The sequence below is a fragment of the Leucobacter fengyongliangi genome (assembly GCF_052386045.1).
Map to the genome: position 1 here is coordinate 2,291,347 of NZ_CM126356.1, position 114,155 is coordinate 2,405,501.

Here is a 114,155-nt window from a genome sequence, read left to right on the forward strand (position 1 = left end):
GGCCCGCGGCGTTGAACCCGCTGGCGTGGGCGATGATGAGGTCGTTGCCAGCCTCCGCGACCTGGGTGAGGATCGTCTCGGTGTTGTCGTAGCCCACGTTCGAGTTGTCGTCGAGCGTGATGCCCAGCTCATCCGCAGCCGCCTGCGCGGCCCAGATGCCCTGCTGGTTCCAGCCGTAGTCCGATTCCTTTTCCGGGGTGACGATGGCGAATTGCTCGACCTTGGTGCCAGCGGTTGCCGCGCCGTCGCCTCCGCCCGCCTCACCCGCGCCGGCCTCCCGCCCCGAGCAGCCGGCGGTGAGGAGCAGGGCCGCGGCGACCGCGACCGCGGCTCCGATGCGTAACCCGCTCTTCGCGGTGTGTGCCAGGCTCATGCGTCTTCCTCCAGGTGTCGCCGCGGCAGTGGGGGCTCGGATCGAGGCTCGACAATGTGCAGGCCCGCCCGAATCTCGCCCGCCTGCGCGAGTGTCTCGGTGTGTACTCATAAGCATGCCACTGACACGGGGTGTGACCTGCAATTACGACGCCCGATAACCCGTCTGATCTTCATATCTGGGCATCTCGCTGTAATACGCCCAGGGGTAGCAATACTCCGTCACTGGATCTTCCGTGACCTTGCCGATGCAGATCATGTCGCGATATCGCTCGGTGTCGGCCTCTGCAAAGTGCAGCCGGCAGAGCACGCGGAATGTCTCGGCATCGAGCATGTTCGCCGAGGGGTTCCAGCACTCTGTCGCGGTGACCGTGCCTGTGTGTGGCGCTGCCCCCGTGCCCGGGATGCCCGAGTCGCGCGGGGCAATCTCGGCGAGCTGCGCGATGATGCGCGCGTCTTCCCCCTGCGCCAGCTCGGCGCCCCCCGTCTCGGGCCCCGCCGCGCACCCCGGCACGCTGAGGAGCGCGAGAGTCGCGAGCAGCGCGAGCGCCGCAGTCGGGCTGCGCACCACTCCCCGCCAGGTAGGGCGCAAGTGGTTGCTTGAGCACGCAGGAAGCAGCCACTCACGCCCTACTTTGAGGGTTAGCGCGCCGCGATCCACGTCTCGAACTCAGCCGCCGTCAGCGGCCCGCTGAAGTAGAAACCCTGCGCGTAATCCGCGCGGTGGGCGCGCAAGAATTCGATGTGGGCCTCCGTTTCGGCCCCCTCCGCGACGGTCTCGAGCCCCAGGTTGTGCGCCAGCGTGATGATGGTCGCCACGAGATCGCGATCGGCCTGATTCGTCTCCATGTCTTCAAGAAACGAGCGGTCAATCTTTAAATAGTCGATCGGGTAGGTCTTGAGGTACTGCAACGAGCTATAGCCGGTGCCGAAATCGTCAAGTGCGACCTTCACCCCGAGCTTCTTCAGCTCGTGCAGCTGCGCCACCACGAGGTCAGCGTTCGAGGCGATCGACTCGGTGATCTCAAGCACGAGTTGGGCGGGATCCACCTCATATTTCGCGAGGGTGCGCTGCAGCATCTCGAGAAATCCGTCGTGATAAAACTGGTGGATCGAGATATTCACCGAGACCCGGAGCCGCCCGAGCCCCCGGGCGCGCCAATCGGCCAACTGTGCGCACGCCGCATCGAGTACCCAGGTACCGAGTTCGACGATGAGGCCACTCTCTTCCGCGATCGGAATAAAATCCTCCGGGGTGATCGAACCCAGTCGCGGGTTGTCCCACCGCAGCAGGGCCTCGACCCCGTGCAGCGCTCCCGATTCGAGATTTACCTGGGGCTGATACATCACCGAGACTTCGCCCCCGCGCAGCGCCCCGCGCAACTCGATCTCGAGCTGCAGCAGCTGATCTTCGCCCTCGCGCGCGATCGTGCGATGCAGGGCGAAGGTGTTTCGACCGTGCTGCTTCGCGAAGTACATCGCGTTGTCGGCTTTTCTGAAGATCGTGTCGATCACGTCTCCATCTTCGGGGGATGTCGCGATGCCAATGCTTGCCGACATCACCACCTCGTGGTCTTTGATGACGAACGATTCCTCGAACAGCTCTTGCAACTGCTCGGCGAAACGCAGCACCTCCGCCTCGTCTGGTGACTGCAGCACCGCGACGAGCTCGTCGCCTCCGTAGCGGAAGAGCGTCGCGCCCGGCGGCAGGTGCGCCGCGAGCCGCTTCGTCACCGACTTGAGCAGGAGGTCGCCGGTCTCGTGACCCCAGCTGTCATTCACGGACTTGAAACGGTCGAGATCCACCACCATTAAGGCGAAGGGACGCTTCGCAGCCATCAACTCTTCGAGCTGGCGGTGCATCGAGCGCTGGTTCGGGAGGCCCGTGAGGTAGTCGTGATAGGCCATCTCGTTCAGCGCCGACTCGAGCTTCTTGCGCTGGGTGATGTCTTTTCCGATGCAGTGGATACCCTGCAACTCGCCGTCGACCATAATCGGGATCACGGTGATGTGCAGGTCGACCACGTTGCCGGAGCGATGGAACATCGCCGTCTCGTACTGCACTGGGCCGCCCTGCTTCACCCGCATGAACTGCTCGATCGTGTACTCACGCATCTCGGGCACGATGAAGGGCAGGAACGGCTGGCCGATGAGTTCGTCGGCAACGTATCCCATCATCACCTCGGTGGCGTGGTTCATCGCCACAAAGCGCCCCTCGACGTCGTAGGTGAGCACCGCGTCGACGTTGTCGTCAAACAGTGCGCGATACCGCTGCTCGCTGGCCAGCAGCTGACGCTCCACCTCCTTGCGACGACTGATGTCGCGCGCGACCCCAAAGGCCCCGACGATCTCAGTGTCTTCTTTCACCGGGATCGCGAGAATCTCGAACTCGATCGGCACGTCCTCGATATCGATCAAGCGCACCTCGAAGCGCTCAACCTGACCGCTGAGCACCTGCGCGAACCGCTGCTCAACGAGCTCTCGATCTTCCTGGAACACCAGGTCGAGATACGTCATGTGCCGCAGTTGCTCCGTGGTGTAGCGCAGGATTGGCCCCCCCGCGGATGAGATTTCAAACACCCGGCCCGTGGGGTCGATGAAGTAGTTCAGGTCGGGGCTGTGCTCGAAGAGCGCCTGGAGGCGACCCCGCAAGTGTGCAAGCTCTGCCTTCAGCTGTTTCTTTTTTTGCATCGTGCACCGTTCGGTTGACGCTCTACCAACAGTCACCTGATTTTATGGCAGTTTCGGCGCGGTGCGCGCATCTGCGCGGAGGGAGTTGGGCGAGTGGCGGTTTCCGATTCGTTCGCAGCATTTCGGTGACTCGCTGTGTCGGGTGATTCTGAGGGTGAACATAGCCTCGACGACGCATTTCCGGGTGGATCACGCTGGTCCGCTCGGTACCGTGTGGGATGCGGGCCTCACCGCCGTACCCCCATACAGGCTGTGAGGCCCGACCCCCTTGGGGTGCGGGCTCTTCGGGCACGGGTGATTCGGCCGAGACGCTGAGCGCCGTACTCAGCGCATCGGGGGCGTGCGCGATCCACTGGCTAAACCGCGGCGCACAGCAACCAGCAGCAGCACGCCCAGTGCGGTGCCGAGCGTATTGGCGAGCACGTCTGCGGGGGAACTCACCCGGCCCGGGATGACCTGCTGGGCCAGTTCGATCAGCACGGAGATCGCCGCGCCGAGGCACACAGTGCCGAAGAGCGTCGCTCCCTCTATGCCTCGCGTCGCAGGGCTCGCCGGTCGCGCGAGAGCGATCGGCAGGAGCACACCGAGGGGTACGAACAGTGCGACGTTTGCGCCGAATTCCAGAGTCATGAAGGCGAATTGATACGGGATGCCAGCGCGCGAGGCAATCCCGGCGAGGGTCTCGACCAGGCCAAGAACTTGATGGCCCTCGGACGGGAGCAGCACAATCAGCGCGAGCGCGACACCGAACGCCCCGAGAAGCGCACGGGCGATCCAGGTTGTGGCGGTGGGGCGGGCCGCGGTGCTGGTGGTCGTCATTCCCACAAGTATGCCGTGTTGCCTCGACATCGCGGCGCCGCTGGTCGCTCCTTGGCTCCACGTTCCAAGACGCTTCCCCGCGCCCCACGCCCTGCACCCCACGCCCTGCACCAGCACCCACACCCACACCCAGGTCGGATATCTCAGTTCAGTCGGATCCAATTGGCCAATTCGGACCGACTGCCCTCTTTGCCAGGCTGTGTGTGAGTCACTCGGTTGACAGAAAGGTCACCCATCATGTCGATCACGCCGGGCTTCACTCTCACGGAAATCCGTGAGTATGTGCACGAGTACCAGAACCTTCCCCATGGCACGAAAACGAGATGGTTGAAAGAGCAAACCTTTTCCAAGCATCAGATCATGCGCTGGCAAGATGCCGTGTTCGGGGGCGATCTCGACCGCGGCATGATTCCGCGAGAGAGTAGCGGTATGACACCAGACGCGAAGGCCCGCCGGGAGATCTCCCACCAGCAGCGCAGCATCCCGAAAGAACAACACGACGCAGAACTCGCCGCGCTCAACGCCCGGATTCGTGAACTCGAGGGAACGAATGACGCGTTGGGAAAAGCTATCGGGCTCTTGCACAAGCTGAACGAGCAAGAGCCCGATACGTTGCCGGCGACCGGGCGAGAGAGTTCATCACCGCCGAGAACCTCCTCGTGACCGAGCTCACCCGCATCACGGGGTCACAGCGTAAGGCCCTGAGCCTTGCGGGGGTGTCCCGGGCGACGTGGCATTACCGGCAACAGCCCCGCCAAGTGGTGATGGCCCCGGTTCCGCAGGCCGAGCGGGCGTACCGGGCACGCATCAGTCCGACCGATCGGGAACGCATCGTGGGGTACATTCTTGCGGGGTGGGCGAAGAGCGTGTCCGTGGATCATGCGTACGCGTCGGCGTGGGATGCGGGAGTGATGCTCGCGTCGCGTCGCACGTGGTGGCGGATCGCTGCCGGCATCGAGGAGCAGATGCTGCGCCCGCAGGTCCCGACCCGGCGCGGGAAACGGGCCCCACGCGAGAAACCCGTCGTGACGGCGACCCGGCCCGGGCAAGCGTGGTCGTGGGACATCACTGACTTGTACTCGCCGTGGTGGGGGAAAACGTTCAAGGCATACAAGATCACCGATATTTTCTCGCGTGAGATCGTGGGGTGGCGGGTCGAGGAACGAGAGGCTGATCACCTCGCGGTCGAGATGTTTGAGACCGCGATCGCCCATTACGGAGCCCCGGAGGTGGTGCATGCGGACTCGGGGTCAGCGATGCGTTCACACGCGCTCCTGAACGCGCTCACCCACCACGGAGTCACGTTGTCGCATAACCGGCCGTACGTCTCGAACGATAACCCGTTCTCCGAGGCCGGGTTCCGCACGATGAAGTACCGGCCCGGCTATCCCAGAGTCTTCGCTGATCTTGCTGCCGCCCGCACGTATCTCGCCGAGTATGTGGCCTGGTACAACACCGAGCACAAGCACTCCGGGATCGCGTTGTTCTCACCCGCTCAGGTCGGTGACGGGTCATGGCGTGAGGTGTGGAAGACCCGCGACCTCGCGTTGCAACACTATTACGACACGCACCCGGAACGGTTCCGCGGGCGCCCGGTTACGCCGGCACCAGCGGACCTCGTGGGAATCAATCTCCCGAAACAAACCACACAACTAACGTCCGAGTGACTCCACACAGCTTGACACAGAGCGCTGAACTCAGATACCCGACGTGGATGCCCGCCCTCGGGCCGAGATCCACGACGTGCGCAACCCCCGCGACCCGCTTCCCAGCTTCCCCGCTTCACGCCCACAGCCTCGCCTCTCCCTGTGAAAGCCTGGCGTCATCCACAGATCTCGGCGCTTCGCCCCGCCCACACTGCGCATCAGCCACGCTAGAAACATGAAACTCGAGTCAGTCCTGCATCGGCAAGGCGGGGTGGTGTCGACCGCGTACCTGCGACGTGCGGGTCACTCGTTTCAAGCCATCGCTAAGTCAGTTGAGTCTGGGGTCGCCGAGCGGCCAAGAAGAGGGTGGATCGCGCTCCGCGGTGCCGATCCACTGTTGAAACTCGCTGCCCAGAATAACGCGGTTCTCACCTGTGTGAGTGCAGCGAAGCTGCAGGGGCTCTGGGTGCTCAGCGAATCTCGCCCGCACCTTGCCACACGAAGTGGTCATGCTCGCGCGCCCGAGACTGGCGGAGTCGTGCACTGGGCGACACCGCCGATTCCTAGACACCCTGAGATTTTGGTGGATCCGGTGGAGAATTTCTTGGATTGTGTCGCCCGCTGCCAGCCCCATGAATCGGCGTTAACCATCTTTGAGTCGGCGCTGAATAAGCGTCTCATCACTCGGATTGGGCTCTTGAAGCTGCCGATGAGCGCTGCGGCACGGCGACTGCTCGAGGTGGCGACCCCGTTTGCGGATTCGGGGTTGGAGTCCATCGTGGCGAGTCGACTGCAGTGGTTGCGAGTTCCCGTCGTGCCCCAGGCTTGGGTCTTGGGGCACCGTGTCGATCTCCTGATCGGGGAGCGACTCATCGTGCAGATTGACGGCGCGCACCACACCGGGGCTCAACGTGATGAGGACATCAGGCACGATGCCTACCTGCTCACTCATGGGTATCTGGTGATCCGTGTCTCGTACGCGCAAGTACTTGAGCACTGGCCCGAGGTACAGTCCCGCATAATGAGTGTGGTCGCGCAAGGGCTGCACCTCGCGTGATTCTCTCAATCTGCGACTGACCCGGGGTGCCTGGCAGGGAGCGCCTACCCGGGGTGCCTGGCCCAAGGTACCTGCCCGGGGTGCCTGACCCGAGGTGCCTACCCAGGGTGCCTGACCCGGGGTGCCTGGCCAGGGCGCTTGACCCAAGGTACCTGGCCAGGGCGCTTGACCCAAGGTACCTGGCCAGGGCGCTTGACCCTAGGTACCTGGCCAGGGCGCTTGACCGGGTTGCCGACCCAGGGCGCTTACCCCTGTCGGAGTTTTGATTTCAGTCGGACCGAATTGGCCAAGTGCATCCGACTGCCCTCTTTGCCAGGCTGTGTGTGAGTCACTCGGTTGACAGAAAGGTCACCCATCATGTCGATCACGCCGGGCTTCACTCTCACGGAAATCCGTGAGTATGTGCACGAGTACCAGAACCTTCCCCATGGCACGAAAACGAGATGGTTGAAAGAGCAAACCTTTTCCAAGCATCAGATCATGCGCTGGCAAGATGCCGTGTTCGGGGGCGATCTCGACCGCGGCATGATTCCGCGAGAGAGTAGCGGTATGACACCAGACGCGAAGGCCCGCCGGGAGATCTCCCACCAGCAGCGCAGCATCCCGAAAGAACAACACGACGCAGAACTCGCCGCGCTCAACGCCCGGATTCGTGAACTCGAGGGAACGAATGACGCGTTGGGAAAAGCTATCGGGCTCTTGCACAAGCTGAACGAGCAAGAGCCCGATACGTTGCCGGCGACCGGGCGAGAGAGTTCATCACCGCCGAGAACCTCCTCGTGACCGAGCTCACCCGCATCACGGGGTCACAGCGTAAGGCCCTGAGCCTTGCGGGGGTGTCCCGGGCGACGTGGCATTACCGGCAACAGCCCCGCCAAGTGGTGATGGCCCCGGTTCCGCAGGCCGAGCGGGCGTACCGGGCACGCATCAGTCCGACCGATCGGGAACGCATCGTGGGGTACATTCTTGCGGGGTGGGCGAAGAGCGTGTCCGTGGATCATGCGTACGCGTCGGCGTGGGATGCGGGAGTGATGCTCGCGTCGCGTCGCACGTGGTGGCGGATCGCTGCCGGCATCGAGGAGCAGATGCTGCGCCCGCAGGTCCCGACCCGGCGCGGGAAACGGGCCCCACGCGAGAAACCCGTCGTGACGGCGACCCGGCCCGGGCAAGCGTGGTCGTGGGACATCACTGACTTGTACTCGCCGTGGTGGGGGAAAACGTTCAAGGCATACAAGATCACCGATATTTTCTCGCGTGAGATCGTGGGGTGGCGGGTCGAGGAACGAGAGGCTGATCACCTCGCGGTCGAGATGTTTGAGACCGCGATCGCCCATTACGGAGCCCCGGAGGTGGTGCATGCGGACTCGGGGTCAGCGATGCGTTCACACGCGCTCCTGAACGCGCTCACCCACCACGGAGTCACGTTGTCGCATAACCGGCCGTACGTCTCGAACGATAACCCGTTCTCCGAGGCCGGGTTCCGCACGATGAAGTACCGGCCCGGCTATCCCAGAGTCTTCGCTGATCTTGCTGCCGCCCGCACGTATCTCGCCGAGTATGTGGCCTGGTACAACACCGAGCACAAGCACTCCGGGATCGCGTTGTTCTCACCCGCTCAGGTCGGTGACGGGTCATGGCGTGAGGTGTGGAAGACCCGCGACCTCGCGTTGCAACACTATTACGACACGCACCCGGAACGGTTCCGCGGGCGCCCGGTTACGCCGGCACCAGCGGACCTCGTGGGAATCAATCTCCCGAAACAAACCACACAACTAACGTCCGAGTGACTCCACACAGCTTGACACAGAGCGCTGAACTCAGATATCCGACGGGGGTTTTGCCACTGGCGAGACCCAGACCCAGACCCAGGCCGAGACCGAGCCTCAAACCGAGACCCAGACCCAGACACAAACCCAGGCCGAGACTCAGCCCCAAATTCAGCCCCAAATTCAGCCCCGGGCAGACTGAGATCTCAGGGCACGCCTAAGCGGCGGAGAGGTCGACCGCGCCTCGGTCGATGAGCTGCTGCTGCGTCTCGGCATCGAGCACGGCGTGCACCAAGATGGGCAGATGATCGCTCGTACCTCGATCGAGCGTGCGCACGCTCTCGATGTTCATACCTGACGAGGTGGCGAAGTCGAAGTGCCCCCGAAACATCTTGTAGCGCGTGTAAGTTCGTTTGTCGCTGAGCGTCAGGTCGTATCCGGCCTCACGCATGTTGCGATCAAGCTTATTCTGGAACACCGGGTAGTTGTAGTCGCCCACCATGAGGGCGGGCAGCCCTGGGCCGAGCACGCGCAACTCGGCCAGCGCCGCGTGAATCTGGTGCCGACGCAGCGAGTTGAGCGCGGTGAGCGGTGCCGCGTGAAACGAGGCAGCGACGAGGTCGCGCCCGGTCTCGCGGTCGTGCAGGCGTGCGCCGAGCAGCCGCTCGTGCGCTGGCGCGAGCACCCGATCGTGCAGCGATTTCTTCAGCCGAAACGTGTGTGCCGCGCGCACCGCAAAGCGATCCTCGCGCACGTACATGGCAAGCCCAAGGCGATTGTTCTCGGTCGCATGCACCAGGCGCATGTGCCCGAGGTGCGAAGGAAGCGCGATCGAATCCGCCTCCTGGAGGCAGAGAATGTCAACCTCGTGCTGGTTAGCCAACTCGCCGATCTCGCCGACCGCACGGTTTTTCCTCAGGTTGTAGCTGACGGTTTTCACGCCCCACCTTTCGAACTCGGAGCGTACTTTGCGCCCCTCTTTCCAGCCTACGCCCGCGGACTGTGGTGCGGGTGGGGGTTCAACAACCTTTCACCTCACGCATAGCTTTCACGAGGTGGATCACGTTGGTTCACAGTGGATCGCGGCCTGCCTCAGAACCTCGCCACAGCGGCACACCTGCGCACGGAGTGCCGCCGGCGGCCGGGTATCTCAGCGGCTACCCGAGCGCCTCTGCGATCGCGGCGCGAATGGACTCGTCTTGCGGTTCGGTCGTGGAGCGGAACCGCACGATCTTCGGCTCGGAACCATCGGCCGGATCGGCGCTCACGACGAACTTCTCGAAGTTCCATGCCACGGGGCCTCCCACGCCCATCGGGTCTTTGCCGTGCTTGAGTTCCTTGAACAGCGGTGCTGCGTTCTTGCCATTCACCTTTGCCTTCTCAAGAAGCGGGAAGGTCACGCCGTAGTTGACTTGGCAGAACTCCCCGATCTCCGCTGCTGTACCCGGCTCCTGCCTCATGAACTGATTACACGGCAGACCTACCACCGTGAGTCCCTGCGGACCGAACTCCTGGTGCAGTTCCTCAAGCCCGCTGTACTGGGGCGTGAACCCGCACTTCGAGGCCACGTTGACCACGAGTGCGGCACCGGGCGCGATGTCGCCAAAGCGACGAACGGTGCCATCTGGCAGGGTGACTTCAAGGTCTCGGATCGACATGGAATGCTCCTTCGGTAATGAACCACAGACGACAGGCTCGCTTATCAATTATCTAGCTTAGCTAGTTAGTTACACAACCGGCTGCCGTTGCGGGTGCGGAGTTTTCGTAATATCCACGGCTGACGTTCAGGCATGCTCAGTGGCCGAACCGGTGGAGTGAGCTCCGCCGAACACGCCAGCACCCGGTCACCCGGTCACCCGGTCACCCGACTATCGGTCCACCGGCGCAGGTCGGTCACCGGCACCACACCCGCCCCGTCTCCGAGCGACGCAACCATGCGCACCGTCCCGGTGCCCCGCAGCATTCCCTCGTGGTCAAAATCGGCGGTGCCCGAGAACACCGCAAAGCGTTCGAGCGACTGCAGCGCGGTGGTCACGAGGTCTCCCCTGGTGGATCCCGCCACGGTCATCGCCTCCGCCGCCACGCGGAACGCATCGTACGCCTCGAGCGAGTACTGGCCGGGAACGATCCCGAAGGCGCTCGTGTAGGCCGCGATCCACTCGGCTTCGCCGGTAGGCAACTCGGGGGTGAGCACCTCGGAAGTGAGCAACTCCGGAGTGAGCGGAGACGTGGCATAGACCAGTTCAGCGAGGCCCGCCGCCGCGTAGCTGTCCAGCGATGAGGCGGCCACGTGTTCCGCATCCGTGCGCGGAGAGATCACACCGGGACCCTCAGATACGGGGAGCGGAGCGACGCGCTCAGCTGTTCCCGACACCAGAATGGGGCCCCGGAAACCCGCTGCCCTGAGGCCATCAACCAGCGGCACCCCTCCCAGTGGATTTCCGGTCCAGACGATGAGGTCGGGGTTCGATTCAAGCGTCGCAAGGATCGCGTCATCGCGATCCCCTCCCTGGGAGGTCACCGAGCCGGAGTGCACGATCGTCGGAATGGCGGGTTGCGACCCCCGTTCGGCCCACTCGATCTGCCCCTGGAACAGCTCGGCAAGTTCCCGTGCCGAAGCGGTGCGATCGTCGAGCAGGGCAACCGCGACGGGAGCGGAGATGGCAGCAGCGGTGCCACGCGCACTTCCAGTCCCAGTTCTCGCACCTGGGCCCCCCGTGGCCCCCGTGCCAGAAGCCCCGGCAGCGGGGCGATACTGACGCACGACATTCAGCCAAGCCGCGGCCTCCTGCACGGGGCCACCACTCATCAGAAACGCGCCCTGCCCGACAAGGGCAAGTGATGCTCCCGCGGGAACGACCGAGGGGATCCCAGCCTCGCCAAATATCGGAAGCGTGGGTAGCACGGCACCCGCGCAGTACCCACCCACTGACGCGTCAATACCCGCCGCGACGAGACGCGGCGCGGCCTCATACGCGGTGACTGCGTCGCACGCGTCGTCGATCACGACGAGCTCAAGTTCACGCCCGTTCACCCCACCGTCGCGGTTGAGTTCGTCGACCGCGAGCCGAGCTCCGTTGCGCATGGATTCGCCAAACGCGGATTCGGAGCCCGTGAGCGGCACGAGCATGCCGAGCTTGATCGGGGCCTCCGTTTCCGCTGCATCCTCCGCGTTCTGCGCCTCTCCCCCGACGACTGCGCCCTCCAGTGATTCCGGCGTCTCGAGGCTCCCTGAGGCCCCCGAGACATCGGTGACCGATTCGGCGGCGGCCGAACTTGCCCCCGCGCGAGGCTCTGCCCCGGCGCAGCCGGCAAGGTTGAGAGTCAAGGCCGCGCCCACCGCGGCAACGAGAGCAAGAACGGATACCCCGGATAACCGCCGCAATGGACGAGTAGATCGAGCGAACATCGGTGTCCCTTTCGAATGCCCCACACGACCCCCGATTCAAGAATCAGGGCCGCGGAGGCTACTGCCACCCGGCAGACATTACTGACGGGTCAAATGCAGACTGTATTCGAAAGCAGTCATCTCGCGCGGGGCCTATCCACAGCTTTGGTGCGGATCAGGGAGTTATCCCCAGGCGAGCTGCGCGATCCACCATAAACCGAGCGCGCACGCCAGCACGCTGGCCCCAAAGCCCCAGAGTGTCAGCCGCCTGGCGCGCTGCGATCGGCGATTCATCGAGGGCAGCGCGCTGCGGTCGGCGGCGGCCTGCTCGTTCGTCTGGCCGGGGGCGTTCATGGTCGGTCACCTGGGCCTGCAGGAGCGTTCACCGCGTTAGCCACGCTCAGTTTCGTCGCGGATCTCAACTTCGAGGGTACCCAGCAGCAAGCGAGGTGTCGCGATGACCGGCTGCCGGGGGTCAAGCTCCTGCTCACGCCCATCGTCGTGCAGCAACACGACGCCGTTGGTGGAGTCGAGATCTTCGACCACCCATCCCTCGCCATCGTGGCTGAGCCGCGCGTGGGTCTTCGAGAGAGTGCGCGTGGGGTCGGGGATCACGACCGCGTGCACACCCGGTACGCTCTCAGGCCTGCGCCCGACGACGTTGTCACGGTAAAGCGGCAGTGCTTCGCCGTCGGGAAGCACGAGATGGCCGGTCACGCGAGATTCACGGCGCACGACGGTCGTGCGGTCGAGGTCTTCGGTGAAGTCACTGGATGAAACGGAACCGTCGGGAATCGGCGGAGCAACGGGAGGGTCGGGAGTGACGAGCGGAGCGGAGCGCACGGCCGGAGCGGGAGGAACGGGGGGAGCGGCTGGAGTCACCGGAGTCACCTGATCGACCTGAGGTGACGTTCCAGCAGAGTCCGACTCCGCGCGTCGGGCCGTTCGCGGGGGCTGGGCCGGCAGGGGCTTGGCCGACAGGGGCGGCGCCTCGGGAATCTCGAAGGGCTCGTGCTCGCTGATTGCCGCAGTCCAGGAGAAGGGTTCCGCCGAGACCGCTTGCCCCAGCGGCACCCCCGGGGGCGCTTGAAATGACTCAGCCGCGAGTCGTTCGTAATCAGTCTCGATGCCGCTCAGCGGCGTCACCCGCACGGTGTCGTTCTGGCCGGAGGTCGGCACTCCCGGCCCGAATGGCTCGGCTGCACCGCCGGGCGCCCGCCCCACGTGACCAGACTCGAACCCCACACCCAGGCCTCGCAGCTGCTCCTCGTGGTCACGCCTCGCCTTCGCGGCTCGGACCCACCACACGCTGAGCCCCAGCGCCACCACGAGTATCACGACAACAATCGCGATGACCACCCACACGAAGGCATTCATGCTCACCATGCGTTTGCACTCCTCAAGATAGTTCCTCCGGTCGTGATGCTCTCGCCACACTGTCACTGCCACTGAAATGCTCGCGGCGCCTGCCAAACCGGATGCCCAATGAGCGTAGCGCGAATGCCTCGCGGAGTCTGCCCCAGACCCCGGTCTCAGCGCGATGGTGCGCGGCTTCGTCGTCGACGAGGCGCCACAGCCGCTCCGCATCAGCATCGCTGAACTCACCGGGCGCAAACACCGCGCGATCCACCTCGGTGGCGATCTGGCGCGCAGCCTCGGTGCCCAGCAGCCGCGCGGTGTCGCTGCGGGCCATCGCTCGAGGCACGCTCACCCCGGCATCGGCCGCGCGATCCACCAGTTCAAGCCACGCCCCGATCGCACGCAACTCCGGCACCGGCTCGCGGCGCCGCAGGCGAGCGCGCCACCGCTTCGCGAGCGGAAGAAAGAGGAGCGGAACGGCAAGCAACACGAGCGCCGCAAGCGACAGCAGCCCCGCCCGCACCACCGGCCACAAGCCAGGATTGGGCGCACCCTGCTCGGCCTCGTCAGCCGCCTCGCTGCGATCGCCGAACCCCAGTGGTGGATCAACCTCACGCGCGTCCCGCTCTTCGGCTGCGGTGGGAAACTCGGGCAGCCGTTCACCCTCCGCCAGCGAGGTTGGTGGCAGGGTGACCTGCGGCGTCGCGTCGAGCGGCGCCCAGTCCCCCGACTCGCCGCGCACCTCGATCCAGGCCGACACGTGCTCGCCGGTGCACACCGATTGGCAGCCCGTCACACCGGGTACCCCCGCACCGAGACGCACCCCGAGCACGACCCGCGACTCGAATCCCAGCGCACGAGCGAGCAGCGCGGCCGCGGCCGCGAACTGTTCGTCATCGCCGACCGCCGCGACCAGCTGCGCCTCGCCGGCACGGTCGCCAACCGACCGTTGCTGCGTGTTGAGCTGCGCGAAGAGCTCCTCGAGACGCGCGATCGAGTGGCCCCCGACGCTCGGCTCAAACCGGGTGCCGTGCTGCTCGGCGAGCCGGGTGATCCACTCGTTGTCGGTGCCGCTCATGGCATGACTGAGGTACCCGCGCGCGCGCAGCCGATCGACCAATTCGGTCAGGCCCGCGGCCGTGGCGGGCTGATTTTGGGCGCGGATCCACGCCGCAAGTTCGGGCATCGTCTCGATGTCGAGCAGCGGGGTGTCGGATGCCGGCGCCCCCTCGAGCTGTTCATCTGGGGCGGCGCTCATCTGGGCGGCGTAGCCGTCGCCGGGGGCGAGCCCTTCGCTGCCGGGCTCACCCGGAACCGCGATCGCGGCCCCAGTGTCGCGATTGACATAGAAGGCATCGGCGAGCAGATCGGATCGCGGGCCCGCAAACTGCGGGGGGCCGCCCAGTGGCGCGGTGGGTGCCCAGATGTCGTCGTAGCCGCCTTCGATGGTGATGGAGACGCGCACGGGGTCTGCGACGCTCGGCCCGCTCGGAAACCGGGTGAAGCGCCCCGCGGCCTCAGGGCTGACCTGAAAATTGACGCCGTCGTAGTCATCGAGCACGGCAAGGCGGAGACGGCCGGGAAATGCATCGGTCCCACTCACCTCGAACAGCGGCACGTCGATGCGGGCGTCAGTCTTCCACTCCCGATACCCGGCGAGCGGGCTCGGCCGTTCGGCCACCACGAGCTCGGGGTCGACACTGTCGCGCGGCACTGTCCGCTCTCCGCTGAGCGCGGGAGCGAACGTCAATCCGATGAGGCCGGCAAGCAGCAGCATCACGGTCGCCGATGCCACACGGGTCGCCCGACCTCGTACGATGGCGGATCGCCCCGCCCGGCCGAGCCGCAGCGCCGCCCGTCGATCGGCGCCCGCGTGCCACGCCACCCACACCGCACCGAGGGCCGCTGCGGCCACCCACAGCGCCACCTCCCGGGGGGCAAAGAGCGCCACCGCGCCGACGCGCAGCGGTGCGCTCACCTCCGCCGAGCCAAATACGGTGCCGAAGGCGATCGGGACCAGGAGCGGGAGTGCCGCGAGTGAGACGACGCGGCGACCGCGCAGCGCGATCCACCCGGTAGACAGTGACGTGACGAAGAATACAACGTAGGCGGGCACGAGCACCGTCTGGTAGGTGCCCACCGGCAGGGTGAGGGTGAGGAGCTGTTTCCACCCCGTGACCACGGCGGCGAGCGCATCTGCGGCCCACGGGAGCAGCCCTTCGGGAGGCCCGAGGAACGCCAGGGGCACCGCGACGGGAAGCACGGTGAGCGCGAAGACGACGACGGCGACCGTGAGGAGCAGCGGCGCCGACCAGCGCAGCCGCACGCTCACCCAGACGATGCCGCTGCCGAGAACGAGCCCCGCGACGGCAGGCACCAGCAACCAGGGTGTCTGGTAGATCGGCCAGGCGGCGAGCACGCCAAGCAGCGTTGCGAGGGCGGCCGCGGCGACAGTCACGGCGACGGCCGCCGGGCGCACGCGCGTCACCGCGACCCTCGCAGCATGAGCCTGGGCAGGTCGCCGAGCGCCCCGACGGTACACACGGTGAACGGGTCGATATGTTGTAGGGCCGGGTCAGCGAGCCAGTCGCAGCGCACCGCGACCACCCGCACGTCGGGGCTGAATGCGGCGGCGGCCCGGCGGAGGCGATCAAGCCCGGGCATCGACCCGGTCACCACATAGACAATCGAGAGATGACGGCGAGATGCCGCGAGGCCGCGCGTCACTCCCTCAATGCGGGCGGCACGCTCCGTGGCGGGGCGCAGTTCGGCCCACGCGTCGAGCAACTGAGTCGTATCTCGCGACGGCAGCTCCTCGACTCCGTCGACGCTCGGGCGTACCCGTCCCGGCGCCCAGGCCGAGGCCACGAACCGTTCGCGCCCCTCGCGCACCGCTTGCGCCGAGAGCGAGGCTGCGACGCTCACCCCAAGCTCGAACTCGTCATCCGACGCGTATTCATCGCGGCGCGCATCGAACAGCACCGCGACTCGGGCCGTCTGCGATTCCTCGAACTGGCGCACCATGAGCGTGCCGGTCTTTGCCGTCGATTTCCAGTGCACGTGGCGCAGCGCATCGCCCTGCGCATACTCGCGCACGGCGTGAAACGACAGGTCGGCATCGGTGAGGCGTCGACTTGCTGCGCCCTCGAGATCGCGCACGAGACCCGCGGTGCCGGGTGGCAGCGAGACGGTCACCGGGTGCACGTGCACGAGGTGAGATTCGGGCCAGGTGACCTCGCGGCCCAGGATCCCCAGTGGATCGCGTCTCGCGACCGTGATCGGACCCACCCGAACCACTCCGCGCCGAATCGCTGGCACGTCGGCACGCAACGTCGTACTCTGCTGTGCCCCGAGCATCGGCACCAGGAGTTCGCCGAGCGCCTCACCGACCGGTAGCTCGATGATGGCGGGCAACTGCGGGCGCGTGGCTCCGTTCTCCACCTCGATGTCTGCGTGCACCTCACCACCAGCGACGACGCTGTGCCTACTCAGGTGGATCGACGCGCGGTAGTCGCGGGAACCCAACAGGAATGGCCACGCGGTGAGAAACAGAGCCGCTGCGGCGAGCGCCAAGAACCAGGCCTCGATCCACCCGAAAAGCGCGCCAGCGAACGCGCCGATCACCAAGATGACGAGAGCGAACCAGCCGAGCGGGCGTAGCCGGATGTCTTTCACGCCGTGCCGTTCTCCTGCGGCTGGGGCACGTCGAGCAGAATCTGGCCAACGACTTGCTCGGCGGTGACCCCGTCGAACTCGGCCTCCGGCTCAAGCACGAGGCGATGCGCCAGCACGGCGATCGCGAGGTCGCGCACGTCGTCGGGCACCACGTAGCCGCGGCTGTGCACGAGCGCCCAGGCGCGCGCCGCGCGTTGCAGGGCGAGCGCACCTCGTACGCTGGCACCGAGGCGCACCTCGCTCGCAGCGCGGGTCGCCTCGACCAACCGGGTGAGGTACTCGGCGATGATGGGGTTGACGTAGACCTCGGCGGCGAAGTCCTGCAGCTGAATCAGGGTGCCGACGGTCATCACGGGCGGCACCATCGGACCTCGCCCGCCCGCCATCGTCTGCTCGGTCAGGATGCGTCGCATCGCGGCCTCGTCGGGATAGCCAATCGATGTCTTCAGCATGAAGCGGTCGAGCTGCGCTTCTGGCAGCCGATAGGTACCCGCCTGCTCGATCGGGTTTTGCGTCGCGATGACCATGAAGGGCTCGGGTACCGGGTGCGACATCCCGTCGACGGTGATCTGCCGTTCCTCCATCACCTCGAGCAGCGCCGACTGCGTCTTCGGGCTCGCGCGGTTGATCTCGTCGGCAAGCACCACGTTCGCAAAGATCGGCCCCGGGTGAAAATCGAAGCTCTGGCGCCCCTGGTCGTAGACGGTGACACCCGTCACATCACCCGGCAGAAGGTCGGGGGTGAACTGAATGCGGGAGGCCTGGCCCTGCGTGACCGCGGCGAGCGCGCGCGCGAGGGCGGTCTTGCCCGTGCCGGGCACGTCTTCGAGCAGCACGTGCCCCTCGGCGATCTGCGCGGCGAGCACCAGCTCGATCACCCGCCGCTTGCCGTGAATGACCTGCTCGATCGCGTCCACCGTGGTGCGCAACGCGTCGCCCGCCCAGGTCGCACGCTCGCTCGACAGCGGACCCGGCGTGGTCGCGAGTGCGGGGGCACCCGTGCGCGAGTCGGTTGGCGGCGCGGTCGACGTTCCCTCTGGTGAAGCCTGCGAGGTGCGCGGCTGAGGTTCCGGGTTCTGTGGTGTGCTCATCGGTGGCTTCCTGTGTCCGGTGCGGGGTGCGGGTGGTCTCGTTGCAGGGGTGGTCGCTTCGTGGCAGTGGATCGAGGCACTACGTGCCTCCCACAATGATCTGGCGCGTCACGGGTGCCGCATCGCCCCACTCGTTCGTGGCGCACACGGTCACCACCATTGCCTCACCCGGCACTCCAGTGAGTTCCTCGGGTTCGTAGTCTTCCCAATCATTGTTCGCAACACAGACACCTCGTTGCACGATCCCATATCGAATGCCTTCACCCCAGTTCGCGAACAGATCGACCGTTGCCAGCACGGTCGGAGAGCCGGGCTCAGTCTGGAGCGTGAGCATGTGGATCTTCGGCGGACCCGCGACGCTGAGTCCCTGTTCGGCAATAACACCAGTATTGGACTCGTTTAACGGGTGAGGAAAACGGCTCACCGGCACTGCCTGTAGTAGGGAATCACCGACGGGAACGATAATCACCTCGTCGACAGAGTTATTACCGCTGCTCGGCACGAGCGTCTGCAATGGGGCACCGTTCAGTAGCAGCAGGTATTCCTGCACATCTGCGCTCCCGGTGATACGCACTCTCACGGTGCCGGTGTTTCCGCCCGGGTCGGCACTTGTCTGTTCTGGCGGCATGAAGTTAGGCATCGCTGGAGCTCGGTACGCCCAGCCCGTCGCTGCGGCGGAACTCGCCGACTCTCCGACCGCGTTTACCGCACGCGCCGAAAACTGATGCTGTGTGCCGAGCGTCAGCCCGCCCACCTCGCAGGTGAAGGTCGCGCCCACCGGGGTGCACGTCGCCGAGATTGCGGCCCCGTCTTGCCTGATGGCGACGCCCTGAAGCGACGGATACGCATTCTGGGCCTCACCCAGGCTGACCCGCAGGGTGACTCCGGTCTCGCTGTATCCGACCTGTTCGACGAGTGCCGGGGCCGGGGGCACACCGAGCGCCTCAAAGCTGAGCATGCCCACCCCCTGCCGGTTCTGCGCGTCACGCACGGTGAACGTCACCTCGCATATGCCACCCGCGACACGTTGATCGGCCCAGCTCACCTGTACCGCGTTGCCCACGACACGGAAGCCGCCGATCGCACACGCTGCCGCGTCGACCGCGACGAGCCGCAGCCCGCCGCCGGGCCTCCCCGCAAACGGGTCGTACTCTCCCGCCTGCCCTACGAGGTCAGTGCTGCAAGCGGTGCCCACAGTACAGGTGAGGGCAACCGAAGCACCCCGGGGGGCATCGGTCGCCGCTTCCCCGACCCGTAGAGTCAGGAGGGATTGGCTTTCGCTCGCGCCGGCGACGCTCACCGTGATGTGCTCCTGCGCCCCCGGGGTCGCCCCAGCGAGTGCCTGCACGGTGAGGCTTGCCCCAGATTGGTTGATTTGGAACGACGCCCCTCCACCGCTGACCGTGAACCGCAGCGCATCCATCTGCCCCTGGCGGCCGCCCTGCCACTCGACCATTGAGCCCAGCGCGACCGTTTCGGTGGCACCGGGAGCGACGGTGCGGGTGAGGGGTCGCAGTTGGGCGACGGGTTCACGCGGCACGATGCGCACCGGCAACGGAAGCGCGGTGAAGGTCGTTTGTTCGAGCAACCGCACGCGCACGGTACACGTGTCAGACCACGGCTCCCCCTGGCCCGCCAAGTAGCGCACACTCGAACCGCTCACCGCCGCGCAGGTGGCCTGGGCGCGTTGCGTTGCGAAGGCACCATCGCCGATCACGATCTGGTCTCCGGGCGAAAGATCGAGCATCGAGCGCAACTCCGCGGTGACGCTGTCTCCTTCATTCACCGACAGCGGGGCGGTGCCCGACTTCAGACTGAGCCGGAGCTCGTCGAGCGGTGGTACCACCAGGAAGCCGTAGCCCACGACCTCCGCTCCGGTGGTATCGATTCCGCTGAGCCGGAAGGGCACGAGGTCACCTTCGGCCCGGTACTCGCCGAGAATTCGGTTGCCACTGACCCGGTACCGATCAGCCGCTTCCCCCCAGAGCGAAAGATCGAGGGCGGCCACGTCACCCGTGGCCCAGCTCACCCGTCCCTCGACCACGTCGACGCCGACCGCGGCAAAATCGACGCGATCTCGGACCGCGAGCACGGTGTCGGTGACCCGTGGTGCCTGCAAACCCACTCGTTCTGATACCTGCACAACGATGAGACCGTCGGCCGTGCTTCCAGTGACGCGAGAGCGCACGGAATAGCGGTACGACACGGTGCCGAGTTCATCGCCGCCCGCGATGCGCACGACACCACTCTCGAGCGCGTCCAGATCGATGCGCGCGGCAAGCACCGCGTATTCGGGCGAGCTCTCCCCACCCGGCACGTTTGGTTCGACTGACACGAGTTCGAGCGCACCCCCGGAGGGATCGATGTCGTTGTCGAGCGGACGCACGACGGCATCGTCGCCCGTACCCCGCGCGATCCGCACATAGTCGCTATAGACCACCGGTGCACCCCCGCTCGCGTCGGGGTCTGTCACGATGATGCGCAGGCTCCCTGTCGCCTCCCCGCCACCGGAATCGCGCACCGTATAGCTCGCGAATCTGACCCCGCGGGAGGCGCTCGGGGATGCTTCGATTTGCACCACGCCGGTGCGTGGCTGCACCTGGGCCACTACCTGGGAATCGTCGGGCTCCTGCACCGAAACAAGCCGCACCCGGTCGCCGTCAGGGTCAACCCCAGACAGCGGTACCTCGGTCTGGACGGTCTCGCCGGGTGCCAGTCGGACGGTCACCGACGGGGGGTGCGGATCACGGTTCGCACCCGCCGGAAGCACCGTGATGGTCACCTGCGCAGTGTCGCCAAGTTCGGGACTACTCGCACCATAGGTCGTGTAGCTCAGGGTATAGGTGCCCGGAATACTCGGCGCGAGGTAGCGCACGAGGCTCCCCGATGCGAAAGCCAGCGCGTCGCCTGCACCAGCAACCTCGGGGTGGAGCACGAGCCGCTCGCCGGGCGGCGCGACATCGTTCTCGAGCACCGGAATGTCGACGACTGACCCCACGCGCACGGTGGCCGTATCCGGCACCGCGATGGTCCCGCTACTGGACGCGGGAATCTGAAACACGGTGAGTCTGCCGCGAGCGGTCTCGTCGCCCTCACGCACGACCACCTCAACCGAGCCGATGCGACCGGGCTGCCCGTCAGAGCTCGCCCCCGATACCCTGACTCGCGAGTGTTCGATGACATCCGCCCGCATCCGCCCGTCGACCACCACTGCCGACTGCACCGAGAGCCCGCGGCTTGCGGCTCCGGGAATCGCGTCGAGCACATCGACCGTGGTGTCGGCGAGTGGTCGCACGAAGGCGCGCAGGGGCGGGAGTGCGAGAGCCGGGAGGCTCTCTCCCGCGGTGATCCGGATCGCACCTGCCACCTCTTGACCGGTCACCGTGTCGCGAATCGTCACTGAGACGAGTGCGCCGCCGCCTGGAGCCGTCACGGTGAGCGTTCCCGTTCCCTGGCCGACGGTGAGATCGAGTGCCCCCTGCTGCACGGCGGCATCGCGCAACTCAAACGAGCCCGAGCCGCCGGTGACGCGTTCGAGCGGGCGGAGCACGGTGGGCACACCCGTCTGCACGGTGCTCGCGATCGACGCAAACTCAAGCGCGGCACCGGTGCGCACCCTCACCCGCAGCTCGCGCTCGCGCGATTCGCCGCGGGCATCGGCCACCGTCACGCGAATCGTGGCCTCCCCGTCGGCAGCAGCGGGGTCAAGATGACGCACGGCTAGCTTGCCGTCAGCGGTGACGAGCGCACGCAGCGGGGCTTCGGGGTCTGTGGACACCGCACCTGCGAGCACCATCGGATCGCCCTCTGCGTCGACCCAGCCCTCCAGGATGGGCAGCACCAGGGTGCCACCCGGGGCAAGCTCCGGGGCCGGCCAGGCGCGCTGGCAGCCGACGACGGGGCACCACTCCGGGGCCGTATTGACAGCGTCATCGGCAATTGTCACGGTCACGGTGGCGGGCTCAGAAACCGATTGCCCGTCAGTGACGCGATAGGTGAAGCTCGAGCTCCCCGTGGCCTCGGGGTTGGGCTGCAGCGTGAGCTCCTGCCCACCCCCGAGCAACTGGACGGTGCCGAAGTTCGCATCAAGGCCCGTTCCGGCCTCGTCACCCAGGCTCTCAGGCACGATTGTGAGAACGTCGCGTCGATTCGGGTCGAAGTCATTGAGCAGCACCGGCAGCGAGGCGGGCTCACCCGACCGCACACCGAACGCGTCGGCAGCGGCTACGGGCGGTTGTTGCTCGGCAACGTCTTCGGTCACCTGCGCCCCGACCTCCTGCGTGGGTGGGGTCACCAACTGCCACTGCGCCACCGGTATCAGCTGTCCGTCGGGCACCCGCCACAGCATCCCAGTACGCACTTCCGCGAGCACCGCGCGACTGCCATTCGAGTGGATCGCCGGTTCAATCTCGCCCGGAAGTTCTACCGCGGCATCAAGTTCGAGTTCCCGCAGCCCGCCCGTCTGCGTCCACATCTGCGCCGAGGCTCCGCCGATCCACGCGGCAACGCGATCTGCGCCGATCGCCACCGGGCGGGCGGGAACCCCCGAGGCCACGGCAACGCGCGAAGTCGCGCCCGCGCCACTCACCGACCACAGGCCGCCCTCATCGGCGACGAGTGCGTCGGTGCCCGCGGCATCCCCGCTCGCAAACTGCAGGAGTGCCACGCCCTCCGTGTCGAGTTGCGCCGGAGATTCCTCCTGTTCGCGCCACAGGTTGCCGCTTTCGGCATCGAACAGCACCCATGATCCCGCGACGATCGCGAACTGCGCATCACCCGGAACCGTTTCGGGCACGTCGCTCACGCCGCGCCGAAATTCCGAAGCGGCGACATCGAACCATCGCACGGTGCGGGTATTCGCGGTGAACAGGCCGATCAGCCCCGCCTCGGTATCGAACGCGACCGCGTCTGCCCGAAAGGTCGCGTCACCGGTACTCTGCCCCGCAAACGGGTCGAGCAACTGTGCGGGGCCGAGCCCCTGTTCGGCCGCGGGATCCACAGCCGCCAGGTAGGCCTGGCCCGCCTCCGTGCGAAACAGCACGGCATCTCGAGACGCGTGCACCTCGGTCGTGCCCTCTGGGGTGCGGATCGCGTCGCCCGCACCCGTGGTCTCTGGTGCGGCTGCGGGCACGGGCAGCTCGGCGGCTGCGTCTACAGCGGTGCCGGCGCCCACGGTCGGATCTTCACTCAGGTCGGCGGGATCTGCCGCATCTATCGGCCACGCCCGCGAATGGCCCTGGGTGAGCAGCATGCCCATTGCCCCGGCCTGCACCACTCCGCTCGGGTTCTCGACCTGGCGCACGGCATCGATTTCGGCCGTCAAGGTGTTCACTCGCGCATACTGTCCGGCTGACCGGGCGACCCAAACGCCGGCTTCCTCACGGGGCGTTTCGCGAGCGTCGAAGCCTCCGGCCACCACCGCGAGCGTCACGAACAGTGCCAGGGTGACCCCTGCCGAAAGCCACCCGATCCATCCCCGAGCGCGCATCAGATCAGGCCCATCCAACCCGAAATCGCGACCACCGCGGCGATCGCAACCACCGCGATAGCCGCACCCATGACGCCTGCGCGCAACGACGATACCGGTGGATCAGGCACGACCCCGTCTCGGTCGGCCCGCTCGCGTGCCACCGCGGCACGCGCCTCGGCACGGCTCACCGGTCGCACCGCAGTCGTCGATCCGCCGCGCACGACTCCGGGTGCCACCGGCTGCGATTCGTCAGCGGGCCATAGGTCGCGGGTGATGTCGAAGGGCGTGACATCGAACCCATAGTGGCGCTGCAGTTGCTGCAACGCACCGGCAAACACATCCATCGAAGCGAAGCGCTGCTCGGGGCGCGGCATCATCGCCTTCTTCAGCACCGCGTCGACCGCCTCGTATCCCGCTGCCCCCGGAATGGGGGTGTAAGTGGCCCTGCTGATGCGCTGCGTGATGAGGCTCCGAGTGTTTTTCTCCGGTTCGGGAAGCTCGAACGGCGAGCGCCCGGCGGCAAAGGTGTAGAGCGTGGCGCCGAGGGACCAGACCTCGGTCGCCACCGTGCCCGGGGTCTGACCGGCGAGCACCTCAGGGGCCGACCAGGGAATAGTGACCGCGGTCATCGCCGTCTCTGATGATGCTCGTCCGCGCAGCGAAGCGATTCCGAAGTCGGCAAGAGAGGGTCGGCCCAGCGTCGTGATGAGCACGTTGGAGGGTTTGATATCGCGATGCAACACCCCCGCTCGATGTGCTGTCTCCAGCGCGCCGGCGAGGCGCACCCCGACATCGAGCACCTGTGCCAATTGAGCGGGCCTGTTTCGCGTCTGCTCGCGCATCGATCCCGGGCAATACTCCATCACGAGGTACGGGCGACCATCTGCCGACACCCCCGCACCATACACAGACACGATGGCGGGGTGGCCGGCAAGCCGGGCAATCGCGTCGGTCTCGACCTGAAAATCGGACCGTTCTTCAGCGGATTCGAACCCACTCTTCAGCGCCTTCACCGCGACCATGCGACGGGGCAGATCTTGCTCGTAGAGATAGACGCTCGCGAATCCGCCCTCACCCAGTGGACGCACATAGCTCAGCCCCGTGATGCGGGGAGACTGCTGTGGCGCGGGCATGCACCAATCCTACGGAAGTCGCGCCCGTGACACCGATGCCATCCACAGGCATACAGCACAAAACCCCCGGCCCGAGGGCCAGGGGTTTGTGTGAGCGCGAATTAGAACGCGCTGGTGTCGAGCGGAATGCCAGGGCCGAACGTGGTCGACACGGCACCCTTCTGCACGTACTTGCCCTTTGCCGAGGTCGGCTTCAAGCGCACGATCTCGTCGAGCACAGCGGTGATGTTGTCGTGCAGCTGATCTGCAGAGAACGATGCCTTGCCCACGATGAAGTGCACGTTGGAGTGCTTGTCAACGCGGAACTCGATCTTGCCGCCCTTGATGTCGGTGACTGCCTTGGCAGCATCAACGGTCACGGTGCCGGTCTTCGGGTTCGGCATGAGGCCACGCGGGCCCAGCACCTTACCCAGACGGCCAACCTTGCCCATGAGCTCGGGGGTCGAGACGGCCGAGTCGAAGTCGGTGTAGCCAGCGGCCACCTTCTCGATCAGCTCGTCGCCGCCCACCTCGTCAGCGCCGGCAGCGATTGCGGCCTCGGCCGCAGCGCCCGTCGCGAACACGATGACGCGGGCGGTCTTGCCCGTGCCGTGGGGCAGGCTGACGGTGCCACGCACCATCTGGTCTGCCTTGCGGGGATCCACGCCGAGCTTAACGGCGACCTCAACGGTCGAGTCAGTCTTCGCAGACCCGGTCTCCTTCGCCAGGGCAACAGCCTCAGCGGGAGTGTAGAACTTGCCTTCCTCGAGCTTGGCGAGGGCGGCGCGATATGCCTTTGACTTCTGTGCCATGTTCGTAGCCCCTTACTCGACCGTGATGCCCATGGAGCGAGCGGTGCCCGCAATGATCTTTGCTGCCGCGTCGATGTCGTTCGCGTTCAGATCGGCCTGCTTCTGCTCGGCGATCTGACGAACCTGCTCGGCGGTAACCTTGGCAACCTTCACGGTGTGCGGGGTGCCCGAGCCCTTCTGCACGCCAGCAGCCTTCTTCAGGAGCTCGGCGGCGGGGGGAGTCTTGAGCACGAAGGTGAACGAACGATCCTCGTAGACGGTGATCTCTACGGGAACGACGTTGCCTCGCTGGGATTCCGTCGCAGCGTTGTACGCTTTGCAGAATTCCATGATGTTGACGCCGTGCTGACCCAGCGCAGGACCCACGGGGGGTGCGGGGTTCGCGGCGCCGGCCGAGATCTGAAGCTTAATCAGACCTGTGACCTTCTTTGCCTTAGCCATGTTGTTTCCTCTCTCGAAACCGGACTCTCACCGGCTTCTCCCGCTTCCCGAGTCGGTCTCGGGGCGGTAACCGCGGGCTGGCTGCCCCCGGAAATCTTCAGTTGTGAGCGTAAATCTTACGGTGGCGGATCCGCGCGCGGCCCCGATCCACTGTCAAGCTGTGACGCTAGACCATCTTGGTGACCTGGTCGAAGCTGAGCTCGACCGGGGTCTCACGCTCGAAGAGCGACACGAGCACCGTGAGCTTGCCCGCAGCGGCGTTGATCTCGCTGATCGTGCCCGGCAGGCCCTCAAACGAGCCCGACTTGATCGTGATGGTCTCGCCCACCTCGAAGTCGATCTCGACGTTGCCAGCGGCTGCGGCGGTAGCTGCGGCCTTGCCCTTGGCGGTCGTTGCCGGCTCGAGCTCGACGGTGCTCTTGAGCATTTCGAACGCCTCGTTGAAGCGCAGCGGCACGGGGTTGTGAGCGTTGCCCACAAAGCCGGTGACGCCGGGCGTGTGACGCACAACCGACCAGGAGTTTTCGTTCAGATCCATACGCACCAGCACATAGCCCGGGATCCGCACGCGGGTCACCATCTTGCGCTGACCGTTCTTGACCTCCATGACCTCTTCCATGGGGACCTGAATCTCATAGATGTCGTCGACAGCGCCCATCGTCTCGCGACGGTTCCACAGGTTCGACTTCACCTTGCGCTCGTACCCAGCGTAGCTGTGCACGACGTACCATTTGCCCGGCTTTGCGCGCAGCTCGCGCTTGAACGTGGCGTAGGGGTCTTCGTCGACCTCATCCGCGTCAATTGACTCGAGCTCACCGTCTGCAGCTGAGTCCGCGAGGGCATCCGCGGCGGCAGCAGCCTCGTCGGCACTGTCGATATCGAGGGCATCCTCAACGATCGCGTCTGCCTCGGGATCTGCCTGGTTCGCCAGCGCATCGAGTGCCGCGTCGAGGTCGGCCTCGGGTGTGTTGCTGTTCTCGCTCGTCATCTGACTTTCTTGCTTTCGATAGTGGATCGCGGACGATGCCGCGACACCGATGTTTGGGGCCGTGTGCCTGGAGTACGGCTACAACTTCTACAGCGGCGTGCCAAAGATGAATACGGTGACCCAGCCGAAGGCCTGATCAAGCACCCAGACGAGCGCCATCATCACGACGACGAAGCCCAGCACCACGAGGGTGTAGTTGAGCAGCTCTTTGCGGGTTGGGGTGACGACCTTCTTCAGCTCGAAGATGACCTGCTGAACGAACAGCACGATCCGGCCGATCCAGGACTTCTTTGCAGCCCGGTCAGCCTTCGCGCGCTCGACGACACCGCCACCGGTCTCGTCGATCTCGTTGGTGCTCACTGGCTACCGTCCTTTCATCTGCCCCACCCCTCGGTTCTCACCGAGTTGTGGGGTGCAGCAGGGCGGACAGGACTCGAACCTGCAACCTGCGGTTTTGGAGACCGCTGCTCTACCAATTGAGCCACCGCCCTATGGGCGACCTCTGCGCCTGAACTCTCTGCACCCGATTCGCTCTGAGAGCACTGCGGCCTCAAAGCACTACGGGCATAGGAAATTCTGGCAGAAGTCAACTACCTCGAACGAGTTTACGTGATCCACCGCCGCTTGTCGAACCGAGGTGTGTCGCGAGACGTGCACCGAAGCTGCATTACAAAGTACGTAATTGGCACCGATGTGCCCATGCGCGCCCAAATTTAGGCTCCGAACAGGTCTACCCAACAGTGTGTAGCCTGCGGGTTTCTCGTGTGCTACACCGACTCACGATCGGAGCACGCAGATGAGTACAGCGAGACGGCGTAACCGCAGCGATGCGGGGCGTCGTACCTTTGGCGGCCGAACATTGGTCGCCCTTTTCGCAACGGCGGCATTGATCTTTGGCCCGGGGGCGATGAGTGCGTTCGCCGACGATTCGGTTCCGGTGGATCCCGCCGCGACCACCGAGGTGGCGCTTGCCGCACCGGCGGCCGATCCTGTGCTGGAACCACCGGCACCCGAACCACCGGCACCTCCAGCACCCGAGGCTCCAGCAGAGCTCCCCGCAGCACCCGAAGTGCCCGCAGCGCCAGAGCCTCCGGCCGCGCCGGAGGCTCCAGCCGACGGTGTAGACGATGCCGCACTTCCGGACGGAGAACCTTCTGAGACGGCTGAGCCCGCAGACGAAGCTGATCCACCCGCTGCCGCCGCTGCCATGGTTGCCCCCAGTGGCGATGAGGAGGAGGAATTCGAGGATATTGATATCTGTCATGCAACCGGGGCAGTCAATCACTGGGTGATGGTGCCCGCGTCGGCTTCTGGCGATGTCAACGGACACGCGGGGTCGGACCATCAGGATGGCCGCGACATCATTCCCCCGTTTGAGTACAGCCACGACGGCACGATCGTCGAATTCCCTGGTCAAAATTGGGACGCAGAGGGTCAAGCGATCTACTACAACGACTGCGAGATGCTGCCGCCTCCCCCGCCACCGAACCCTGTGGTGATGGTGACGGTGGACCAGTGCGTTGACCCGGAAGGGGAGGTGCCGAGCACCGTGGGTATCTCAATCTCAAGCCTGGTTGAGGGTTTTGATTACGTGCTTGAGGTGACCGGACCCGGCGGGTTCGAAAGCGAAACGCCACTCACCCCGGTCGGCGGTGGGGCGTTCGTCAATCAGCTAATTAACGGGCCGGGCGATTATCTCGCAACGGTTACCGGGTATCCGTGGATGGATCTGAAGTCAGCAGTGGCTTCCGTGATCCCCGTTCCCCCGACGGTATCGGGGTCGCAGGAGTTCACGGTAGATGAGTGCCCGCCTCCCCCTCCGCCGAACCCGGTGGTCGATGTGACGGTCGTGCAGTGCCTCGTTCACGATGGAGACGTGCCGAGCACCGTCACCGTCACGATCACCAACCTGGTCGAAGGGCTGGAGTACGCGCTGGTGGTCACCGGACCCGACGGCTTCATGAGCGAAACCCCAGTGGTTCCCGTCGATGGCTCAGCCGTCATCGAACAGCCGGTGCCCGGGCCTGGTGATTACGTCGCCACCGTCACGGGAACCTGGTGGACGATGGAGTATCCCGTTGATATGGCACGAGTCATGTCCGAAGAAGGGGAGTGGGAGGAGCACACGGTAACTGGGATGCAGGCATTCACTGTGAACGACTGCCCACCGCCACCGCCGCCACCAGCTTCGGTGACACCGCCGCTTCCCATCACGAGTTCACCACCGCCCATCAAGGCGCTTGCGGTCACGGGTGCTGCGACTGACGGATCTGATGTCGGAACCGCCCTGTTCCTGCTGCTGGGTGCGGGTGCTGCGCTCCTCGCAACCGGCGCACGCCGGGGAGTGAGGTCGCGCCTCTAGTAGTAATACGGATACGGCGACCAGTCGGGGGCGCGCTTCTCAAGAAATGAGTCGCGGCCCTCGACTGCTTCGTCTGTGCCGTAGGCCAGACGAGTGGTCTCCCCCGCGAAGAGCTGCTGACCGACGAGCCCGTCATCGACCGCGTTGAACGCATACTTGAGCATGCGGATCGCGGTTGGCGACTTCCCGAGAATCTCACGGGCCCACTCGATGCCTGTTGCCTCCAGCTCGGCGTGCGGCACGACGGCGTTGATCGCCCCCATTTCGTGGGCGCGCTCGGCCGAATACTCGCGGGCGAGGAAGAACACCTCGCGGGCATTCTTCTGCCCGATCTGGCGGGCAAAGTAGGCACTGCCATAGCCCGCATCGAACGACCCCACATCAGCGTCGGTCTGCTTGAAGCGGCCGTGCTCGCGGCTCGCGATCGAGAGGTCGCACACCACGTTCAGCGAGTGCCCCCCGCCGGCCGCCCACCCGGGAACTAGTGCAATCACCACTTTCGGCATGAAGCGGATCAGCCGTTGCACCTCGAGGATGTGCAGGCGCCCAGCCCGCGCACGATCCAACCCCGCGGCGGTCTCTGCCGCATCGCCCGCGGCATCTTCGGCCGCATACTTGTACCCGTCGCGGCCGCGGATCCGCTGATCTCCACCCGAACAAAACGCCCAGCCGCCGTCTTTCGGGCTCGGCCCGTTGCCCGTGAGCAGCACAACGCCAACGCGCGGGTTCATGCGCACCCGATCGAGCGCGTCAAACAGCTCATCGACGGTGTGCGGACGAAACGCGTTGCGTACCTCAGGCCGGTTGAACGCGACCCGAGAGATGCGGCCGTCGCGACTCAGGTGGGCCGTGATGTCGGTATAGCGCTCGGCGCCGGGGGCGACCTCCCACTCGCTGGGGTCGAAGATTTCGGAGACCTGTTCGGGCGCCTGTTCACTCATGCCCCCAGCCTACTTCGCACTTCCCTTCCTCATCTCCCGTGCGCTCTCCCTCCATCCAGAAGGCGCAATTCCACCACCGGGCTCAAGGTCGTGGTGGAATTGCGCCTCCTGGAGACGCTGGGCGGGCGAGCGAGTGGGAAGATGAGCGGGTGGATCATATGCCTCCCCTGCTCCCCCCGCTCGATGAGATCCTCGCCGCGTCGCGCGTGGTCGCGATCCCCACGCGCACCCGGTTCCGCGGAATCAGCGTGCGCGAGGCCGTCGTCTTCGCCGCACCCCACGGCGCGAGCGAGTTCTCACCCTTTGCCGAATACGACGATGCCGAGGCCGCGCCGTGGCTCGCTGCCGCACTCGAGTTCGGGTGGGCCGAGCCCCCCGCCACGCATCGCGAGTGGATCGCGGTCAACGCGACCGTTCCCGCCGTCTCGCCGGGCGAGGTGCCCGGCGTGCTCGCGCGGTTTCCGGGGTGTCGCACCGCGAAGGTGAAGGTCGCCGAGCGCGGCCAGTCGCTGGCCGACGACGTGGCCCGCGTGCGTGCCGTGCGGCAGGAAATGGGCAGCGACGCCCTCGTGCGCATCGACGCGAACGCTGGCTGGTCGCTCGATGAGGCCGAGAAGGCGCTCACCGCGCTCGCCCCGTTTGATCTCGACTACGCCGAACAACCGTGCGCCAGCGTGGCCGACCTCGCCGAACTTCGCAGGCGTTTGGGGGCGACCCCCGCGTCCAGCAGCACCGAGGTGAACGGAGCGGGTCTGGCAACGCCGAAGCCCGGCGCGATCCGCATCGCGGCAGACGAGAGTGTGCGCAAGGCAGCGGATCCACTCGCCGTCGCCCGCGCCGGCGCCGCCGACCTGCTCGTCGTCAAGGCGCAGCCACTCGGCGGAGTGACGCGGGCGCTCGAGATCGTGCGCGAGGCGGGGCTTCCGGTGGTGGTCTCGAGCGCACTCGACACGTCGGTGGGCATCGCGATGGGGCTGCACCTCGCCGCAGCGCTCCCCGACGGGCAACTCGCCGGGGCATGCGGGCTCGGAACCGTGGCGCTCCTGGCCGGAGACGTGACCCGTGACCCGCTCGTGCCGGTGGACGGCGGCATCGCAGTGCGCCGCCCGGCGCTCGACCCCGATCTGCTGGCCCGCTTCGCGGCATCGCCGGAACGCGTTGCCTGGTGGCGGGAGCGGATCGCCCGCTGCTACGCGCTGCTCGCCGCCCCGACGCGCGGCACCACCACCACGCCGCGGTAAGCCTCAGGCTCGCCCCACCGCGTCATCTCGTCGACCGTCGCAAACGGCACCGGCAGGTGGTGCGTGTCGACCCAGGTCTCGCCGTGGTCCTTCTCGATCCACGGGTCGTCGACGATCACGCAGCCATCGATCACATCGTGCGCGAGCACCCAGTGCGGAGTGGGGTCGTTGATCATCAGGGTGAGGTCGATGAGGAGGAAGACGAAATTGCCCGCCTGAATCGCGGCGGCGATGTCGTCGATGCTGATCCACTCGCGCACCACCTCGATGCCGAGCGCGCCGGCCTGGTGACCCGACTCTGCCTGCAGGTCGGCCCGCAGCTGGCGCTCATCGCCGTCGTACCACTCGAGCAGCACGGGGCTCGGCGCACTCAGGTAGACGCGGGGCAGCGCGAACGGCACCTTGCGCTCGGCCGCGGCTCGCGCGGTGGCGACAGCGAGCCCGACCGGCTCGATTGCGGGCATGTTCGTCGCGTTGCGCCAGAGCTCGATCTCGATGGTGCGGTTGTGCGCGTGATCCGCCGGCTGCAGCAGGTGCGCGCCGTCGGTCTCGAGCGCCATGAGCGCGGTGACCGCGCCGCAGGTCACGTCGGTGGTTTGGCCGTAGTAGCCAATGGTGTGTCTGGGACCCCGTTCTTCCCATCGCGTGAAGCCGCGCACGCCGCCCAGCGTCGATTCGACCGAGTGCACGGGCAGTGGATCGGGCACGAAGCCCCGGGCGGCCAGCGCCGCGAGCGCCTCGGGCCACAGGGGGGCCACCACCGGGCGCTCTTCGAACTTCAGCACGATCGCGCCGCTCGGCTGCGCCGCGATGATCGCGTCAAGCACCGCGGCGAACGCCTCGTCATCGAACAGACGCGCGTCGGCGGCGGCACTGTCTGTGCCGGGCACCGGGGCGCACCACAGGTCGACGATCTTGCGGTACGCGGTGCCGCGGCGCGAGGTCACGAGCGCGGCCGCCGCGAGGTCACCGTTCGCATGCCGCGCGCGGAAGACTTCGGGTGAGAACAGCGCGCGGTCGGCCGACCACAGCGCGGTGCGCGCCGGTCCGAGTCGGTGCGCCCCTTCTGGCCCGAGGTGGGTAAACGGCTCTGCGGTCACGGTGAGTTCGGTCACGGGAGACTCCCTGCTGGATCGTGATTCTGACGGGCGATGCTGTCATCGCGCGCTGCGGCAACGAGAAGCTGGGTATAGGGGTGCTGCGGACGCGTGAGTACGTCGGCGGTGGTGCCGCGCTCGACAGCCTCTCCGCGTCGCAGCACAAGCACGCGGCCTGCGACCCTCGCCACCACCCCGAGGTCGTGCGTAATGAAGAGCACCGCCAGCTGCAGCTCGTCTCGCAGGCGCACGATGAGATCGAGGATCTGCGCCTGCACCGACACGTCGAGCGCTGACACCGACTCATCGCAGATCAGCACGCGGGGCCGAGGGGCAAGGGCGCGAGCGATCGCGACGCGCTGCCGCTGCCCGCCCGACAGCTGCGAGGGCCTGCGGCCGGCAAACTCGGGGCCGAGATCCACCATTTGGAGCAGCTCACTGAGTTCTTCGGCAGGGCGACCCGCAACGCGTAGCGCCTCGCGCAGCGTCTGTTCGACCGTGAACACCGGGTTCAGCGTCGAGTACGGGTCTTGGAAGACGATCTGCATCTGGTCAGGGGTGCGTCCGCGCCGCCCCGCCGGCAGCGTTTCGCCGGCCAGGCGCACGCTGCCGGCGTCGGGCGCATCGAGGCCAGCGAGGCAGCGGGCGAGCGTTGACTTGCCCGATCCTGACTCGCCGACGACCGCGACCACCTCGCCCGCGCGCACATCGATGTCGACCCCGGCGAGCGCCTGGGTGGTGCCGTAACGCTTCGCGATGCCCGCCGCGACGAGGAGCGGTTCGCGGTCGAATGAATCGTCGGTGGAGGCAATAGGGACTGCGCCGGCCGCGACGATCTCCTCGGTTGAGGCGTTCGGGCCGTCCTGGCCGGTCGACGCGACAGTGGATCCCATCACATCGTTGATGCTCGGGTTCGCGTCCAGGAGCTTGCGGGTGTACTCGTGCTCTGGGCGCACGAGCACGTGGTCGGCGCGCCCGCGTTCGACCACCTCACCGTGCCGCATGACGAGCACCTCGTCTGCCCGGCCGCTCACGAGCCCGAGGTCGTGGCTGACGAGAATCAGGCTCATGTCGTGCGCGCGCTGCAGCGAGAGCAGGAGGTCGAGCACCTCACCCTGGTTGCTCGCGTCAAGCGCGGTGGTCGGTTCGTCGGCGATCAGCACGCGCGGCCGTGCTGCGAGCGCCGCGGCAATCGCCACCCGCTGCCGCATGCCGCCAGAAAGCGCGCTCGGGTAGGCACGCGCGACCTCGGCCGGGAGGTTGACCTCGGCCAGCCGCTGCAACACCTCGGCCTGCACCGCCCCGCGCACCGCCCGATCCCGCCGCACGGCGGCCGCGCGATCGGCACCACGCTCGAAGGCGATCCGCGCCCGAATCGTGAGCGCGATCTGGTCGCCACACCGGTGCACCGGGCTCAGGCTGGTGAACGGGTCTTGCATGAGGAGCACGATGCGGCGACCGCGCACTCTGCGCCAGGCACTCGGGTCTGCGGGAAGCTCGAGGGCATCACCGTCCACCGAAAACCGACCCGTGGCCGTCACGCCAGACGGCAGTAACCCGGTGAGTGCCCGTGCGGTCATCGTCTTGCCCGACCCCGACTCCCCGATCACCGCGAGGGTGCGGCCCGGCGGCACCACGAAGTCGACGGGGTGCACGATTGCCCCGGAAGGCCCGGTCACCGCGAGCTTCTCGACCACAAGGCCCCGTACCCCGCTCATCGGATGCCCTTCCGCTCGAGCCGCTCGCCAAACCAGTCGCCGACGACGTTGATTGCCATCGACACGAGCACGATGAGCACCGCGGGTGCGATCAGCGCGGCCGGGTTGTCGGCCATGAGGCCACGGCCGTCGGCGATTTGGCGCCCCCAGTCGGCCGTGCCCGGTGCGACGCCGAGGCCCAGGAACGACAGCGACGAGAGGGTGACGAGCGCAAACGACGTATTGAGCAGCACGTTGGTCACGATGAGCGGCCACACGTTCGGCACCACGTGCACGAACATGATGCGCCAGCGGGACAGAGACAACATCTGCGCGGCCTCGACGTAGGGACGCGGCGCCTGCTCGAGCACACCCGCGCGCACGATACGAATGTCGGAGGGGCTGAAGAGCAATACCAGGAGGGCCACCGTCATCCAGTAGCCGGCGTCGAAGATGCCCGCCACGACGATCGCGAGCAGCATCACCGGCAGCGCGAGCAGCACGTCACTGAAGCGGCTAATAATCATGTCGAGCCACCCGCGATGGTAACCCGCGAGCGTGCCGAGCACGATGCCGATCGTCATCGAGCCGAGGGCGATCACGAGGGGGCCGACGACCGCCGACGCGGTTCCGGCGACCAGCAGCGCGAACACGTCACGCCCGAGCTCATCGGTGCCGAGGAGGTGCCCCGCGGTGAACGGGGGCAGCAGCGAATCGAGGATGCTCTGCTTCGTGGCATCGGCAAACACCACCGGGCCGAGCACCGCGGCGAGCGCCACGAGCCCGAGCAGCACAAACGATGCCACCACGCTCCACGCGGGTTTCGGGCCGCGCGGCAGCAATCGCAGCTGCGTGGTCCGGGGGCCCACCGTCGCGCTCGGTCCGCTGTGAGGCGACCCCTGAGGTGGCCCTGACAGTGATCCGAGCGGTGCCCCGCTTGGCCCCCCTGGCTGGCCGCTCATCGGGCGAACTCCCGGGTGCGCACTCGCGGATCGAGCGCGAGATAACTCAAATCAACGACGATCGCGATCACCGCGATCACCGCAGCAACCACGAGCGTGAGCGCCTGCACCACGGGAATGTCTTTGAACAGCACCGAATCCTGCAGTAGCGATCCGAGGCCGGGCAGGGCGAAGATGGTCTCGACGATGATCGTGCCCCCCACGAGGAAGGTGAGCACGAGACCCGCACCGGTCACGATTGGGATCGCCGCGGCGCGCAGCGCGATCCACCGCACATCGCGCTCAGCAATACCGCGCGCCCGTGCGAAGGCGACCGCGTCGCTGCTCAGTTCGCGGATCATTGCCGCCCGGGTCATGCGCATGAGGATCGCGCCGAGCCCTGCAGCGAGAATCACCGCCGGAAGCACCAGGTGGTAGAGCGTGTCAAGCGGGCCACTCCCGCCGCCGTAGATGGGAAAGATCGGCAAGAAGAACGCGAAGAGATACAGCAAGAGCAGCGCGAGCGCGAAGGTGGGTGCGCTCAGACCGATGAGCGTGACCGAGCTGCTCACGCGGTCGATAGTGGATCCCGCTCGCGCCGCGCTCGCGATGCCGAGCGGGATGGCGACGAGCGCGGCGATGACGAACGCCAGCAGGCAGAGCGCGACGGTCAGCCCGACGCGCGCCCCGATCACCGTGGTCACCGGCTGTTGCATGCGCACTGAGGTGCCGAAGTCACCCTGCAGCGCGTTGCCCAGCCAGGTGAAGTACTGCACGAGAAACGGGTCGTCGAGGCGGTACTGCTCGCGGATCGCTGCCACGGCCTCGGGCGAGGTCGGCCGGTTGCCGAGCAGGTTCTTCACCAGGTCGCCCGGAGCCAGATACATGAGGCCAAACGTCAAGAGCGAGATGACCAGCAGAATGAACACCACCCCGACCACACGCACGGCGATCATGCGCGCGAGCGCGCGCGACGCCTGACGGGCGGGGGTCGGGGTGGTCGTCAAAATAGCTGCTCCGTGTGGGACTTAGCGTTACTCGGTAACCTCGGCGGCGAAGAGCTTTGCGCCCCACGGCCCAACGAACGAGTAGGCGCTGTAGTCAGCGAGCCCGACGCGGTTGGTGAACGAGGTGAGCGCCTGACCCCACCACAGTGGGGCATTCACCACCTCGGTTGCGCTGAGTTCTTCGAGCTGCAGGATGAGATCGATGCGCTCCTCGGGGTCTGCCGCCGCATTCGACTCGCTCAGCAGTGCCGCGGCCTCGTCGCTGACGAACCCGTTGGGGTTATCTGGCCCGATGAGGTACGCGGGAACCTCGGCCGGATCGCCCGTCGTGGAGAAGTACCACATGTAGCTCAGGCCGTGCTCGCCGTCGCCGATCGTGGCGAGCCAGGTCTCGATGGGCACCTCCTTCACCGCAACCTCGATGCCGATCTCCCCGAGGCTCTCGCCGATCGCCTGCGCGGCAGTGCCGAGCTGCGGGCCGGTGTTGGGGAAGGTGAGCTCGAGCTCGAAGCCCTCAGGCACGCTCGACTCCTCGAGCGCGGCACGTGCCTCATCAAGGTTGAACTCGTGCTGAGTCACTCCCGCGAGCAGCTTGCGTGCCTCGTCTGCGCCGACCACCGATTCGATGGACTCGGGGGTCATGATCGTCGTCGCAACCTCGCCGTTGCCTCGGAGCAGGCGGTCGACGATGGTCTGGCGATCCACCGCGAGCGCGATCGCCTCGCGCACCTTCGCATCGTCAAACGGGGCGACGTTCTGGTCGAAGAGCAGGCCGACGTAGGAGAGGTCGTTCACGTTTTCAACCCGCACGCCGTCGATCTCGCGCCACTGATCGGCCTGACCGATGGGCACGTTGAACGCGATGTCGATGTCGCCCTTCTGCGCGGCGAGGAGGCGGGTGTTCTCGTCGGGAATGAACTCGATGTTGATCTGCTTCACTGCGGGGGTGCCACCCCACCAGTTGTCGTTGCGCACCAGGGTGACGTGGGAGTCGGGCTGGAACTCGGTGACCTCGTATGGTCCGCTGCCCGGGAGCAGTGACTCGCTCGTGCCCACGGCGCCGCCAACGGCTTCCCAGTGCGCCTTGGGTGTGACGAACGCCGACCCGGCCGTGCTCAGGTTCTTCAGGAATGCCTGATCGGGCTCGGCCGTGGTGACCGTGACCTCGTTCTCGCCGGTGGCCTCGACGCTGGCCATGTTGTAGAGGTACCAGGAGAGGCTAGGCGAGGCAACCTCGTCTTGTGCCTGCTGCAGGCTGAACACCACGTCTTCGGGGGTGACGGGCGCGCCGTCGTGGAACGTCGCGTCATCGCGCAGCTGGAACACGTAGGTGTTCTCGTCTGGGGTTTCCCATGACTCGGCGAGGGACGGTACCACCGCGCCGGTCTCATCAATGCCGACGAGCCCTTCTTGCACGGTCGAGGCGACGTAGTAGTTCAGGATGCCGCCCTCGACCCCCGTGTAGAGATTCGCGAGCGAGCCCGGCAGGGCGACGGTGATCTCGTCGAGCTCCGCACCGGTGTCGACGAGATTGACGGGCTCGGTGGCTGCGGGCGCACCGCCACCGCAGGCTGCAAGGGAAAGCGCCAGCAGCGCGGCACCTGCGGTCGCAATGGCGCCGCGCACACCGGCGCGCGAACGAAGGGGGGATCGCATCGACATGAGGTCTCCTCGGGTCTGAATGTCAGTGTGCAACGGCGCACTCTGGGAGTCACGCTAGCGCATTTGGGCCACCTGCGGCATCGATCGTGTCGTCGTGTAACGCAAACGAAATCTTCGGGCGAAAACCCTTCAGGTTTCGAAATCGGAGGCATTCAGAGACATGAGCAACGGAATGCGCGGGCCGGGCAGACTGGGTGCCGGGCGCGAAGCTCCGTCACCTTCGCATAGGGCGCAAGTGGGTGCTTGCCGCCTCTGCAAACAGCCACTTGCGCCCTACCCGGGCTGGAGGAGAATGGTGTCGCGCGGGATCCCAGGCGCCGAACCCAGGGCGCGCCCCGCCCCTCACCGCAGAGGAGCACACCATGACCAGAACGTCGGCCCCGGGGTAGACCCGGCAACCTCGACCCCTCGCAACCACGCTCAACACGCAAAGACGGGAGCGGATCGGCGCGTTACGCCTTGAGCCCCGGGAAGTCTTCCTCGCGCCACTCGGTGGCGATCCGCTCGCCCGCAGCGTACGCGGCAACCTCGCGCTGACGCAACTCAACGCGGCGGATCTTGCCCGACGCGGTCTTCGGCAGCGTAAAGAACTCGACCCGGCGCACCCGCATGTACGGCGGCAGCACCTCGCGCGCGTGCGCCAGGATCGCGCGCGCGGTCTCTGGCGATTCGGCGACCCCGGCGGCGAGCGCCACGTACGCCTTGGTCACGTTGAGCCGTGTGTCGTCAGGGGCTCCCACCACGGCGGCTTCGACCACAAACGAGTGCTCGAGGAGGGCGCTCTCCACCTCGAACGGCGACACCTTGAAGTCGCTCGATTTGAAGATGTCGTCGGTGCGGCCCACGAACGTGAGCACGCCGCCCTCGCCGCGCTGCGCCACGTCTCCGGTGTGAAAAAGCCCGTCGCGCATGGCCTTCGCGGTCGCCCCGTCGTTGCCGAAATAGCCGGGCATCAAGTTGATGGGGCGCGGATCGAGGCGCAGACAGATTTCACCCTCGTCGGTCTCGGCGCCCGTCAGCGGGTCGATGAGCACCGCGTTCACGCCCGGCAGCGGGCGCCCCATCGCCCCCGGCACCACGCTCTCGCCGGGCATCGTCGCGATCAGCGCCGTGGTCTCGGTCTGGCCGTACCCGTCGCGGATCTCGAGACCCCACCAGTCGCGAATGCGCGCGATCACCTCGGGGTTGAGCGGCTCCCCCGCCGAGATCACTTCGCGCAGCGCCGCGGGCTTGTGCTCGAGGTGGTGCTGGATGAGCATGCGCCACACGGTTGGCGGGGCGCAGAACGTGTTCACTCGCGCACGGTCGAGTTCGGAGACGAAGTGATCCGCATCGAAACGCGAATAGTTCGCGACGAAAATGGTGGCCCCCACGTTCCACGGGGCGAAGAAGCTCGACCAGGCGTGCTTGCCCCAGCCCGGTGCGCTCACGACGGAGTGCGTGTCGCCGGGGCGCACGCCGATCCACGCGAGGGTCGTCAGGTGCCCGACCGGGTAGCTGGTGTGTGAGTGCACCACGATTTTGGGCAGGCTGGTTGTGCCCGAGGTGAAGTAGATGAGCGCGGGGTCGTCGCTCCTCGTGGCGCGAGCGATTGGCGCGAGCGAGGCCGCGCTCGATTCCTCGAAGCGCGCCCAGTCATACAGCGCCGCCCGTTGGTCGGGGGTCGCCGCGTCAAAACCTACCCCGACACCGCGGTAGTCACCGGGAACCCCTGCGAACTTCACCGCGTCTTCGGCCGCAGCGAACACCCAGCGCACCTGCCCGCGCGCCACGCGGTCTTCGAGTTCGTGGGCACCCAGCACGACCGAGGTGGGCAAAATCACCACTCCGATCTTCAGTGCGGCGAGCATGATCTCCCAGAGCTCAAGGCGGTTGCCCAGCATCAGCATGGCGACATCGCCGGGCCGTGCGCCCTGCGCGCGCATCCAATTGGCAACCTGATCACTGCGTCGGCTGAGTTCGGCGAATGTGCGCTTCACTTCGGTGCCGTCTGCGTCGGCGATCCACAGAGCGACCGTGTCGTTGCCCTCGGCGATAACGTCGAACACATCGTGTGCCCAGTTGAACGCGTCGCCCACTTCGGGCCATTGGAACTCGGCACGTGCACGGGCCGAGTCGCCGGAGCAGGCGAGGAGCTGGTCGCGCGCGGCGAAGAAGGCCCGGGATCCGTCAGTCTGTTCGCTGGGAGTCATTCACCCATTCTCGCGCATGGGCTCTGTTCACCCGGAAGGGCACCCGGGCATGGGTTCTGTCTCGACGGATGGACACTCGCGCAGGGTTCACCACAACGGAACCCTGCGTCGCTGACCACCCGGTGCACGCAGTGCCACCGTCCGCGTGCGGATGCGAGTGCAGCGGGGCAGAATGCGCGGCTCAGCTGTGAAAGACGGTGTACAAGTGTGGATCGCCGACCGTCTCGCGCCCACCGAGCCCCGCGATCTCAAACAGCACCGCGGTGCCCGCCACCTCGTAGCCAAGCTGCTGCAGCATGTCGAGCGCGGCGGCCAGGGTGCCGCCCGTCGCAAGCACGTCGTCGATCACGAGCACGCGGGTTCCCGGGGCGAGATCCGCGTGCATCTCGATCGTGGCGGTGCCGTACTCGAGCGCGTAGTCGATCGAGGCTGCGGGGCGGGGCAGCTTGCCAGCCTTGCGGATCGGCACGACGCCGGTGCCCGCGGCGATCGCGGCGGCGCTGGCGAGAATGAACCCGCGCGCCTCGATTCCCGCGATTACGTCGAACGTGCCCGCAAACGGCTCGAGCAGGGCATCGACGGTCACACGCAGGGCCTCGCCATCGGCGAGCAACGGCGTGATGTCGCGGAACAGGATCCCGGCTGCCGGGTAGTCGGGTATCTCGCGGATCAGCCCGGCCGCCCGCTCGAGGGAGCTGGTCGCGGGGGCAGCGGGGGCGGGCGATGTCGCGGGAACTGCGGTGGTGGAGTTGATCACCTCGAAAGGGTACCTGAGCGGGCTGCGGGCCTTCCGAGCGAGGACGCACTCGGCTGCCCGGCAGGAGGTCGAGGTCCGAGTGCGGTGATGTTTAGTGGATCGACGGCAGCATGGTGTCATGCAACCCTGGCAGGCCCGCTACCTGGGCTCGATTTCCATTTCCCTCTGAAATCGGGTAATGTCTCTGTGGTTGGGAAACCAACATGCGCCCTTAGCTCAGCTGGATAGAGCGTCTGACTACGGATCAGAAGGCCAGGGGTTCGAATCCCTTAGGGCGCACCGAGAGAAAGCCCGATCAGAGATAAAATCTGGTCGGGTTTTTCGTTTCACGAAGGACTTCACTATCCGCGGCGAAGCTGGGGATCAGTCCCGAATCGGGACATGTTCGAGTCCGAGATTCGCGCTACCGTAGACCGCCTGCACTTCGGAGATAATCACCCGATACTCGCCAAGCCATTCGCCGTAACGCTGCTTCGCGACGCCGTGGGTGTCCATCCCAATGAGTTCGCGGAGCGCCTCCATGCTCGACCAGTAGTAGACCTCAGAGTGCAACCCGGTTTCTTCGTTATGCCAGGCTTCCTCGCCCAAGAAACCAGGGATCTTCCGCGCGCGTGCTGCAATCTCGCTGTCAATCCGATGGAAGTCGTTGTTCAACTCCTTCGTTTCAAATATGAAGGTGGAACTGTACTTAGGTTTTGGCGTCAATACAGTTTCCTCACAATTTGGGCCGGTTCGAGATGCCCAGAATACCGAGCACCAAGCAGAACCAACAGTGAGGCGGTTCTCACAGGCTGGTGCGGTTTCTGCCTCACACTGACTTCCCGGCCGTATCCACACGACTCCGGTCGGGCATTTCACCTCAGCTGAAGTCAAATACCCGACTTGAGTCGCGAGGTTTAGGTCCGCGGTCAGGGGTGCCCAGCCTCCCGCGCCTACTGCGGCACCGCGGCTGCGCGCCGCCTCACCAGCACGATCCCGTCCGTCAACACAACATGGGCGCCATCGGGGGCGACCGCCTCACGGTCGCGCGTCTGCGCGATCACCGTGTCCCACTCCTCCGGGTCCAGATCGAGTGCCGCGAGTTCGTCTTGGGGCAGCGGAAACCTGGGGACTTCGTGAGTCTCCGAGTCGCGATCCTCTGAGCTGTGATCCGCCGAGCCATGACCACCTGACCCGTGATCATGCAGGTCACTGGCCCAGGGCGGCGGGGCGGCGTGCGCGGTGATGAGAAGATGACCGCCAGGAGCCACGTGTGCGGCCGCACGTCGCAGGATTTGCTCCCGCGGAAGCTCGACCGGTGAGTGCAGGAAGCTGGCAGTGACCAGATCAAAGCGCTCGTCGGCCGCGAGCTCGGCAAGATCTGCAACCCGGAAGTTCGCTTGCGTCTCGGTGAGCCCTGCGTCGCGGGCCGCGGCCCGGGCACGCTGAATCGCGGTTTCCGAGATGTCAATTCCGGTCGCACGCCACCCGCGCTTCGCGAGCCACACCACATCCCCGCCCTCGCCGCAGCCGAGATCGAGCGCGCGGCCCGGGTCAAATTCGTCCACCGTCTCAACCAGCACCTGGTTCACACGACCCGACCACATCTGCTCAGCACTTCCGTAGCGAGCTTCCCAATACTCTGCAGGGGCAACTTCCTTTGGAGCATTAGATTTGTCAGTGCCTTGAACACCTTCCGCGTCCGCCTGGGATTCATTGACGCGTGTTTCTTGTTCAGTCATGAGGTCAGCCAACTCCTCCTGCGCAGATAACGCAACCGGCAAGTAAGGCACCATCCACCCTCGCGCGCAGAGGCTGTCGGCGAGGAAGCTCAGATCCGATCCTCACCTTCCCGCAGCAAATCGGGCTTCAACCGGCAAATTTCCTAAGAAACTGCCGGTTGAAGCCCGAACTGCCGACTCAAGAGCCGGGCAACGAGGGACCGCTACGCGGTCAGCGAGTCCACGTAGTCGCGGTTCTCTTCGATCCACTCGGCCACAACCGGGCCGTAGTCGTCACCGTCGTACTCGTTGAACATGGCGTTCTCAAGCGAGTACAGCAGTTCAGAACTCATCTTGAACGACTTCAACCATTCGGCGACCTCGGGGAAGTTACCCTCGAAGCTCTTGCCACCGATCGAGTGGATCCCCTCGGCATCACCGAGCGCTCCCTCAGGATCGGCGAGATCTTTGATGGGGAACGCGTCGTAGGCCCAGTGCGGACGCCACAGCGTAACGACCACGTTGTCACCGGCGTCAGTCGCGGCCTGCAACTCGGCGAGCATCGCGGGTGTCGACGAGATGGTGAAGTCCATGCCCTCGAGCCCGTAAGCCGGAATCACGGCTTCCTCGGTGATACGAGTGAGGCCAGCCCCAGCTTCGATCCCGACGATGGTGTTGCCGAACAAATCGGCGTTCTCGGCGAGCTCGGCGAGCGAATCAATCGGCGCGTCCTCGTTCACAGCGATGGTGAGCGCGGCCTCTTCGTTCCACGCACCCAGGTCGACCAGGTCGTCACCGTACTGCTCCATGTAATCGGAGTGGGTGATCGGCAACCAGGTGTCGAGCGTCACGTCGTAGTCGTCGGTAGTGAGGCCGAGGTACACGGCCGCAGGGTCGGCGTACTCGAGCTCGACGTCGTAGCCGTTCTCTTCGAGCACGGCCTTCCAGAGCTCGCTCGCGGCGATTCCCTCGTCCCAGCCGTTGAACACGGCAAGCGTGATTTCCTGGTTTTCTCCCGCATCAGCGGATCCGCCGTCGTTTGCCGGGGTTCCCGCCGAGCAGCCTGCCAGCGTGAGGGCAGCTGCGGCGCCGAGCGCGAGTGCGCCCATAACATTACGCTTCTTCATGGTGTTCCTTTCCTCCCGCGCAGCGCGCGGTTGTTGGGGATGTGCGCCCGGGCATGGCCCGGGACCGGACGGCTCGGAGCCGCCCGAGCTTGAGTGACCGCTAGGCGTGAGCCGCGGCGGAGGGGGTCGCCGGTTTGGCCGGTGTTGGAGTGCCGGTTGCCACAGGGCCGCGGGCCGCGGCGGCGGATCCGCCAGCCTGCTTCGCGGGCGACACCTGCTTCGCGCGTGGCGTGCGTTTCCTACCGAATGAACCGGTGATGCGATCGAGGATCATCGCGATGATCACCACCGAAAGCCCTGCCTCGAAGCCGAGGGAAATGTTGATGCGCTGCAGGCTCTGCACGACGGCCCCGCCGAGTCCACCGGCACCGACCATGCCCGCGATGACGACCATCGAGAGCGACAGCATGATGACCTGGTTGACACCCGCCATGATGCTCGGCATGGCAAGCGGCAGCTGGATCTGGCGCAGGATGCGACCGGGCTTCGCCCCGAATGCGTGACCCGCCTCGACGACCTCGCGATCCACACCCCGAATACCGAGCTCGGTGAGCCGCACGCCCGGGGCGAGCGCAAACACGATCGTCGCGACGATGCCGGGCACCACGCCCACGCGGAACAGCACGATCGCGGGAATCAGGTAGACGAACGCGGGCATCGTCTGCATGAAGTCGAGCACCGGGCGAATGATGCGCGAAGCCGTGTCGTTTCGTGCGGCGAGGATGCCCAGCGGGATCGCAATGAGGAGCGCCACGAAGGCGGCGACGACGGTCAGCGCAAGCGAATCCATCGCGTTGTCCCACTGGTTCACGCCGACGATCACGAGCATGCCGATCGCGGTGCCGAGGGCAAGCTTCCAGCCCTTCGCAATCCAGGCGATGACCGCGATCACGAGCACAATGGCCCAGAACGGGGGCTGCGTCAGCACAAACTGCAGGCCCTCGAACATGCCGAGGAAGATGCTCCTCAGCACGTCGAAGAACCCGGCAAGGTTGGTGGTCAGCCAGTCGACAACGGCGGATGCGCCGTCGCCGAGGGGCAGGCGGAAGTCGTTCATGCGCGGTCCTCCTGGGTCTTGGGCAGCAGCGGGTTGGGGCGACTCGGCGTATCGACTGCGGCGGCAGTACCGCGTGTGCCATCTGGCCCAGCGGAACTGGCGGTCCCGGCCAGACCGGCCGGATCGGCGGGACCAGCGGCGGTGTCGGCAAGCGTCTCGGTGATCTCGGCCGCAGGGATCGTTGGCGTGGGCTCGATGATGGGGATCTCGGTCGTCATCGGAGGCATATTCGCGAGCGAGGCGAGCAGCGTTACTCGTGGCACCACACCGATCAGCCGGTCGCTCTGGTCGACTACGGCGACCGGCAGCGGGCTTTCCACGGCGAGCTCAAAGAGGTCGACGAGCAGCTGGTCGGCGGTCACGACCGAGGACGTCTTGCGAAGCACCGCGGTAAGGTCGACACCCCCCTCCCGCACCTGGCGCAGCACGTCCTTATCGCGCACCACTCCGAGCAGCGAACGGCCTCCGGTCGTGACGAAGCAGGCGGAGGTCTGTACATCGCGCATGATGCGCAGTGCCGCGCGGGGGCCGGCAGTGGCTGGCACGACCGCGCGCGGCGGCTCCATTACATCGCCCGCGGTGAGCACCCGGGCCCGATCCACGTCCTGCACAAACTGCGCGACGTAATCGTTCGCCGGGTCAGTCAAGATGTCGTTCGGGGTACCGAGCTGCACGATTTGCCCGTCGCGCATGACCGCGATGCGGTCGCCGAGAAACATCGCCTCATTCAGGTCGTGGGTGATGAACACGATGGTCTTCCCGAGTTCCTGCTGCAGCTCGACGAGCAGTTCCTGCATCTCCCGCCTGATGAGTGGATCGAGCGCCGAGAACGCCTCGTCCATGAGCAAGATGTCGGTGCCAGCGGCGAAGGCTCGGGCGAGCCCGACGCGCTGCTGCATGCCTCCAGAAAGTTGGCTGGGCAGGCTGTCCTCCCAGCCCGTGAGGCCGACGCGGGCGATCCACTCCTGCGCGGTCTCTATGCGGGAAGCCTTTGAGACGCCCTGGATCTCAAGACCGTAGGCGACGTTGTCGATCACGCTGCGGTGCGGCAGCAGGGCGAAGTGCTGAAACACCATCGCCATACGATCCCGGCGCAGGGCGCGGATCTTCTCCCCCGTGAGGCCGACAACCTCGGTGCCAAACACACGGATCGAGCCGTCGGTGGTGTCGTTCAAACCGTTCAGCATGCGGATGAGCGTCGATTTGCCCGATCCACTGAGGCCCATCACCACGAAGATTTCCCCCGGCCGCACGTCGAAACTTGCGTCGATGACGGCTGCGGTTCCGAGGCCCCGCACCTCTTCGCGAGTGGATCCCGCCTGCAGTCGGCGCACCGCCTCTTTGGAGCGCTTACCGAATACCTTGAAGACGCGCCTGACCTCGATTGCGGGCGACACGTTCTCGGCGAGTTGCGCAGTCGGTTTGGTCTGTGGGTAAGTGCTGGGGAATGCCACAATTTCTCCTTGCGGGCACGCCAAACGTGCCCATCGCTTCTCTGGCCGACGCATGACCAAGTGAAGCCAGCGCCGCCGGTGCGGAAAAAGAGGTGAGGGTGAGCGGCCCTGGGCCGCTCACCGAACATCACACCTCCGTGTGGCGGCTGTCGGCGCCGCTCTCACCGTTCAGCCCTGTCGATTTCGCACCCGCTTCTCAAACAGCAGACGACGCGCAACCTGGCGGGCAGGGAACGGTGAGTTCCTCCTTTGACCGTAACAAGGTCCTCACGCAAAGCGCAAAGCAGGGGCGTGGAATTTGACGCTAATTGAGTGCTCAGATTTTTCTCTGACCTGGAGTTTTCTCCGAGACCAGATCGTTATACACAATCCGATCCAGCAACCAAATTCTGCCGTTCCGCACCGCCGCGGCCGCAGGGCTATCCTGGCGACATGGCTTCACTGGGGCAGACACGGGGCACAGGGCACAGCATCAGGCTTTCCCTGCGCGCCCTCCTCCCCGGCCTCGACACCGCCCTTGGGTATCAGCGCCCGTGGCTGTGGCCCGACATTCGCGCGGGTCTGATCCTCAGCGCCCTCCTCGTGCCCGCCGGCATGGGGTACGCCCAGGCAGCGGGTCTCCCCGCCTACACCGGCCTCTACGCCACCATCATTCCGCTCCTCGCGTACGCGGTCTTCGGGCCTTCGCGCATTCTGGTCGTCGGGCCCGACTCCGGGCTCGCTCCCCTGATTGCTGTCGCGGTGCTGCCGCTCGCGCTCGGTAGCCAGGACCGTGCGGTCGCCCTCGCCGGGCTTCTCGCGATCATGGTCGGGGTGATCCTGATCGCCGCGGGTGGCCTTCGTCTCGGCTTCATCACCGACCTGCTCTCGAAGCCGATCCGCCGCGGCTATCTCAACGGCATCGCCCTGATCGTCATCATCTCGCAGCTGCCCAAGCTGCTGGGGTTCTCGATCGATTCGACGCAGCCGCTGCGAGACGTTTGGTCGATCGGCGTCGCAATCGTGCAGGGCGGGATCACACCGCTCGCCACGATATTCGGGGTGGGTTCACTCGCCGTGATACTCAGCTTCAAGTTGCTTCTGAAAGACCGGATCCCCGGGGTGCTCGTCGCGGTGGTCGCGGGCATTCTCGTCACTGCGATCCTCGGCCTTTCGGAAAGGCTCCCGGTGGTGGGCAAGATGCCGCAGGGGTTCCCGGCACCCGCCCTCGGCGGAATCCAGTGGTCCGATGCGCTGGCTCTTGCCGCCCCCGCCCTCGCGATCGCACTCATCGCCTTCGCCGATACCGGGGTGCTCTCCCGCACCCTCGCCTCGCGGCGGGGCGAGACGGTGAGCGGCAGTCGTGAGATGGTGGGCCTCGGCATGGCGAACGTCGCCGGCGGGGTCATGGGCGGCTTCCCCATCGCAGGGTCAATGTCGCGCACCCCCGTGATCGAGGCGGCGGGCGCGCGATCGCAACTCGCCGCGGTGATCGGGGCGCTCCTGGTACTCGCCTTCATGCTGTTTCTGCCGGGCGTGACCGAGTTTCTCCCGGAATCGGTCCTGGCCGCGGTCGTCATCGTGGCGATCTCCTCAGTATTTCAGCCCACCGGGGTCGGGACGTGGAAGATCGACCGCTGGGACAGCGGCCTCGCAATCGCGGCGTTTCTCGGGGTGCTCTTCGTCGGCGTACTCGAGGGCATCCTCATCGCGATCGGTCTCTCGTTCGTCGCCTTCGTGTGGCACTCCTGGCGCCCGTACCGTGCCGAACTCGGCCGGATACCGGGCCGCCGCGGCTATCACGACCGGTCGCGCAACCCCGAGGCGGAACGCATTCCGGGCATCGTCATCGTACGCTGGGATGCCTCGCTCTTCTTCGCGAACGCGAACATCTTCGCCTCCTGGGTGCGCGGAGTATTGAAACGGGCCGAGCGCGAGGCACCACCCGGCGCTCCCGCGATCCACACCGTGCTGCTCGCGGCCGAGCCCATCACCGACATCGATACCACGGCGATGGACGAGCTCGTGCGCCTCGACGAGTACCTGCAGAGCCGCGGGATCACGCTGCTGCTCGCGGAACTCAAGGGTCCGGTGCGAGACCTCATCCACCGTCACGGGCTGGGTGACAGGTTCACGCCCGATCGGTTCCCGCCGACTGTGGGCGCGGCGGTGGATGCGTTCACGGGCGAGCTTCGCACCGACATCTCGACGCACGACCGTGAGTCAGTCGATGTCGAGTCGGTCGACACGGGAGATGCCGACGATGCTCACCACACGGACGGCACCCATGACAGGAACGGCGCCGAGGGCGATCACCCCAAGCATCATCGCGACGGTTAGCCCTTCCGGCCGACTTCGGCGAGCGCGGCCTGCACCGCCGCTTCGACCGTCTCGGACGCGAAAGTGAACCCCGAGCGCTCAAGCACGGAGGGCCGCACGTCGGCATCCGCGGTCAGCAACGACTCGGTCGCGGCACGGCCGAGCGCTAGCCGCAGCCCCCACTCGGGAGCCGGAAGCCAGAACGGTCGCCGCATCGCGCGGGCGAGCGCCCGCCCCTGCTCGTTTGCGGTCGCGGGGGTCGGGCCCGTGAGGTTCACCGGCCCCTCAATCTCGCTCGCGATCAGGTGCTGGATCGCGCGCACCTCGTCGTCCAAGGAGATCCACGGCCACACCTGCGTGCCGCGCCCCAGTGGACCACCGAGACCCAGGCTAGTGAGGCGAATCATCGGCTTCAACACGCCATCACGGTGGATCACCGGAGCCGTGCGCAGCAGTACAACCCGGCTGTGCGGGCCCGCGGTGCGTGCCGCCCGCTCCCACTCCACGCAGAGACCCGCGAGGAACGTATTCCCCGCGGGGGAAGCCTCGGTGAGTACGGCACCCGGCACCGACCCGTAGTAGCCGACCGCGGAGGCGGAGAGGAACGCTGGCGCGCCCTCCCCCAGCTCTCGGATCGCGTCGGCGAGCGCGAGAGTGGGGCCCAGGCGTGAGGCCGTGAGTTCCGCCCGGTAGCTCGATGTCCAGGGCATGCGCCCGACGCTCGCGCCGCCGAGCGCCACGACCGCATCGGCCCCGTCAATGAGGCCCGGGTCGAGGGGCCGCTCTCCTGGCGCCCATGGCACCTCGTGGGCGCCGCGCGCGGGGCGGCGCACCAGGGTGGTGACCTCGGTGCCCTCCCCGCGGAGCGCGCGCACGAGGGCCGTGCCAATGAGACCCGACGCTCCCGAAACCACCACCCGCAGCGTCATGCGCGATCCGCCCCCGCATGCCCGGCGTCGGCTGCCGGAGCCGCGACGGCTGCCGCCGCGTGCTCGGGCTGGTGCGCCGCCCCGGCCGCAGCCAGTGCCGCGGCCTTCTCCGCCGCGACCTTCTCCTCGTGCTCGGCCCGCCCGAGCTTCGACGGCCACCAGATCTTGCGCCCGATGTCGTACCCGAGCGCCGGCACCAGCAGTGTGCGCACGACGAAGGTGTCGAGCAGCACACCGAAGGCCACGATGAAGGCGAGCTGCAGCAGGAAGAGGATCGGAATCACCGCGAGCGCCGCGAAGGTCGCCGCGAGCACGAGACCCGCCGAGGTGATCACCCCGCCCGTGATGGTGAGCCCGCGCAGGATCCCCTCGCGGGTGCCGTGCTTGATCGTCTCCTCGCGCACACGCGTCATCAGGAAGATGTTGTAGTCGATGCCCAGCGCGACCAGGAACACAAAGCCGAACAGTGGCACGGCGGGGTCGGCACCCGGGAACTGGAAGATGCCGTTGAAGACCAGCGCCGCGACTCCCATCGCCGTGCCAAACGAGATCACGGTGGTGATAATGAGCAGCACCGGCGCCAAGATCGAACGCAGCAGCAGCATCAGGATCAGCAAGATGACCACCAGGATGATCGGGATGATCAGGTTGCGATCGTGGATCGACGCATCGTTCGTGTCGAGCGCGGTTGCGGTCACCCCGCCTACGAGGGCGCTCGGCGCAGCATCGGCGAACTCGGCGCGGAGCTCGCGCACGGTGTCGCCCGCCTCCGCGGAGTCGGCGGCATTCACCAGCGTGCCCTGCACGAGCACCTGGCCATCCACCACGGTGGGCTCTGGGGCCGGGGTGCCGGGAGGCCCGAACGCGGTGATGCCATCCTCGGTAACGGGTGCGGATCCACTCGGTGAGTCTGCCGCGGTGACCGTGACGCCATCGATGCCGGCGTTCGCGAGCAGAACACCAGCCGCGTCTTGGAACTCGCCCTCGTCGACGACCACCTGCACGGGGCTGCCCGATCCACCGGGGAAGTGTTCGCCCAAGGCGACCTGGCCGTCGCGAGCCTCGGAAGCCCCCAGCACCAGATCGGAGGCGGGCACGCCGTCGGCCTTCAGCTGGGTGATGCCGAGCGCGCCGACCAGCAGCACCACGGTGGTCAGCACCCAGATCAGGCGGGGGCGGCGCTGCACGAGGCGCGCGACCGAGACCCAGAAGCCCTTCGCGGGCATGCCGTTCTCAGCGGCGACAACCTCGGGCTCGAACTTCGGCCTGCGTGGCCAGAAGGCCGCCCGACCGAACGCGAACATCAGCGCCGGCAGCAGCGTGAGCGCCGACAGCATGGCGAAGACGATGCCGATCGCGGCGACTGGTCCGAGCGTGCTGTTCGACTTCAGGTCTGACAGCAGCAGGGTGAGGAGGCCCGCGATGACCGTTCCGCCGGACGCGAGGATCGGCTCGATCGAGCCCTTGATCGCGCGCATCGTCGCGACCCACTTGTCGGAGTTCACCCGCAGTTCCTCGCGGAAGCGCGCGACGAACAGCAGTGAATAGTCGGTAGCGGCACCGATCACCAGAATGAAGAGGATGCCCTGGGTTTGGCCGCTGAGCAGCAGGATTTCCCACTTCGCGAGCCACCAGACCAAAAGCAGCGCGGCGCACAGCGCGAAGAGGCTGGTCGACAGCACCGCAACGGGCAGCAAGAGTGAGCGGTACACGAGCACCAGGATCACGAGCACGGCGAGCAGCGCGACCGCGAGCAGCAGACCGTCAATACCCGAGAATGCGGCCGACAGGTCAGACGTGAAGCCGGCCGGACCGGTGACGAACACTTTGACCCCTGGGGGGGCGTTCGCGCGCAGTTCGTCGCCGACCTCGGTCACGATCTCGGCGATCTCGCCGTCGCTGGAAATCGGCACGAAGGCCTGCACCGCAAGGCCATCCTCCGACGGGATCGCGGGCGACACCTCGTCGCCTACCCCTTCGAGCTCGGTGAGGGCCGCGATCTCGCCGCTGATACTGGTGAGCTCAGCCTCGGTGAGTTCCGTGTCGCCCACGAAGACCACGATGGCCGGGATCGCGTCGGAGTCGCTGAACTCCCCGAGGAGCGCCTGCACCTGTGTGGCATCGGCCGACTCGGGCAGGAAGGTGGTCTGGTCGTTCGACGACACCTCCTCGACCTTGCCGAAGTAGGGGCCGCCAACGCCGGCCGCGGTGAGCCAGATGATGATGAGCACTGCGGGAAGGAAGATGCGCAGCCACTTCGGTACCCGCGAGCGCACGGGGTCGATGGGGCCTCGTGCGTGGTGGGGTTCGTGTGGCGCGTTCGCTTGCTGCGCGATTCGTGAACGGGAGGTCATGCCGGAGTCCATTCGGTGATGAGGATGAGTGTTGCGAGGGCACCTGAGAAGAAGTTGAGCCAGATGAAGCGGCGCCAGGCGATGTTGGTGCGGCCCGACGTTTCGTCGGTCACGTTCCACCATGGTGCGCAGTTGACCAGGTAGGGCACCACGATGATCGCGGCGAGGGGGCCGGGCCAAGGGGCGAAGAGCATGGCCACGCCCGCGAGCAGCCACAGCACCAGGGCGAACCGCACGGTGGAGCGCGCTCCGATGACGGTGGCCACCGAGTGGATCCCGCCCTCACGGTCGGGGCCGATGTCTTGAATCGCACCGAAGGCGTGTGCCGCCATCCCCCACAGGAAGAACGCCGAGAGGGTCAGCACCAGCGGCAGCGTGAACTCGGCACCGGCGAGCGTCAGGCCCACAACCGCGGGACTCACGAAGTGCGTGCTGGAGGTGATCGAGTCGAGGAACGGCCGCTCTTTGAAGCGCAGCCCCTTCGCAGAATACGCGATGACCGCGAACACGCTGACGGCGAGGGCGAGCCAGGTGGCGGGGCCTCCAGCGAGCCCCAGCACGAGCAGGAAGGGGATGTTCGTGAGCGCTGCTGCCCAGAGTGTTGCCCGATGCAGGCGCGGATGCAGGAGCGCCCCCTCGATGCCGCCCTTCCTGGGGTTCGCGATGTCCGACTCGTAGTCGAACACATCGTTAATGCCGTACATCGCGAGGTTGTAGGGAATGAGGAAATAGAGAAAGCCGAGCACAAGTAGCCAGTCGATCTCGCGGGTGGTGAGCAGGTACGCCGCGCCGAAGGGGAACGCCGTGTTGATCCAGCTGACCGGGCGCGAGGAGAGCACGAGCTGAGAGAACGCGCGCTGTCGATCCGCCCCACCGCGCGCGAGCAGCACCCACAGCGCAGGCAGCAGCACGGCACCGGCTAGTGGGTAGGAAAAATCTTCAATCGGGGCGAGTCCTACGCTTAATCCCAGCAGAAATTCGGGCGCGTAGGTGAACAGTCCGAGGCCGATCATCACGTTGTCGAAGACCGCCGTCAGCACAAACAAAACAAGCACCGTGATGGCGACGGCGAACCAGTGCCGGCGGGAGGCGCCGGTGCCCGCGAGCGTCGGGGTGCGGCGAGCGGCAGCCAGGCCCCACGCCACGAGACCGGCTGCGAGGGCAATGACAGCCCCGAGGAGAGCGAGGGTGGGGTAGGTCATGGCTGATCCACCAGCTCTTTCGTGGACGCGCGTGGGGAGAGCAGACGCACCGCACCCGTGTAGATCACCATGGTGCACAACACCAGGAAGATAAGGAAGACCGGCTCTTCGAGCGGAAGCTCGGGCGCGAGCACGATACCCGTCGCCACCGGGCTGTCGCCGCGCAAGAAGATGCCGAGGGCGATGCCCGCGACATCCCAGACGAGAAAGAGCGCGGTGCCCAGCACGGTGATCAGGCTCGCGATCGCCGCGTCATGCCAGAAGAACAGGCGAAACCGGTGGTCGAGCAGCAGCATGCACCCGATCCCGACCAGCAGCGCCGCGAGGTACAGGGCTCCCATTAGGCCTGGCTCCCGCTGCGGGCAGGAACCGGGAGCGGGCCCGCGCTGTGGTCGCCACGGATGCGCTTGAGCACCAGCTCTGCGCTGATGAGGCACATGGGCACACCGACGCCGGGCGCCGTGGTCGCGCCCGCGTAAAACAGGCCCTCGACCTTCTTCGATGCGTTTTGCGCACGAAACATCGCGCTTTGACTGAGAATGTGGGCGGGGCCCAGCATGCCGCCCTGCCAGGAGTGGTAGTCGCTCTGGAAGTCTGCCGGGCCGAGCGTCTCGCGCACGACGATCCGCTCGCGCAGACCCTCGATGCCCGACCACGCCTCGATCTGGTCGATCGCCGCGTCGGCCGCACGTTCGATCTCCGCGTCACCCGCGCCGTCCGATCCGCCGCTGCCCAGGCCGGGGTCTGCGGGAACCGGGATCAATACGAAGAGATTCTCGTGACCCTCCGGCGCGACGCTCGGGTCGGTCGCGCTGGGCTTGCAGACGTAGATCGACGCCGGTGACGGGACGTGTGTCTCGGCACCGAAGATCGCGTCGAAGTTCGTCTTCCAGTCAGTGACGAAGAAGAGCGAATGATGCGGCAGCTCGGGCAACACGCCCCGCACGCCCAGCATCACGAGCACGGCTCCCGGCCCACTCGTGCGCTTCTGCCACCACTTTTCGGGGTAGCTGCGGTCGGGCTCGAGCAGCAGTCGCGTCTCGGTGTGATGCAGGTCTGCGCCCGAGACCACGATGTCGGCCTGCTCGCTGTGCTCGGTGCCGTCGGCACCCTGCCAAATCACTCCGGCGATTTCGCGCTGCTTGCGGCTGAGTTTTCCCGCCTTCCGCGACTTGCGGGTGACGACCCGCTTGGCCTCGGCACCGGTCGTGATCTTGACGCCCGCCTCGATGGCGAGCGCTTCGAGCCGCTGGGAGATTTGCCAGAAGCCACCCATCGGGTATTGCACACCCTCGTCGAGGTCGAGCGCGCTCATCAGGTGATACATCGCGGGCGCATCGGCCGGGTTCGTGCCCAGGAAGACCGCGGGGTAGCCGAGCACCTGGCGCAGCACGGGGTGCTCGAAGCGCTTCGCGACGTACGATTCGAGCGAGGTGGCGAGCAGGCCGGTGAGTTCGGGGGCCGCGCCCAGCACCTCTCGCTGGGCGAGCGATCCCGGCCTGGTAAACGGATTGTAGAGAAAGTACTTCTCGGCCATGTCGGTGGTGTGGCGGGCCGAGGCGAGGTACTTCGCGAGAGCCTCGGCGCTGCCCGGCTCGACGCGTTCGAAGGTGTCGAGCACGCGGTGCTTGCCGAGTGGGATCGTCAGCGGATCGGCCAGCTCTCCCCCCTCGGCGGGCTCCGAGAAAACTCGGTACCCGGGGCGCAGGAAGGTGAGGTCGAGTTGTTCCTCGGTGCTCGTGCCCAGCATCTCAAAATAGTGGTCGAATACGCGCGGCATGAGGTACCACGAGGGGCCCGTGTCGAAGCGAAAGCCATCGCGCTCGATGAGCCCTGCGCGGCCGCCGACCCGCTCGTTCTTCTCGAGCACGTGCACGTCGTGGCCCTCGCGCGCGAGCAGTGCCGCGGTGGCGAGGCCGGCCACGCCTGCTCCGATGACGATCGTGCGGGTCATGAGTCTCGCTCCATCCAGGTGGTGATGAGCCCACGCGCGGCGAGTCCGGCTTTCACCGGGTCGGGCACGCGCACGCGGGTGGTGTACAGGTCTTCGGCGGGGGTGCGATCCACCCGGTCGGTCAGCGCGGCGAACAGCGCCAGCGCGCTGCGCACGGCCGCGCGCGCGTCTTTCGGCAGCAGCGGGATCACCGCTCTCGCGTCGTCAAGCTGCGCCCGCACCGTGCGCACCCAACTGTCGCGATCCGCATCGCTCAGTCGGTGGTCGGCGCTCAGGTAGCTGCGACCGAGGCGGTCGGTATCGTCTGCCAAGTCGCGCAGGAAGTTGATGTTCTGGAACGCGGCGCCCAATTGGCGGGCACCGAATTCGAGCCGGTCGCGTTCTTCGACTGTGTGGTTGCGCCCGCGCAGGAACACGCGCAGGCACATGAGCCCCACCACCTCGGCGGATCCGTGCACGTAGCGCGCATGGGCCTCCGTGTCATAGACGAGCGGGGCTGGCCCCAAAGTCGGATCCGTCTCGCCAACAGTCTCGCCCAGGTCTGCTCGCATGGAATCAAAGAACGGCTGCGTCAGGCTTTCGTCGATTCCTGCCTCGCGAGCGGTGCGAGCAAAGGCGTGGATCACGAGATCGCTCGAGTACCCCACGCGCATCGCGCGGTGGGTGTCTGCCACATAGCGCTCGAGCGCCTCCGTCTGCTCGACGACGCTCAGCCCGGCCTCGGCCGCCACCCCGTCGACAATCTCGTCGGCGACGCGCACCATCGCGTAGATGTTGCGCACGTGCTGGCGATGCCGCACCCCAAGCAGCCTGGTCGCGAGGCCAAATGAGGTCGAATACGTGCCGATCACGTCTCCCGCCGCGATCTCGGCGGTGCGGGTGAATCGATCGAGCGACGACGCGTCGTCGCTCACGATCGCCGCTCCTCGAGTTCCGCCGCGAGCGCGAGCAGCACCCGCCGGGCACCCGGAGCAATGGAGTGCGCGCTGCCGGTGCCCGCGAGCACCTCGTACAAGGCCGTTGTCTGCTCCTCGACGAGGCCGCGCACGAATTTCTCGGCCCCGCACTCGGTGAGGAGGGCGCGCAGTCGCGCACCCATCTTTTCGGTGAGCTCGGGGTTACCGAACTCGCTCTCGACCGTCGGCCACGCGCTCGTCATGCGGGCGTACGAGATGATCGCGGTCTGTTTGCCCTCGCGCAGGTCAGAGTAGGGGTCTTTGCCGTGCAGCTCGGGGTCACCAAACGTCGAGATCAGGTCGTCTTGCAGCTGAAAGGCGAGCCCCAGATGGTACCCGGCCGCGGTGAGCGACCGTTCGAGGTGCTGCGGGGCCTGCGCGAGGATCGCCGCCGCCCGCATCGGTAGCTCAAACGTGTAGGTGGCGGTCTTGTGCGCAGACATGGTGAGCACGGTGCTGAGGTCGGGCGCAATGAGCCCGTCACTCAGCCCCACGTCAAGCTGCTCACCAGCGATCGACTCGGTGATCGTGTGCTCGAGCAGATCGAGCATCTGGATCCGCACCGCGTGCGGCAGATCCACTCGCGCGAAGATCTGATGCGTGGCGGCGAGCAGCAGATCGCCCATCAGGATGCCCCCGGTGCGGGCCCAGTGCAGCGCACCGCGCTGGTCGCACTCGCCACGCGCGCTGCCATCGTCAAGGAGCGCACCGATGAGGTTTCGACGGCCGCGGCGCACCAGGTCGCCGTCGATCACGTCGTCGTGCAGCAGGAAAGAGTAGTGCAGCAGCTCGATCGCGGCGGCGATGCGAATGATCGACTCCCGCTCGACGCTGGCTTCAGGTGCGCTTTCCGACACCAGCGCATCGAAGATTTCGACCATCAACACCGGTCGCACGAGCTTCCCGCCGAGCACATGCTCGGCCGCCAGCCCCCAGAGGTGCGAAAACTCGCTGCCGTACGCCTCCGCTGCCGCGGTCTGCGCCGCGAAGATCTCGCTGAGCTCGCGCTCGACCGCGTTGCGCAGCAGTGCGCGGGTGCGGTTGTGCCCCACGACCGCGGTCATGACTCGCGTCCATCCAACGGTGCGGGTGCGTCGGCGCCCGGGCGCTCCGGCAGACTCAGCCGCTCGAGCAGCTGCGGCAGCTGCATCGCAAGCCAGGGGCTGAAGGCGAACGGCGCCCGCTCGACCGCCTCTGCAAGGGCGTGCGGATCCACCCATGCCCACTCGACCACCTCGTCTGGCTTGGGCGCAAGTTCGCCGTGCAGTCGCGCGATGTGCACCGGGCACACCTCGTTCTCGACAATGCCGCTGGCGTCAACCGCGCGGTAGCGGAAGTCGGGAAGCACGACCTGAATCTCACCAACTGTGGCACCGAGCTCGTCGGCGGCGCGGCGCGCGATTGCGAGTGGCATTTCTTCGCCGGGTGCGGGGTGACCGCAGAAACTGTTCGTCCAGACACCGGGCCACGTGCGCTTGTCGAGCGCGCGGCGCGTCACGAGCAACTGCCCGCGTTCGTTCATGACGTAGCAGGAAAACGCGAGGTGCAGCGCGGTCTGAGTGGTGTGCACGTCGGCCTTGGGCACGGTGCCAATGGCTTCGCCTGCTTCGCTGAGGAGCACCACCATCTCCATAATTCCCACCTCCAAGTCTCCGAGTAAGTATCTCTGCTAACAACATATTATTAGCCGGGCTAGCAATAAACCTAGCACGAAGTCTGAAGTACGTTAATATATCCACATGCCTGAATTCGACGATCGAGGGGACGCGGTTTCGTCGACCCTCTATAACGTCGAGACGAGCGATCCCAACTCGCGTTTGATCGATCGTGCAGACCTCGCACCCGAGGAGATGCGCCAGATCGGCAGGCTCATGTCAGCCCTCGGCAAGCTGCGCGAAGCCGAGCAAGAGCTGTCGGAGGCGTCACAGAAGTACATGCACCTGAACCGCTCAGACATGCGTGCGCTGCATTACCTCATCGTCGCCGGGAACACCGACAACATCGCGACGCCCGGGGCGATTGCCACACACCTCGGTATCTCGAGCGCGTCCACCACGAAGCTGCTTGACCGACTCGAGAAGGCCGGGCACATCACCCGAGCGCCGCACCCGACCGACCGCCGAGCGCTCGCCATTTCGATCACCCCCCAAACTCACGAGGCCGCCATGCAGACCGTGGGTCGGCAGCAGGCGAAGCGATTCCACGCCGCCGCACGCCTCGCCCCGCACGAGCGCGAGGTCGTGATCCGCTTCCTTACCGACATGACCGAACAGATCGGGCTTCACAACGCTGCTTGGGCAGGTGGGGCCCCGGATTTTAGTTCGGAGTGCAACACCCAGTGAGTTACCCCGAGCATAACTCCTGGAATACCTCTGCCGGGGTCGCCCAACCCAGCACTTTCCTGGGCCGATCATTGATCTCACCGATGTACTCGTCGAGTTCTTCCTGGGTGAGGTCCTCGAAGGTTGTGCCCTTGGGGAGATACTTCCGTAGCCGACCATTGAAGTGCTCGTTACTGCCCCGCTGATATGCGCTGTACGGGTCACAGAAATAGGTGGGCACCCCGATCGTGTCGGCAAGCATGTAATGGTGTGCGAACTCGCTTCCATTGTCGGCTGTGACAGATTTGACGGCGTGTGCAGGCAGCACCCGATACACGCCAAGCTGCGCCTCCAGAGTCGGGGCAGCAGCGACTCGGGAGAGCTTCACTCCCAGGTAGTAACGGCTTGTGCGTTCGACCATGGTGTGAATACCGCCGGTGCCGTGTGCGCCCAGCACACTGTCTGATTCCCAATGCCCAAACTCTTCCCGCGTCAATACCTCGGCGGGTCGTTCATGTATCGAGACCCGATATTTGATGCGTTCCGTGTGTACCTTTCGGCCCTTGATGCGGCGTCGTTTCTTCTGCCCCCGAGCAAGGTATTGGTGCAGCTGCCGATGCTGTTGGCCGGGTGAGTAAATCCAGGCATACAACGTTTCTGGGCTGACCCGCATACGGTGATCGGTGGGGTGCTCGATAGGGAGGCGTCCGCTGATCTCTTCCGGGGTCCACCCCCGCCCCAAATGTGTGATCACCCAATCAACGAGCGGGTCATGCGTCATTCGGTAGGGCTGGTGCGAGCGTGCTCGGCGTGTGTTGGCGTGGAGTTGTGCTTGACCAGCGAGATACACCCGGTCTCGCCGGTGACGGGTGTCGAGTTTGTTCCGTAGGTAGGGGCGAAGATTCGCGTGGTCGTGTTCAGGTTGCCAGGAACGCTTCTTGATCTCGCGGCCGATGGTTGAACGGTGCACGCCGATTCTTCGAGCGATCTCGGCGTGGGTGTGGCCGTGGTCGTGGAGTTTCTCGATCTCGATCCGGTCGTTCAGGGTGAGGTGGCGGTAAAGTGTGGACAAGGAAGCGCAGCCCTTCGGTGGTGGTCTAGACAACTCACACTTTAGGTGTTGCGCTTCCGTCTAGAACCCGGGGGCGGGAGCACCCGCCACTGCCGACGCGTAGACTCGTCTGCGGCGCCCTGGGGCCCGACGCCCTGGCGCGCAGTGGCCGACTCGGCCCCGTGCAGGTGCCCAGATCCACTGAGGAGACGCTCGTGACCAGCACTTCGGCGACCACCGAACGACCAGGCCGCGCCCGAATCGAACCGACCGTGCTCCAGGCCCTGCGCAGCCCGCGACTGCTCACGCGGGAGGTACTCGCTGGCATCGTCGTCGCTGTTGCACTCATTCCCGAGTCAATAGCGTTCTCGATTATCGCGGGGGTGGATCCGCGCGTCGGACTCTTCTCCTCCTTCATCATGGCGGTCTCGATCGCCTTCCTCGGAGGCCGCCCGGCCATGATCTCGGCGGCGACCGGTGCAGTGGCGCTCGTGATCGCCCCCGTCGCGCGCGAGCACGGCCTCGACTACTTCATCGCGACGGTGCTGCTCGCCGGCGCCTTTCAGGTGATGTTTGCGGTCTTCGGCGTCGCAAAACTGCTGCGGTTCATTCCGCGAAGCGTCATGGTGGGGTTCGTGAACGCCCTCGCGATTCTGGTGTTCATTGCTCAGCTCCCCCACCTCATCGGTGTTCCGTGGCTCGTGTACCCACTCCTCGTTGTGGGACTGCTCATCATGTATTTGATGCCCAGACTCACGCAGGTGGTGCCAGCACCGCTCGTCGCGATCGTGCTCCTCACCGGCGCCGTCGTGGTCTTCGGGTGGTCGGTGCCGACGGTGGGAGATCAGGGAGAACTACCGAAGAGCCTGCCCGAGCTGTTCATTCCAGACGTGCCACTCACCTGGGAGACCCTCCAGATCATTGCGCCCTACGCCCTCGCAATGGCCGTGGTCGGTCTGCTCGAGTCACTCATGACGGCGAAACTCGTCGACGACATCACCGACACACATTCAAGCAAGACCCGCGAGGCGTGGGGGCAGGGTGTGGCGAACATGCTGTCGGGGCTGTTCGGCGGGATGGGCGGCTGCGCGATGATCGGGCAGACCATGATCAACGTGAAGGCCTCCGGTGCACGCACTCGCATCTCGACTTTCGTGGCGGGCGTGTTTCTGCTGGTGCTCGTGGTGGTGCTCGGCGACGTGGTGGCCGTGATTCCGATGGCGGCACTCGTGGCGGTGATGATCGTCGTGTCGGTTGCCACGTTCGACTGGCACAGCGTGCGGCTTTCGACCCTGCGGCGCATGCCGAAGAGCGAGACCGCGGTGATGCTCATCACCGTCGCCATCACCGTGTGGACCCACAACCTTGCAATTGGCGTGATCGTGGGCGTGCTCACCGCGATGGTGCTCTTCGCGCGGCGCGTGGCGCACTTCGCGACCGTGACGCGGTCGACCGACCCGCTCGCGGTGGTCCCCACCGCCGTGTACACCGTCTCGGGCGAGCTGTTCTTCGCTTCGAGCAACGACCTCACCACACAGTTCGAGTACCGGGCCGATCCGCCGCGCATCGTGATCGACATGTCGGGCTCACACATCTGGGACGCGTCGACCGTGGCCGCGCTCGACGCGATCGTCACGAAGTATGAGCAGCTCGGCAAGCGCGTGATCCTCGAGGGCATGAACGAGGCGACGCGTGACTTCCACGGGCGTCTGAGCGGCGGGCTCGCCGGTTCGCTGTAGTTGTCGGTGTGGCTGTTGCCGGCGTAGCAGATCAGCGATTCCAGAGCGCGGGGTACTCGTGCCCGAGCCCGGTGACGAGGCGTCTCAGCGCGGGCAGGGACAGGCCGATTACGCAACTCGGGGATCCCTCGATCCGCTCGATGAAGGCACCGGCCAGCCCGTCGATCGCGAATCCTCCGGCCAGCAGCAGCGGCTCGCCCGTCGCGACGTAGGCCTCGAGTTCGCCATCGCTGACGTCTGACGACAGTGTGACCGTGGCGGTGTCGACCTCGCCGCGCGCGCCCCGCACCTCGCCGCCCCGGCAGTCGATGAGCCAGTGGCCCGAGTGCAGCACCCCCGTTTGCCCGCGATGCTGCCGCGACCGCTCGAGCGCGACCTCGGGGGTATAGGGCTTCCCGAGAATCTCGCCATCCAGCAGAAATGCCGAGTCGCCGCCGAGCACGAGCCCGTCGATCTCACCGGTGCCGGCAGGTCCGTGCCGCCGCACGACATCTTCCGCCTTGAGTCTCCCGAGGTACTCGACGAGCTCGGGCGCACTGAGGGCCCGCCCCAGCTGCTCCTCGCGTGCCTCCACCTCTGATTCCTCATCGACCTCCGGCGCAAAGCACTGCGGTTCAATGCCAGCCCCCCGCAGCACGGAGAGGCGGGCGGGTGAGGTCGAAGCAAGTACCAGGCGCATACTCGAAATTCTAGGGTGGATCACTGGCCCCAGGCGCAGGATGGGAGAATGGGCCCATGACTGAACCCACCCCCCTCGCTGTAGGCGACGAGATCGAGCTCGACATCACGGGCATCGCCCACGGCGGCATCACCGTCGCCCGCCACGAAGGGCGCGTGGTGTTCGTAGCCGACGCGATTCCGGGCGAGCGTGTGCGCGCCCGCGTCACCGAGGCACGCAAGAAGTCGTTCGCTCGCGCCGCGACCGTGTCGGTGATCGAAGAATCAGCAGATCGGCGCCCGCACATCTGGGCCGAGGCCGCGCTCTCGCGCAACCCCGAGCACCGGGTGGGCGGCGCCGAGTTCGGGCACATCGCGCTCCCCCGCCAGCGCGCGCTCAAGGCCGAGGTGCTCGCCGACGCGCTGCGTCGCTTTGGCGGCCTCACCGACGCCGAGATCGCCGTGGTCGCCGGCGGCACGCTTGAGGTCGAGGCCGTGCCCGGAGACGACGAGGCAAACGGGCTGGGCTACCGCACCCGCGTGCGCCTGCACGTTGCCCCCGAGACCGGCCTGGTCGGACCCTATTCGAGCCGGAGCCGCCAGGTGATCCGCGTGAAGAGCCTGCCGCTCGCGGTCGAAAGCATCGAGCTTTCCGCGCCGCTCGGCGAGGCGATGCCAGATGTGGCAACAGTGGATCTCATCGCCCCCAGCGCAGACGACTCCCGCATGCTGGTGACCCTGCCAGGCGAGAAGAAGCGCGCGGGTGAGAACGATCGGGTCGCCGAGTCGGTCGGCGGGCGCGAGTTCCTCGTGCGCGCCGGCGGGTTTTGGCAGGTGCACCGGGAGGCGCCGCTGACGCTGTTCACGGCGGTGCGTGACGCGATCCACCAGCTGATTGACGACGGACGGTTCGACCCGTCGGCCGCGAACCTCGACCTCTACGGCGGGGCGGGCCTGCTCGCCGCGGCGATGGCGGAGGCCGCGGGGCCGGCTCTCAAGGTGACCACGGTCGAGTCCGACCCGGGTGCGACCGACGACGCCGCCGAGAACCTGCAGGAACTCGTGGGTGGCCTCGCGGTGACTGGTCGAGTGGATCGGTACCTCGCCGACCTGGAAAAGGGTGCGCCGACGGTGCGCGAGCGGCTGCGGCGCGCGACGGTGGTGCTCGATCCGCCGCGATCGGGTGCCGGTGGTGGCGTGGTCGGGCAACTCGGCGAACTTGCCCCAGCGAACATCGTCTACGTGGCCTGTGACCCGGTTGCGCTGGCCCGCGACACAGCAACCCTGCACGGCCTTGGCTACCGGCTCACCTCGCTGCGAGCGTTCGATCTGTTCCCGCACACCCATCACTTCGAGTCGCTCGCGGTGTTCGTGCGAGTGACCGACTAGGTCTACCGAACGACGGTGACGCTCGTTCGGCCGCGTGGGGCCGACGGGCTCGCGGACTGGCGAGCTAAACGCTAGGGGCGCTCGAGCGGGTGGGGCACCATGCCGCTCCCGTCGAGCTCGTCTTCCTCGGGGCGGGGCTCGCGACCGGCTGCCGCGGCGTACCCGAGTGCGATGATTGTGGTCGCAAATGCGACGATTCCCAGCGGGTTGCAAAACGCGATGGCCAGCTCATTCGCGAGCGTGCCCCAGAAGTGGCCCGCAACGGTGATCAGTTCGCCCCCGACTACGTCGGGCACGGTGATCCCGAACCCGAGGGCCGAGACCCACGAGAGTACCAGTGCAACGTAGGGCGCACGCCCGACGCGGCGGCCGCGATCCTGTGCGATACGGATGCGACGCACCGTCCATAGTTGCAGCAACGCGAACGGTACCGTGATGAGCGGAACGTACCACCAGGTCAATTCACCGCCGAGTCCGAAGAGCCACCTCCCCTGACCCATCCATACAGCCAACAAAATTCCGACCCCACCGATGACCTGATTTCGCACTGACACAGAGTTGATGGTAGCCTTTCCTGGTTGCTTCCGCACGGGAGCACACGCCCCGATAGCTCAGTGGTAGAGCACTTCCATGGTAAGGAAGGGGTCCCGGGTTCAAATCCCGGTCGGGGCTCTGATCTGCTCACCGCCCACACGGCGAACCTTGTGGCTGAGTAGCTCAGCTGGTTAGAGCGCACGACTCATAATCGTGAGGTCGCGGGATCGAGCCCCGCCTCAGCTACCGAGCTAGGTCACGGAAAGCCCCGCCCACCAGGCGGGGTTTTTTCGTTCCGGCTTGCAAGGCCCCATGCTGTGCGCTGGCTATGCGGCATGGGATGATCAAACCATGAAGAAAAGATACCTTGGGGTCGCGCTCGCCGCGACACTCCTCCTCTCGGGGTGCAGCGTAATCGATCTGATCAGCGGCGCAGTTCCCTCGCAGAGCACTTCGCCCACTCCTACTGCGGAGCCAGAGGTTGAGACGCCGGCAGAAGACTGGCCCGTCTCACTCACAAAGACTGAGGCCGGCGAACGATACCTGCAAATCGTGTGCCAGCGCAACGACGCCATTGGTCGCTGGGATGCGGCCTCGCAGGAGCTGGCGGACCTGATCAACGCGGGGCAAGAGCCCTTGTCAGATCAGGTGACCGCGGTGGCAAATAGTGCACGCGACGTTTTCCTCAGCACCGAGTGGGAGATTGCTCTCCTGAGCGACGAACGCTACGTGTGGCCGGACGTGGTGGAGGCCGAGATCATGACCATCATCGACTCTAACGAGAGGCTCCTCCCCACCCTCCAGACCGAGATGAATGCGCGCACAGTAGACGAGCTGTACGCGAGCGTGTACCCCGAGTACACCGCCGAAGAGCGGGCTGCCTCGCGGGAAGTCCGACTCAAGCTCGACATCCCAGCTGACGCGGTGAGTTCCTGCATCGGATACGAGACCGATGCCGAGTCGCTCTACGTTGAACTCCAGCAGCACCTGCGAGACACGCAGTAGCAGGTTCACACTTAGGGGTCAGAAGGCAACCCCTTTTCCTCAGTCTTGGGTGGGCGTACCGTTGGCACCTCAAGGCTGAAAGAAAGGAGCCATCATGGAACACCATGATCAACCGCACAAGGCCGACAGGTTTGATGCGGGCACGGGCCAGGGCACTGTCTCCGAACACCCCGACACCCCCACACAGGATCGACCCGTGCTCGATGGATCCACCGAGAGCGCTGAATCAGAGGCTTCAACGCCCAACGCACGCAAGGGCCTCGAAGATCCCGGCCTGATCCGTCACCCTGAGCGGCAAAAGCACGATCCGGAATTCGATGAAAGGTTCGGCGCGGAGTGAACAATGGTCCCAGCGTTCTCGAGACTTCCCTCGAGAACGCTGGGGCCTTTTGGCGGAGGATAGGGGATTCGAACCCCTGAGGGCTTGCACCCAACACGCTTTCCAAGCGTGCGCCATAGGCCACTAGGCGAATCCTCCAGCACTGATCGCAAGCAATCAGCGTATTCCAGCTTAGCTGGTTTCTCAGGTACACGGATCACACGGCTCTACCTGCGCACCGCACCGCACCGCACTGCCCCGCCATGCCGCCGAGTCAGGTGCGTCCAGCCCTGCCACTTTGCCCGCCACATGCGAGAGAATACGGGCATGACTTCGCTTTCCAGCACCCTCGCCTCGGCAGATCGCACACAGCTCGGCGCACGCGTCGAGGCGCTGATGCCGCGAGCGCTCGCCGACCTCGCCGAGATCGTCGCGATCCCCTCGATTGCCGATGAGCGGGTGGTGGATCCCGCCGAGTGTGTGCGCGCCGCCGAGTGGGTGCGCGACGCGTTTCGCGCCGAGGGCGTGCCGGTAGAGCTAGAGCTGACCCCCGACGGCACCTACGCGGTCATCGGCCACCGCCCCGGGCCACCCGGCGCCCCCACGGTGCTGCTGTATTGCCACTACGACGTGCAGCCCATTCTCGACGAGCACGAGTGGATCAGCCCGCCGTTTGCGCTCACCGAGAGAGCCGGCCGCCTCTACGGCCGTGGATCCGCCGATTGCAAGGGTAACCTCGTGGCGCACCTCACCGCGCTGCGGGCGCTGCGCGACGCAGCACCCGGCACGGGGGCTACACCCGCCGCACCCGCGGCGCTCGATGGCGACTCCCCCTACCCGGTCGGCCTGATCGTCGTGGCGGAGGGTTCGGAGGAACAGGGCCGTGCAAGCCTCGACCGCTACGCGGAGGCGAACCCCGAACTCTTCCGTCGGGCCGACGTGATGCTGATTCAAGACGGCGGCAACGCCGCTCACGGCCTGCCCACCCTCACCACCACCCTGCGCGGCGCGGTCGATGTCATCGTCACCGTATCGGCCCTCGAGGCATCCGTGCACTCGGGCATGTTCGGCGGAGCCGCACCCGACCCGATCGCCGCCCTCGTGCAGATGCTCGCAACCCTGCGAGACGAGCACGGCAACGTGACCGTGCCCGGCATCGCCGCAGACCAGGAATGGGACGGGGTCGGCTACGAGGAGGCCGCATTCCGCACCGATGCCGGCATGCTGGATGGCACGGAAATTCTCGGTTCGGGCGGTATCGCGGCGCAGCTGTGGGCCCGCCCGGTGATCACGATTCTGGGCATCGATGCGCCGCCGGTGGTCGGGGCGGTCGCCGCGATCCAGTCGCGGGCCGCCGCGAAGCTCAACCTGCGCGTGCCGCCGGGCGAGGATCCGGCACAGCTCCGGGATGCCCTCGTTGCGCACCTGCACGCCGTCGCCCCGTGGGGCGTGCACGTCGAGACGCAGGCTGGAGAACTCGGCTATCCGTTCAGCGCTGACACCTCGGGCCCGGCGTTTACCCTGCTGAGCGATGCGCTGACCGAGGCCTACGACGGCGTCACCACGGTCACGAGCGGCCAGGGCGGATCGATCCCACTCACCACCACGCTATCGAAGCTCAACCCCGGGTCCGAGATCATGCTGCTCGGGGTTCCCGACCCCGAGAGCCGCATCCACTCCACGAACGAGAGCGTGCACCCGGAGGAGATCCGCCACATTGCACTCGGCGAGGCTCTCTTCCTCAGCAGGCTCGGCCGGGGGTGACGAACCTGTGAATCGTGTGCGCGTGGTTTGTTTATAACGGAACGGTAACGCATACTTGTTGGGGTCGCCTCCGTCAAGGGGTGACATTTCCATTGACTAGCCATGTATGGAGTACACCGCGTGCAGACTTCCGCCAAAGCGTTCATCGTCACCCTGATTTCAGCGATGACATTCGCCCTTGGCGCAGCACCCTCGTACGCGGCACCGGAGACCGAGAGCTTTGCGCTCACCCCCGCCGCCGCTCCTGCGGCTGCAAACGCGCAGCGCCTCAACACCGATCTGGGCACAAGCGAGAACGCACCGCTCGACACCCTCCTCTTACTCTCCGATGCCACCGAGAACCCGCCCGCGGCGCTCCCACACAACTTCGATGTCGAGGCAACGATCGCACTCGCCGAGAGCGAGGTCGGCACGAGCCGGGCGACCGGTTGGTCGCAGCCAGGTGAGTGCATCATGTCGGCACAGCGCTGGATCCGCGCCGGCGGCGGCGCCTGGGCCGGCGGCGGCGATCCCGTCACCAACTACAACGGTGCGACCCGTCTGCCCGTGAGCGCGGCGCTTCCCGGCGACATCATCCAGTACGAACATCTCACCTTCCCCTCATCATGGGTTTCGGGCGTGCACACCGTGCTGATCACCGGCGTGAATGGCGACGGCACCTTCAGCATCATCGAGTCCAATAACCCAGGCGGATCGGGCCTCGTGTCAAAAAACGAGAGCTGGGTGCCCGCGCCGCCGTCAGGGTTCCAGGCCGTCGCCTGGCGCTTCTAAGTCCACTCCCGGAATCCCCTGTCGGGGATGTGACCCCCGTCGGGCGGATCTGGCCGAAGCGATCCGACCGCCCTCTTTGCCAGGCTGTGTGTGAGTCACTCGGTTGACAGAAAGGTCACCCATCATGTCGATCACGCCGGGCTTCACTCTCACGGAAATCCGTGAGTATGTGCACGAGTACCAGAACCTTCCCCATGGCACGAAAACGAGATGGTTGAAAGAGCAAACCTTTTCCAAGCATCAGATCATGCGCTGGCAAGATGCCGTGTTCGGGGGCGATCTCGACCGCGGCATGATTCCGCGAGAGAGTAGCGGTATGACACCAGACGCGAAGGCCCGCCGGGAGATCTCCCACCAGCAGCGCAGCATCCCGAAAGAACAACACGACGCAGAACTCGCCGCGCTCAACGCCCGGATTCGTGAACTCGAGGGAACGAATGACGCGTTGGGAAAAGCTATCGGGCTCTTGCACAAGCTGAACGAGCAAGAGCCCGATACGTTGCCGGCGACCGGGCGAGAGAGTTCATCACCGCCGAGAACCTCCTCGTGACCGAGCTCACCCGCATCACGGGGTCACAGCGTAAGGCCCTGAGCCTTGCGGGGGTGTCCCGGGCGACGTGGCATTACCGGCAACAGCCCCGCCAAGTGGTGATGGCCCCGGTTCCGCAGGCCGAGCGGGCGTACCGGGCACGCATCAGTCCGACCGATCGGGAACGCATCGTGGGGTACATTCTTGCGGGGTGGGCGAAGAGCGTGTCCGTGGATCATGCGTACGCGTCGGCGTGGGATGCGGGAGTGATGCTCGCGTCGCGTCGCACGTGGTGGCGGATCGCTGCCGGCATCGAGGAGCAGATGCTGCGCCCGCAGGTCCCGACCCGGCGCGGGAAACGGGCCCCACGCGAGAAACCCGTCGTGACGGCGACCCGGCCCGGGCAAGCGTGGTCGTGGGACATCACTGACTTGTACTCGCCGTGGTGGGGGAAAACGTTCAAGGCATACAAGATCACCGATATTTTCTCGCGTGAGATCGTGGGGTGGCGGGTCGAGGAACGAGAGGCTGATCACCTCGCGGTCGAGATGTTTGAGACCGCGATCGCCCATTACGGAGCCCCGGAGGTGGTGCATGCGGACTCGGGGTCAGCGATGCGTTCACACGCGCTCCTGAACGCGCTCACCCACCACGGAGTCACGTTGTCGCATAACCGGCCGTACGTCTCGAACGATAACCCGTTCTCCGAGGCCGGGTTCCGCACGATGAAGTACCGGCCCGGCTATCCCAGAGTCTTCGCTGATCTTGCTGCCGCCCGCACGTATCTCGCCGAGTATGTGGCCTGGTACAACACCGAGCACAAGCACTCCGGGATCGCGTTGTTCTCACCCGCTCAGGTCGGTGACGGGTCATGGCGTGAGGTGTGGAAGACCCGCGACCTCGCGTTGCAACACTATTACGACACGCACCCGGAACGGTTCCGCGGGCGCCCGGTTACGCCGGCACCAGCGGACCTCGTGGGAATCAATCTCCCGAAACAAACCACACAACTAACGTCCGAGTGACTCCACACAGCTTGACACAGAGCGCCGGAGTGAAAACTCCGACCGGAGTTACGGCTTGCGCGCCGCGCGGGCCCGCTCGTAGACCTCCAGCAGCCGCTCCGACTGCGCCGACTGCAGAAACTCGCGCGCCTGCGCGAACGGCACCCGCAGCTCGCCGGGCGCCGCGGCGAGCGACGTCACCGACTCGGCCAGGGTCGCGGCCAAAGCCTCCACCGATGAGTCAGCCACGAGCCACGACGGGGTGACCGCGACATCGGCAGCGATCGCGGGGTCACAGAAGATGGTGGGAGTTCCCACGAGCGCCGCCTCAAACGGGGTGAGCCCTTGCGTCTCGAACCCGATCGAGGTCTGCACGAGTGCGTCCGCATCGCGGATCGCGGCGAGCGCCGCCTCGTGCGGCACAGGGCCCGCGAGCGTGACGCGATCCCAGAGACCCAGCGATTCCACGCGCGCCCGAACCTGCGGCAGTAGCAGCCCGGCGCCGTACAGCGTAACGTCGGCATCCACGCGCGACAGCGCCAGCGCATCGATGAACTCGAGTACCCGCTTCTCGTGGCTCATGCGGCCCAGCCAGACGAGCCTCGGGCGGCTGCGCTCCGCGCGGGGCACCCCTCGGACCGCGGCGATGAGCTCGTCGTCAACCCCGTTGCGGGTCACGAGCACCTCGCGCGCCACGCCGCGCCGCATCAGCTGATCGGCGAAGTGCTTCGACGGGGCTGACACAACCATCGCCTCTGCGGCAAGTTCGGCCAGGTACCGCCATGCCCCTCGAGCATCGCGATCCACTGCCCCACGCGGCCTGCCCAGGGCCAGCGCGCGCCACAGGCGCAGCCCCTGAAACACGATCGGCGCGAGTGGGGTCACCGCGCGGGTGCCCTCGTCGACGTTGTTGTGCAGCGTGTGCAGCACGGGCACGCGCAGCCCACGCGCCGCGCGCAGCCCGATCAGCGCCCCCCAGAAGTCACCCTCGAGGTGCACCAGGTCCACCGGAGGCAGACCTCGCAGCGCCGCGGCGAGCGCCCGGTCGGTGCGGGCGCCGGGCCAGCTCATCGCGTACTCGCGGTCGCGGGTGATGGGGAGCGAGGGGAGCGCAATAATCGAACCCGCGGGGAGCTCGTCGGCTGCTGGGCGTACCGGATCCACCGCTGTTTCGCGAACCGGAGCACCCGCGTCTGTCGACTCGGCCCCCTGCCGGGCGGTGCCCCGACGAGGCGTGGTTGGCGCGGCAGGCGCGACGATCGTGACGAGATGCCCAGCGTGTTCGAGCGCGCACCGCTGCGCGCGAATGGCGACCTGCGCCCCGCCGAGCGAGTCGGGATGCTGGTCGGTGACGATGAGGATGTGCACGACGCGCCGCCCGGTCAGGCCGTTGCGGCTTCGCCGCGATACAACCGCTCGAAGGTGTCGAGCGTGCGATCGAGGTCGTGCACCTTCACCGCGTCGAGCGAGGCCTGCTGCATACGCAGGTACTCCTCGTCGCTGAAGCCGAGCACGTGTGCGATCTTTGCCGCAAGTTCCTCCACGTTGCCGGGCTGGAAGAGGAACCCGTTCTCGCCGTCGGTCACGAGGTGCGGCAAGGCCACCGCGTCGGCGGCGAGGATCGGCAGGCCCGATGCCATCGCCTCCATCGTGGCGATCGACTGCAACTCGGCGATCGACGCGATCACGAAGATGCTCGCTTCGGTGAGGTGACGGCGCAGTTCCTCGTCGCTGACCCGGCCGGTGAAGTGCACGCGGCCAGCCAACCCGAGCTCGATCACCAGCTTCTCGAGGCTCTTACGCTGATCGCCATCGCCGACAATCGTGAGCGTCACCCCCAGGTCGGGGTCGAGACGTGCGAGGGCGCGCAGGATCACGTCGATCTCTTTTTCGAGGGTGACCCGCCCCACGAAGACGAGCCGATTTCGCGCGCGCGGGCTGAGGTCTGCCGTGTAGTTGGATGCGCGCAGACCGCAACTGACCGCGAGCACGTCGCGCTGACTGGTGTTCTGCTCGAGGAAGGCCGCGGCCCGGCGGGTGGGCGTGGTGAGCGCACTCGCCCGGTTCAGCACGCGGTCGGCGTCGCGCCAGGCCCAACGCACGAAGGAGCGCTCAGCCCACTTTGGCAGCAGGGTGAAGTCAAGCACGTTCTCTGGCATCACGTGGTTGGTGGCGACGATGCGGATGCCGCGCCTCTGCGCCTCCTTCGAGAGCGCCCGGCCAATCACAATGTGAGATTGAATGTGCACGACATTCGGCCGAACCTGATCGAGCACCTGCCTGGCATAGTGCCGCGCGCGCCACGGCAGCACGTAGCGCAGCCAATCGTGCGGGTACCAGCGCAGGGCGGGCGGGCGGTGCAGCATCATGGGCACGCCCTCGATCGACTCCACGCGAGGGGTGGATCGGCGCCACCGAAACCCGGGGGCAATCACGTGCACCTCGTGGCCGCGCTCGACGAGGCCGGCGGCAAGGCGCTCGGCGAAGCGGGCGGCTCCGTTGACATCTGGCGCAAAGGTGTCGCAACCAATGACGATGCGCAGACGCTCGGAACGATCGTTAGTGCTCACGGTCGACGGGGCCCCTCGCTGGAAATCTCGGCTGTTCAGTGCTTCGCCGCTGCTCTGCTGATGCTGCTGAGCGATGCGTCCGCGATACATTTATGCGGGATTCCAGTCTATGGGAGCGAAACCCCACGCGGCGAGGTCTCCCCCTGCAAGACTCACAGGTGGGTCACATTTTTTGTACTGTGTGCATCTCCGCACTAGATTTTTTCGTTCGAGGCGAGCACGCTTGAGCCGTGCCCACCTCTCACTCCCACGCCGCCGTGGAACTCGGCCGCCGCCTTCGGGCCGCGCGACACGAACTCGGCATCTCGCTTGAAGATCTGGGCGAGCTCTCCTCGATCAACTGGACGACGATTGGCAAGATCGAGCGCGGGGTGTCGAGCCCCACTGTGGAGTCGCTGATCCGCATCGCCACCGCGCTCGAGATCGATCCGGGGGTATTCGTGGCGGGGCTCACCGCCGATCACTATGGCACACGCGAGCATCAGCTCACCGCCCGCGACCTGATCAGGGCCAGACTCGGGGAGCGCGAGTAGGCGCCCCGATCCACCCCTGTCGCTCGAAATCCCGGCTACTTCGCGGGCGGCCGCTTGATGTAGCGCGGCACCCAGCGTAGGAAGCCGAGCGCGCCCACGAGACCAATCACGCCCATGGCTGCGGTCGCGACCCCGAGCGTCGAGATCGCGGCGATGCCCGAGAAGAGCACCGGAGCCGTCGCCCCGCCCGCGTCGGTAAGCGTGCGCCACGAGCCGAGGAACGGGGCCGGGTCGCCCTTCGGCGCCACGTCTGCGCCGAGGGTGAGGAGAATGCCGCTCGAAAGCCCGTTGCCGACCCCGATCACCGCGGCGAACATCGCAAACCACATCGTCGCCTGCGGCACGTCGTGCGTGAACGCGAGCACGATGAAGCCGGTACCCATGAGCAGCATTGCGGGCAACGCCGCCCACAGCCTGCCGAAGCGATCCATCACCTGCCCGCTCGCGTAGAACAGCGCGAAGTCGATGGCGCCCGCGATGCCCACGACGAGCGAGATGGTCTGCGCGTCAAGCGCGAGCGACACGCCCCACAGCGGCAGCACCACCTGCCGCGCCGACCGCACCGCCGAGAGCGAGGCGGCGGCGAGGCCGAGGCGCGAGAGCACTCCGCGGTGTTGCGCCATGGTGCGAAACACGCCGGGCCGGCCAGCCGCGGGCAGGGTGATGCCGCTGGTCACAGCCTCGCCGGTGTCGGCCGTTTCACTGGTGGATCGCGGCTCGCCGCGCGGGCTGCCGCCCCTGGGCACTGCCTGCTCCTGCAGCTTGGTCTCGGGGTCGGGGCCGAGGCCCACGAGCAGCACCGAGGCGACCAGGCAGGCCGCGAAGAGCCACGATGCGGAGGCCTCCGTGCCGGTGAGACCGAGGAGCAGTGCGCCGAGGAATGGGCCGACGAACATGCCCAGGCGGAAGGATCCACCGAGCAGCGAGAGCGCGCGGGCGCGGTAGTGCTGCGGCACTCGGGTGGTCATGAAGGCGTGCCGGGCGAGGCCGAACGCGGCCGCGCACATGCCGATGAGGAAGACCGACGCGGCGAGCACACCCACGCTCGGGGCAAAGGCGAGCCCCGCCACGCCGAGGAGCGCCAGGGTACCCGCCCCGACCATGGTGAGACGCTCGCCGATCCGGGCGACCAGGTAACCGGCGGGGAGGTTGCCGACAAGTTGGCCGATCACGAGCGCCGAGGCGACGAGTCCCGAGAGCGCCAGGTCGGCTCCCAGTTTCGCCGCGATGATCGGAATCAACGGGATCACGGCGCCCTCGCCGAGGGCGAAGAGGATGGTGGGCCCGTAGATCATGGGCGCGAACCGCCGCATCACCTGCCGCGCGGAATCGGTCATCTTGGTGGCGCCTCCTCCGGCCTCGTCAGAGTTCCACCCTAGCCGCCACCGCCCTTCGCCTCGCCCTCATCGCCGAGGGGTCGCAATTCCACCAGGAATCCGAGAACCTGGTGGAATTGCGACCCCTCGGTGGGGTGGCTGGCGGGGATCAGCAAGGGGGGAGGGAGTCATCCGGCGTAGGTTTCTCGCCAGCTCAGCAGCCGGCGCTCGAGGAGACGCACGAAGGAATCCGAGAGCTTACCCACGGCCGCAAAGATGATCACTCCGACGAGCACGGTGGAGGTGTTGAGGAGCGAGCGCGCATCTTGGATGAGATAGCCGATACCGCTCGTCGCCCCCATGAGTTCAGCAACCACCAGGCAGAGCCAGGCCATGCCCATGGAGAGCCGGAGTCCGAGCAAGATCGACGGGAGCGCGCCAGGGATGACGAGCGTCCACAGCGTCTGCCAGGTGCTGAAGCCGAGTGTGGCCGCCACGTCAAAGAGCTTGCGATCCACCCCCCGCACCCCCAGAAAGGTATTGACGTAGATCGGGAAGAACGAGCCCACGGCGATCAGGATCACCTTCGAAGGCTCACCGAACCCAAACCAGAGGATGAACAGCGGAATCACCGCGATCAACGGCACCGTTCTCAGCATCTGCAACGTTGGGTCAAGGATTCCCTCGCTCAGTTTCGAGAACCCCACGATCAGGCCGACGGTCAGGCCGAGCCCTGCGCCCCAGAGCAGGCCGAGTGTCGCGCGCTGCAGACTGATGATGAAGTTCTCGAGCAACACGCCGTTCATGGAGAGCGTCAGGAAATCCTCGATCACTTCGCTCGGTGCGGGGAAGAGCTGGGTATTGATTGTGCCGGTCGCGGCAAGGATCTGCCACACGAGCAGAATGCTTACGGGCAGGAAGAGTCCCAGTAGCCAGTACCCGCGACGCCGCGCATTACGCCTCGCCATCACCCTGGCCAATCTCCTCGAATCGTTCAATGAGCTCGGTGCGCACGCGCTGAAACTCGGCCGATCGCCGATCCCTCGGGTGCTCGAGCCCGAGTTCGATAACCCGGTCGATCCGACCGGGCCGGGGACTCATCACGACGATTCGATCGCCCAGAGTGATGGCCTCTTCGATGTCGTGGGTCACGAAGAGCATTGTGGTGCGGTTCTTCGTCCAGACATCGGTCAGTACATCCTGCATCTGCGAACGGGTGAAGGAATCCAACGCGCCGAAGGGCTCATCGAGCAGCATGACCGCCGGATCGCGCAGCAGCGCCCGCGCGATCGCGACGCGTTGCAGCATGCCTCCCGAGAGCACTTTCGGATATGACGTCGCAAAGTCGGTGAGCCCCGTAAGCGCGAGCAATCGATCCACTTTCGCGCGAACCTCTCGATCGCGAAGCGACAGGTTCGCGGCGATGTTTCGCTCGACCGTGAGCCAGGGGAAGAGTCGGTGCTCCTGAAACACCACTCCCCGATCCGGTCCGGGCGCCGAAATGGGGTGTCCATCGAGCAGGAGTTCTCCCGCGGTCGCCGCTTCCAGCCCCGCAATGATCTTCAGCAGCGTGCTCTTGCCGCATCCACTTGGCCCGAGCACCGTCACAAACTCACCAGCCCGAAGGTCGAGGGAGATGTCGTGCAAGGCCTCAACCGGGCCAGCCTCCCCCTCGTACACCTTGCCCAGGCCGCGAAGCACCAGTTGGGTGTGGAGGTCGTCGTGAGCCGGCTCCGAGACGTGCAGCATGGTCATCGTGATCGCGCCGCATGCGCATAGCGATTGGGAACGTACGGCAGGCCCAGGTGTTCCCGAAGCGTCGCGCCGCGATACTCGTCCGGGTACAGACCCCGTCGTCGCAGCTCAGGAATGACCAGGCGGGTGAAATCACGCAGCCCGGAGGGTTGCACCCAGTTATTGATCAGGAAGCCGTCGGCAGCCCCGTGGGTGAACCAGTGTTCGAGTGCATCTGCAACATCCTCGGGGGTACCAAAGAAGTCCTCGCGGGGTGTGGCGGCGAGGCGCGCGACCTCCCGCAGCGTCAGGTTCTCCCGTCGCGCCCGATCCTCCCAGGCTCGCGTGATGCCTTGCATGTGGTTGTCACCCACTGCGGTGAGATCGGGGAACGGGCCGTCAAGGTCTTCACCGGAGAAATCATGATAGTTATAGAAGAAACTGAGCCACTTCAGTGCCTCTGCGTCATCGGTGTATGAGGCAATTTGCGCGAACTTGTCCTCCGCCTCTGCCCGCGTCGGCGCAACGATCACATGCGCTCCCATGAAGACCTGCACATGATCGGGATCCCGTCCGGCCTCCGCGATGCGACGCTTCAGGTCACCGGTGTATTCCTTGGCTCCATCAAAAGTGGGTTCCTTGGCGAAGATCGCCTCCGCGTGCCGTGCAGCGAAGTCGCGGCCGGTGGGCGACGAACCGGCCTGGAAAACCACCGGCTGACCCTGCGGAGACCGCTGTATGTTCAGCGGCCCCCGCACTGAGAAGTGCGCGCCCGTATGGTTGAGGAGATGCTGCTTCGACCGATCGAGATAGGTTCGCGAGACCCTGTCCTGCACAAAGGCATCGTCTTCGTAGGTGTCCCAAAGCCCACGCAGCACCGCCACATACTCCTCGGCGCGCAGGTATCGCTCGTCGTGCGACAGAAGCTCCGCGTCGCCGAAGTTTGACGCCGTGCTCCCCCAGGCGGAGGTTACGACGTTGATCCCGGCGCGGCCGCCGCTCAGCAGATCGAGTGAGGCGATTTGCCGGGCGACATTGAACGGTTCGGTGAACCCCGCGGACATGGTCGCGACCAATCCCATCCGCTTCGTCCAGGTGGAGACCGCCCCGAGTAGCGTGAGCGGTTCGAAGCGGTTGAGATAGTAGGGCTTAGCCCCGGGCTCGATTGAGACGCTGTCGGCGACAAAGGCGAAGCCAAACAGTGCTTCCTCGGCGAGTTCGACGAGTTCGCGGATCAGCGCCAGATCGATCGCGCCATCTCGGGGTGTCGCTGGATCCAGCCAGCCGTTGAATGCGTTGCCGGTTGGCTCTAGGAGCAGACCGAACTTGATGTGCTGGGGCCTCGTCATGCGCGGAGACACCTACTGAGCTGTTGTCGAGTCGACAACCTCGACACCGTCGAAGAAGCTGCTGTCAACCAGCGCGGCGATGTCGACAGCTGCACCCACCTCGCCGAGTTCGAAGAAGAGGTCAGCCGTCGCCTGATAATTGGCAAGCACCGCATCATCGATCGGATGGCTCACCGCCACGCTCAGGCCGAGAAACTTCTCCACGATTGCCGGATCCGCCTGACGGTCCGCCGCGATGGCCGCGACCACAGCGCCTTCGTCATCGGCGAGCCACGCAAGTGCCTGTGCGCGTGCCGTCAGAAATGCCGTCACCACCTCGGGGGCTCCCGCGGTAAGCTCGCCCCGCGCCACGATCGCACCGGGGATCAAGCCGAGATCCTCGCCGCTTGCGATGATCTCGCTATTCGCATCGGTAATTGCATCGGTCGTGTTCCCGGCCCAGGTGGCCCATGCATCGATCTGATTGGTGAGAAATGCGTTCTGGGCTTCATCCGGCTTCAGATCGATGAGCTCGATGTCATCAGTGCTCAACCCTTCGGCATCCAGCGCACGAACCAGGAGCGCCCAGCCACTGCTGCTCTTCGAGGATGCGACCGTCTTACCGACAAGATCCGAAATACTTGTGGCTCCTCCGCTCGGCGCAAGAATGACATCGCCACCCCCTTCCGAGGCCTGACCGATGATGGTGAAGTCCACTCCGGCAGCACCGCCCGTGGGCAGCGCGGAGTACCCGATGTCGGTGAAGTCAAGATCTCCTGAAGCGATTCCCTCGAGCATCTGGGACGACGTTCCCAGCTGCGAGTAATTGACGGTGATGCCGAGCGGTTCGAACTGCTCCTCGAAGAATCCACCGACCTTCGCAATCTCATTCGCCCCCGACAACGACGTGGTGTCGATGGTGATCTCTGTGACGGCGAGCTTCGTCGTCTCTTCTTCCGCGGTTTCGCTGATCGGGGCGGCGCAGGCTGTGAGAGCCAAGGCGGCAGCGGCAGCGAGCGCAAAGACCGGCAAGCGAAATGGACGTGGAAATGACGTGGTCATCTGGGAACTCCAGCTATAGACAGGCATGTTGACGCTTCAACCGTATGCCGCGGCGAGCAGAAAGCAGCGCTCATACGAAACATTTCGTAATGTCTGCGATAACTCAATACATGGATTCTACGTGTTCTCATCCCCCGCTCATCCACGCCGAAACAGCGAAACGGCGCAATTCCACCAGGGTCAGTGGGCCTGAGGTGTCATTGCGCCGCTTCGGTGACTCCGCGAGGAGTCGAGACCTGAGTGACTAGTTGATCTTGCTCGATTCTCCGAGCGTGTGCCACGAGCGCGCGTGGTAGACCAGGGGGGCTCCAGGTACGTGTGCGCTGTCAGTGTTGCGACCGCCAGCTTCGATCACCTCGGCGAGCACCACGAGCGAGCCGTGCACTTCGACGGTCTGCAACACGCGGCTGCGCAACCAGGATGCCGCGCGGTGAAAGCGAACCTCCCCACCGGGTAAGCGATCCCAGCTGGCGGTGTCGGCAAAGCGGTCCACACCGCTCGTCGCGCACAGCTGGGCGAGCGGGAGATCCTCCTCATCGAGCAGGTGCACCACAAGCGTCTCGGCCTTGCTGATGGTCGGAGTGCTTGATGAGCGCACCGAGGCCGAGAACATGATCATTGGCGGATCCACTGAGAACGAGGAGACCGACGTTGCCGTCAGCGCAACCGGGCCCTTCCCAGCGTCGGCCGTCACGACGGCGACCCCTCCGGGATGATTGCGAAAGGCTGAGAGGAATCGGTCGGTCAGGCTCTGCTCCTGCTCGATCGGGGCGGGAAACTGCGTTGAGGTCATGATGTGCTTTCGGTGTTCAAACCGGTTGGCGAACCAGGTGAGATCGGCGGGGCACCCGGAGTGAGGTGAGCCTCGCGCCCAGCCTAGTCGTCGAGAAGCTCGGCCTCGATCACGTCGTCGTCGCCTGAGGTGCCGGGGGCACCCGCACCGCCAGCGTCGCCGAACCCGCCGACACCAAACCCGCCCGCGCCGGCAGCCGGGGCCGCGGTATCGACCTCGAGCATCAGCGAGTCGCCGTCTGGTGCCACGTCGACGCGCACCGTCTGCCCGTCGCGCGCCTCGCCCGAGAGCACGGCCCGCGCGAGGCGGTCGTCGATCTCGCGCTGCATGAGGCGACGCAGCGGACGCGCGCCGTACATCGGGTCGTAGCCGAGGCGAGCGAGCCAAGCCCGCGCCGCGGGGGTGACCCCGAGGGTGAGCCGGCGATCCGCCAATCGAAGCTGCAACCGGTCGACCGACAGCTCAACGATCAACGCGAGGTCGGCCTCGGACAGCGGCCGGAAGATCACCATCTCGTCGAGGCGATTGATGAACTCGGGTTTGAAGGCCCGGCGCACCGTCTCGCGCACCGCGCTCTCCTTCTCGTTCCACGGCATTTCCGCGTCGATCAGGTACTGGCTACCCAGATTCGAGGTGAGGATCAGGATCACATTGCGGAAGTCGACCGTGCGGCCCTGCCCGTCGGTGAGGCGCCCGTCGTCGAGCACCTGCAGCAGCACGTCGAACACCTCGGGGTGCGCCTTCTCGACCTCGTCGAGCAGCACGACCGAGTAGGGGCGGCGGCGGACGGCCTCGGTGAGCTGACCGCCCTGCTCGTAGCCGACGTAGCCGGGAGGAGCCCCGACGAGGCGAGACACCGAGTGCTTCTCGCCGTACTCCGACATGTCGATGCGCACCATGGCGTGCTCGTCGTCGAAGAGGAATTCGGCGAGGGCCTTGGCGAGCTCGGTCTTGCCGACGCCTGTGGGCCCGAGGAACAGGAACGAGCCAACCGGGCGGTTCGGATCCGCGATGCCAGCACGCGAGCGGCGCACCGCATCAGAGACGGCCTGCACGGCCTCGGTCTGGCCGACGAGGCGTTTACCCAGTTCGGCCTCGAGCGCGAGGAGTTTCTCGGTCTCGCCCTGCAGCAGCTTGCCGACGGGGATCCCCGTCCACGCGGCCACGACGCTCGCGATGTCTTCGTCGGTGACCTGGTCTCCAACCATGCGCTCGGCACCGTCGTTCTCTCGTTCGGCGCGCTCGGCCTCCGCGAGTTGCTTTTCGATCACGGGAATCTCGCCATACAGCAGCTTGGACGCCTGCTCGAGATTGCCCTCGCGCTGGGCGCGATCCGCCCGGATGCGCAGGAGATCGAGCTGTTCACGCAACTCGCCGACGCGGTTCAGGCCGGCGCGCTCTGACTCCCAGCGCTTCTCAAGCCCGTCAAGTTCGACCTGCTTCTCGGCGAGCTGCTCGCGCAGCTTCGCCAGGCGTTCCTTCGAAGCGTCGTCCTTCTCCTTTTTGAGGGCGAGCTCCTCGAGCTTCAGACGATCGACCGCGCGACGCAGCTCGTCAATTTCGAGCGGCGCGGAGTCGATCTCCATACGCAGGCGGCTCGCTGCCTCGTCGATAAGGTCGATGGCCTTGTCGGGTAGCTGGCGCGCGGTGATGTAGCGGTTCGAGAGGCTCGCCGCGGCAATCAGCGCGGAGTCGGCGATCGTCACCTTGTGGTGCGCCTCGTAGCGCTCCTTCAACCCGCGCAGGATCGCGACCGTGTCGGTGACCGAGGGTTCGCCGACGTACACCTGCTGGAAGCGACGCTCGAGCGCGGCATCCTTCTCGATGTACTCGCGATACTCGTCGAGCGTGGTCGCACCGATGAGGCGCAACTCGCCACGGGCGAGCATCGGCTTCAGCATTTGCGAGGCCGCCACCGACGACTCGCCGCCACCCGCACCCATGAGCGTATGCAACTCGTCGATGAAGGTGATGAACTTGCCGTCGGATTCTTTAATTTCCTTCAGCACCGCCTTCATGCGCTCCTCGAACTCGCCGCGATATTTCGCGCCGGCAATCAGTGCCGAGATGTCGAGCGAGATGAGTTCTTTGTCTTTGAGCGACTCGGCGACGTCGCCCGCGACGATGCGCTGGGCAAGCCCTTCGACAACGGCAGTCTTGCCCACGCCGGGCTCGCCGATCAGCACCGGGTTGTTCTTCGTGCGCCGGGTGAGCACCTGGCTCACGCGACGAATCTCGGCGTCGCGGCCAATGACCGGGTCGAGTTTGCCCGAACGCGCCACCTCAGTGAGGTTGATCCCGAACTGCTCGAGTGCGCTCTGCTCGCCTTCTTCAGCGGCGGGCTGCCAGTTTGCCTGCATGGTGTCCTCTCTCGCGTTGCAAACTTGAGTGATGTTGACTCAAGTTTACCTCGCGATGATGGATCGCGCCAGGGGTGCCGCGCGATCCACTGCACGTGGCGTGCCCGGGCCACCCGCGCCCGCGTCTGAGCGGTCACTTTCGGTTGTCCCCCACGATTTCTCGTCAGCAGATGTTGACGGTTGGCCGCGCAGCCGGACAGCAGAACGGGTCAGCGGGTGGCTGCGAGCCAGGCCGCGCCCACGATGCCGGCGTTGTTGCGGAAGCGGGCCGGCACCACCGGGGCGTTGACCCCGGGAAACGGCAGGTACTGGGCCGATGCCTTGCTTATGCTGCCGCCGACGACGAAGCGGTCGGGGGTGAACAGCAGCTCCAAGTGGATCAGGTAGCGTGCGACGCGGCTGGCCCATTCCGCCAGCGTGATGCCCTCGCGCTCGATCACCTTCGCCGAGGCAAAGCGCTCGATGTCGGGATGCCCGTCGACCTCGAGATGCCCGAGCTCGAAGTTCGGTACGAGCACACCATTGTGGATCAGCGCGCTGCCGATGCCGGTGCCGAACGTGAGCACGAGGGTGGTGCCGTGCAGATCTCGCACCTCGCCGAAGGCCGCCTCGGCGAGACCTGCCGCATCGGCATCGTTGACGACCACGCACGGCGAGCCGATGGCGCCAGCGAAGAGGGCTGCTGCGTCGGTGCCGATCCAGCTTCGGTCAATGTTCGCCGCCGTACGCATGATGCCGTGCTGCACGACCCCCGGCAAGGTAACTCCGACCGGCAGTGCGGCGAGTCGCTCGTCGAGATCCTCTCCGGCCAACTCAGTGCGGATCGCGTTCGCCATCAGACCAACCTCGCGGGCGATGTCTGCCGGCAACCCGCCCTCGGGCGTCGGCACCCTGTGTCGTGAGGTCAGGCGGGCGCCAGTCGCGACGTCAATCGCCGCGCCCTTGATCCCTGTGCCGCCGACGTCAATCCCGATGGCCATCTGCGCTTCGCTCACGCTGCCCAGTGTAGTTTGCGGGTTCGTCGACGAGCGCTTCAATCGGTCGCTGGCCCGGGCTGAGCCTTCACCGCCGGCTCCGGGAATTGACGGGTCGCGGGTGACAGACTGCGGTGATCAGAGCAGACGAAGATCTGCCTCTATCGCGCTCGTCGTGTCAAGCAGAAGCGGCAGGTGATGCTCGAGCACGCGCTCGAGAGAGTCGCGACTCGCGCTCGTCGACACATTGATCGCGCTTGCGACCCGACCGTCGCGTCCGCGCACGGGCGCCGCGACCGAACGGAGCCCCAGTTCAAGCTCGCCGTCGACTATCGCGTACCCCTGTTTGCGCACGCGGTCGAGCTCGGACACGAGCGTCGCGGGCTCGGTAATTGTGCGCTCCGTGAGGGCGCGCCACTCGGTCTCGCGGAGCACCTGGGCGAGATCCTGCTCGGGCAGGTGGGCGAGGAGCACCCGTCCGAGGCTCGTCGCATACGCGGGGAAGCGGGTGCCGATCGTGATCCGCACCGACATGATGCGGCGGGTCGGAACGCGCGCGACGTACACGATGTCGGGACCGGCGAGCACCGCCGCGGAGACCGACTCGTCGACCGCGCGCGAGAGGCGTTCGAGGTGCGGCTGCATGATCTCGGGCAGCGACAGCGCCGAAAGGTAGCTGAAGCCGAGTTCGAGCACGCGGGGGGTGAGCGCGAATTGCCTGCCGTCGCTGCGCACGTAGCCGAGGGTCTCGAGCGTGCGGAGAAACCTGCGCGCCGCCGCCGGGGAGATGTCGACACGGCGGGCGACATCACTCAGGGTGAGTTCGGGGTGATCCGCATCGAACGCGCGGATCACCCCGATTCCCCGCGCTAGCGACTGCACGAAGTCGGCGCTGTCGGGGGTGCCGTCTGGAGTGCTGTCTGCTCGGTTCTCGGTCATGTCATCTCCCATGATGCACGAAGGGCAGGGTGGAGTCTCGCCGCGGTGGCTTAGCGGTCCGAGTAGGGCGCAAGTGGCTGCTTCCCAGGCGCTGAAGCAATCACTAGCGCCCTACCGCTCCGCGCCGGCTAGCGCTCGAGCACCACCGCGAGACCCTGGCCTACGCCGATGCAGATCGTGGCGACCGCGACACCGCCGCCGCGGCGCTTAAGCTCCTGCGCCGCGTGCCCGATGATGCGGCCGCCCGAGGCGCCCAGCGGGTGCCCGATCGCGAGAGCGCCGCCGTGAATGTTGAGCTTCGCGGGGTCCAGATCGGGCCACCCAGCGAGGCACGCGAGCGACTGCGACGCGAAGGCCTCGTTGAGCTCGACGAAGTCGACATCGGCCCAGGTCTTGCCCGCACGCGCGAGAGCCTTGTTCGCCGCCTCGATGGGCGCGATGGGGAACTGATCGGGATCCACACCGTGCGCGGCACGACCCGCAATGCGCGCGAGCGGCTCGGAATCCAGTGCGCCCTCGCCGCCCAGCAGCACCGCGGATGCCCCATCGTTGATCGACGACGCGTTGCCCGCGGTCACCGTGCCGTCGGCGGCAAACAACGGCTTGAGGCTGGCAAGCTTCTCCACCGACGAATCCTCGCGGATCCCCTCGTCGCGCGCAATCTCGTGGCCCGGTACCTGCACGATCTCGGCATCGTAGAGACCCGCGGCCCACGCCTCGGCGGCTAGCCGGTGCGAGCGCACGGCGAACTCGTCCTGCGCTTCGCGGGTGATGCCCCACTCGCCGGCGATCTTCTCGGCCGATTCGCCGTTCGAGATCGTCCAGTGTTTCGGCAGCGCCTTGTTGACCATGCGCCACCCGATCGAGGTGTTCCACATGGTCTGGTTGCCGACTGCGGGCCACGGCTTCGCCGATTTCTCGACCACGAACGGGGCGCGGCTCATTGACTCGACGCCACCGGTGAGCACCAGCTCGGCGTCGCCCGACTCGATCGCGCGCGATCCCTGAATCACGGCCTCGACCGAGGACGCGCAGAGGCGGTTCACGGTGACTCCCGTGACCGAGGTGGGGAAGCCCGCGAGCAACGCGCCGAAGCGGGCCACGTTGCGGTTGTCTTCGCCGGCCTGGTTCGCGTCGCCGAAGATGACGTCCTCGATGCGGGCCGGGTCGATGCCCGTGCGCTCGACGATGGAGCGCATCACGTGCGCGGCCAGGTCGTCGGGGCGCACGCCCGAGAGTGCTCCGGCGGCACGGCCGAACGGGGTGCGCACGGCATCGTAAATGAAGGTGCTGGTCATGATCAGTTCTCCTTGGCTGGGGTGGAGGCGGCAGCAGTCGCGGCAGCGGATCCACCGGTTGCGTCGATGAGGGCAAGCCCGGTGAGCTCGGCGAGCGACGCGACGGTGTTGTCGCCGAACGCCTCGGTGACCGCGAAGCCCTCGGGGGTGACGTCGAAGATCGCGTGGTCGGTGTAGACGCGCGAGACGCAGCCCACGCCGGTGAGCGGGTAGCTGCATGCGTCGACGAGTTTCGACTCGCCCTGCTTGGTGAGCAGGTCGGTCATCACATAGACCGACTTCGCGCCGATCGCGAGATCCATCGCGCCGCCGATCGCCGGGATCGCCCCGGGGGCGCCCGTCGACCAGTTCGCGAGGTCGCCGTTCGCCGCGACCTGGAAGGCGCCGAGCACGCACACATCGAGGTGTCCGCCGCGCATCATCGCGAACGAGTCTGCGTGATGGAAGTACGCGGCACCGGGAAGCGCGGTGACGGCCTGCTTGCCCGCGTTGATGAGGTCGGGATCGATCCGTCCCTCCTCGGGTGCCTCGCCCATGCCGAGCATGCCGTTCTCGGTGTGCAGGATGATCTCGAGGTCATCCGGAAGATAGTTCGCCACCAGGGTCGGGGCGCCGATGCCGAGGTTCACGTACGAGCCCTCGGGGATGTCTGCGGCGATGCGCGCCGCCAAATCCTGCCTGCTGATGCGAGTGCTCATCGTGCGTCCTCCTGTACTTTCTCAGCCTGCGCCAAAACCCGGCCTTCAATATCCACTCCTCCGACAAACTCGCCACCCTGCAACCAGCGGCGCTCTCCCACGGCGACGACGCGATCCACAAAGATGCCGGGGGTCACGACCGACTCGGGATCGAGCGCACCGAGCGGCACGATCTCGTCGACCTGCACGATCGTGGTGGTCGCAGCGGTCGCCATGATCGGGCCAAAGTTGCGCGCCGTTTCGCGGAAGACGAGGTTGCCGAAGCGGTCGCCCTTCAGCGCGCTGATGAGCGCGAAATCGGCGCGGATCGGGTACTCAAGCAGGTAGGTGCGGCCGTCGATGACGCGAGTCTCGCGGCCCTCGGCGAGCTCGGTGCCGACGGCGGTCGGCGAGTAGAACGCGCCGATGCCGGCACCGGCAGCGCGGATCCGCTCAGCCAGGTTGCCCTGTGGCACGAGCTCGAGCTCGATCGCGCCCTCGCGGTAGAGGCCGTCGAACACCCACGAGTCGCTCTGGCGCGGGAACGAGCACACGATCTTGCGCACGCGGCGCTTCGCGAGCAGCGCGGCGAGCCCGGTGTCGCCGTTGCCCGCGTTGTTGTTGACGATGGTGAGGTCGCCCGCGCCCTGCTCGATAAGTGCGTCGATGAGCTCGACGGGCTGGCCCGCCCGCCCGAATCCGCCGATCATCACGGTGGCGCCGTCGGGAATCCCCGCGACCGCCTCCTCGATGGACGGCACTGTCTTGTCGATCATGCGTTCCTCCCTCGGTGTGGTCGCGCGCGGCGGCCGGTGGTGGTAAATCACGTTGCTTGCACGGCGGCTCCGTCGTGCGGTGGCGATCCACCAATATTTCGCTCTGCGAAATGAGTTTCGTCAGTCGAAATCAATGATACCTGTGTTGTCGCAACTTCGATAGAGTGCGGATCGTGCCCGATCTTCGCCCGCCTTCACGCCACGCCGGCATACTCCTGTTCGTGGCGGTGTGCCTCGTTGCGGCGAACCTCCGCATGACCATCACCGCGGTGGGCCCGCTGCTCGACGAGATCGCTGCGGATCGGGGCGTCTCACCCGCGGCACTCGGTCTACTCGGCTCGCTCCCCCTGATCACCTGGGGTCTCGTGTCGCCGCTCGCGCACGGGCTCAGCGCCCGGCTCGGCATGACTCGCGCGGTGTCATGGGCGCTCGTCGCGCTCGCCGCGGGCACTGCCTGGCGCTCGCTGCCCGGGATTGAGGCGAACCTCTGGCTCGGCACCGCACTGATCGGCGTAGGCCTGGGCTTCGCGAACGCGCTGCTGCCCGCGGTGATCAAGCGCGACTTTCCCGCGCGCGTGCCACTGCTCATGGGGGCCTACACCGCACTGCTCGGCGGCACCGGCGCGATCGGCGCCGGCCTCGCGGCTCCACTGGCCGACCTGCCCCTCAGCGGAGATCGCCTCGGCTGGCAGGCCTCGCTGCTCCTGATGGGGGCGCCGATTCCGATCGCACTCGCCGTGTGGATCATCGCAAATCGCCTGGGGCGCCGCACCACCGTGGCCGTGCCGGTCACCACGGGGCCGATCACCGCGCCCCCGGGCAGCGCGGGGCGGCGCATTTGGCGCGATCCACTCGCCTGGCAGGTGTCGCTCTACATGGGCTCACAGTCGGCGGTCTTCTACAGCCTCGCGGCCTGGCTCGCGCCGTATGAAATTGCGAACGGCCGCACGCCGGTCGCCGCGGGGCTCGTGCTGATGACCTTTCAGATCATCGGCATCGCGGGGTCGCTCGCGTTGCCACTCGTGGCCCGCGGGCCGCGGCGCAAGCGCTGGCTGCCCGGGCTGCTGCCGGGACTGACGTTGATTGCGATGCTCGGAATCGCCCTGTGGCCGAGCGCGATAATTGCGTGGCTTGTCATCGGCGGGCTCGCCGGCGGCGGGTCACTCACGATGGCGCTCACCCTCATGGCGATGCGCGCGCGCACCGCCGAGCACGCCACCGCCCTCTCGGGCATGGCGCAGTCACTCGGTTACCTCATCGCCGCGGTCGGGCCGTTCGCGTTCGGTGCGCTGCTGGGTGCGAGCGGCGGGTGGATCGCGCCCTTCGCCCTCATCTGGGGTGCCGCTGTGGCGCAGATTGCCCTCGGGGTGTCGGTCGGGCGACCTAGGTTCGTACTCGATCGGTAGCCCTGCCTCTAGATGCAGCGATTACCGCATCGCCCAAGGGGTTCGCGCTACTCGCCGGGCGCGAACGCCACCCGGCGCAGGAGGTCGGCGAGCAACGTCCGCTCAGCCGCGTCGAGGTCGCGAAGCGGACCCTCTTCGGCGGCGAGCACGGCGTCTCGCGCGTCAAGATACAGCGCGCGCCCCGCAGCCGTCGGCACGAGCACCTTCGCGCGGCGATCACGGTCATCAACCTGACGCTCGATCAGGCCGCGCCCCTCGAGCTCGTCGACGAGCGAGACCACCTGGCTGGGGTCAAGTCGTAAGACATCGGCCAACTCTCGCTGCGTGGGCCGCAAGTCGTCGCACACGAGCGCGAGCACCGGGTACGAGCGCACCTTGAGCCCGAACGCGCGAAGCGCGGCGTTACCTGCGGCGAGCGACAGCGCGTTCGATCTCGCAAGCAAGAAACTGAGCTCGGAAGCGAGGGTGCTCGCCTCCCACCTGCTCGCCTCGCTTGAGATCGATGTCGTGTCCATTCAGCAAGTGTAGCAACACGTGGCAGCCTCAATAGTTGACTTTATCAATTAAATCTGGCTTACTTGATTCGAACGTTCACGGGTCAACCCCTGTGAACCAAGCCACTACCTGCACGTATTCAAGGAGCTCTCATGTCACTCAACGGCAAAGTCGCCATCGTCACCGGATCAGGCCGCGGCCTGGGACTCGCATACGCACAGGAGCTCGCGCGCCAGGGCGCAGCCGTCGTCATTAACGACGTCGATGCAGCCACCGCGGCCGAGGCCGTCGCCTCGATCGAGGCCGCGGGCGGCAAGGCCACCGCAGTGGTCGCGCCGGTCGGCCCGAGCGAGACCGCGAAACAGCTCGTTGCCGCCGCCGTCGAGACCTTCGGCCGCCTCGACATTCTCGTCACCAACGCCGGCGTGCTGCGCGACACCGTGCTCTGGAAGATGAGCGACGACGACTTTGACCTCGTCACCAACGTGCACCTGCGCGGCACCTTCACCTGCGTGCGCGAGGCCGCGATCCACATGCGCGAGGCCGGCGAGGGCGGGCGCATCATCTGCATCGGCTCCCCCACGGGCCAGCGCGGCAACTTCGGCCAGACCAACTACGCGGCTGCCAAGGCGGGCATCGTCGGCATGGTGCGCACGTGGGCGCTTGAGCTCAAGAAGGCCGGCATCACCGCGAACGCTGTGATCCCCGTTGCTGCAACCGCCATGACGGCGACCGTTCCCTACTTCCACGCGGCCGTGGAAGCCGACGCGAAGGGCGAGCCCATGCCCGACTTCTTCCGCAAGGAGATCGGCTTCGGCGGCGCCGGAGATGTCGCACCGCTGATCGCTCACCTCGCTTCCGACGCGGCAGCTGGCGTGACCGGTCAGGCAATCGGCGTCGGCGGCGATCGCATTCAGGTCTGGTCGCACCCCGAGCCCGTCGTGACCGCCTTCCACGATGGCGGATGGAGCGCTGAGGCCCTCGCCGCGGAGTTCGATCGCGTCGTCGGCGAGAACCTGCAGTCGGTCGGCGAGAAGTTCCCGGCCCTGCCCGAAGAGCTCCAGCCCCCGGCCGCCTAAGCGATCCGCCAGCCGCTGCCAACGCACCTTACGGAGTACTCATGACCCGCTATGAACCAGCCCTCGATCTCGACTCGCTCGTCGCGATCGATACGCACGTGCACATCGAGATGGATCAGCACGGACACAACTCACTGCCCGACGACCTCGCGGCGGCCGCCGCCGAGTATTTCAAGAGCGGTGGCCTGCAGCCTGAGCTCGACTCGGTGGCCGAGTATTATCGCGAGCGCAACATGGCCGCGGTGGTGTTCACGGTGGATGCGCGGACGAACCTCGGGCACGACCCGATTCCGAGCGAAGACATCGCCGAGGGTGCTGCACGCCACAATGACGTGCTGATCCCCTACGGTTCGGTCGATCCGCTGCGGGGCGATGCTGCTGTGGATCACGCCCGCCGCCTCATCGAAGACCACGGCGTGCGCGGCTTCAAGTTTCACCCCACCGTGCAGGGCTTCGACCCGAGCGACGAGCGCTACTACCCGCTCTACCGCGTACTCGAAGAGGCGGGCGTGGTCGCCCTGTTCCACACCGGCCAGACCGGCATCGGAGCGGGCATGCCCGGCGGCCGCAGGCTGCGACTCGGGCTGTCGAACCCCATGCTGCTCGACGGCATCGCCGCCGACTTCCCGACCCTGCAGATCGTCATGGCGCACCCGTCGGTGCCGTGGCAGGAGGAGGCGCTGTCGATCGCGACCCACAAGCACAACACGTGGATCGATCTGTCGGGGTGGAGTCCGAAGTACTTCCCCGCCGAGCTGCAGCGATACGCGGGCACGATCCTGAAGAAGCGCGTGCTCTTCGGATCCGACTTCCCGCTCATCACCCCCGACCGGTGGATGCAAGACATCGAGCACACGAGCATCAAGCCCGAGGCGCTTCCCGGCATTCTCAAAGACAACGCCATCCGCTTGCTCGGTCTCGAACATGCCAAGGAGACGAACGCATGAGCAAGGAACTGCGCGACCCCGAGATCACCGCGATCGGCGCGATCGGCCTCGATCCATTCCAGTTCGCGGAAGGCAAGTTGAGCGATGCCGCACGTGCCGCGCTCGAGCAGCTGCAGATCGCCCTCGACGAAAGCGTGAAGCCGCTCGTCAACGAGGCATGGGACACCGCGACAATGCCCCCCGGCATCATCGGCGCGCTCGCCCCGCTCGGCCTGATGGCGCCCGAGGGAGTCACCCAGGCCGAGGCTGATTCCTCACTCTTCAAGGGCTTCCGCACCTACGTGCTGGCCCGCACTGACGTGTCGGTCGCCACGGTCTACAACGCACAGGCCGGACTATTCCGCGCCACCGTGCGCATGGGCGGCTCACCCGAGCAGGTGGCAGAACTCGACCCGAAGATTCGCGATTTCAAGCTCACGGGCGTCTTCGCCCTGACCGAGCCCGAGCACGGCAGTGACATCGCTGGTGGATTGGCCACGACCGCGACCCGTGACGGCGACGACTGGATCATCTCCGGACACAAGCGCTGGATTGGCGGCGCGATCAGCGCCGACGTGCTCGCCGTCTTCGCCCGCGACACCGCCGACGGTCAAGTGAAGTGCTTCCTGGTGCCCCGCGAGGCCGAGGGCGTTGCAATCGACACGATCACCGGCAAGGTTTCGCTGCGCCCCATGCAGAACGCCGACTTTACGCTCACGAACGTACGCGTGCCCGAGTCGGCCCGCCTGCAGCGCATCAACTCGTGGCGCGACGTCTCCGAAATCATGGGCACACTGCGCGCAGATGTCGCGTGGATCGCGGCCGGCCTGCAGGCCGGCGCACTCGAGGCCGCGATCCGCTACGTGCGTGAGCGCGAGCAGTTCGGGCGCAAGCTCGCCGGATTCCAGTTGATCCAGGAGAAGCTCGCGCGCATGGCAGGCAACGTCGTCGCCTCGCTCGGCATGGTGATCCAGATTTCGGAGTTGCAGGATCGCGGCGTGTACAGCGACGCGAATTCCTCACTCGCAAAGATGTGGGTCGCGTTGCGGGCCCGCGAGACCGTCGCGCTCGCCCGTGAGGTTGCGGGAGGCAACGGCATCGTGCTCGACACCGACGTCGCTCGGTTCTTCGCCGACGCCGAGGCCGTGTACTCGTACGAAGGCACTCACGAAATCACCTCACTGATTGTCGGGCGGGCCCTTACCGGCGCTTCGGCATTCGTGTAGCGATCCGCCCCGACCACTCACCCAGTCACCACCACCCAAGGAGCACCCATGACCACCAACGTTGCCTACGCCAATCTCTCCAGCCTGGTCGGAAAGTCGCTCGGCCCCACCGAGTGGCGCGAAGTCACCCAGGAGCAGGTCAACACCTTCGCCGATGCCACCGATGATCACCAGTGGATCCACACCGACCCCGAGCGCGCCAAGGACGGACCGTTCGGCGGCGCCATCGCGCACGGCTTCCTGACCCTGTCGCTGCTGATTCCGATGTGGGAATCGCTGCTCGACGTCGACGGCGTAACCACCAAGGTCAACTACGGCCTCGACAAGGTGCGCTTTGTCTCGCCGGTGAAGGTGGGGGCGAAGATTCGCATGACCGCCGTGATCGCCGAGGTTGAAGAGGTGCGCGGCGGCGTGCAGCTCGCGATCGACGCGACCATCGAGATCGAGGGCGGCGAAAAGCCGGCCGTCGTCGCACGCAGCCTGCAGCGCTTCTACGCGTAAGCACGCACGAGCCCTGCTGGCTCGCGGCCGCGCCCTAAACCGTGCGTCCGCGAGCCAGCTGGGCGTGATCCACCCCTGAAATTTCTTCCGAAGACTCAACGGAGAGCAGCATGCAGAACCACGGACTCGGCGCTTGGTTGCCCAAGCGGCGGCAGACCACCCCCGAAAAAGTCGCGCTCGTGTACGGGGAAGGTCGCGAGATGACCTACCTGCAGCTCGCCGAGTTCACCGATGCTATGTCTGGTCTCTTGCATCAGCATGGCGTGAGCAAGGGCGACCGGGTCGCGTTCATCGGCGAGAACTGCCCCGAGTTTCTGATGACTCTGTTTGGCTGCGCACAGCTCGGGGCGATCTTCGTGCCGATCAATACGCGCCTCGCACCGCCCGAGATTGAGCATGTGCTCGCCGACAGCGGAACCACCGTGCTCGTGCACGGACCCGACTTTTCCGACACGGTCGCGGAGGTGGCTGAGCGCGCCGGGGTGAGGCACCGCCTGCAGACGGGCGAAGAAGGCTCAGACGGAATGCCGGGGCTCCGCCCGCTGCTGCGCGCGGGCACCCGCGGGCACGTCGACACTGCGGTCACGCTCGACGACTCGGCGATGATCATGTACACCTCGGGCACCACCGGCAGGGCGAAGGGTGCGGTGCTCACCCACGGCAATCTCACCTGGGTGAGCATCAACACAGCGCTCGACTACGATCTCGTCTCGCGCGATATCGCACTGCTCATCTCACCCCTCTTCCACGCCGCGGCGCTCGGGATGGGCGCGCTCCCACTGGTGCTCAAGGGTGCCACCATTGTGCTCGAACAGGGGTTCGATGCGGGCCGCGCGCTCGGACTGATCGAGCGATACCGCATCACCAGCCTCAGCGGTGTGCCGACGACGTATCAGCTGATGGCCGACCATGAGAGTTGGGATCACACCGATCTCTCGAGCCTCACCAAGCTCACCTGCGGCGGATCCGCGGTGCCAAGCCGAATCCTCGACGCCTACGAACGGCGCGGGCTCAGCTTCTCGCAGGGGTACGGCATGACCGAAACCTCGCCTGGCGCGAGCTACCTGCGGCCCGAGCGCAGCCGTGAGAAGCAGGGCAGCGTGGGCGTCGGGCATTTCTTCACCGATGTGCGCATCACCGATGCCGAGACGGGCACGGTCGTGCCGCGTGGCACGGTCGGCGAGATCGAGGTGCGCGGCCCGAACGTATTCGCCGGCTACCATGGCCTGCCCGAGGCGACCGAGCAGGCGTTCACGCCCGATGGGTGGTTCCGCTCAGGTGATCTCGGGTACCTCGATAACGACGGCTACCTCTTCATCGCCGACCGCCTGAAAGACATGATCATCTCGGGCGGAGAAAACATCTACCCGGCAGAGATCGAGGATCATCTCAACAGCATGGAGGGCGTGACCGGTGCCGCGGTGATCGGCGTGCCCGACGAACAGTGGGGCGAGGTGGGCTGGGCGATCCTCACGGTGCGTGAGGGTGTGGATCAGGCAACCGTCTCGACCGAGGCCGTGAAGGCCGCGCTCGACGGCAAGCTGGCCCGCTACAAGATCCCGAAGCGCGTGATCGTGGTCGACGAGTTTCCGCGCACGGCCTCGGGCAAGATTCGCAAGGCCGACCTGCGGGCCCGCTTCGCCCGATAGTAAGCGCGCTTGCGCTACTCGGCGCGGTGCCGCACCTCGCCGTCGACCACGGTCAGGCGCACGCGGGTGCCGACCAGCCGAGCGGGGTCGTCGGTGAACGGGTTGAGGTCGAGCACCGCGAAGTTCGCGCGGGTGCCCGGTGCCAGCGTGCCAACCTCGTTTTCGAGGCCGGTGGCCCACGCGCCGCCATGGGTCATCGCCTCGAGGGCGTCTGCCGGGGTAAACACTCGCTCCGGATGGTACGGCGCGCGGGCAGCCTCGAGTACCGAGCGCGCGGTGAGCGCGATGAAGAGGTTGTGGGGCGCCTCGTGCGGGGCCGTCGGCGCGTCGGTACCGAGCGCGATCCGCACGCCTGCGTCGCGCATCTCGGCCCACGGAAAGCCACGCTCGGCTCGCTCGTCCCCGAGCATCGCGATCCAGTTGTCGAGCACCGCCGGGTCGCAGTGCACCGGTTGCATCGACGCGGTGACACCGAGCGCAGCAAGGCGGCGCACGGTATCGGGTGCGACCGATTCGAGGTGCTCGATGCGGGGGCGCCGAGAAGCCCTCGGCCCGTTCTCGCGCACGCACGCCTCGACGAGATCGAGCGCGAGGTCGCTCGCCGAGTCGCCGATCGCGTGCAGCGCAAGCTGCAGACCGTGCGCGTCGGCGGCCACTGCGACGGCGAGCGCCGCCTCCCTCGGCCAGATGGGTTCGGCGTTGGATCCGTTCGCGTATGGCGAGCGCATGGCGGCGGTGCAGGCATCGATCACCCCGTCGAGAATGAACTTCACCCCGACGATGCGAAACGAGTCGGAGCCGTAGGTGGCCGCGACGCGATCGCGATCCGCGGCCGCCCGTTCGACCTGTGCAAGGTCTGCAGCCGGGTCGCCGGTCGGGTGCAGCAGCACGTGAGCCGTGATCGGGAAGGGCAGGCGGCCGTCTCGAACGAGGATGCGTTCGAAGGCCGCGAGATCGGGGGCACCGAACGACATGTCGGTTGCGGTCGTGACCCCGGTCGCCAGGTACGCGTCGAACGCGGCGGCCAGGAAACGATCGCGATCCGCATCGCTGGCTGCATCAGCCAGGTAGTTCCACGCGTGCTGGATCGCGGCTGACTCGAGCAGGAATCCGGTCGCCTCGCCACGCTCATCCCGGCGAATCTCCCCACCAATCGGGTCTGGAGTGTCACACGTGATACCAAGCTCGGCGATCGCAGCACTGTTGACCCAGACCGAGTGCAGGTCGTTGGCATCGAGTATGACGGGGATGTCGGAGACAGCGGCATCGATCATTTCGGCGGTGGGATCGCGACCCTCGAGCGCATCGAACCTCCAGCTGATGCCCAGCAGCATGGCCGCATCAGGGTTTGTCGCACGCGCCTCACGCAGCCGTTCTTGAATCTCTGTGAGCGTGCCACACTCACGCAGTTGCACCTTCTCGACCGCTTGGCCAAACATCAGCAGGTGTGTGTGCCCCTCCACGATGCCGGGCGTGACGAAACCGTCGCCGAGATCGATGATGTGAGCATCTGGGCCGGCTGCGTGCTCAACTGGCTCGCGGTCACCGATGGCAATGATGCGCCCGTCGCGCACGGCGAAGGCTTCGGCCAGCGGTGCGCCCGCGCGCCCGGTGAAGACGGCGGCGGCGCGGTAGACGGTGGTGGGCATCGTCAACGTTCTTCGCTCTGCTCTTCAACGATCGTGACGCGAATGTCGTCAAACGGCGTGCGCGTCGAGTACTTGTACATGAACAAGATGTCGGCGTCGTACCCCAGAAACGTGGCGAAACGCTTCGTCTCCGAGGCCTCGGCTTCGAGCGGCTTTACCGTGACCAGCGTCATGCGCCGCGGCAGCCCATCGATCGGGTCGGCGATCGAGAGCCCCTTCTCGGGGTCGAGCTCTGCCGCGACAAGCGCGATCGCCAGCGACCCATCGTGCGCGCTCAGGGTGATTTCGCCGGTCAGGCGCAGCACGCCGTCGTCACCGATCTCGCCCGGCACGCTGATCCCGCGCTCAGGATCGAAGCTCGCACCGCCACTCGCCTGCACCGTAAAACTCTCGTCACGCTGCATGTAGCCGACGAGGGACTCCTTCACGGTCCACTCGAGTACGGCCTTGCTTCCCGGCACCCATGCGTTCATTTCGCTCCCATCATCGAAGAGGTCTGCAGCAAGTCTGGCACAGCGCCGATCGCGCGCGGCATGCCGCTTTCGCACGCTGGCTCACTCATTAGGATTCGGCCACCCCGAGCATCGCGCCCGCCGCGCGGCGCATGAGCGAGCGGCGATCCACCCCGCCCTCCCACCCCACGAGCGAGTGCGCGTTCAGTCCGTCGAGCATGCCGAGCAGCTGGCCGGCAACGGCGGGCGGATCAGCCACCCGGTACCGTCCCGCATCGCACCCGGCATGAATCAGTGCCGCGAAGAAGGCGCGCCACGCGTCCATCTGCGCGCGCACGGCGGCAGCGAGCGGAACGTTCCGCCGCCCGAGCGCCCACGCCTCAACCCACACGAGCGTCACCTCGTCGCGGGCACCATCGAGCACCGTGTCGAGCACGGCGTCGAGCCGCTCGCCCGCTTCGGCCACCCGCCCGGCGAAGCTCGTGATCTCGGCGAGTTCGGCGGCCACGATGCGGGTGAACGCCTCCGCGACCAGGTGGTCCATGCTCTCCACGTGGTGGATCACGAGCGTTGGGGCCACCCCCGCTCGCGCGGCGACCGCGCGCATCGTGACGGCCGAGAGCCCTTCGGCTCGGGCGATCGCCTCGGCTGCATCAGTGATCTCGGCGCGGCGCTCAGCGGCGGAACGCCGGGTCGCCCGCTTGCGGGCCCCGGGCGCGCTGACCGCGGGCGTACGTGCGGGTGTTGACGACATGGGATCCACTCGGTAGATTTGCGATCAGTTATTGATCGGGTGATCAACTAGCTTAGTGGATCACCCCACGCGAACCCAAGGAGCACCATGGCCTGGCGCATGCCCGCCGAAACCGCACCCCACGAGCGCACCTGGATGGCGTTTCCGCGCGAGGGCGAGACGCTCGGCGAGACCGCTGCCGAGCGCGAGGAGGGCTACGCCGCGTGGGTGGCCACCGCCCACGCGATCGCCGAGTTCGAGCCGGTGACGATGCTCGTTGACCCGAGCGAGATCGCGCGTGCGCGGCGCATGCTGGGAGCAACCGGCGCACACGGCATCGAGATTGTCGAGGTGCCGGTCGACGAGTTCTGGCTGCGCGATTCGGGGCCGACCTTCGTCGTCGACGACGCCCGACCCGGAGTGCTGGGCGCGGTCACCTGGATCTTCAACGGCTGGGGCGACCAAGACTGGGCCGACTGGCAACTCTCTGCTCAGCACGGCGCGTTCGTCGCCGAGCAGGTCGGGGCCGAACGCGTCAGCTCGCTGCTCGTCAACGAGGGCGGCGGGATCCACGTCGACGGCGAGGGCACCGTGCTGCTCACCGACACCGTGCAACTCGATCCGCGTCGCAACCGCTACGCGACGCGCGAGCGAGTCGAGGCCGAGATGGCGCGCACCCTGGGGACCACTCACGCGGTGTGGCTACCGCGCGGCCTCACCCGCGACTCCGAGCGCTTCGGCACGAACGGGCACGTCGACATCGTCGCGACGATCCCCACGCCGGGCACCCTGCTGCTGCATACCCAGGTGGATCCCGGCCATCCCGACCACGCGGTGACCGCCGGGCTGCGTGCCCACCTCGAGGGCCAGACCGACACCGCTGGGCGCCGCTTCAACATCGTCGAGCTACCCGCCCCGGCAACCCTGCGCGACGACGAGGGATTCGTCGACTGGAGCTACGTCAATCACCTCGTCGTCAACGACGGCGTGATCGCCTGCGGGTTCGGCGAGGAGGCCGCCGACACGCGGGCACGCGAGATTCTCGAATCCGTCTACCCGGGGCGGCGCGTCGTGTCGGTCGACGCGCGACCGATCTTCGCCCGTGGCGGCGGCGTGCACTGCATCACCCAGCAGCAGCCTCGGGTCGGAACCCGCGCATGATCGACGTCGTCGAGGCAACAATCGCCGAGTTGCGCGGTGCGCTGGAACGCGACGAGATCACAAGCGCCTGGCTCGTCGAGGCCTACCTCGCGCGCATCGATGCGTATGACGCGCCGGGCACCTCGACCGCTCTGAACGCGCTCGTCGTGCGCAACGAGCGCGCGCTCGACGAGGCCCGTGACTCCGATGCGCGCCGAGCCCGCGGCGAAGTTCTCGGCCCGCTTGACGGCATTCCGTACACCGCAAAAGACAGCTACTTGGTGCGCGGGCTCACCGCGGCCGCGGGCAGCCCGGCGTTCGCGGATCTCGTCGCGCAGCGCGATGCCTTCACCATCGAGCGCCTGCGCGCGGGCGGCGCCATTTGCTTAGGCCTCACAAATATGCCGCCAATGGCAAATGGAGGTATGCAGCGCGGGGTATACGGACGCGCCGAGAGCCCGTACAACGCCGAATTCCTGACGGCACCCTTCGCTTCGGGCTCGTCGAATGGCTCGGGCACCGCGACCGCGGCCAGCTTCGCCGCCTTCGGGCTCGGGGAGGAGACGTGGTCGAGCGGTCGCGGCCCGGCCTCGAACAACGCCCTCTGCGCGTACACCCCGTCGCGCGGCGTGATCTCCACGCGCGGCAACTGGCCGCTCGTGCCGACCATGGATGTCGTCGTGCCGCACACCCGCACGGTGGCCGACCTGTTCGAGGTACTCGACGTGATCGTCGCCGACGACCCCGAGACCCGCGGCGATTTCTGGCGCGCGCAACGGTGGATCGCGCTGCCGCGTGCTTCCGAGGTGCGGCCGGCGAGCTACTCGGCGCTCGGCCCGGTCTCACCCGAAGAGTCTCGGTCGGCACTCGCGGGTCGGCGCATCGGCGTTCCGAAGATGTACATCAACGCCGATCCACTGGCGGGCAGCACCGCACCCGGCGACCCGGAAGCCCCCGGCATCGGCGGCCCCACCGGGCAGCGCATCGAGACGCGCGCCTCGATCATCGAGCTGTGGGAACAGGCGCGCCGCGATCTCGAAGCCCGGGGTGCCGAGGTCGTCGAGGTCGACTTCCCGGTCGTCTCCAACTACGAGGGCGACCGGCCGGGCGCCCCGAAGATCCACACACGCGGGCTGGTCAGCCCCGAATACCTGCGGCGCGAAATCCTCGACTTGTCGGCGTGGGCCTGGGACGACTTCCTGCGCGCGAACGGCGACCCCGCCTTCCCCGATCTCACCGTCGTCGACGGCGCCGAGATCTTCCCGCACCCCGAGGGCGCGCTGCCCGATCGTTACACGGGATTCGACGATGACATCGCCGAGTACCCGGGCCACGTGCGCGAGCACCCGGTAGCCTCATTCACCGAGATCCCCGAGCTCGAGGCGGGCCTGCGCGGGCTCGAGCGCACGCGGCAGGTCGACCTCGAGGAGTGGATGGACACACTCGGCCTCGATGCTGTCGTGTTCCCCGCGGTTGCCGACGTCGGCCCCGCCGACATGGATGTGAACGAGGCCTCCGCAGACCTCGGCTGGCGCAACGGGGTGTGGATCGCCAATGGCAATCTCGCGATCCGCCATCTGGGCATTCCGACCGTCACCGTACCGATGGGTACGACGGCCGACATTGGCATGCCCGTGGGCCTGACCTTCGCGGGGCGCGCCTACGACGACACCCGGCTGTTGTCACTCGCGGCGGCGTTCGAAGCGATCCGCCCCCGCCGCACCGAACCCCCGCGCACCCCGCGCCTCGCGTAGCCCGATTCATGGGCAGTAGATGTCCGAATACTTGAGTATTCGAGCATCTACTGCCCACAAAGGTAAGGGAGACCTGCCGCAACGGCGGAAACGCGCGAGCACGCTGGCGCACGCGGGCGCAAGAACCCTACGACTGGGTCGTGAAGGGCAGCACCAGGCGCGAAGGGTGCGCCGCGTCGCGGTAAATCTTGTGCGTGACCGGGCGACCCACCGGCAGGTGGAACGCGTCGGGAGGCAGCAGCGCGTTGTGCGCGTCGGTCAGCGGCTCGTTACACGACAGCTCGAGCTCGAGGCGGTGCCCCGGCAGGAACGTCGTCGCGAACGGGTACAGCCGAATCACGTACTCCTCGATCTTGCCCGGCTCCACCGGCACCGCGCGGGTGTGGGGGTGGATCGGGCTTCCCGCGGTGGTGCGCTCGAGGTCGAGCTCGCGATGCGAGGCCTTCAGGAACCCGGTCGTGACGAGCTGGCGGTTACCGTTCGGCGCCACATCCCACAGGCGCAGGATGAAGTTCGAGTCGTCCTGGTCGATCGACGCGAAGATGTGCGCGGCACCCGTGCCGATCATCTCGGTGGGCTCCTCGAACTTCTCGGTCGACCAGTTGATGATCTCGACCTTGTCGGTCACCGTGAGCGGTGCCTGGTAGAAGCCGTCGGGGGCCGCGTACTGCTCGCCCATCAGCTCGGGTTCGGGCAGCAGTTTCCTGCGCGGGCGCAGGTAGAGGGGTCGGTGATCCACCGCCTTCGGCGGCCACGCGGCACCGGTGACGTGCTCACGCGAGCCTTCAACGAAGATGCTCACCGCGGGCTCATCCATCACCCCGTTGTCGATGCCCTTGATCCAGTAGTCGTACCAGCGGAACATCTTGTCGTGCTCTTCGATGAATGGGCGCGACTGCATGGGCGGGTAGGGCCCAATGTCGAGCTTCTTGGGTCCGTTCAGCGCGTCGAAGAGTTCGATCGTGCCGTCCATCGTCCAGCCGCGGCCCTGGTCGATCTGCAAGTACACGGGGATGTCGATGTTACGAGCGAGATTGACGGGGTTCCGCTCCTCGTACCACTCACCATCGAGATCATTCATGATGATGTCGAACCAGGCCTCGTGGTTCGTCGGGTAGTGCAGGGTGTGCACGAGGTTCGGCCAGGCCGCCACGTCGGGGTCTTGCAGACGCGCGGCGACCTTCGCCTTGATCTCTTCCGGCGAATAGGTCTCGAGCATGCGCGACTTCACGCGGTCGGTGAAGGCCCAGCCCGAATCGCCACCGCGGCCCTCGCGAGCAGCGCGCGGCATGAACCACATGATGCCGCCGTGATAGGTGGTCTCGTAGAAGTCGTAGTGGCCGCCGCTGACGAAGATCGCCTTCAGGCTCGGCGGCCGCTCGGCCGCGGCCAGCACCTGCATCGACCCGAAGTACGAGATGCCGATCATGCCGACGTTGCCGTCACACCAGGGCTGCGCGGCGACCCACTCGATGAAGTCGTAGGCGTCTTCGCCGAGCGACACGCCGCCCGCGTTGTAGTTGCCAATGTGCTCACCGTCGGATGCACCGGAGCCGCGCAGGTCGCCAATGACGTGCACGTACCCCTCGTCGACGACGCGGGTGATGTCGCCGGCCTCGATGCAGCCGTCCCACATCGGGCTCGGGCGCTTCTGCGGCGGCATGGTCAGCGCGAGCGCCTGCAGCTCCTTGCCATACGGACTGAGCGCGACGAGTGCGGGCCGCGGCACGTCACGCCCGTGAAACATCCCCGTGGCGTCGACGACCGTGCCGCCGCCGGCCGCCTTGAACGCGCGCAGCCGTGCGGCCAGCGCGTCGAAGATCTCCGCGCGATTGATAGTGACGTCGTAGGCGTATTCGGCTCCCGGAACGATTGAGAGCAGCGATTCGTGCACCGCCACCACGCCCAGCTCCCCGGCGGGAACCGGGCCGAGGACCGTGTTCGCCACACCGCTTGGGCGATCTGATTCGTCTGCCATTGACGTGACCTTTCTCGGAAGCGGCACCACCATTGGCACCAGCCAAACACCGGATCAGCGGATCCCACAAGGGCCTGATCTCATCGGCGATGTACTTTGATATGTTATCATAACAAAGTTCTCGATTGACGATCGATACGTGTAGATCTCGTCTCGGGCTGGCACCTGAGAACCTGACCTGCAGGCCGCTCCCGGCCCCATCACACCTCGCGCGAGAGATTCCCACTCCCTCGCTCGCTGTCCTCAGGCCTTGGTGTCGAAGCGGTACTTGAATTCCTCGGCACGGTGCACAGCGGATCGCCAGCCGACCACCACCCCGCCCGTCGCGAAGAACACGGTGTCGATCACGAGCACCGGGCTGCCGGCTGCGACACCTAGAGCCTCCGCGTGCTCGGGCGAAGCTGAGGTGGCCCACGCCTCGTGCTCGGCGCGATCGAGGGTGATGCCGTATTTCTTCTCCAGCAGCGCGAACGCGCTCCCGCCGCCGCCCAACTCATCCTCACCCGGCAGGAAATCCTCGGGAGAGCGCACGTACACATCGTTGTCGGCGAAGGGTTCACCATCGACGGCGATCACGCGGCGGAAGTGCAGCAGCCGCTCGTCGTCCGTCACCCCCAGGCGCCGGGCCACCGCCGGCGGCGGGGCGATCCGCTCGATGCCGAAGACCTGCGAGGTCGGGTCGAGCCCACGGCCGGCGAGGTACTGGTACAGGTTGCCTGACTTCAGGTCGGCGGGCCGATCCACGCGCACACCGACAACGGGGAACGTGCCGCGGCCCTGCTTGCGGTAGACGAAGCCCTCGCTCGTCAGGTCGCGCAGCGCCTGGCGAATCGGCGCCCGGCTCACCCCAAACCGGCTGAGCAGCTTGGCCTCCGTCATCGGTTCGTCCGCGCCCACCGCGCCCGAGGTGATCTCGGCGCGCAGAATGTCCATGATCTGCCGGTACAGCGGAACACCCGACGAGGTGTCGAGTTCAGTGATTGCCATGGGGCTGGTCATCCTTCGTTGGAGAAGCGGGCCGATGCTCCATTATCTCGGGCGATACACCCGGAACGGATCATTGCCATAGCTTACGACCCCCACGGGCCTGGTGGATCGCGCCCTCCCTCCCTCTCCCATTACTCCCACAACGTGGGCACTAGATGCTCGAATTCCCGCGGATTCCGACATCTACTGCCCATTGAGTGGGGTGGATCGCGCGCCCACAGCCCAGTCAGCCCCGGGTGGCGTTGGGGCTACCCGGTCAGGCTCTGGGGCGACCCGGTCAGGCGCGGGAGGCGCGGTGGATCGACTTGTAGCTCACGTACTGCTGTAATCCCTCGACCCCGTACTCGACTCCGAGCCCCGAGTCGTGGCGCCCGCCAAACGGCGCCGCGTGGTTCGAGGCGAAGAAGTTCACGCCGACCGACCCGCTGTCCACCAGCTCGGCCACCTGGAACGCGCGCTCCTCGTCGGCCGAAAACACAATCCCGCCGAGCCCAAACGGCGTGCTGTTGGCGATCTCGAGGGCTTCGTCAACCGTCTCGTAGGGCTGGATCGTGACCACCGGCCCGAAGATCTCCTCGCGGGCGACGCGCATCTCGGGGGTGACGTCGGCGAGCACAGTCGGGGCGATGAAGAGCCCCGGGCCCGGCAGCACGTCGCCGCCGGTCATGAACCGGGCACCCTCGGCGCGCGCGGAGGCCAGGTGCTCGAGCACCGAGTCGAACTGGCCGCGGTGGGCAACCGGCCCAAACACGGTCGAGGGGTCGAGCGGATCGCCCTGCGCGCCCCCCGCCACCACCCCGGTGATGGTGTCCACGATCTCGTCGTAGCGTGAGCGCGGGGCCAGAATGCGAGTGGAGATGTAGCAGGTCTGCCCCGAGTTGCGCATGCACGAGCGCACGAAGACGCGGGCGAACGCGTCGAGATCCACATCGTCGAGCAGAATCGCGGCGGACTTGCCACCCAGTTCCAGAGTCACCGGGCGCAGAAGTTCGCCGCACGCGGCCGCGATCTTGCGGCCCACCTCGGTCGACCCGGTGAACGCAACCTTGTCAACGAAGGGGTGCCGCACCATCGCATCGCCGGTGCGCCCGTTGCCGGTGAGGAGGTTCACGACGCCCGCGGGCACTCCCGCCGCGTGCGCGGCATCGACAATGTGCCGGATCGACAGCGGCGTGGGCGACGCCGGCTTGATCACGACGGAGTTACCGGCGAGCAACGCGGGCGCCAGCTTGATCACGACGAGGTTGATGGGAAAGTTCCACGGGGCAATCAGCGCGCAGACCCCGAGTGGATCGCGTCGCACCACGCTCTCGCCGACCCCGCTGGGGAACGGCCGCACATCCTCACGTTCGAGATGCGGGGCGAGACCCGCGAAGTAGCGCAGGATGCCAGCAGCGTTGGCCGCGGCTCCGCCGGTCTCTGCGACCGGGCTGCCGTTCTCGCGCGTGTTCGTGAGCGACAGCGCCTCGGCCCTGGCCTCCACCTCGGCGGCGAACCGAAGCAACACTTCGGCGCGCTCGGAGGGCGTCATGCGGGGCCACGGGCCCGTATCGAAGGCCTGGCGTGCGGCACCCATCGCGGCCTCGAGGTCCTCCTCCGCCGCGACCGGCACACTCGCCCAGGTCTCCCCCGTCGCTGGGTTTACGACCTCGATGCGCCCCGTGCCGACCGAGGGCACCCAGACACCATCGATGAAATGGTCGGTGGGGTGCCACGGTGCCGTGCGGAAGTCGCCGGGCCAGGTGCCGGTGTCTGTCGCGCTCATCGCAGCACCGCCGTCTTCAGCAGCGCCTGCGAGCGGTCGAGATCGGTGTTCGCCATGGCGATCGCCGCTTCGGTGAGCAGCTCGGGAATGATCTCGCTGCGCAGCCGATCGGTGTAGGTCGCTGGGTCGAGACCAAACCAGCCAGAGGCGAGCGCGATGCCCGCGTGATCAAAGCGCCACAGTCGATCCGCGTCGCGCACCAGGGCGTCTTCGAGGGAGTGCGCCTCGGGCCGGGTGTCGTGGCCGTCGATGATGGCACACACGGCCTCTATGAACTCGTCATTGTAGCCAAGCCCGGGGAGCACCTCGCGGGCAATCGCACACCCCTCCTGCTCGTGCTGAAAACGGATGTCGGCCTTGCGCCAATCGCCGCCGAAACCCTCGGAGATGATCCGCGTCTCGTCGACGCGCCCCCAGCCGGTGTCGTGCAGCAGCACCGTGACGCGCACGAGATCGGCGTTCGCCTCGGGGTGCGCGGCAAGCAGGCGTTCGGCAAACGCCAGGGAAATCGGCAGGTGGATGTCGTTTGAGCGCGATCGGGTCTCGGTCACGACCGCCGACCACAGCGCGTCGAGATCGGCCCCGGCGGGCGGGGTGAGTGCGATGGGCGTGGTGTCGATCGGGCCATTCGGGGCGATCGGCGCGGGGGGAACTGGGTGAGTCAGCACGATGGGGTCACTTCCCTGTGTCGTCGTGTGCGGTGAGGATGGTCTTGAGCGGAATTGAGGGATCAGCGGTGTCTGCTGCGGGCAGGTTCACGCCCTTGGCGAGCGCCTGACGAACGGTCATGAAGTCGAGCGGCACGTTGATGCAGTCGGCGGCGATCAGCCGGTCGCCGCGGTAGTACAGCACCGAGAACTTTCCGGGGGCATCGGGGCTGCGATCCACCACGCGGTCATAGCCGGTGAAGAGCCCGGCGATCTGCAGCTTCAGGTCGCCCTGGTTCGACCAGAACCACGGGATCCCGGCGTACTCCTCCTGCCGGCCCATGATCGCGTACGCCGCAACCTTGGCCTGCTCGATCGCGTGGTTGACGCTCTCGAAGCGCACGCGCTCGCCGGCGGGAGAATGCGGGATCGGGTTCGGCAAATTCGAGCAGTCACCCACGGCGAGGGTCACGTCATCCGAGGCGGTGGCAAAGCGATCCACCACGATGCCATCGTTTACATCAAGTCCCAGCTGCTCGGCCAGACCGGTGTTCGGGATCACCCCGATGCCCACCAGCACAATGTCGGCAGGGATCACCTCGCCGCTCACACGCACGCCGGTCACCTGGCCGGCCTCGCCGACGATCTCGTCGACCGCGGTATTCACGCGCACGTCGATGCCCTGCGTCACGTGATGCCTGAGGATAAAGTCGGCGGTCTCTTCGCCCACGGCGCGGCGCACGAGGCGCGTGCCGCGCTCCACCAGGGTGACGTGCTTGCCGAGCGTGTGCAGGCTCGCCGCGGCCTCGATACCGATGAAGCCGCCGCCGATCACGACCACGCGCGAGGCGGCGGGCGTGCGAGCCTTCAGCTCGAGAGCGTCGTCGGCCTTGCGCAGGTACAGCACGCCGTCGAGCTCGCTTCCCGGTACGTCAAGGCGGCGCGCGCGGGCCCCCACCGTGAGCGCGAGGCGGTCAAAGTGGAAGTCGCGTCCGGTCACCGAATGCGCGACGCCGGAACCGTCGTCGCGCTTCGTGATCCGCTCGATGTATTCACCCTTGACGACCTCGATGCGGTGCTCGTCCCAGTACTCCTGCGACCGGTAGATCAGCGATTCCTTCGTGATCTTGTCTTGCAGGAACTCTTTTGACAGGGCGGGGCGCTGATATGGGCGATGGTCCTCGTCGCCGAGCAGGGTGATCGGGGGCTCGTAGCCGAGGGCGCGCAATGATCCTGCGAGCTGCACCCCCGCCTGCGAGGAGCCGACGATCAGCAGTCCGTGCTCGGGCATGATCAGATCTGCGTCTCAGGGGTGGTGACGTGGAGATCGTGCCCGTCGGTCACACGCACCTGGCAGCTGAGCCGGGAGTTCGGCTGGCGATCCACCGCGGTACCCCACAGCATCTCGTCTTCCATCTCCTCCATCGGAGAGAGTACTGCCAGGTCTGCCTCCGCGACGAACACGTGGCAGGTGGCGCAGGAGAGCGAACCGCCGCACTCGGCGACGATGCCCGGCACGCCGTTGCGCATGGCGACCTCCATGACGGAGTCACCCGCGGCGGCGTCAACCTCGCGGGTGTCGCCCGCGGCGCTCGTGAACACAACCTTCGACATGGGTGATCCTTCCTAGATGAACTGACGTCCGCCGTCGACGACGAGCGTCTGGCCGGAGATGAACGCGGATTCGGGCCCGGCGAAGAACAGGGCGGCACCGACGATGTCTTCGGGAGTGCTGGCGCGGCGCAGCGCGCCGCGATCCACCCCGTACTGCTCGGCATCGGCCATGTGGCCGTAGCTCGCCTCGGTCAACGTGAAGCCGGGGGCGATCGCGTTGACGGTGATCTCGCGCACGCCGAGTTCTTTCGCCATGACGCGGGTGAGCGCGATGACCGCGCCCTTGGAGGCGACGTAGTGCGCCCACTGTGCCGAGCCCGAAAACACGGTCGCGGAAGCGATGTTGATCACGCGCGCGCCGGTGGCGAGGTGCGGGCTCGCGCCCCGGGTCATGAGCCACGGGCCCTTGGCGTTGACCGCCATGACCCGATCCCACTCGTCGGGGTCGAGTTCTTCGATCGGTGCGCGGGTGATGCCAGCGTAGAGCGCCGCGTTGTTGATGAGCACCTCGATCGTGCCGCCGCCAAACTCCGCTACCGCGGCCGCTGCCTCGGCAGTTGACTCGGGCGAGGTGACGTCGACTCGCCCCTGCCAGCACGGCACACCGTGCGCCTCGACGAGCTTCGCCGTCTCGGCCAGCCCCACGAGATCAACATCTGCGATGGCGACCCGATCGCCGCGCTCGGCAAACCCAAGAGCGAACGATCGGCCGAGGCCGCCGGCCGCGCCGGTGATGAACACCGTGCGGCCGGCCGCCGTGGAATCGGAATGCGACATCGCTAGCCCTCGAGGATCTCGACGCGGCCCGAGTTACCATCGACGCGAATGAGCTGGCCGGTGGTGATGCTGGAAGAGCCGTTGCCGGTTCCGGTGACCGCCGGGAGGCCGTATTCGCGGCACACGATCGCCGCGTGGCTCATCATGCCGCCGATGTCGGTGACGGTGGCCCGGATCTTGCCGAACACCGGGCCCCACGACGGCGCGGTGATGGTGGCGACGAGGATCTCGCCCTCCTGCACCAGTCCGAGCTCATCGGCGTGCACGATCACGCGTGCGCGACCCTCGGCGATGCCCGGCGAGGCGGCCATACCCTTGATCGCACCGTCGTCGTCTTCGTCGTCGCTCAACCACTGCTGCACCTGCTCGGTCGTGATGCCCCAGAGCATCTGCGTGAACGGCTCGGTGATCTCGACGGGCGGGGTGTTCAGCGCCGGCTGCGGGCGCTGCGTCTGCAGGGCGGTCACGATCTTCTCGCGGCGGGCAATCTCGGCCGGCCAGTAGTTCGGGCCCACCGACTCGCTGCCCACGGCCCAGCCGGTGACGTAATCGAAGAGCGCGTCGCGCACCTCGTTGCGGGTGAGGTAGAGAATATCCATCTCGTCGTCCCAGAATCCGGCGGCCACGAAGACCCGACCGAGCTCGCGCACCTTGCGCCAGAAAACGCCCATCGTCCAGTGCTCGATGTAGAAGTTGTGGTTCTCGACGTAGGGGTAGGCGGTCGCGGCGAGTCCGCGCTTTCCGTCAAACGCGGCGAGGTTGTCGCCGTCGAGAAGGCTACGGTACTCCTCGATGATCCGGTCGCGCTCGACGATCAGCTCTTCCTTTGGGCGAAGAATCTGCTGCCCGCCATCAAGGCGACGAATGTAGTCCTTGATGTAGCTGAGGGGGATCTCCTGGTACTCGTTCCAGTACTTGTCATGCCCGTAGAAGCCATTGCCCACGGTGAAGTTGAACCACGGATCCTTCGCTTCTTCGTACCGGGCGAGCCAGCGGTCGCCGCCCGCTCGCGCACCGACCGCGGCGAGCGTGCCCGCGACATCATCGGTGTTCTCGAACGCCGACTGCAGCCCGAGCTCGACGGCGAGGGTCGCGAGCACCTTGAGCTCGTCATCGGGGCGGAAGAGCTCCATGTCGACGCCCTGCACCATCTTCGCGATCGCCTGATCTGGGATCGAGGGGAACACCTCTTTGGCGAAGGTGAAGAAGTCGAGGTAGGCGAGGTACCCGAGGTTCAGGAACTCGAAGTGGTACTGCCAGTTCTGATAGCAGAGCTGGATCAGGCGGTCGTAGCCCTCCAGGAGCACCTCTGAGCCGTCCTTCGCCTTGCCGCTCTCGATGTCTTCAAACGGCACCATGTCGGGCAGCGGCGCGAAGTGCAAGTCCTCCATCTCGGCGATGGTGCCCAGCACCTTCACCTTCCAGTCGTCGAGCAGTCGCTCCCAGTTGCCGAAGTAGTGGCCGACGCGGCGCTCGAACTCGGGCACGCGGGCCGCGATCTCCTCGGGGGGAACCGGCACGGGGCTCATGTAGAGGTAGCCGAGGTGCACCTTGAACTCGATGCCGTTGGCCGGCGGAATCAGCAGGTGCCGCGTGTTGTACTGGCCGAGGCACTTCACGGCGAACTCGCCACCGATGGTCTCGAATGGCTTGTACACCGTCGGCCAGTGCTGGCTGTCGCAGAACCAAAACTTGTTCTCCGAGCCGTCACCCTCACGGAAGGGCAGGTAGTAGGGGTAGAGGCTCTCCCAGCCCTCTGCCCCCTCGGGCACCGGGATGTCCTGTGCGCTGGGGAAAGACTTGACCGCGGGTGCGGCGGTGGCGTCGGTGGTGGTCGAATCTAACGTCATTGTTGTGATCCTCTTCGTGCGTGGGTGGAGTTGCGTGTGTGGATGAACTACTGGTTGGGGATGCGGATCGAGCCTGTCAGCATCGAGGTGAGGCTCGAGACGCCGATCGTCGCGGTTACGGCTTTCGGTTCCTGCGGCTTGTTGGAGTGGATGGTCTCGGGCCGAGCCTGCAGCAGCAGGAGATTCTCTCCGGCCGGCAGATCGCGGTCGATCGCCCACTCGATGTCTTGCGGGGTGCCGTAGTGCTTTTCGGCCCGCTTCGCGAGCTCGGCCACCTGCATCACCTGGGCGTCGCTGAGGCAGCGGATCTCTCGGCGTGTCACGTCAACTGGGCGTTCGATCAGTCCTCGCTGGGCGGGATCCGGCACCAGCTCGATGTGCTTGTCGCCGATGTGCTCGCTGACGATGGTCATCATGATCTTGTCGAGCATGATGTTGTCGGGGGTGACGTGCCCCGAGACCACGGCCTCGCCGATGCCCCAGGACGCGTCGATCACGATCTTCGAGCGATCGCCGGTGCTCGGATTCATCGTGATGGCCACGCCCGCCGACTCGGCCGAGACCATCTTTTGCACCGCAACCGCCATCGAGAGACCCTCGTCTTCGATGTTGTTCTTCAGCCGGTACATGATCGCGCGGCTCGTGTAGAGCGATGCCCAGCACATGCGAATGTGCTGGTGCACATCGGCCTCGTCAATGAGCCACAGGTAGGTGTCCTGTTGGCCGGCGAAGCTCGCGTCGGGAAGGTCCTCGGCGGTGGCGGAGGAGCGAACGGCGACGGGAACCGGCTCCGAAAAGCGCCCCTGCAACTCGGCCCACGCGTCGATCACGGCCTGCCGCAGGTGCTCGGGCACGGGGCTCTCGCAAATGCGGTCGCGGATCAGCTGCGAGGCGCGATCCACACTCGTCACATCGTCGGCATCGAGACCGGCGAGCTGCTCGGCGATGAGTTCGGAGAGGCCCGTGGATTCGATGAACTCGTCGTACGTGGCGGTCGTGACGGCGAAGCCGGGGGGCACGGGCATGCCGGCCGCGGTCATGGTCACGAGCGAGGCGCACTTGCCACCGAGCAGGTCGTGCTCGGGCGCGATCCCGCCGTCGAAGAACTGGACGTAACGGGTGCTGGTTGCGGTCATGCTGCTTCCTTCCAGGTCACGGGCACCTCAAGGGGCACGCGGAACGAGAGATTCTCGCGGAACCCGATGTCGGCGCCGTCTTGCAGGCGCACGTCGGGCATGAGCCTTGCGATCTCCTCGATCGCGATCTTCGCCTGCAGCTTCGCGAGCATGTTGCCCAGGCAATAGTGGATCCCGAAGCCAAACGACAGGTGATCGCGGGCGTTTTCGCGCGAGATGTCGAACTCCTCGCCTGCCGCGAAGCGCTCCTCGTCGCGATTGGCGGATCCCATGACGAGCAGCAACTCGGCGCCCTTCGGGATGTCGACTCCCCCGACCGTGGCATCGGCCAGCGCCTTGCGCCGCCAGGCGACGATCGATCCGCTGTAGCGCAGCACCTCGTCAATCGCGGGCCCGATCTTGCTCGGGTCGGCGACGACCTGCCGCCACTGATCGGGGTGACTGAGCAGCACACGCATCGCGTTCGAGATGAGCGTGGTGGTGGTCTCGTGACCCGCGAACAGCATGCTGTAAACGACCGAGGCGATCTCGTGGTCGCTGATCTCGTCGCCCGCCTGCTGCGCACGCACCATGTCGCCCACGAGCGAGTCGGGGTTCGTCTCGTGCGCCTCACTCACCAGACGCATGCACTCCTGCCAGTAGGCGACGAGGTTGTGCGCGTGCGGAATCTGCTCCTCCTCGGTGAGGTCGCCCCAGGTCATCGCCGCGCGCGAGTCCGACCACTCCTTGAACTGGTCGACCTTGCTGGTGTCCGCGCCAATCAGCGTGAGGATGGTGACGGTCGGCACGTCGTAGGCGAGGTCGCGGAGGAAGTCGCCGGTCGCCTCGTCGCGTGCGAGCATCTTCTCGATCTGCGATACGACGTGCGCACGGATGCTGGGCTCGAGCTGGCGGTAGCGCCGCGGGGTGAAGGCCTTTTGGGCCACCTTGCGAATGCGGGTGTGCTCCGGTGGAACGCGTGCGGAGAGGCCGGAGTATGCGGTGAATCCGCCCTCCTCCATGATCTTCTTGGCGGCCGCGCCGCGCTGGCGCACCGGAGCCTGTGCGTTCTCGCTCGAGAAGGTCTCCCAATCTGCGAAAACCGCGCGCACGTCGTCGTAGCGGCTCACTACCCAGTAGCCGACCCGCTCGTCAAACATCACCGGCTCGTCGCGGCGCAACTCTGCGTAGGAGGGGAAGGGATCCTTCTGATCGAACGGTTTGAACCCGTGATGCACGGGGGAACCGCCGGAGGCCGGTGAGTCCGTTGCAGTCATACCCATCTCCTGTTTCGTCGTTGAATCGAGGGTGTGTCGCAAGTATGCGCCTGGTGGGTGAACCCTCGGCGCCCGTCTTCCGCTGAATGGAAACGGCTTTTTGCTCAGTGGATCGCGCCCCGTAGCTCCTCTCTCGCAATCGGGCAGTAGGCGTCGCCCCCATCGAGGCGGTTTCAGCTTGCTAGCGCAACACCGGTGATGAGTGGTTCGAGTTTCTCACGCGGCGTGTAGTACCCGAGTGTTTTCCGTGGCCGATCATTCAAAAGCTGTTGCATCTCCTCAATGTCGACATCACTGACGTGGTTGAAGTTGCTGCCCTTGGGATAAAATCACGTATCAAACCATTCAGGTTTTCGTTCGAGCCGCGCTGCCAGGGCGAGTGGGGGTCACAGAAAAACACTGGGCAATCAGTCGCGATCGTGAACTCGGCGTGCTGCGCCATTTCACTGCCCTGGTCCCAGGTGAGGGTCTTGCGCATACTCGCGGGGAGACCCTTGACCAGATCCTGCAGAACATCAATCACGGTCGTTGAATCCCGCTTTCCCGGGAGACGCCCGATGAGCGCATACCTGGTGCGGCGTTCCACGAGCGTCACGAGCCCCGAGTTGTCTGGACCGACCACCAGGTCGCCCTCCCAATGCCCGGGAACCGCACGATCAGCGGCTTCCGCGGGACGATCGGTAAGTCTCGCCCCCTCCAGCCAGGGACGGCTGCTACGCCGCGGCAGTTTCGATTGCGGGATACGGCCGGTCCGACCCGAACGCAATGCCTTCTCAACGGTGAGCTCGTGCCGGAGTGCGCCTTTGCCCTGCACATACAGCGCTTGATAGATCGTCTCGTGGGACACGTGTCTCTCCGGATGGTTGGGGTATTTCAACCGTAACCGTTCAGCGACTTGCTGCGGTGAATGCTTCGCGTTCAACCCTGCCATGACCGCCACACGCAACCAGGGGTCTGCGAGTCTCCCCGGCCGTGTGCGAGGCCTTGCGGTGAGCGCCCGATAGTGGGCGACTTCGGCAACATATCTTCGCTGTGTCGCGTACTCCACACCATGCTGTGAGAGTTCACGCGACACCGTCGATGCGGACACTCCCAGTTCGCTCGCGATGCGACGCATCGAGAGCGGCTCAGGCAACGACCTCGCTGCCTGAATGTAGGACCGGTCAGCGAGCGTGAGTCGACGATACGCACGACCGGAGTGCACAGTGACCACACGGTCCATGTCAACGGCCGCGACACCGCCATGGTGTCCCAGAGTGAAAGTCATGCCAGCGAGTATGGCCCAACGACTCAGCGTCGTACGCGCGACACCCATCGCGCGGCTCACTTCCAAAGCGGACATGCCACGGGTGAGCGCGACTAACACGCGCTCCCGTTCATCCCAGGACAAGATATTCATGTGCGTAACCTCCAAATGGTTGGAGTGTTGCGCTAACCCCCTGAAACCGCCCGATCGGAGGCGACGCCTACTGCCCGATTGCGGGGTCGAGAGAGGATCGAAGGGTTGAAGGGCCGAAGGGCCTCAAGTACCGGAGGGGAACTGCCGGTGCGTGGCCGCGTTCTCGATGCGGCGCGCGACCCCGAGCAGCACCGGGAGGTGCTTCGGGAGCATCGACTCCTGCGAGGCATGCGCGACGATACCGATCGCCGCGACCACCTGACCCGTGCCAGCTCCGGTTCCCGCCCCCACCGGCACCGCGATCGAACACGCACCCACCCGGGCCTCCTCGCCGGTCACCGCAAACCCCTGGCCCGCGATCTGCGCGAGCTCATCGGCAAGGGCGTGCGGATCCACATGGGTGAACTCGGTGAGCGACACCAGGGGCCCCGCAAGGTATGCCTCGCGAAACCACCGCTCTTCATAGGCGAGCAGCACCTTCCCGACCCCCGTCGCGTGCAGCGGCAGCCGCCCACCGATACGCGAGGCCCGCGGCACCCGCTTCGAGCCGTAGATGCGGTCGACGTAGAGCGCCTCGTTCCCCTCGCGCACGGCCAGCAGCACCGACTCACCCGTGAGCGAGAAGAGATCCTGCAGGAAGGGGCGAGCGGTGTCGCGCAGGCGGCGGCCCGCATTCTGCGCGAGTTCCCAGAGGCGGATCCCGATCTGGTAGCGACCCTGCGCGTCTCGGGCGAGCGCCCCCCACTCGGTGAGCTCGCCCACAATGCGGTGCGTAGTCGAGACCGGGAGCCCCGTGAACTCGGCGATCTGCGTCAGCGAGAGGCTCGGTCCGTGCGACTCGAAGGCCTCAAACACCGCGAGAATGCGCGACGCCACGGTGCGGCCCGCGTCACTCGTGCGCATGACCGTCAGCCCAACTCGATGCGCTCGTCCCAGGCATCCACCGATGCGATCGCGCCGAAGCCACGCGCCATCGCGCGCGACACGTCGGTGTGCAGGTAGTCGTGCACCCGCCAGGCGCAGAGCCTGCCCGCGGCCTCACGGGTGAGCCCGAACCAGTCCATCACCGTGTCAATGCCGTGCGGGGTGAGTCGCCAGAGCTTGTCGGCATCCTTCACGAGCGCGTCGTTGAGCGACTTCGCCGCCTTCATGCTGTCGTGCTGCGAGATGATGTCGGTGATTTCGTCTCGCGTTTCTGGCGGCGTGCCGATTTCGCCCAGGATCTCGGCCGCGATCCGCACCCCTTCGCGCTCGTGCCAGGCGACCAAATCCGGGCGCCCGCCGCTCGGACTGATGGCCTGCAGCACCAGGTCTGCGGGCACCTGCGACCAGCCGGTGTCGTGCAGCAGGATCGCGGGGAGCACCACTTCGGGGTCAGCTTCTGGGTGGGCCTCGCAGAGGGCCCGGGCGATGCCGTAGGCGTAGAGGGTGTGGCTGTCGTTGTCGCGCACGCCGAGGTAGGGCTTCGCCTTCGCCCAGATCTCGCGGTGCTCGGGGAGGAGGCGGAGGGCACCGTCAACCTCAGCTGGGATGTGCGAGTCGACTTCCTGGCCATAGAGATTCTGGGTGGGCTGGAGCTTTGGCAACATGGTTCGATTTCACCCCTCTGTGCGCGTTAGCCCTAGCGTACCTTCCATTCACCGGAACCGCACTGGCTGCGCTCCCGTCTGCACTCCCTGCGACTCGCCGCTGACTCTCGCGCCACCCCGCACCGCACGAGGCTTCCGGCCCGGCCCTTGCCAGACCTTCTGTGGGCAGTAAATGCTTAAATTGGCTGGCGGTTTCAGGGGGTTAGCGCAACACTCCAACCATTTGGAGGTTACGCACATGAATATCTTGTCCTGGGATGAACGGGAGCGCGTGTTAGTCGCGCTCACCCGTGGCATGTCCGCTTTGGAAGTGAGCCGCGCGATGGGTGTCGCGCGTACGACGCTGAGTCGTTGGGCCATACTCGCTGGCATGACTTTCACTCTGGGACACCATGGCGGTGTCGCGGCCGTTGACATGGACCGTGTGGTCACTGTGCACTCCGGTCGTGCGTATCGTCGACTCACGCTCGCTGACCGGTCCTACATTCAGGCAGCGAGGTCGTTGCCTGAGCCGCTCTCGATGCGTCGCATCGCGAGCGAACTGGGAGTGTCCGCATCGACGGTGTCGCGTGAACTCTCACAGCATGGTGTGGAGTACGCGACACAGCGAAGATATGTTGCCGAAGTCGCCCACTATCGGGCGCTCACCGCAAGGCCTCGCACACGGCCGGGGAGACTCGCAGACCCCTGGTTGCGTGTGGCGGTCATGGCAGGGTTGAACGCGAAGCATTCACCGCAGCAAGTCGCTGAACGGTTACGGTTGAAATACCCCAACCATCCGGAGAGACACGTGTCCCACGAGACGATCTATCAAGCGCTGTATGTGCAGGGCAAAGGCGCACTCCGGCACGAGCTCACCGTTGAGAAGGCATTGCGTTCGGGTCGGACCGGCCGTATCCCGCAATCGAAACTGCCGCGGCGTAGCAGCCGTCCCTGGCTGGAGGGGGCGAGACTTACCGATCGTCCCGCGGAAGCCGCTGATCGTGCGGTTCCCGGGCATTGGGAGGGCGACCTGGTGGTCGGTCCAGACAACTCGGGGCTCGTGACGCTCGTGGAACGCCGCACCAGGTATGCGCTCATCGGGCGTCT

General features: G+C 66.4%; 99 protein-coding genes, 5 tRNA genes and 1 pseudogene (2 of these 105 only partly in view). 30 read left to right on the plus strand and 75 right to left on the minus strand.

Annotated elements, in window-relative coordinates:
• From ACTNFK_RS10915 to ACTNFK_RS10930, 4 genes are all read right to left on the minus strand, one after another.
• On the minus strand, positions 1-373 hold the start of the coding sequence (locus ACTNFK_RS10915) for a putative B6 ABC transporter substrate-binding protein (RefSeq protein ID WP_435936850.1). 728 nt of this gene lie to the left of the window's left edge; the window shows 373 of its 1,101 coding nt (coding positions 1-373); it begins with the start codon at positions 371-373; its stop codon lies beyond the left edge, outside the window.
• A gap of 144 nt (positions 374-517) precedes the next feature.
• Positions 518-940, minus strand: a complete 423-nt coding sequence (locus ACTNFK_RS10920; protein WP_435936851.1) for a hypothetical protein — start codon at positions 938-940, stop codon at positions 518-520.
• Positions 941-1,014: 74 nt separating this feature from the next.
• Complete coding sequence (locus tag ACTNFK_RS10925; RefSeq protein WP_435936852.1) at positions 1,015-3,063, minus strand: putative bifunctional diguanylate cyclase/phosphodiesterase; 2,049 nt, start codon at positions 3,061-3,063, stop codon at positions 1,015-1,017.
• 324 nt (positions 3,064-3,387) lie between these two features.
• Positions 3,388-3,882 (minus strand): VanZ family protein, encoded by a 495-nt coding sequence (locus tag ACTNFK_RS10930; RefSeq protein ID WP_435936853.1) that lies wholly within the window; start codon positions 3,880-3,882, stop codon positions 3,388-3,390.
• Positions 3,883-4,119: 237 nt separating this feature from the next.
• On the opposite strand from ACTNFK_RS10930, the gene ACTNFK_RS10935 reads away from it, so the two are divergent.
• From ACTNFK_RS10935 to ACTNFK_RS10955, 5 genes are all read left to right on the plus strand, one after another.
• Positions 4,120-4,545 carry a hypothetical protein gene (locus ACTNFK_RS10935; protein WP_435936267.1) on the plus strand — a complete coding sequence of 142 codons (426 nt, stop codon included), beginning with the start codon at positions 4,120-4,122 and terminating at the stop codon, positions 4,543-4,545.
• Positions 4,542-5,549 carry a DDE-type integrase/transposase/recombinase gene (locus ACTNFK_RS10940; protein ID WP_435936268.1) on the plus strand — a complete coding sequence of 336 codons (1,008 nt, stop codon included), beginning with the start codon at positions 4,542-4,544 and terminating at the stop codon, positions 5,547-5,549. Before ACTNFK_RS10935 ends, ACTNFK_RS10940 begins: the two co-directional genes overlap by 4 nt.
• Before the next feature lie 214 nt (positions 5,550-5,763).
• A complete protein-coding gene (locus ACTNFK_RS10945) occupies positions 5,764-6,585 on the plus strand; it encodes a DUF559 domain-containing protein (protein WP_435937756.1) in 822 nt (273 codons plus the stop codon).
• Positions 6,586-6,942: 357 nt separating this feature from the next.
• The gene (locus tag ACTNFK_RS10950; RefSeq protein WP_435936267.1) at positions 6,943-7,368 is read left to right on the plus strand and encodes a hypothetical protein; all 426 of its coding nucleotides are present in this window, start codon (positions 6,943-6,945) and stop codon (positions 7,366-7,368) included.
• Positions 7,365-8,372, plus strand: a complete 1,008-nt coding sequence (locus tag ACTNFK_RS10955; RefSeq protein WP_435936268.1) for a DDE-type integrase/transposase/recombinase — start codon at positions 7,365-7,367, stop codon at positions 8,370-8,372. The genes ACTNFK_RS10950 and ACTNFK_RS10955 overlap by 4 nt, the downstream gene beginning before the upstream one ends.
• 196 nt (positions 8,373-8,568) lie before the next feature.
• On the opposite strand, the gene ACTNFK_RS10960 is transcribed toward ACTNFK_RS10955, so the two are convergent.
• The 15 genes from ACTNFK_RS10960 to ACTNFK_RS11030 all read right to left on the minus strand — a co-directional run bounded on the left by ACTNFK_RS10960 (position 8,569) and on the right by ACTNFK_RS11030 (position 27,178).
• Positions 8,569-9,291 (minus strand): endonuclease/exonuclease/phosphatase family protein, encoded by a 723-nt coding sequence (locus ACTNFK_RS10960; protein WP_435937506.1) that lies wholly within the window; start codon positions 9,289-9,291, stop codon positions 8,569-8,571.
• A 217-nt stretch (positions 9,292-9,508) separates the two neighbouring features.
• Positions 9,509-10,009: a glutathione peroxidase gene (locus tag ACTNFK_RS10965; RefSeq protein WP_433646238.1), complete on the minus strand. Its 501-nt coding sequence runs from the start codon at positions 10,007-10,009 to the stop codon at positions 9,509-9,511.
• 194 nt (positions 10,010-10,203) lie between these two features.
• Positions 10,204-11,679, minus strand: a complete 1,476-nt coding sequence (locus ACTNFK_RS10970; protein ID WP_435937507.1) for a branched-chain amino acid ABC transporter substrate-binding protein — start codon at positions 11,677-11,679, stop codon at positions 10,204-10,206.
• 243 nt (positions 11,680-11,922) lie between these two features.
• Positions 11,923-12,093, minus strand: a complete 171-nt coding sequence (locus ACTNFK_RS10975; RefSeq protein WP_433647670.1) for a hypothetical protein — start codon at positions 12,091-12,093, stop codon at positions 11,923-11,925.
• 36 nt (positions 12,094-12,129) lie between these two features.
• Complete coding sequence (locus tag ACTNFK_RS10980; RefSeq protein ID WP_435937508.1) at positions 12,130-13,125, minus strand: FHA domain-containing protein; 996 nt, start codon at positions 13,123-13,125, stop codon at positions 12,130-12,132.
• A 13-nt stretch (positions 13,126-13,138) separates the two neighbouring features.
• On the minus strand, positions 13,139-15,586 hold the full coding sequence (locus ACTNFK_RS10985) for a transglutaminase domain-containing protein (protein ID WP_435937509.1): 2,448 nt from the start codon (positions 15,584-15,586) through the stop codon (positions 13,139-13,141).
• The gene (locus tag ACTNFK_RS10990; protein ID WP_435937510.1) at positions 15,583-16,773 is read right to left on the minus strand and encodes a DUF58 domain-containing protein; all 1,191 of its coding nucleotides are present in this window, start codon (positions 16,771-16,773) and stop codon (positions 15,583-15,585) included. The genes ACTNFK_RS10985 and ACTNFK_RS10990 overlap by 4 nt, the downstream gene beginning before the upstream one ends.
• Positions 16,770-17,864: an AAA family ATPase gene (locus ACTNFK_RS10995; RefSeq protein ID WP_435937511.1), complete on the minus strand. Its 1,095-nt coding sequence runs from the start codon at positions 17,862-17,864 to the stop codon at positions 16,770-16,772. Before ACTNFK_RS10995 ends, ACTNFK_RS10990 begins: the two co-directional genes overlap by 4 nt.
• A gap of 79 nt (positions 17,865-17,943) precedes the next feature.
• Positions 17,944-23,352: an Ig-like domain-containing protein gene (locus tag ACTNFK_RS11000; RefSeq protein ID WP_435937512.1), complete on the minus strand. Its 5,409-nt coding sequence runs from the start codon at positions 23,350-23,352 to the stop codon at positions 17,944-17,946.
• Positions 23,352-24,467 carry a serine/threonine-protein kinase gene (locus tag ACTNFK_RS11005; protein WP_435937513.1) on the minus strand — a complete coding sequence of 372 codons (1,116 nt, stop codon included), beginning with the start codon at positions 24,465-24,467 and terminating at the stop codon, positions 23,352-23,354. Before ACTNFK_RS11005 ends, ACTNFK_RS11000 begins: the two co-directional genes overlap by 1 nt.
• Before the next feature lie 101 nt (positions 24,468-24,568).
• On the minus strand, positions 24,569-25,258 hold the full coding sequence (gene rplA / locus ACTNFK_RS11010) for a 50S ribosomal protein L1 (RefSeq protein ID WP_435937514.1): 690 nt from the start codon (positions 25,256-25,258) through the stop codon (positions 24,569-24,571).
• Between the two features lie 12 nt (positions 25,259-25,270).
• Entirely contained in the window at positions 25,271-25,699 is a 429-nt protein-coding gene (rplK, locus tag ACTNFK_RS11015; RefSeq protein ID WP_433647661.1) for a 50S ribosomal protein L11, read from the minus strand.
• 166 nt (positions 25,700-25,865) lie between these two features.
• A complete protein-coding gene (gene nusG, locus ACTNFK_RS11020) occupies positions 25,866-26,687 on the minus strand; it encodes a transcription termination/antitermination protein NusG (RefSeq protein WP_433647660.1) in 822 nt (273 codons plus the stop codon).
• Positions 26,688-26,774: 87 nt separating this feature from the next.
• Entirely contained in the window at positions 26,775-27,047 is a 273-nt protein-coding gene (secE, locus tag ACTNFK_RS11025; protein WP_433647659.1) for a preprotein translocase subunit SecE, read from the minus strand.
• Between the two features lie 58 nt (positions 27,048-27,105).
• Positions 27,106-27,178 (minus strand) — tRNA-Trp (locus tag ACTNFK_RS11030).
• A gap of 305 nt (positions 27,179-27,483) precedes the next feature.
• Between ACTNFK_RS11030 and ACTNFK_RS11035 the strand changes: the two genes are divergently transcribed.
• The gene (locus ACTNFK_RS11035; protein WP_435937515.1) at positions 27,484-29,049 is read left to right on the plus strand and encodes a hypothetical protein; all 1,566 of its coding nucleotides are present in this window, start codon (positions 27,484-27,486) and stop codon (positions 29,047-29,049) included.
• Here the strand turns inward: ACTNFK_RS11035 and ACTNFK_RS11040 are convergent.
• Complete coding sequence (locus ACTNFK_RS11040; RefSeq protein WP_435937516.1) at positions 29,046-29,990, minus strand: 1,4-dihydroxy-2-naphthoyl-CoA synthase; 945 nt, start codon at positions 29,988-29,990, stop codon at positions 29,046-29,048. The two genes, ACTNFK_RS11035 and ACTNFK_RS11040, sit on opposite strands and share 4 nt — an antisense overlap.
• A 158-nt stretch (positions 29,991-30,148) precedes the next feature.
• On the opposite strand from ACTNFK_RS11040, the gene ACTNFK_RS11045 reads away from it, so the two are divergent.
• Positions 30,149-31,231, plus strand: a complete 1,083-nt coding sequence (locus tag ACTNFK_RS11045; RefSeq protein WP_435937517.1) for an o-succinylbenzoate synthase — start codon at positions 30,149-30,151, stop codon at positions 31,229-31,231.
• Here ACTNFK_RS11045 and ACTNFK_RS11050 read toward each other — a convergent pair.
• The 7 genes from ACTNFK_RS11050 to ACTNFK_RS11080 form a co-directional block, all read right to left on the minus strand.
• Entirely contained in the window at positions 31,180-32,346 is a 1,167-nt protein-coding gene (locus tag ACTNFK_RS11050) for a peptidase C39 family protein (protein ID WP_435937518.1), read from the minus strand. The genes ACTNFK_RS11045 and ACTNFK_RS11050 overlap by 52 nt on opposite strands.
• A complete protein-coding gene (locus ACTNFK_RS11055; RefSeq protein ID WP_435937519.1) occupies positions 32,343-34,046 on the minus strand; it encodes an ABC transporter ATP-binding protein in 1,704 nt (567 codons plus the stop codon). The genes ACTNFK_RS11050 and ACTNFK_RS11055 overlap by 4 nt, the downstream gene beginning before the upstream one ends.
• Positions 34,043-34,894 carry an ABC transporter permease gene (locus tag ACTNFK_RS11060; protein ID WP_433647653.1) on the minus strand — a complete coding sequence of 284 codons (852 nt, stop codon included), beginning with the start codon at positions 34,892-34,894 and terminating at the stop codon, positions 34,043-34,045. The genes ACTNFK_RS11055 and ACTNFK_RS11060 overlap by 4 nt, the downstream gene beginning before the upstream one ends.
• An 89-nt stretch (positions 34,895-34,983) precedes the next feature.
• Positions 34,984-35,973, minus strand: a complete 990-nt coding sequence (locus tag ACTNFK_RS11065) for an ABC transporter permease (RefSeq protein ID WP_435937520.1) — start codon at positions 35,971-35,973, stop codon at positions 34,984-34,986.
• Positions 35,974-36,000: 27 nt separating this feature from the next.
• Positions 36,001-37,635 (minus strand): ABC transporter substrate-binding protein, encoded by a 1,635-nt coding sequence (locus ACTNFK_RS11070; RefSeq protein ID WP_435937521.1) that lies wholly within the window; start codon positions 37,633-37,635, stop codon positions 36,001-36,003.
• A 452-nt stretch (positions 37,636-38,087) separates the two neighbouring features.
• Complete coding sequence (locus ACTNFK_RS11075) at positions 38,088-39,827, minus strand: AMP-binding protein (protein ID WP_435937522.1); 1,740 nt, start codon at positions 39,825-39,827, stop codon at positions 38,088-38,090.
• A gap of 181 nt (positions 39,828-40,008) precedes the next feature.
• Positions 40,009-40,581 carry an adenine phosphoribosyltransferase gene (locus ACTNFK_RS11080; RefSeq protein ID WP_435937537.1) on the minus strand — a complete coding sequence of 191 codons (573 nt, stop codon included), beginning with the start codon at positions 40,579-40,581 and terminating at the stop codon, positions 40,009-40,011.
• Positions 40,582-40,789: 208 nt separating this feature from the next.
• Between ACTNFK_RS11080 and ACTNFK_RS11085 the strand changes: the two genes are divergently transcribed.
• Positions 40,790-40,863 (plus strand) — tRNA-Arg (locus ACTNFK_RS11085).
• An 84-nt stretch (positions 40,864-40,947) separates the two neighbouring features.
• Here the strand turns inward: ACTNFK_RS11085 and ACTNFK_RS11090 are convergent.
• From ACTNFK_RS11090 to ACTNFK_RS11110, 5 genes are all read right to left on the minus strand, one after another.
• A complete protein-coding gene (locus tag ACTNFK_RS11090) occupies positions 40,948-41,289 on the minus strand; it encodes an antibiotic biosynthesis monooxygenase family protein (RefSeq protein WP_435937523.1) in 342 nt (113 codons plus the stop codon).
• Positions 41,290-41,516: 227 nt separating this feature from the next.
• Positions 41,517-42,305: a class I SAM-dependent methyltransferase gene (locus ACTNFK_RS11095; protein WP_435937524.1), complete on the minus strand. Its 789-nt coding sequence runs from the start codon at positions 42,303-42,305 to the stop codon at positions 41,517-41,519.
• A 203-nt stretch (positions 42,306-42,508) separates the two neighbouring features.
• Positions 42,509-43,411, minus strand: coding sequence for a glycine betaine ABC transporter substrate-binding protein (locus ACTNFK_RS11100; RefSeq protein WP_435937525.1), 903 nt, complete (start codon positions 43,409-43,411; stop codon positions 42,509-42,511).
• A gap of 100 nt (positions 43,412-43,511) precedes the next feature.
• Positions 43,512-44,468, minus strand: a complete 957-nt coding sequence (locus ACTNFK_RS11105) for an ABC transporter permease (RefSeq protein WP_435937526.1) — start codon at positions 44,466-44,468, stop codon at positions 43,512-43,514.
• The gene (locus tag ACTNFK_RS11110) at positions 44,465-45,865 is read right to left on the minus strand and encodes a quaternary amine ABC transporter ATP-binding protein (RefSeq protein ID WP_435937538.1); all 1,401 of its coding nucleotides are present in this window, start codon (positions 45,863-45,865) and stop codon (positions 44,465-44,467) included. Before ACTNFK_RS11110 ends, ACTNFK_RS11105 begins: the two co-directional genes overlap by 4 nt.
• Positions 45,866-46,354: 489 nt before the next feature.
• Between ACTNFK_RS11110 and ACTNFK_RS11115 the strand changes: the two genes are divergently transcribed.
• The gene (locus ACTNFK_RS11115; RefSeq protein WP_435937527.1) at positions 46,355-48,241 is read left to right on the plus strand and encodes a SulP family inorganic anion transporter; all 1,887 of its coding nucleotides are present in this window, start codon (positions 46,355-46,357) and stop codon (positions 48,239-48,241) included.
• On the opposite strand, the gene ACTNFK_RS11120 is transcribed toward ACTNFK_RS11115, so the two are convergent.
• From ACTNFK_RS11120 to idi, 8 genes are read right to left on the minus strand one after another with little or no spacing between them, the layout of a single operon-like run.
• Positions 48,238-49,149: a TIGR01777 family oxidoreductase gene (locus ACTNFK_RS11120; protein ID WP_435937529.1), complete on the minus strand. Its 912-nt coding sequence runs from the start codon at positions 49,147-49,149 to the stop codon at positions 48,238-48,240. The two genes, ACTNFK_RS11115 and ACTNFK_RS11120, sit on opposite strands and share 4 nt — an antisense overlap.
• Positions 49,146-51,503: an MMPL family transporter gene (locus tag ACTNFK_RS11125; protein ID WP_435937530.1), complete on the minus strand. Its 2,358-nt coding sequence runs from the start codon at positions 51,501-51,503 to the stop codon at positions 49,146-49,148. Before ACTNFK_RS11125 ends, ACTNFK_RS11120 begins: the two co-directional genes overlap by 4 nt.
• On the minus strand, positions 51,500-52,705 hold the full coding sequence (locus ACTNFK_RS11130) for a prenyltransferase (protein ID WP_435937531.1): 1,206 nt from the start codon (positions 52,703-52,705) through the stop codon (positions 51,500-51,502). Before ACTNFK_RS11130 ends, ACTNFK_RS11125 begins: the two co-directional genes overlap by 4 nt.
• Entirely contained in the window at positions 52,702-53,046 is a 345-nt protein-coding gene (locus ACTNFK_RS11135; RefSeq protein WP_435937532.1) for a lycopene cyclase domain-containing protein, read from the minus strand. Before ACTNFK_RS11135 ends, ACTNFK_RS11130 begins: the two co-directional genes overlap by 4 nt.
• Positions 53,046-54,659, minus strand: a complete 1,614-nt coding sequence (gene crtI / locus ACTNFK_RS11140) for a phytoene desaturase family protein (protein WP_435937533.1) — start codon at positions 54,657-54,659, stop codon at positions 53,046-53,048. Before crtI ends, ACTNFK_RS11135 begins: the two co-directional genes overlap by 1 nt.
• Complete coding sequence (locus ACTNFK_RS11145) at positions 54,656-55,573, minus strand: phytoene/squalene synthase family protein (RefSeq protein ID WP_435937534.1); 918 nt, start codon at positions 55,571-55,573, stop codon at positions 54,656-54,658. Before ACTNFK_RS11145 ends, crtI begins: the two co-directional genes overlap by 4 nt.
• The gene (locus ACTNFK_RS11150; RefSeq protein WP_435937535.1) at positions 55,570-56,679 is read right to left on the minus strand and encodes a polyprenyl synthetase family protein; all 1,110 of its coding nucleotides are present in this window, start codon (positions 56,677-56,679) and stop codon (positions 55,570-55,572) included. The genes ACTNFK_RS11145 and ACTNFK_RS11150 overlap by 4 nt, the downstream gene beginning before the upstream one ends.
• Complete coding sequence (gene idi / locus ACTNFK_RS11155) at positions 56,676-57,248, minus strand: isopentenyl-diphosphate Delta-isomerase (protein WP_435937539.1); 573 nt, start codon at positions 57,246-57,248, stop codon at positions 56,676-56,678. The genes ACTNFK_RS11150 and idi overlap by 4 nt, the downstream gene beginning before the upstream one ends.
• A 106-nt stretch (positions 57,249-57,354) precedes the next feature.
• Here idi and ACTNFK_RS11160 point away from each other — a divergent pair, with 106 nt between their 5' ends.
• Entirely contained in the window at positions 57,355-57,957 is a 603-nt protein-coding gene (locus tag ACTNFK_RS11160; protein WP_435937536.1) for a MarR family winged helix-turn-helix transcriptional regulator, read from the plus strand.
• 1 nt (position 57,958) lies between these two features.
• Here the strand turns inward: ACTNFK_RS11160 and ACTNFK_RS11165 are convergent, their stop codons facing one another.
• Positions 57,959-59,008 carry an IS30 family transposase gene (locus ACTNFK_RS11165; protein WP_192497180.1) on the minus strand — a complete coding sequence of 350 codons (1,050 nt, stop codon included), beginning with the start codon at positions 59,006-59,008 and terminating at the stop codon, positions 57,959-57,961.
• Positions 59,009-59,202: 194 nt separating this feature from the next.
• Here ACTNFK_RS11165 and ACTNFK_RS11170 point away from each other — a divergent pair, with 194 nt between their 5' ends.
• Positions 59,203-60,726: a SulP family inorganic anion transporter gene (locus ACTNFK_RS11170; RefSeq protein WP_435937734.1), complete on the plus strand. Its 1,524-nt coding sequence runs from the start codon at positions 59,203-59,205 to the stop codon at positions 60,724-60,726.
• Between the two features lie 31 nt (positions 60,727-60,757).
• Here ACTNFK_RS11170 and ACTNFK_RS11175 read toward each other — a convergent pair whose 3' ends face one another.
• Positions 60,758-61,405 (minus strand): Maf family protein, encoded by a 648-nt coding sequence (locus ACTNFK_RS11175; RefSeq protein WP_435937733.1) that lies wholly within the window; start codon positions 61,403-61,405, stop codon positions 60,758-60,760.
• Positions 61,406-61,461: 56 nt separating this feature from the next.
• On the opposite strand from ACTNFK_RS11175, the gene ACTNFK_RS11180 reads away from it, so the two are divergent.
• Complete coding sequence (locus ACTNFK_RS11180; RefSeq protein ID WP_435937732.1) at positions 61,462-62,772, plus strand: class I SAM-dependent RNA methyltransferase; 1,311 nt, start codon at positions 61,462-61,464, stop codon at positions 62,770-62,772.
• A gap of 71 nt (positions 62,773-62,843) precedes the next feature.
• Here the strand turns inward: ACTNFK_RS11180 and ACTNFK_RS11185 are convergent, their stop codons facing one another.
• Positions 62,844-63,326, minus strand: coding sequence for a hypothetical protein (locus ACTNFK_RS11185; RefSeq protein WP_435937731.1), 483 nt, complete (start codon positions 63,324-63,326; stop codon positions 62,844-62,846).
• A gap of 46 nt (positions 63,327-63,372) precedes the next feature.
• On the opposite strand from ACTNFK_RS11185, the gene ACTNFK_RS11190 reads away from it, so the two are divergent.
• The 4 genes from ACTNFK_RS11190 (at position 63,373) to ACTNFK_RS11205 (ending at position 64,651) form a co-directional block, all read left to right on the plus strand.
• Positions 63,373-63,444, plus strand: a tRNA-Thr gene (locus tag ACTNFK_RS11190).
• A 34-nt stretch (positions 63,445-63,478) separates the two neighbouring features.
• Positions 63,479-63,552: transfer RNA gene (locus ACTNFK_RS11195), tRNA-Met, on the plus strand.
• A gap of 105 nt (positions 63,553-63,657) precedes the next feature.
• Positions 63,658-64,311: a YajG family lipoprotein gene (locus tag ACTNFK_RS11200; protein ID WP_435937730.1), complete on the plus strand. Its 654-nt coding sequence runs from the start codon at positions 63,658-63,660 to the stop codon at positions 64,309-64,311.
• A gap of 94 nt (positions 64,312-64,405) precedes the next feature.
• Positions 64,406-64,651 (plus strand): hypothetical protein, encoded by a 246-nt coding sequence (locus tag ACTNFK_RS11205; RefSeq protein WP_435937729.1) that lies wholly within the window; start codon positions 64,406-64,408, stop codon positions 64,649-64,651.
• A gap of 50 nt (positions 64,652-64,701) precedes the next feature.
• On the opposite strand, the gene ACTNFK_RS11210 is transcribed toward ACTNFK_RS11205, so the two are convergent.
• A tRNA-Ser gene (locus tag ACTNFK_RS11210) sits at positions 64,702-64,789 on the minus strand.
• A 168-nt stretch (positions 64,790-64,957) separates the two neighbouring features.
• Between ACTNFK_RS11210 and ACTNFK_RS11215 the strand changes: the two genes are divergently transcribed.
• The 4 genes from ACTNFK_RS11215 (at position 64,958) to ACTNFK_RS11230 (ending at position 68,719) form a co-directional block, all read left to right on the plus strand.
• Positions 64,958-66,394 (plus strand): dipeptidase, encoded by a 1,437-nt coding sequence (locus ACTNFK_RS11215; RefSeq protein ID WP_435937728.1) that lies wholly within the window; start codon positions 64,958-64,960, stop codon positions 66,392-66,394.
• Between the two features lie 120 nt (positions 66,395-66,514).
• Entirely contained in the window at positions 66,515-67,165 is a 651-nt protein-coding gene (locus ACTNFK_RS11220) for a lipase (protein WP_435937727.1), read from the plus strand.
• A 124-nt stretch (positions 67,166-67,289) separates the two neighbouring features.
• Positions 67,290-67,715 (plus strand): hypothetical protein, encoded by a 426-nt coding sequence (locus ACTNFK_RS11225; RefSeq protein ID WP_435936267.1) that lies wholly within the window; start codon positions 67,290-67,292, stop codon positions 67,713-67,715.
• Entirely contained in the window at positions 67,712-68,719 is a 1,008-nt protein-coding gene (locus ACTNFK_RS11230) for a DDE-type integrase/transposase/recombinase (protein WP_435936268.1), read from the plus strand. Before ACTNFK_RS11225 ends, ACTNFK_RS11230 begins: the two co-directional genes overlap by 4 nt.
• A 48-nt stretch (positions 68,720-68,767) precedes the next feature.
• On the opposite strand, the gene ACTNFK_RS11235 is transcribed toward ACTNFK_RS11230, so the two are convergent.
• Positions 68,768-70,066, minus strand: coding sequence for a glycosyltransferase (locus ACTNFK_RS11235; protein ID WP_435937540.1), 1,299 nt, complete (start codon positions 70,064-70,066; stop codon positions 68,768-68,770).
• Between the two features lie 14 nt (positions 70,067-70,080).
• Complete coding sequence (locus ACTNFK_RS11240; RefSeq protein ID WP_435937541.1) at positions 70,081-71,268, minus strand: glycosyltransferase; 1,188 nt, start codon at positions 71,266-71,268, stop codon at positions 70,081-70,083.
• A gap of 230 nt (positions 71,269-71,498) precedes the next feature.
• Here ACTNFK_RS11240 and ACTNFK_RS11245 point away from each other — a divergent pair, with 230 nt between their 5' ends.
• Positions 71,499-71,801 carry a helix-turn-helix domain-containing protein gene (locus tag ACTNFK_RS11245; RefSeq protein WP_435937542.1) on the plus strand — a complete coding sequence of 101 codons (303 nt, stop codon included), beginning with the start codon at positions 71,499-71,501 and terminating at the stop codon, positions 71,799-71,801.
• Between the two features lie 35 nt (positions 71,802-71,836).
• On the opposite strand, the gene ACTNFK_RS11250 is transcribed toward ACTNFK_RS11245, so the two are convergent.
• The 12 genes from ACTNFK_RS11250 to ACTNFK_RS11305 form a co-directional block, all read right to left on the minus strand.
• Positions 71,837-73,138: an MFS transporter gene (locus ACTNFK_RS11250; RefSeq protein WP_435937543.1), complete on the minus strand. Its 1,302-nt coding sequence runs from the start codon at positions 73,136-73,138 to the stop codon at positions 71,837-71,839.
• Between the two features lie 167 nt (positions 73,139-73,305).
• The gene (locus ACTNFK_RS11255; protein ID WP_435937544.1) at positions 73,306-74,085 is read right to left on the minus strand and encodes an ABC transporter permease; all 780 of its coding nucleotides are present in this window, start codon (positions 74,083-74,085) and stop codon (positions 73,306-73,308) included.
• The gene (locus ACTNFK_RS11260; RefSeq protein WP_433646281.1) at positions 74,072-74,872 is read right to left on the minus strand and encodes an ABC transporter ATP-binding protein; all 801 of its coding nucleotides are present in this window, start codon (positions 74,870-74,872) and stop codon (positions 74,072-74,074) included. Before ACTNFK_RS11260 ends, ACTNFK_RS11255 begins: the two co-directional genes overlap by 14 nt.
• A complete protein-coding gene (locus ACTNFK_RS11265; protein ID WP_435937545.1) occupies positions 74,869-76,200 on the minus strand; it encodes an NtaA/DmoA family FMN-dependent monooxygenase in 1,332 nt (443 codons plus the stop codon). Before ACTNFK_RS11265 ends, ACTNFK_RS11260 begins: the two co-directional genes overlap by 4 nt.
• A 12-nt stretch (positions 76,201-76,212) precedes the next feature.
• A complete protein-coding gene (locus tag ACTNFK_RS11270; RefSeq protein WP_435937546.1) occupies positions 76,213-77,241 on the minus strand; it encodes an ABC transporter substrate-binding protein in 1,029 nt (342 codons plus the stop codon).
• A 244-nt stretch (positions 77,242-77,485) separates the two neighbouring features.
• Complete coding sequence (locus tag ACTNFK_RS11275; RefSeq protein WP_435937547.1) at positions 77,486-78,034, minus strand: flavin reductase family protein; 549 nt, start codon at positions 78,032-78,034, stop codon at positions 77,486-77,488.
• 83 nt (positions 78,035-78,117) lie between these two features.
• Positions 78,118-80,394, minus strand: coding sequence for an ATP-dependent Clp protease ATP-binding subunit (locus tag ACTNFK_RS11280; RefSeq protein WP_435937548.1), 2,277 nt, complete (start codon positions 80,392-80,394; stop codon positions 78,118-78,120).
• Between the two features lie 209 nt (positions 80,395-80,603).
• Complete coding sequence (gene ppgK / locus ACTNFK_RS11285; RefSeq protein WP_435937549.1) at positions 80,604-81,389, minus strand: polyphosphate--glucose phosphotransferase; 786 nt, start codon at positions 81,387-81,389, stop codon at positions 80,604-80,606.
• Positions 81,390-81,506: 117 nt separating this feature from the next.
• The gene (locus ACTNFK_RS11290; RefSeq protein WP_435937550.1) at positions 81,507-82,307 is read right to left on the minus strand and encodes an IclR family transcriptional regulator domain-containing protein; all 801 of its coding nucleotides are present in this window, start codon (positions 82,305-82,307) and stop codon (positions 81,507-81,509) included.
• Positions 82,308-82,435: 128 nt separating this feature from the next.
• The gene (locus tag ACTNFK_RS11295; protein WP_435937551.1) at positions 82,436-83,605 is read right to left on the minus strand and encodes a thiolase family protein; all 1,170 of its coding nucleotides are present in this window, start codon (positions 83,603-83,605) and stop codon (positions 82,436-82,438) included.
• A 2-nt stretch (positions 83,606-83,607) separates the two neighbouring features.
• Positions 83,608-84,303 (minus strand): 3-oxoacid CoA-transferase subunit B, encoded by a 696-nt coding sequence (locus ACTNFK_RS11300; RefSeq protein WP_435937552.1) that lies wholly within the window; start codon positions 84,301-84,303, stop codon positions 83,608-83,610.
• Entirely contained in the window at positions 84,300-85,058 is a 759-nt protein-coding gene (locus ACTNFK_RS11305; RefSeq protein WP_435937553.1) for a 3-oxoacid CoA-transferase subunit A, read from the minus strand. Before ACTNFK_RS11305 ends, ACTNFK_RS11300 begins: the two co-directional genes overlap by 4 nt.
• A gap of 173 nt (positions 85,059-85,231) precedes the next feature.
• Between ACTNFK_RS11305 and ACTNFK_RS11310 the strand changes: the two genes are divergently transcribed.
• Positions 85,232-86,464, plus strand: a complete 1,233-nt coding sequence (locus ACTNFK_RS11310; RefSeq protein ID WP_435937554.1) for an MFS transporter — start codon at positions 85,232-85,234, stop codon at positions 86,462-86,464.
• A gap of 47 nt (positions 86,465-86,511) precedes the next feature.
• Here ACTNFK_RS11310 and ACTNFK_RS11315 read toward each other — a convergent pair whose 3' ends face one another.
• Entirely contained in the window at positions 86,512-86,979 is a 468-nt protein-coding gene (locus ACTNFK_RS11315) for a MarR family winged helix-turn-helix transcriptional regulator (RefSeq protein ID WP_435937555.1), read from the minus strand.
• 132 nt (positions 86,980-87,111) lie between these two features.
• On the opposite strand from ACTNFK_RS11315, the gene ACTNFK_RS11320 reads away from it, so the two are divergent.
• The 5 genes from ACTNFK_RS11320 (at position 87,112) to ACTNFK_RS11340 (ending at position 92,340) form a co-directional block, all read left to right on the plus strand.
• The gene (locus ACTNFK_RS11320; RefSeq protein WP_435937556.1) at positions 87,112-88,038 is read left to right on the plus strand and encodes an SDR family oxidoreductase; all 927 of its coding nucleotides are present in this window, start codon (positions 87,112-87,114) and stop codon (positions 88,036-88,038) included.
• A gap of 41 nt (positions 88,039-88,079) precedes the next feature.
• On the plus strand, positions 88,080-88,985 hold the full coding sequence (locus ACTNFK_RS11325) for an amidohydrolase family protein (RefSeq protein WP_435937557.1): 906 nt from the start codon (positions 88,080-88,082) through the stop codon (positions 88,983-88,985).
• Positions 88,982-90,190 (plus strand): acyl-CoA dehydrogenase family protein, encoded by a 1,209-nt coding sequence (locus ACTNFK_RS11330; protein WP_435937558.1) that lies wholly within the window; start codon positions 88,982-88,984, stop codon positions 90,188-90,190. The genes ACTNFK_RS11325 and ACTNFK_RS11330 overlap by 4 nt, the downstream gene beginning before the upstream one ends.
• 48 nt (positions 90,191-90,238) lie before the next feature.
• Positions 90,239-90,691 (plus strand): MaoC family dehydratase, encoded by a 453-nt coding sequence (locus ACTNFK_RS11335; RefSeq protein WP_435937559.1) that lies wholly within the window; start codon positions 90,239-90,241, stop codon positions 90,689-90,691.
• Between the two features lie 110 nt (positions 90,692-90,801).
• Entirely contained in the window at positions 90,802-92,340 is a 1,539-nt protein-coding gene (locus ACTNFK_RS11340; protein WP_435937560.1) for an acyl-CoA synthetase, read from the plus strand.
• Positions 92,341-92,354: 14 nt separating this feature from the next.
• Here ACTNFK_RS11340 and ACTNFK_RS11345 read toward each other — a convergent pair whose 3' ends face one another.
• From ACTNFK_RS11345 to ACTNFK_RS11355, 3 genes are all read right to left on the minus strand, one after another.
• Complete coding sequence (locus ACTNFK_RS11345; protein WP_435937561.1) at positions 92,355-93,989, minus strand: amidohydrolase; 1,635 nt, start codon at positions 93,987-93,989, stop codon at positions 92,355-92,357.
• A 2-nt stretch (positions 93,990-93,991) separates the two neighbouring features.
• A complete protein-coding gene (locus ACTNFK_RS11350) occupies positions 93,992-94,462 on the minus strand; it encodes a hypothetical protein (protein ID WP_435937562.1) in 471 nt (156 codons plus the stop codon).
• Positions 94,463-94,550: 88 nt separating this feature from the next.
• Positions 94,551-95,195 carry a TetR/AcrR family transcriptional regulator gene (locus ACTNFK_RS11355; RefSeq protein WP_435937563.1) on the minus strand — a complete coding sequence of 215 codons (645 nt, stop codon included), beginning with the start codon at positions 95,193-95,195 and terminating at the stop codon, positions 94,551-94,553.
• 87 nt (positions 95,196-95,282) lie between these two features.
• On the opposite strand from ACTNFK_RS11355, the gene ACTNFK_RS11360 reads away from it, so the two are divergent.
• Positions 95,283-96,335, plus strand: coding sequence for an agmatine deiminase family protein (locus tag ACTNFK_RS11360; protein ID WP_435937564.1), 1,053 nt, complete (start codon positions 95,283-95,285; stop codon positions 96,333-96,335).
• Positions 96,332-98,068, plus strand: a complete 1,737-nt coding sequence (locus ACTNFK_RS11365) for an amidase (protein ID WP_435937565.1) — start codon at positions 96,332-96,334, stop codon at positions 98,066-98,068. Before ACTNFK_RS11360 ends, ACTNFK_RS11365 begins: the two co-directional genes overlap by 4 nt.
• Before the next feature lie 127 nt (positions 98,069-98,195).
• Here the strand turns inward: ACTNFK_RS11365 and ACTNFK_RS11370 are convergent, their stop codons facing one another.
• The 13 genes and pseudogenes from ACTNFK_RS11370 to ACTNFK_RS11430 form a co-directional block, all read right to left on the minus strand.
• Entirely contained in the window at positions 98,196-100,046 is a 1,851-nt protein-coding gene (locus ACTNFK_RS11370; RefSeq protein ID WP_435937566.1) for a CocE/NonD family hydrolase, read from the minus strand.
• A gap of 243 nt (positions 100,047-100,289) precedes the next feature.
• Positions 100,290-101,033, minus strand: a complete 744-nt coding sequence (locus tag ACTNFK_RS11375) for a GntR family transcriptional regulator (protein WP_433646374.1) — start codon at positions 101,031-101,033, stop codon at positions 100,290-100,292.
• Between the two features lie 277 nt (positions 101,034-101,310).
• On the minus strand, positions 101,311-102,798 hold the full coding sequence (locus ACTNFK_RS11380; RefSeq protein WP_435937567.1) for an aldehyde dehydrogenase family protein: 1,488 nt from the start codon (positions 102,796-102,798) through the stop codon (positions 101,311-101,313).
• Entirely contained in the window at positions 102,795-103,466 is a 672-nt protein-coding gene (locus tag ACTNFK_RS11385) for an HD domain-containing protein (RefSeq protein WP_435937568.1), read from the minus strand. Before ACTNFK_RS11385 ends, ACTNFK_RS11380 begins: the two co-directional genes overlap by 4 nt.
• 7 nt (positions 103,467-103,473) lie before the next feature.
• Entirely contained in the window at positions 103,474-104,736 is a 1,263-nt protein-coding gene (locus ACTNFK_RS11390; RefSeq protein ID WP_435937569.1) for an NAD(P)/FAD-dependent oxidoreductase, read from the minus strand.
• A gap of 2 nt (positions 104,737-104,738) precedes the next feature.
• Positions 104,739-105,059, minus strand: coding sequence for a 2Fe-2S iron-sulfur cluster-binding protein (locus ACTNFK_RS11395; RefSeq protein ID WP_435937570.1), 321 nt, complete (start codon positions 105,057-105,059; stop codon positions 104,739-104,741).
• A 12-nt stretch (positions 105,060-105,071) separates the two neighbouring features.
• On the minus strand, positions 105,072-105,836 hold the full coding sequence (locus ACTNFK_RS11400) for an SDR family NAD(P)-dependent oxidoreductase (protein WP_433646379.1): 765 nt from the start codon (positions 105,834-105,836) through the stop codon (positions 105,072-105,074).
• A 2-nt stretch (positions 105,837-105,838) separates the two neighbouring features.
• Complete coding sequence (locus tag ACTNFK_RS11405; protein ID WP_435937571.1) at positions 105,839-107,686, minus strand: PEP-utilizing enzyme; 1,848 nt, start codon at positions 107,684-107,686, stop codon at positions 105,839-105,841.
• Positions 107,687-107,733: 47 nt separating this feature from the next.
• Positions 107,734-108,822 (minus strand): PEP/pyruvate-binding domain-containing protein, encoded by a 1,089-nt coding sequence (locus ACTNFK_RS11410; RefSeq protein WP_435937572.1) that lies wholly within the window; start codon positions 108,820-108,822, stop codon positions 107,734-107,736.
• The gene (locus tag ACTNFK_RS11415) at positions 108,819-110,078 is read right to left on the minus strand and encodes a cytochrome P450 (RefSeq protein ID WP_435937573.1); all 1,260 of its coding nucleotides are present in this window, start codon (positions 110,076-110,078) and stop codon (positions 108,819-108,821) included. The genes ACTNFK_RS11410 and ACTNFK_RS11415 overlap by 4 nt, the downstream gene beginning before the upstream one ends.
• 173 nt (positions 110,079-110,251) lie before the next feature.
• Positions 110,252-111,477: pseudogene (locus tag ACTNFK_RS11420) on the minus strand (IS30 family transposase).
• Positions 111,478-111,600: 123 nt separating this feature from the next.
• Positions 111,601-112,380 carry an IclR family transcriptional regulator gene (locus ACTNFK_RS11425; protein WP_435937757.1) on the minus strand — a complete coding sequence of 260 codons (780 nt, stop codon included), beginning with the start codon at positions 112,378-112,380 and terminating at the stop codon, positions 111,601-111,603.
• A gap of 5 nt (positions 112,381-112,385) precedes the next feature.
• A complete protein-coding gene (locus tag ACTNFK_RS11430; RefSeq protein ID WP_435937758.1) occupies positions 112,386-113,066 on the minus strand; it encodes an HD domain-containing protein in 681 nt (226 codons plus the stop codon).
• A 238-nt stretch (positions 113,067-113,304) separates the two neighbouring features.
• Between ACTNFK_RS11430 and ACTNFK_RS11435 the strand changes: the two genes are divergently transcribed.
• On the plus strand, positions 113,305-114,155 hold the 5' portion of the coding sequence (locus ACTNFK_RS11435) for an IS30 family transposase (RefSeq protein ID WP_435936932.1). The gene runs 376 nt beyond the window's last position; 851 of the gene's 1,227 nt are visible here — the first part of the coding sequence; the start codon lies at positions 113,305-113,307; its stop codon lies off the right edge, out of view.

What these genes read in the sequence shown, in the direction of transcription:
- ACTNFK_RS10925 (WP_435936852.1), bottom strand. Translation starts at nt 3,063, where the DNA reads ATGCAAAAAAAGAAACAGCTGAAGGCAGAGCTTGCACACTTGCGGGGT.
- ACTNFK_RS10930 (WP_435936853.1), bottom strand. Translation starts at nt 3,882, where the DNA reads ATGACGACCACCAGCACCGCGGCCCGCCCCACCGCCACAACCTGGATC.
- ACTNFK_RS10935 (WP_435936267.1), top strand. Translation starts at nt 4,120, where the DNA reads ATGTCGATCACGCCGGGCTTCACTCTCACGGAAATCCGTGAGTATGTG.
- ACTNFK_RS10945 (WP_435937756.1), top strand. Translation starts at nt 5,764, where the DNA reads ATGAAACTCGAGTCAGTCCTGCATCGGCAAGGCGGGGTGGTGTCGACC.
- ACTNFK_RS10950 (WP_435936267.1), top strand. Translation starts at nt 6,943, where the DNA reads ATGTCGATCACGCCGGGCTTCACTCTCACGGAAATCCGTGAGTATGTG.
- ACTNFK_RS10965 (WP_433646238.1), bottom strand. Translation starts at nt 10,009, where the DNA reads ATGTCGATCCGAGACCTTGAAGTCACCCTGCCAGATGGCACCGTTCGT.
- ACTNFK_RS10975 (WP_433647670.1), bottom strand. Translation starts at nt 12,093, where the DNA reads ATGAACGCCCCCGGCCAGACGAACGAGCAGGCCGCCGCCGACCGCAGC.
- ACTNFK_RS10980 (WP_435937508.1), bottom strand. Translation starts at nt 13,125, where the DNA reads ATGGTGAGCATGAATGCCTTCGTGTGGGTGGTCATCGCGATTGTTGTC.
- ACTNFK_RS10995 (WP_435937511.1), bottom strand. Translation starts at nt 17,864, where the DNA reads ATGAGCACACCACAGAACCCGGAACCTCAGCCGCGCACCTCGCAGGCT.
- ACTNFK_RS11000 (WP_435937512.1), bottom strand. Translation starts at nt 23,352, where the DNA reads ATGCGCGCTCGGGGATGGATCGGGTGGCTTTCGGCAGGGGTCACCCTG.
- ACTNFK_RS11005 (WP_435937513.1), bottom strand. Translation starts at nt 24,467, where the DNA reads ATGCCCGCGCCACAGCAGTCTCCCCGCATCACGGGGCTGAGCTATGTG.
- rplA (WP_435937514.1), bottom strand. Translation starts at nt 25,258, where the DNA reads ATGGCACAGAAGTCAAAGGCATATCGCGCCGCCCTCGCCAAGCTCGAG.
- rplK (WP_433647661.1), bottom strand. Translation starts at nt 25,699, where the DNA reads ATGGCTAAGGCAAAGAAGGTCACAGGTCTGATTAAGCTTCAGATCTCG.
- nusG (WP_433647660.1), bottom strand. Translation starts at nt 26,687, where the DNA reads ATGACGAGCGAGAACAGCAACACACCCGAGGCCGACCTCGACGCGGCA.
- ACTNFK_RS11035 (WP_435937515.1), top strand. Translation starts at nt 27,484, where the DNA reads ATGAGTACAGCGAGACGGCGTAACCGCAGCGATGCGGGGCGTCGTACC.
- ACTNFK_RS11040 (WP_435937516.1), bottom strand. Translation starts at nt 29,990, where the DNA reads ATGAGTGAACAGGCGCCCGAACAGGTCTCCGAAATCTTCGACCCCAGC.
- ACTNFK_RS11045 (WP_435937517.1), top strand. Translation starts at nt 30,149, where the DNA reads ATGCCTCCCCTGCTCCCCCCGCTCGATGAGATCCTCGCCGCGTCGCGC.
- ACTNFK_RS11055 (WP_435937519.1), bottom strand. Translation starts at nt 34,046, where the DNA reads ATGAGCGGGGTACGGGGCCTTGTGGTCGAGAAGCTCGCGGTGACCGGG.
- ACTNFK_RS11070 (WP_435937521.1), bottom strand. Translation starts at nt 37,635, where the DNA reads ATGTCGATGCGATCCCCCCTTCGTTCGCGCGCCGGTGTGCGCGGCGCC.
- ACTNFK_RS11075 (WP_435937522.1), bottom strand. Translation starts at nt 39,827, where the DNA reads ATGACTCCCAGCGAACAGACTGACGGATCCCGGGCCTTCTTCGCCGCG.
- ACTNFK_RS11095 (WP_435937524.1), bottom strand. Translation starts at nt 42,305, where the DNA reads ATGACTGAACAAGAAACACGCGTCAATGAATCCCAGGCGGACGCGGAA.
- ACTNFK_RS11100 (WP_435937525.1), bottom strand. Translation starts at nt 43,411, where the DNA reads ATGAAGAAGCGTAATGTTATGGGCGCACTCGCGCTCGGCGCCGCAGCT.
- ACTNFK_RS11105 (WP_435937526.1), bottom strand. Translation starts at nt 44,468, where the DNA reads ATGAACGACTTCCGCCTGCCCCTCGGCGACGGCGCATCCGCCGTTGTC.
- ACTNFK_RS11115 (WP_435937527.1), top strand. Translation starts at nt 46,355, where the DNA reads ATGGCTTCACTGGGGCAGACACGGGGCACAGGGCACAGCATCAGGCTT.
- ACTNFK_RS11120 (WP_435937529.1), bottom strand. Translation starts at nt 49,149, where the DNA reads ATGACGCTGCGGGTGGTGGTTTCGGGAGCGTCGGGTCTCATTGGCACG.
- ACTNFK_RS11125 (WP_435937530.1), bottom strand. Translation starts at nt 51,503, where the DNA reads ATGACCTCCCGTTCACGAATCGCGCAGCAAGCGAACGCGCCACACGAA.
- ACTNFK_RS11130 (WP_435937531.1), bottom strand. Translation starts at nt 52,705, where the DNA reads ATGACCTACCCCACCCTCGCTCTCCTCGGGGCTGTCATTGCCCTCGCA.
- ACTNFK_RS11135 (WP_435937532.1), bottom strand. Translation starts at nt 53,046, where the DNA reads ATGGGAGCCCTGTACCTCGCGGCGCTGCTGGTCGGGATCGGGTGCATG.
- crtI (WP_435937533.1), bottom strand. Translation starts at nt 54,659, where the DNA reads ATGACCCGCACGATCGTCATCGGAGCAGGCGTGGCCGGCCTCGCCACC.
- ACTNFK_RS11150 (WP_435937535.1), bottom strand. Translation starts at nt 56,679, where the DNA reads ATGACCGCGGTCGTGGGGCACAACCGCACCCGCGCACTGCTGCGCAAC.
- idi (WP_435937539.1), bottom strand. Translation starts at nt 57,248, where the DNA reads ATGGAGATGGTGGTGCTCCTCAGCGAAGCAGGCGAAGCCATTGGCACC.
- ACTNFK_RS11160 (WP_435937536.1), top strand. Translation starts at nt 57,355, where the DNA reads ATGCCTGAATTCGACGATCGAGGGGACGCGGTTTCGTCGACCCTCTAT.
- ACTNFK_RS11175 (WP_435937733.1), bottom strand. Translation starts at nt 61,405, where the DNA reads ATGCGCCTGGTACTTGCTTCGACCTCACCCGCCCGCCTCTCCGTGCTG.
- ACTNFK_RS11180 (WP_435937732.1), top strand. Translation starts at nt 61,462, where the DNA reads ATGACTGAACCCACCCCCCTCGCTGTAGGCGACGAGATCGAGCTCGAC.
- ACTNFK_RS11200 (WP_435937730.1), top strand. Translation starts at nt 63,658, where the DNA reads ATGAAGAAAAGATACCTTGGGGTCGCGCTCGCCGCGACACTCCTCCTC.
- ACTNFK_RS11205 (WP_435937729.1), top strand. Translation starts at nt 64,406, where the DNA reads ATGGAACACCATGATCAACCGCACAAGGCCGACAGGTTTGATGCGGGC.
- ACTNFK_RS11215 (WP_435937728.1), top strand. Translation starts at nt 64,958, where the DNA reads ATGACTTCGCTTTCCAGCACCCTCGCCTCGGCAGATCGCACACAGCTC.
- ACTNFK_RS11225 (WP_435936267.1), top strand. Translation starts at nt 67,290, where the DNA reads ATGTCGATCACGCCGGGCTTCACTCTCACGGAAATCCGTGAGTATGTG.
- ACTNFK_RS11250 (WP_435937543.1), bottom strand. Translation starts at nt 73,138, where the DNA reads ATGACCGATTCCGCGCGGCAGGTGATGCGGCGGTTCGCGCCCATGATC.
- ACTNFK_RS11255 (WP_435937544.1), bottom strand. Translation starts at nt 74,085, where the DNA reads ATGGCGAGGCGTAATGCGCGGCGTCGCGGGTACTGGCTACTGGGACTC.
- ACTNFK_RS11260 (WP_433646281.1), bottom strand. Translation starts at nt 74,872, where the DNA reads ATGACCATGCTGCACGTCTCGGAGCCGGCTCACGACGACCTCCACACC.
- ACTNFK_RS11265 (WP_435937545.1), bottom strand. Translation starts at nt 76,200, where the DNA reads ATGACGAGGCCCCAGCACATCAAGTTCGGTCTGCTCCTAGAGCCAACC.
- ACTNFK_RS11270 (WP_435937546.1), bottom strand. Translation starts at nt 77,241, where the DNA reads ATGACCACGTCATTTCCACGTCCATTTCGCTTGCCGGTCTTTGCGCTC.
- ACTNFK_RS11275 (WP_435937547.1), bottom strand. Translation starts at nt 78,034, where the DNA reads ATGACCTCAACGCAGTTTCCCGCCCCGATCGAGCAGGAGCAGAGCCTG.
- ACTNFK_RS11280 (WP_435937548.1), bottom strand. Translation starts at nt 80,394, where the DNA reads ATGCAGGCAAACTGGCAGCCCGCCGCTGAAGAAGGCGAGCAGAGCGCA.
- ACTNFK_RS11290 (WP_435937550.1), bottom strand. Translation starts at nt 82,307, where the DNA reads ATGACCGAGAACCGAGCAGACAGCACTCCAGACGGCACCCCCGACAGC.
- ACTNFK_RS11295 (WP_435937551.1), bottom strand. Translation starts at nt 83,605, where the DNA reads ATGACCAGCACCTTCATTTACGATGCCGTGCGCACCCCGTTCGGCCGT.
- ACTNFK_RS11300 (WP_435937552.1), bottom strand. Translation starts at nt 84,303, where the DNA reads ATGAGCACTCGCATCAGCAGGCAGGATTTGGCGGCGCGCATCGCCGCA.
- ACTNFK_RS11305 (WP_435937553.1), bottom strand. Translation starts at nt 85,058, where the DNA reads ATGATCGACAAGACAGTGCCGTCCATCGAGGAGGCGGTCGCGGGGATT.
- ACTNFK_RS11315 (WP_435937555.1), bottom strand. Translation starts at nt 86,979, where the DNA reads ATGGACACGACATCGATCTCAAGCGAGGCGAGCAGGTGGGAGGCGAGC.
- ACTNFK_RS11320 (WP_435937556.1), top strand. Translation starts at nt 87,112, where the DNA reads ATGTCACTCAACGGCAAAGTCGCCATCGTCACCGGATCAGGCCGCGGC.
- ACTNFK_RS11325 (WP_435937557.1), top strand. Translation starts at nt 88,080, where the DNA reads ATGACCCGCTATGAACCAGCCCTCGATCTCGACTCGCTCGTCGCGATC.
- ACTNFK_RS11330 (WP_435937558.1), top strand. Translation starts at nt 88,982, where the DNA reads ATGAGCAAGGAACTGCGCGACCCCGAGATCACCGCGATCGGCGCGATC.
- ACTNFK_RS11335 (WP_435937559.1), top strand. Translation starts at nt 90,239, where the DNA reads ATGACCACCAACGTTGCCTACGCCAATCTCTCCAGCCTGGTCGGAAAG.
- ACTNFK_RS11340 (WP_435937560.1), top strand. Translation starts at nt 90,802, where the DNA reads ATGCAGAACCACGGACTCGGCGCTTGGTTGCCCAAGCGGCGGCAGACC.
- ACTNFK_RS11345 (WP_435937561.1), bottom strand. Translation starts at nt 93,989, where the DNA reads ATGCCCACCACCGTCTACCGCGCCGCCGCCGTCTTCACCGGGCGCGCG.
- ACTNFK_RS11350 (WP_435937562.1), bottom strand. Translation starts at nt 94,462, where the DNA reads ATGAACGCATGGGTGCCGGGAAGCAAGGCCGTACTCGAGTGGACCGTG.
- ACTNFK_RS11355 (WP_435937563.1), bottom strand. Translation starts at nt 95,195, where the DNA reads ATGTCGTCAACACCCGCACGTACGCCCGCGGTCAGCGCGCCCGGGGCC.
- ACTNFK_RS11360 (WP_435937564.1), top strand. Translation starts at nt 95,283, where the DNA reads ATGGCCTGGCGCATGCCCGCCGAAACCGCACCCCACGAGCGCACCTGG.
- ACTNFK_RS11365 (WP_435937565.1), top strand. Translation starts at nt 96,332, where the DNA reads ATGATCGACGTCGTCGAGGCAACAATCGCCGAGTTGCGCGGTGCGCTG.
- ACTNFK_RS11370 (WP_435937566.1), bottom strand. Translation starts at nt 100,046, where the DNA reads ATGGCAGACGAATCAGATCGCCCAAGCGGTGTGGCGAACACGGTCCTC.
- ACTNFK_RS11375 (WP_433646374.1), bottom strand. Translation starts at nt 101,033, where the DNA reads ATGGCAATCACTGAACTCGACACCTCGTCGGGTGTTCCGCTGTACCGG.
- ACTNFK_RS11380 (WP_435937567.1), bottom strand. Translation starts at nt 102,798, where the DNA reads ATGAGCGCGACAGACACCGGCACCTGGCCCGGCGACTTCCGCACGGCA.
- ACTNFK_RS11390 (WP_435937569.1), bottom strand. Translation starts at nt 104,736, where the DNA reads ATGCCCGAGCACGGACTGCTGATCGTCGGCTCCTCGCAGGCGGGGGTG.
- ACTNFK_RS11395 (WP_435937570.1), bottom strand. Translation starts at nt 105,059, where the DNA reads ATGTCGAAGGTTGTGTTCACGAGCGCCGCGGGCGACACCCGCGAGGTT.
- ACTNFK_RS11400 (WP_433646379.1), bottom strand. Translation starts at nt 105,836, where the DNA reads ATGTCGCATTCCGATTCCACGGCGGCCGGCCGCACGGTGTTCATCACC.
- ACTNFK_RS11405 (WP_435937571.1), bottom strand. Translation starts at nt 107,686, where the DNA reads ATGACGTTAGATTCGACCACCACCGACGCCACCGCCGCACCCGCGGTC.
- ACTNFK_RS11410 (WP_435937572.1), bottom strand. Translation starts at nt 108,822, where the DNA reads ATGACCGCAACCAGCACCCGTTACGTCCAGTTCTTCGACGGCGGGATC.
- ACTNFK_RS11415 (WP_435937573.1), bottom strand. Translation starts at nt 110,078, where the DNA reads ATGACTGCAACGGACTCACCGGCCTCCGGCGGTTCCCCCGTGCATCAC.
- ACTNFK_RS11425 (WP_435937757.1), bottom strand. Translation starts at nt 112,380, where the DNA reads ATGCGCACGAGTGACGCGGGCCGCACCGTGGCGTCGCGCATTCTCGCG.
- ACTNFK_RS11430 (WP_435937758.1), bottom strand. Translation starts at nt 113,066, where the DNA reads ATGTTGCCAAAGCTCCAGCCCACCCAGAATCTCTATGGCCAGGAAGTC.